General features: G+C 74.0%; 102 protein-coding genes, 1 tRNA gene and 1 pseudogene (2 of these 104 cut by a window edge). 51 read left to right on the forward strand and 53 right to left on the reverse strand.

The features are described from left to right. The 4 genes in view from ACF068_RS11095 to ACF068_RS11110 are tightly spaced (at most 43 nt apart) and all read right to left on the reverse strand, a layout consistent with a single transcriptional unit that may run on beyond the window. Nucleotides 1–140, reverse strand: the 5' portion of a protein-coding gene (locus tag ACF068_RS11095) for a 3-hydroxyacyl-CoA dehydrogenase NAD-binding domain-containing protein (RefSeq protein ID WP_392273917.1). It extends 2,035 nt beyond the left edge of the window; 140 of the gene's 2,175 nt are visible here — the first part of the coding sequence; the start codon lies at nt 138–140; its stop codon lies beyond the left edge, outside the window. Between the two features lie 43 nt (nt 141–183). Next, nucleotides 184–1,398, reverse strand: a complete 1,215-nt coding sequence (locus ACF068_RS11100) for an acetyl-CoA C-acetyltransferase (RefSeq protein WP_392273918.1) — start codon at nt 1,396–1,398, stop codon at nt 184–186. A gap of 23 nt (nt 1,399–1,421) precedes the next feature. Next, complete coding sequence (locus tag ACF068_RS11105) at nt 1,422–2,564, reverse strand: acyl-CoA dehydrogenase family protein (RefSeq protein ID WP_392273919.1); 1,143 nt, start codon at nt 2,562–2,564, stop codon at nt 1,422–1,424. After that, the gene (locus ACF068_RS11110; RefSeq protein ID WP_392273920.1) at nt 2,561–3,703 is read right to left on the reverse strand and encodes a CaiB/BaiF CoA transferase family protein; all 1,143 of its coding nucleotides are present in this window, start codon (nt 3,701–3,703) and stop codon (nt 2,561–2,563) included. Before ACF068_RS11110 ends, ACF068_RS11105 begins: the two co-directional genes overlap by 4 nt. A gap of 174 nt (nt 3,704–3,877) precedes the next feature. On the opposite strand from ACF068_RS11110, the gene ACF068_RS11115 reads away from it, so the two are divergent. Continuing rightward, nucleotides 3,878–5,068 carry a saccharopine dehydrogenase family protein gene (locus ACF068_RS11115; RefSeq protein WP_392273921.1) on the forward strand — a complete coding sequence of 397 codons (1,191 nt, stop codon included), beginning with the start codon at nt 3,878–3,880 and terminating at the stop codon, nt 5,066–5,068. Nucleotides 5,069–5,246: 178 nt separating this feature from the next. Here ACF068_RS11115 and ACF068_RS11120 read toward each other — a convergent pair whose 3' ends face one another. Continuing rightward, nucleotides 5,247–5,936, reverse strand: a complete 690-nt coding sequence (locus ACF068_RS11120; RefSeq protein ID WP_392273922.1) for an endonuclease V — start codon at nt 5,934–5,936, stop codon at nt 5,247–5,249. 103 nt (nt 5,937–6,039) lie between these two features. Here ACF068_RS11120 and ACF068_RS11125 point away from each other — a divergent pair, with 103 nt between their 5' ends. After that, nucleotides 6,040–6,339, forward strand: coding sequence for a YciI family protein (locus ACF068_RS11125; protein ID WP_392273923.1), 300 nt, complete (start codon nt 6,040–6,042; stop codon nt 6,337–6,339). 34 nt (nt 6,340–6,373) lie between these two features. On the opposite strand, the gene ACF068_RS11130 is transcribed toward ACF068_RS11125, so the two are convergent. Then, nucleotides 6,374–7,504 (reverse strand): WD40/YVTN/BNR-like repeat-containing protein, encoded by a 1,131-nt coding sequence (locus ACF068_RS11130; protein WP_392274361.1) that lies wholly within the window; start codon nt 7,502–7,504, stop codon nt 6,374–6,376. Nucleotides 7,505–7,675: 171 nt separating this feature from the next. Here ACF068_RS11130 and ACF068_RS11135 point away from each other — a divergent pair, with 171 nt between their 5' ends. The 5 genes from ACF068_RS11135 to ACF068_RS11155 all read left to right on the forward strand — a co-directional run bounded on the left by ACF068_RS11135 (nt 7,676) and on the right by ACF068_RS11155 (nt 14,790). Beyond that, a complete protein-coding gene (locus ACF068_RS11135) occupies nt 7,676–8,092 on the forward strand; it encodes an SsgA family sporulation/cell division regulator (protein WP_392273924.1) in 417 nt (138 codons plus the stop codon). Between the two features lie 245 nt (nt 8,093–8,337). After that, on the forward strand, nt 8,338–9,972 hold the full coding sequence (locus tag ACF068_RS11140; RefSeq protein WP_392273925.1) for an ABC-F family ATP-binding cassette domain-containing protein: 1,635 nt from the start codon (nt 8,338–8,340) through the stop codon (nt 9,970–9,972). Nucleotides 9,973–10,156: 184 nt separating this feature from the next. After that, entirely contained in the window at nt 10,157–12,439 is a 2,283-nt protein-coding gene (locus tag ACF068_RS11145; protein WP_392273926.1) for an ATP-binding cassette domain-containing protein, read from the forward strand. Between the two features lie 221 nt (nt 12,440–12,660). After that, entirely contained in the window at nt 12,661–13,632 is a 972-nt protein-coding gene (locus tag ACF068_RS11150; protein ID WP_392273927.1) for an acyl-ACP desaturase, read from the forward strand. Between the two features lie 216 nt (nt 13,633–13,848). After that, the gene (locus tag ACF068_RS11155; protein ID WP_392274362.1) at nt 13,849–14,790 is read left to right on the forward strand and encodes a chitosanase; all 942 of its coding nucleotides are present in this window, start codon (nt 13,849–13,851) and stop codon (nt 14,788–14,790) included. Here ACF068_RS11155 and ACF068_RS11160 read toward each other — a convergent pair. The 4 genes from ACF068_RS11160 to ligD form a co-directional block, all read right to left on the reverse strand. Beyond that, nucleotides 14,762–16,114 (reverse strand): SDR family NAD(P)-dependent oxidoreductase, encoded by a 1,353-nt coding sequence (locus ACF068_RS11160; protein ID WP_392273928.1) that lies wholly within the window; start codon nt 16,112–16,114, stop codon nt 14,762–14,764. The genes ACF068_RS11155 and ACF068_RS11160 overlap by 29 nt on opposite strands. 83 nt (nt 16,115–16,197) lie before the next feature. Then, complete coding sequence (locus ACF068_RS11165) at nt 16,198–16,449, reverse strand: WhiB family transcriptional regulator (protein ID WP_392273929.1); 252 nt, start codon at nt 16,447–16,449, stop codon at nt 16,198–16,200. Between the two features lie 261 nt (nt 16,450–16,710). Further along, a complete protein-coding gene (locus ACF068_RS11170) occupies nt 16,711–17,508 on the reverse strand; it encodes a VOC family protein (RefSeq protein WP_392273930.1) in 798 nt (265 codons plus the stop codon). A gap of 62 nt (nt 17,509–17,570) precedes the next feature. After that, nucleotides 17,571–18,581 (reverse strand): non-homologous end-joining DNA ligase, encoded by a 1,011-nt coding sequence (gene ligD, locus ACF068_RS11175; RefSeq protein WP_392273931.1) that lies wholly within the window; start codon nt 18,579–18,581, stop codon nt 17,571–17,573. 74 nt (nt 18,582–18,655) lie between these two features. On the opposite strand from ligD, the gene ACF068_RS11180 reads away from it, so the two are divergent. Next, complete coding sequence (locus ACF068_RS11180) at nt 18,656–19,732, forward strand: ATP-dependent DNA ligase (RefSeq protein WP_392273932.1); 1,077 nt, start codon at nt 18,656–18,658, stop codon at nt 19,730–19,732. On the opposite strand, the gene ACF068_RS11185 is transcribed toward ACF068_RS11180, so the two are convergent. From ACF068_RS11185 to ACF068_RS11260, 16 genes are all read right to left on the reverse strand, one after another. Next, a complete protein-coding gene (locus ACF068_RS11185; protein WP_392273933.1) occupies nt 19,709–21,043 on the reverse strand; it encodes a lytic transglycosylase domain-containing protein in 1,335 nt (444 codons plus the stop codon). The genes ACF068_RS11180 and ACF068_RS11185 overlap by 24 nt on opposite strands. Further along, nucleotides 21,040–21,777, reverse strand: a complete 738-nt coding sequence (locus ACF068_RS11190) for a hypothetical protein (protein ID WP_392273934.1) — start codon at nt 21,775–21,777, stop codon at nt 21,040–21,042. Before ACF068_RS11190 ends, ACF068_RS11185 begins: the two co-directional genes overlap by 4 nt. An 11-nt stretch (nt 21,778–21,788) precedes the next feature. Further along, complete coding sequence (locus tag ACF068_RS11195; protein WP_392273935.1) at nt 21,789–22,313, reverse strand: hypothetical protein; 525 nt, start codon at nt 22,311–22,313, stop codon at nt 21,789–21,791. 27 nt (nt 22,314–22,340) lie between these two features. Then, complete coding sequence (locus ACF068_RS11200; protein ID WP_392273936.1) at nt 22,341–23,027, reverse strand: hypothetical protein; 687 nt, start codon at nt 23,025–23,027, stop codon at nt 22,341–22,343. A gap of 14 nt (nt 23,028–23,041) precedes the next feature. Then, entirely contained in the window at nt 23,042–23,533 is a 492-nt protein-coding gene (locus ACF068_RS11205; RefSeq protein WP_392273937.1) for a hypothetical protein, read from the reverse strand. Beyond that, nucleotides 23,530–24,726 (reverse strand): MCE family protein, encoded by a 1,197-nt coding sequence (locus tag ACF068_RS11210; protein ID WP_392273938.1) that lies wholly within the window; start codon nt 24,724–24,726, stop codon nt 23,530–23,532. Before ACF068_RS11210 ends, ACF068_RS11205 begins: the two co-directional genes overlap by 4 nt. Next, nucleotides 24,726–25,910: an MCE family protein gene (locus ACF068_RS11215; RefSeq protein ID WP_392273939.1), complete on the reverse strand. Its 1,185-nt coding sequence runs from the start codon at nt 25,908–25,910 to the stop codon at nt 24,726–24,728. The genes ACF068_RS11210 and ACF068_RS11215 overlap by 1 nt, the downstream gene beginning before the upstream one ends. Next, on the reverse strand, nt 25,907–26,995 hold the full coding sequence (locus ACF068_RS11220) for an MCE family protein (RefSeq protein ID WP_392273940.1): 1,089 nt from the start codon (nt 26,993–26,995) through the stop codon (nt 25,907–25,909). Before ACF068_RS11220 ends, ACF068_RS11215 begins: the two co-directional genes overlap by 4 nt. Beyond that, complete coding sequence (locus tag ACF068_RS11225) at nt 26,992–28,032, reverse strand: MCE family protein (protein ID WP_392273941.1); 1,041 nt, start codon at nt 28,030–28,032, stop codon at nt 26,992–26,994. Before ACF068_RS11225 ends, ACF068_RS11220 begins: the two co-directional genes overlap by 4 nt. Next, nucleotides 28,029–29,060: an MCE family protein gene (locus tag ACF068_RS11230; RefSeq protein WP_392273942.1), complete on the reverse strand. Its 1,032-nt coding sequence runs from the start codon at nt 29,058–29,060 to the stop codon at nt 28,029–28,031. The genes ACF068_RS11225 and ACF068_RS11230 overlap by 4 nt, the downstream gene beginning before the upstream one ends. After that, nucleotides 29,057–30,295: an MCE family protein gene (locus ACF068_RS11235; protein ID WP_392273943.1), complete on the reverse strand. Its 1,239-nt coding sequence runs from the start codon at nt 30,293–30,295 to the stop codon at nt 29,057–29,059. The genes ACF068_RS11230 and ACF068_RS11235 overlap by 4 nt, the downstream gene beginning before the upstream one ends. Continuing rightward, nucleotides 30,292–31,098 carry an MlaE family ABC transporter permease gene (locus ACF068_RS11240; RefSeq protein WP_392273944.1) on the reverse strand — a complete coding sequence of 269 codons (807 nt, stop codon included), beginning with the start codon at nt 31,096–31,098 and terminating at the stop codon, nt 30,292–30,294. The genes ACF068_RS11235 and ACF068_RS11240 overlap by 4 nt, the downstream gene beginning before the upstream one ends. A 2-nt stretch (nt 31,099–31,100) precedes the next feature. Then, a complete protein-coding gene (locus ACF068_RS11245) occupies nt 31,101–32,060 on the reverse strand; it encodes an MlaE family ABC transporter permease (protein ID WP_392273945.1) in 960 nt (319 codons plus the stop codon). Beyond that, entirely contained in the window at nt 32,057–33,040 is a 984-nt protein-coding gene (locus ACF068_RS11250; RefSeq protein ID WP_392273946.1) for an ABC transporter ATP-binding protein, read from the reverse strand. Before ACF068_RS11250 ends, ACF068_RS11245 begins: the two co-directional genes overlap by 4 nt. A gap of 188 nt (nt 33,041–33,228) precedes the next feature. Then, nucleotides 33,229–34,764 (reverse strand): DUF6801 domain-containing protein, encoded by a 1,536-nt coding sequence (locus ACF068_RS11255; RefSeq protein WP_392273947.1) that lies wholly within the window; start codon nt 34,762–34,764, stop codon nt 33,229–33,231. Between the two features lie 218 nt (nt 34,765–34,982). Then, nucleotides 34,983–35,576 carry a hypothetical protein gene (locus ACF068_RS11260; protein WP_392273948.1) on the reverse strand — a complete coding sequence of 198 codons (594 nt, stop codon included), beginning with the start codon at nt 35,574–35,576 and terminating at the stop codon, nt 34,983–34,985. Nucleotides 35,577–36,159: 583 nt separating this feature from the next. Between ACF068_RS11260 and ACF068_RS11265 the strand changes: the two genes are divergently transcribed. Together ACF068_RS11265 and ACF068_RS11270 are read left to right on the forward strand one after the other, a co-directional pair. Next, complete coding sequence (locus ACF068_RS11265) at nt 36,160–37,404, forward strand: helix-turn-helix domain-containing protein (RefSeq protein ID WP_392273949.1); 1,245 nt, start codon at nt 36,160–36,162, stop codon at nt 37,402–37,404. Nucleotides 37,405–37,603: 199 nt separating this feature from the next. Continuing rightward, nucleotides 37,604–37,864, forward strand: coding sequence for a hypothetical protein (locus ACF068_RS11270; RefSeq protein ID WP_392273950.1), 261 nt, complete (start codon nt 37,604–37,606; stop codon nt 37,862–37,864). Between the two features lie 107 nt (nt 37,865–37,971). Here the strand turns inward: ACF068_RS11270 and ACF068_RS11275 are convergent, their stop codons facing one another. Continuing rightward, nucleotides 37,972–38,451 (reverse strand): YchJ family protein, encoded by a 480-nt coding sequence (locus ACF068_RS11275; protein WP_392273951.1) that lies wholly within the window; start codon nt 38,449–38,451, stop codon nt 37,972–37,974. A gap of 131 nt (nt 38,452–38,582) precedes the next feature. Here ACF068_RS11275 and tgmA point away from each other — a divergent pair, with 131 nt between their 5' ends. From tgmA to ACF068_RS11290, 3 genes are all read left to right on the forward strand, one after another. After that, on the forward strand, nt 38,583–38,777 hold the full coding sequence (gene tgmA, locus ACF068_RS11280; protein ID WP_392273952.1) for a putative ATP-grasp-modified RiPP: 195 nt from the start codon (nt 38,583–38,585) through the stop codon (nt 38,775–38,777). A 20-nt stretch (nt 38,778–38,797) separates the two neighbouring features. Further along, entirely contained in the window at nt 38,798–39,736 is a 939-nt protein-coding gene (gene tgmB / locus ACF068_RS11285; RefSeq protein WP_392273953.1) for an ATP-grasp ribosomal peptide maturase, read from the forward strand. 188 nt (nt 39,737–39,924) lie between these two features. Continuing rightward, a complete protein-coding gene (locus ACF068_RS11290) occupies nt 39,925–41,697 on the forward strand; it encodes an FAD-dependent oxidoreductase (RefSeq protein ID WP_392273954.1) in 1,773 nt (590 codons plus the stop codon). Nucleotides 41,698–41,849: 152 nt separating this feature from the next. Here ACF068_RS11290 and ACF068_RS11295 read toward each other — a convergent pair. Further along, nucleotides 41,850–42,127: pseudogene (locus tag ACF068_RS11295) on the reverse strand (alpha/beta fold hydrolase); the annotation flags it as partial. A 105-nt stretch (nt 42,128–42,232) separates the two neighbouring features. Between ACF068_RS11295 and ACF068_RS11300 the strand changes: the two are divergent. Continuing rightward, nucleotides 42,233–43,555: a 6-phospho-beta-glucosidase gene (locus tag ACF068_RS11300; RefSeq protein ID WP_392273955.1), complete on the forward strand. Its 1,323-nt coding sequence runs from the start codon at nt 42,233–42,235 to the stop codon at nt 43,553–43,555. A 57-nt stretch (nt 43,556–43,612) separates the two neighbouring features. After that, nucleotides 43,613–45,508 (forward strand): M64 family metallopeptidase, encoded by a 1,896-nt coding sequence (locus ACF068_RS11305; protein ID WP_392273956.1) that lies wholly within the window; start codon nt 43,613–43,615, stop codon nt 45,506–45,508. Nucleotides 45,509–45,712: 204 nt separating this feature from the next. On the opposite strand, the gene ACF068_RS11310 is transcribed toward ACF068_RS11305, so the two are convergent. From ACF068_RS11310 to ACF068_RS11320, 3 genes are all read right to left on the reverse strand, one after another. Then, the gene (locus ACF068_RS11310) at nt 45,713–46,501 is read right to left on the reverse strand and encodes an SAM-dependent methyltransferase (RefSeq protein ID WP_392273957.1); all 789 of its coding nucleotides are present in this window, start codon (nt 46,499–46,501) and stop codon (nt 45,713–45,715) included. A gap of 117 nt (nt 46,502–46,618) precedes the next feature. Further along, nucleotides 46,619–46,864, reverse strand: coding sequence for a DUF397 domain-containing protein (locus tag ACF068_RS11315; RefSeq protein ID WP_064072405.1), 246 nt, complete (start codon nt 46,862–46,864; stop codon nt 46,619–46,621). Next, a complete protein-coding gene (locus tag ACF068_RS11320) occupies nt 46,865–47,728 on the reverse strand; it encodes a helix-turn-helix domain-containing protein (protein WP_392273958.1) in 864 nt (287 codons plus the stop codon). A gap of 214 nt (nt 47,729–47,942) precedes the next feature. On the opposite strand from ACF068_RS11320, the gene ACF068_RS11325 reads away from it, so the two are divergent. From ACF068_RS11325 to ACF068_RS11345, 5 genes are all read left to right on the forward strand, one after another. Next, on the forward strand, nt 47,943–48,416 hold the full coding sequence (locus tag ACF068_RS11325; RefSeq protein ID WP_392274363.1) for an ATP-binding protein: 474 nt from the start codon (nt 47,943–47,945) through the stop codon (nt 48,414–48,416). A 5-nt stretch (nt 48,417–48,421) separates the two neighbouring features. Further along, the gene (locus tag ACF068_RS11330; protein WP_392273959.1) at nt 48,422–48,841 is read left to right on the forward strand and encodes a hypothetical protein; all 420 of its coding nucleotides are present in this window, start codon (nt 48,422–48,424) and stop codon (nt 48,839–48,841) included. 559 nt (nt 48,842–49,400) lie between these two features. Beyond that, entirely contained in the window at nt 49,401–51,212 is a 1,812-nt protein-coding gene (locus ACF068_RS11335) for a S8 family serine peptidase (RefSeq protein ID WP_392274364.1), read from the forward strand. 250 nt (nt 51,213–51,462) lie between these two features. Next, nucleotides 51,463–54,273 (forward strand): AAA family ATPase, encoded by a 2,811-nt coding sequence (locus ACF068_RS11340; RefSeq protein WP_392274365.1) that lies wholly within the window; start codon nt 51,463–51,465, stop codon nt 54,271–54,273. A gap of 81 nt (nt 54,274–54,354) precedes the next feature. Further along, a complete protein-coding gene (locus tag ACF068_RS11345; RefSeq protein ID WP_392273960.1) occupies nt 54,355–55,053 on the forward strand; it encodes an ester cyclase in 699 nt (232 codons plus the stop codon). Nucleotides 55,054–55,214: 161 nt separating this feature from the next. On the opposite strand, the gene ACF068_RS11350 is transcribed toward ACF068_RS11345, so the two are convergent. Next, a complete protein-coding gene (locus ACF068_RS11350; RefSeq protein WP_392273961.1) occupies nt 55,215–55,442 on the reverse strand; it encodes a DUF5133 domain-containing protein in 228 nt (75 codons plus the stop codon). A 101-nt stretch (nt 55,443–55,543) separates the two neighbouring features. Here ACF068_RS11350 and mmuM point away from each other — a divergent pair, with 101 nt between their 5' ends. After that, nucleotides 55,544–56,470, forward strand: coding sequence for a homocysteine S-methyltransferase (gene mmuM / locus ACF068_RS11355; RefSeq protein WP_392273962.1), 927 nt, complete (start codon nt 55,544–55,546; stop codon nt 56,468–56,470). Between the two features lie 114 nt (nt 56,471–56,584). On the opposite strand, the gene ACF068_RS11360 is transcribed toward mmuM, so the two are convergent. After that, nucleotides 56,585–57,547 (reverse strand): GlxA family transcriptional regulator, encoded by a 963-nt coding sequence (locus ACF068_RS11360; RefSeq protein ID WP_392273963.1) that lies wholly within the window; start codon nt 57,545–57,547, stop codon nt 56,585–56,587. A 70-nt stretch (nt 57,548–57,617) separates the two neighbouring features. Here ACF068_RS11360 and ACF068_RS11365 point away from each other — a divergent pair, with 70 nt between their 5' ends. The 9 genes from ACF068_RS11365 (at nt 57,618) to ACF068_RS11405 (ending at nt 67,136) form a co-directional block, all read left to right on the forward strand. Further along, complete coding sequence (locus ACF068_RS11365; protein WP_392273964.1) at nt 57,618–58,571, forward strand: NADP-dependent oxidoreductase; 954 nt, start codon at nt 57,618–57,620, stop codon at nt 58,569–58,571. Nucleotides 58,572–58,755: 184 nt separating this feature from the next. Further along, nucleotides 58,756–59,943, forward strand: coding sequence for an ABC transporter substrate-binding protein (locus ACF068_RS11370; protein WP_392273965.1), 1,188 nt, complete (start codon nt 58,756–58,758; stop codon nt 59,941–59,943). A gap of 77 nt (nt 59,944–60,020) precedes the next feature. Then, nucleotides 60,021–60,776 (forward strand): Clp protease N-terminal domain-containing protein, encoded by a 756-nt coding sequence (locus ACF068_RS11375; protein WP_392273966.1) that lies wholly within the window; start codon nt 60,021–60,023, stop codon nt 60,774–60,776. A gap of 157 nt (nt 60,777–60,933) precedes the next feature. Then, nucleotides 60,934–61,644, forward strand: a complete 711-nt coding sequence (locus ACF068_RS11380) for a (Fe-S)-binding protein (RefSeq protein WP_392273967.1) — start codon at nt 60,934–60,936, stop codon at nt 61,642–61,644. Further along, nucleotides 61,641–63,059: a lactate utilization protein B gene (locus ACF068_RS11385; RefSeq protein WP_392273968.1), complete on the forward strand. Its 1,419-nt coding sequence runs from the start codon at nt 61,641–61,643 to the stop codon at nt 63,057–63,059. Before ACF068_RS11380 ends, ACF068_RS11385 begins: the two co-directional genes overlap by 4 nt. Beyond that, nucleotides 63,056–63,694 (forward strand): lactate utilization protein C, encoded by a 639-nt coding sequence (locus ACF068_RS11390; protein ID WP_392273969.1) that lies wholly within the window; start codon nt 63,056–63,058, stop codon nt 63,692–63,694. The genes ACF068_RS11385 and ACF068_RS11390 overlap by 4 nt, the downstream gene beginning before the upstream one ends. A gap of 276 nt (nt 63,695–63,970) precedes the next feature. Further along, nucleotides 63,971–65,404: a family 2B encapsulin nanocompartment shell protein gene (locus tag ACF068_RS11395; protein ID WP_392273970.1), complete on the forward strand. Its 1,434-nt coding sequence runs from the start codon at nt 63,971–63,973 to the stop codon at nt 65,402–65,404. A gap of 54 nt (nt 65,405–65,458) precedes the next feature. After that, nucleotides 65,459–66,319 carry a geranyl diphosphate 2-C-methyltransferase gene (locus ACF068_RS11400; protein ID WP_392273971.1) on the forward strand — a complete coding sequence of 287 codons (861 nt, stop codon included), beginning with the start codon at nt 65,459–65,461 and terminating at the stop codon, nt 66,317–66,319. A 100-nt stretch (nt 66,320–66,419) separates the two neighbouring features. Then, entirely contained in the window at nt 66,420–67,136 is a 717-nt protein-coding gene (locus tag ACF068_RS11405; protein ID WP_392273972.1) for a helix-turn-helix domain-containing protein, read from the forward strand. 63 nt (nt 67,137–67,199) lie between these two features. Here ACF068_RS11405 and ACF068_RS11410 read toward each other — a convergent pair whose 3' ends face one another. Both ACF068_RS11410 and ACF068_RS11415 read right to left on the reverse strand, forming a co-directional pair. Next, the gene (locus ACF068_RS11410) at nt 67,200–69,596 is read right to left on the reverse strand and encodes a glycoside hydrolase family 65 protein (RefSeq protein ID WP_392273973.1); all 2,397 of its coding nucleotides are present in this window, start codon (nt 69,594–69,596) and stop codon (nt 67,200–67,202) included. Beyond that, entirely contained in the window at nt 69,593–70,423 is an 831-nt protein-coding gene (locus tag ACF068_RS11415; protein ID WP_392273974.1) for an HAD family hydrolase, read from the reverse strand. The genes ACF068_RS11410 and ACF068_RS11415 overlap by 4 nt, the downstream gene beginning before the upstream one ends. Before the next feature lie 230 nt (nt 70,424–70,653). Here ACF068_RS11415 and ACF068_RS11420 point away from each other — a divergent pair, with 230 nt between their 5' ends. The 7 genes from ACF068_RS11420 (at nt 70,654) to ACF068_RS11450 (ending at nt 79,955) form a co-directional block, all read left to right on the forward strand. After that, nucleotides 70,654–71,763 carry a tetratricopeptide repeat protein gene (locus ACF068_RS11420; RefSeq protein ID WP_392273975.1) on the forward strand — a complete coding sequence of 370 codons (1,110 nt, stop codon included), beginning with the start codon at nt 70,654–70,656 and terminating at the stop codon, nt 71,761–71,763. 140 nt (nt 71,764–71,903) lie between these two features. After that, nucleotides 71,904–72,893 carry a polyprenyl synthetase family protein gene (locus ACF068_RS11425; RefSeq protein WP_392274366.1) on the forward strand — a complete coding sequence of 330 codons (990 nt, stop codon included), beginning with the start codon at nt 71,904–71,906 and terminating at the stop codon, nt 72,891–72,893. Nucleotides 72,894–73,339: 446 nt separating this feature from the next. Then, nucleotides 73,340–73,561: a type A2 lantipeptide gene (locus ACF068_RS11430; protein WP_392273976.1), complete on the forward strand. Its 222-nt coding sequence runs from the start codon at nt 73,340–73,342 to the stop codon at nt 73,559–73,561. Between the two features lie 93 nt (nt 73,562–73,654). Continuing rightward, nucleotides 73,655–74,461: an HlyD family efflux transporter periplasmic adaptor subunit gene (locus ACF068_RS11435; protein WP_392273977.1), complete on the forward strand. Its 807-nt coding sequence runs from the start codon at nt 73,655–73,657 to the stop codon at nt 74,459–74,461. Further along, the gene (locus tag ACF068_RS11440; RefSeq protein WP_392273978.1) at nt 74,446–76,692 is read left to right on the forward strand and encodes an NHLP family bacteriocin export ABC transporter peptidase/permease/ATPase subunit; all 2,247 of its coding nucleotides are present in this window, start codon (nt 74,446–74,448) and stop codon (nt 76,690–76,692) included. The genes ACF068_RS11435 and ACF068_RS11440 overlap by 16 nt, the downstream gene beginning before the upstream one ends. A 1-nt stretch (nt 76,693) precedes the next feature. Beyond that, complete coding sequence (locus ACF068_RS11445; RefSeq protein ID WP_392273979.1) at nt 76,694–79,612, forward strand: NHLP bacteriocin export ABC transporter permease/ATPase subunit; 2,919 nt, start codon at nt 76,694–76,696, stop codon at nt 79,610–79,612. Nucleotides 79,613–79,733: 121 nt separating this feature from the next. Continuing rightward, nucleotides 79,734–79,955 (forward strand): hypothetical protein, encoded by a 222-nt coding sequence (locus tag ACF068_RS11450; protein WP_392273980.1) that lies wholly within the window; start codon nt 79,734–79,736, stop codon nt 79,953–79,955. Between the two features lie 196 nt (nt 79,956–80,151). On the opposite strand, the gene ACF068_RS11455 is transcribed toward ACF068_RS11450, so the two are convergent. Continuing rightward, a tRNA-Leu gene (locus tag ACF068_RS11455) sits at nt 80,152–80,239 on the reverse strand. A 186-nt stretch (nt 80,240–80,425) separates the two neighbouring features. After that, nucleotides 80,426–81,364, reverse strand: a complete 939-nt coding sequence (locus tag ACF068_RS11460; protein WP_392273981.1) for a beta-ketoacyl-ACP synthase III — start codon at nt 81,362–81,364, stop codon at nt 80,426–80,428. Between the two features lie 369 nt (nt 81,365–81,733). On the opposite strand from ACF068_RS11460, the gene fdhD reads away from it, so the two are divergent. Beyond that, nucleotides 81,734–82,585: a formate dehydrogenase accessory sulfurtransferase FdhD gene (gene fdhD / locus ACF068_RS11465; protein WP_392273982.1), complete on the forward strand. Its 852-nt coding sequence runs from the start codon at nt 81,734–81,736 to the stop codon at nt 82,583–82,585. Between the two features lie 93 nt (nt 82,586–82,678). On the opposite strand, the gene ACF068_RS11470 is transcribed toward fdhD, so the two are convergent. Then, the gene (locus ACF068_RS11470; RefSeq protein WP_392273983.1) at nt 82,679–83,065 is read right to left on the reverse strand and encodes a (2Fe-2S) ferredoxin domain-containing protein; all 387 of its coding nucleotides are present in this window, start codon (nt 83,063–83,065) and stop codon (nt 82,679–82,681) included. 384 nt (nt 83,066–83,449) lie between these two features. On the opposite strand from ACF068_RS11470, the gene ACF068_RS11475 reads away from it, so the two are divergent. Both ACF068_RS11475 and ACF068_RS11480 read left to right on the forward strand, forming a co-directional pair. Further along, entirely contained in the window at nt 83,450–85,249 is a 1,800-nt protein-coding gene (locus tag ACF068_RS11475) for an AMP-dependent synthetase/ligase (RefSeq protein ID WP_392273984.1), read from the forward strand. Between the two features lie 119 nt (nt 85,250–85,368). Then, a complete protein-coding gene (locus ACF068_RS11480; protein ID WP_392273985.1) occupies nt 85,369–86,202 on the forward strand; it encodes an aldo/keto reductase in 834 nt (277 codons plus the stop codon). A gap of 67 nt (nt 86,203–86,269) precedes the next feature. Here the strand turns inward: ACF068_RS11480 and ACF068_RS11485 are convergent, their stop codons facing one another. Both ACF068_RS11485 and ACF068_RS11490 read right to left on the reverse strand, forming a co-directional pair. Next, entirely contained in the window at nt 86,270–86,446 is a 177-nt protein-coding gene (locus ACF068_RS11485; protein ID WP_392273986.1) for a hypothetical protein, read from the reverse strand. A gap of 58 nt (nt 86,447–86,504) precedes the next feature. Beyond that, a complete protein-coding gene (locus ACF068_RS11490) occupies nt 86,505–87,062 on the reverse strand; it encodes a hypothetical protein (RefSeq protein ID WP_392273987.1) in 558 nt (185 codons plus the stop codon). 139 nt (nt 87,063–87,201) lie between these two features. Here ACF068_RS11490 and ACF068_RS11495 point away from each other — a divergent pair, with 139 nt between their 5' ends. Continuing rightward, on the forward strand, nt 87,202–88,188 hold the full coding sequence (locus tag ACF068_RS11495; RefSeq protein ID WP_392273988.1) for a permease: 987 nt from the start codon (nt 87,202–87,204) through the stop codon (nt 88,186–88,188). Continuing rightward, entirely contained in the window at nt 88,185–88,937 is a 753-nt protein-coding gene (locus ACF068_RS11500; RefSeq protein WP_392273989.1) for a TIGR03943 family putative permease subunit, read from the forward strand. Before ACF068_RS11495 ends, ACF068_RS11500 begins: the two co-directional genes overlap by 4 nt. A 45-nt stretch (nt 88,938–88,982) precedes the next feature. Here ACF068_RS11500 and ACF068_RS11505 read toward each other — a convergent pair whose 3' ends face one another. Together ACF068_RS11505 and ACF068_RS11510 are read right to left on the reverse strand one after the other, a co-directional pair. Then, nucleotides 88,983–89,891: a class I SAM-dependent methyltransferase gene (locus tag ACF068_RS11505; RefSeq protein WP_392273990.1), complete on the reverse strand. Its 909-nt coding sequence runs from the start codon at nt 89,889–89,891 to the stop codon at nt 88,983–88,985. Nucleotides 89,892–89,975: 84 nt separating this feature from the next. Continuing rightward, nucleotides 89,976–90,281, reverse strand: coding sequence for a 4a-hydroxytetrahydrobiopterin dehydratase (locus tag ACF068_RS11510; RefSeq protein ID WP_392273991.1), 306 nt, complete (start codon nt 90,279–90,281; stop codon nt 89,976–89,978). A 103-nt stretch (nt 90,282–90,384) separates the two neighbouring features. On the opposite strand from ACF068_RS11510, the gene ACF068_RS11515 reads away from it, so the two are divergent. Next, the gene (locus ACF068_RS11515) at nt 90,385–91,200 is read left to right on the forward strand and encodes a helix-turn-helix domain-containing protein (protein WP_392273992.1); all 816 of its coding nucleotides are present in this window, start codon (nt 90,385–90,387) and stop codon (nt 91,198–91,200) included. A gap of 59 nt (nt 91,201–91,259) precedes the next feature. Here the strand turns inward: ACF068_RS11515 and ACF068_RS11520 are convergent, their stop codons facing one another. Together ACF068_RS11520 and ACF068_RS11525 are read right to left on the reverse strand one after the other, a co-directional pair. Then, nucleotides 91,260–91,691 (reverse strand): hypothetical protein, encoded by a 432-nt coding sequence (locus ACF068_RS11520; RefSeq protein WP_392273993.1) that lies wholly within the window; start codon nt 91,689–91,691, stop codon nt 91,260–91,262. 234 nt (nt 91,692–91,925) lie between these two features. Then, on the reverse strand, nt 91,926–92,549 hold the full coding sequence (locus tag ACF068_RS11525; RefSeq protein WP_392273994.1) for a histone deacetylase: 624 nt from the start codon (nt 92,547–92,549) through the stop codon (nt 91,926–91,928). 149 nt (nt 92,550–92,698) lie between these two features. On the opposite strand from ACF068_RS11525, the gene tdh reads away from it, so the two are divergent. The 3 genes from tdh to ACF068_RS11540 are packed head-to-tail and all read left to right on the forward strand — an operon-like array spanning nt 92,699 to nt 95,873. Beyond that, a complete protein-coding gene (gene tdh, locus ACF068_RS11530; protein WP_392273995.1) occupies nt 92,699–93,727 on the forward strand; it encodes an L-threonine 3-dehydrogenase in 1,029 nt (342 codons plus the stop codon). Nucleotides 93,728–93,749: 22 nt separating this feature from the next. Further along, complete coding sequence (locus ACF068_RS11535; protein WP_392273996.1) at nt 93,750–94,931, forward strand: glycine C-acetyltransferase; 1,182 nt, start codon at nt 93,750–93,752, stop codon at nt 94,929–94,931. Nucleotides 94,932–94,952: 21 nt separating this feature from the next. Continuing rightward, nucleotides 94,953–95,873 carry a LysR family transcriptional regulator gene (locus ACF068_RS11540; RefSeq protein WP_392273997.1) on the forward strand — a complete coding sequence of 307 codons (921 nt, stop codon included), beginning with the start codon at nt 94,953–94,955 and terminating at the stop codon, nt 95,871–95,873. A gap of 42 nt (nt 95,874–95,915) precedes the next feature. Here ACF068_RS11540 and ACF068_RS11545 read toward each other — a convergent pair whose 3' ends face one another. The 5 genes from ACF068_RS11545 to ACF068_RS11565 form a co-directional block, all read right to left on the reverse strand. Further along, nucleotides 95,916–97,718, reverse strand: a complete 1,803-nt coding sequence (locus tag ACF068_RS11545; protein WP_392273998.1) for a hypothetical protein — start codon at nt 97,716–97,718, stop codon at nt 95,916–95,918. Between the two features lie 31 nt (nt 97,719–97,749). Then, nucleotides 97,750–98,811, reverse strand: coding sequence for an ATP-binding protein (locus tag ACF068_RS11550; protein WP_392274367.1), 1,062 nt, complete (start codon nt 98,809–98,811; stop codon nt 97,750–97,752). Between the two features lie 186 nt (nt 98,812–98,997). Continuing rightward, entirely contained in the window at nt 98,998–100,350 is a 1,353-nt protein-coding gene (locus ACF068_RS11555) for an amino acid permease (protein WP_392273999.1), read from the reverse strand. 66 nt (nt 100,351–100,416) lie between these two features. Continuing rightward, nucleotides 100,417–102,540, reverse strand: a complete 2,124-nt coding sequence (locus tag ACF068_RS11560) for a phage holin family protein (RefSeq protein WP_392274000.1) — start codon at nt 102,538–102,540, stop codon at nt 100,417–100,419. Nucleotides 102,541–102,561: 21 nt separating this feature from the next. After that, a complete protein-coding gene (locus ACF068_RS11565) occupies nt 102,562–102,966 on the reverse strand; it encodes a hypothetical protein (protein ID WP_392274001.1) in 405 nt (134 codons plus the stop codon). Nucleotides 102,967–103,061: 95 nt separating this feature from the next. Here ACF068_RS11565 and ACF068_RS11570 point away from each other — a divergent pair, with 95 nt between their 5' ends. Beyond that, nucleotides 103,062–103,844, forward strand: coding sequence for an MBL fold metallo-hydrolase (locus ACF068_RS11570; RefSeq protein WP_392274002.1), 783 nt, complete (start codon nt 103,062–103,064; stop codon nt 103,842–103,844). An 8-nt stretch (nt 103,845–103,852) separates the two neighbouring features. Then, nucleotides 103,853–104,482, forward strand: coding sequence for a DedA family protein (locus ACF068_RS11575; RefSeq protein ID WP_392274368.1), 630 nt, complete (start codon nt 103,853–103,855; stop codon nt 104,480–104,482). A 249-nt stretch (nt 104,483–104,731) separates the two neighbouring features. On the opposite strand, the gene ACF068_RS11580 is transcribed toward ACF068_RS11575, so the two are convergent. From ACF068_RS11580 to ACF068_RS11590, 3 genes are all read right to left on the reverse strand, one after another. Continuing rightward, on the reverse strand, nt 104,732–105,865 hold the full coding sequence (locus tag ACF068_RS11580; RefSeq protein WP_392274003.1) for an MBL fold metallo-hydrolase: 1,134 nt from the start codon (nt 105,863–105,865) through the stop codon (nt 104,732–104,734). Between the two features lie 22 nt (nt 105,866–105,887). Next, a complete protein-coding gene (locus ACF068_RS11585; protein WP_392274004.1) occupies nt 105,888–107,105 on the reverse strand; it encodes an aminotransferase class I/II-fold pyridoxal phosphate-dependent enzyme in 1,218 nt (405 codons plus the stop codon). 274 nt (nt 107,106–107,379) lie between these two features. Beyond that, complete coding sequence (locus ACF068_RS11590) at nt 107,380–108,174, reverse strand: RNA polymerase sigma factor SigF (RefSeq protein WP_392274005.1); 795 nt, start codon at nt 108,172–108,174, stop codon at nt 107,380–107,382. Between the two features lie 313 nt (nt 108,175–108,487). Between ACF068_RS11590 and ACF068_RS11595 the strand changes: the two genes are divergently transcribed. From ACF068_RS11595 to ACF068_RS11605, 3 genes are all read left to right on the forward strand, one after another. Continuing rightward, complete coding sequence (locus tag ACF068_RS11595) at nt 108,488–110,284, forward strand: thiamine pyrophosphate-requiring protein (protein WP_392274006.1); 1,797 nt, start codon at nt 108,488–108,490, stop codon at nt 110,282–110,284. A 480-nt stretch (nt 110,285–110,764) separates the two neighbouring features. Beyond that, nucleotides 110,765–111,139, forward strand: coding sequence for a DUF2795 domain-containing protein (locus ACF068_RS11600; protein ID WP_392274007.1), 375 nt, complete (start codon nt 110,765–110,767; stop codon nt 111,137–111,139). A gap of 27 nt (nt 111,140–111,166) precedes the next feature. Next, nucleotides 111,167–111,712 (forward strand): type 1 glutamine amidotransferase domain-containing protein, encoded by a 546-nt coding sequence (locus ACF068_RS11605; protein ID WP_392274008.1) that lies wholly within the window; start codon nt 111,167–111,169, stop codon nt 111,710–111,712. A 101-nt stretch (nt 111,713–111,813) separates the two neighbouring features. Here ACF068_RS11605 and ACF068_RS11610 read toward each other — a convergent pair whose 3' ends face one another. After that, nucleotides 111,814–112,109, reverse strand: the 3' portion of a protein-coding gene (locus ACF068_RS11610; protein WP_392274009.1) for a TIGR03086 family metal-binding protein. The gene runs 292 nt beyond the window's last position; only the last 296 of its 588 coding nucleotides appear in the window; the start codon falls outside the window, past its right edge; the stop codon is at nt 111,814–111,816.

Consider the following 112,109-nt stretch of genomic DNA (forward strand, 5'->3'; position numbering starts at 1 on the left):
TCGGCGCGGTCGGCGACGGCCGCGATCGAGGTCCGGAAGGCCTGGTTCATGGTGTTGGCGGACTGGTCGGGGTCGTCGAGGACGAGGGTGACGACGCCGGTCTCGTCCTGTTCCCAGCGGATGGTGGTGGACTGGCTCATGGTTCTGGCTGCTCCGTAAGGCCGGGTGCGGGAAAGGACGGGGTCAGACGCGCTCGACGACGGTGGCGATGCCCATGCCTCCGCCCACGCAGAGCGTGGCGAGGCCGTAGCGCTTGTCCTGGTGCTCCAGTTCGTCGACGAGGGTGCCCAGGATCATCGCGCCGGTCGCGCCGAGCGGGTGGCCCAGGGCGATGGCGCCGCCGTTGACGTTGACCTTGTCCAGGGACAGGCCCATGTCCTTGACGAAGCGCAGCACGACCGCCGCGAACGCCTCGTTGATCTCGACGAGGTCGATGTCGTCGATGGTCAGCCCGGCCTTGGCGAGGGCCTTCTTGGAGGCGGGGGCGGGGCCGGTGAGCATGATGGTCGGTTCGGAGCCGGAGACGGCCACGGAGACGATCCTGGCGCGGGGCGTCAGTCCGTACCGCTCGCCGACCTCCTTGTTGCCGATGGCGACGAGGGCCGCGCCGTCGACGATGCCGGAGGAGTTGCCGGCGTGGTGGACGTGGTCGATCTTCTCGATCCAGTGGTACCTCTGGAGGGCCACGGCGTCGAAGCCGCCCATCTCGCCGATGGCCGCGAAGGACGGCTTCAGGGCGGCCAGGGTGTCGGCGGTGGTGCCGGGCCGCATGTGCTCGTCGTGGTCGAGGACGGTCAGGCCGGCGCGGTCCACGACGGGGACGACGGACCGGCCGAAGCGGCCTTCCTTCCAGGCGGTGGCGGCCCGCTCCTGCGACAGCGCGGCGTACTCGTCGACGTCCCGCCGCCCGTAGCCCTCGATGGTGGCGATGAGGTCGGCGCCGATGCCCTGGGGGACGAAGTTGGTGTCCCAGTTGGTCATGGGGTCGTTGAACCACGCGCCTCCGTCGGAGGCCATCGGCACCCGCGACATCGATTCCACGCCGCCGGCGAGGACCAGGTCCTCCCAGCCGGAGCGGACCTTCATCGCGGCCATGTTGACGGCTTCGAGGCCGGAGGCACAGAAGCGGTTCTCCTGGACACCGGCGACGGTGTCGGGGAGCCCGGCGGCGATGGCGGCGATGCGCGCGATGTCGGAGCCCTGGTCGCCGACCGGTCCGACGACGCCGAGGACGATGTCGTCGATGGCGGCGGGGTCGAGGCCGGGGAAGCGGCCGCGCAGTTCGTGGATCAGGCCGACCACCAGGTCGACCGGCTTGGTGCCGTGCAGGGCGCCGCCGGCCTTTCCGCGTCCGCGCGGGGTGCGGATCGCGTCGTACACATACGCTTCGGTGCTCACTGGTCAAGCCTTTCGGGGAGGGGTCAGCCGAGCAGGGAACGGCCGATGATTTCCTTCATGATTTCGGTCGTACCGCCGTAAATGGTTTGGATCCGGCCATCGGTGAACGCCTTGGCGACCGGGTATTCGGCCATGTAGCCGTAGCCGCCGTGCAGCTGGAGGCACCGGTCGGCGACGCGTTTTTGCAGTTCGGTGGCCCACCACTTGGCCATCGACGCGTGCACCGCGTCCAGCTCCCCCTGGGAGTGGTCGACGATGCAGCGGTCGAGGAACGCGCGGGTGACGGCGCATTCGGTGGCCATCTCGGCGATCTCGAAGCGGATGTGCTGAAGCCGGGCCAGCGGCCGCCCGAACGCCTCGCGCTCCTTGACGTACGCCGTGGTGATCTCCAGCAGGTGCTCGGCGGCGGCGATCCCGGCGACAGCGATGTTGAGCCGCTCCTGGGCGAGGTTGTTCATCAGGTGGACGAACGCGCCGTTGAGCTCGCCGAGCAGGTTCTCCTTGGGGACGCGCACGTCGTGGAAGAACAGCTCGGCCGTGTCCTGCGCCTTCTGGCCGATCTTGTCCAGGTTGCGGCCCCGCTCGAAGCCCTCGGCGCCGCGCTCGACGACAAGGAGGGACAGGCCGTGCGCCCCGCCCTCGGGGGTGGTCTTCGCGACGACGATCACCAGGTCGGCGAGGACGCCGTTGGAGATGAACGTCTTGGAGCCGTTGAGCAGCCAGTGGTCGCCCTTGTCCTCGGCGGTGGTGCGGATGCCTTGGAGGTCGGACCCGGCGCCGGGTTCGGTCATGGCGATGGCGGTGATGGTCTCGCCGGTGCAGAAGCCGGGCAGCCAGCGCCGCTTCTGCTCGTCGGTGCCGAGCGAGGTGAGGTAGGGGCCGATGATGTCGTTGTGCAGGCCGATCGCCAGCCCGGGGGCGCCGGCGCGGGTGAACTCCTCGGCGAGGACGGCGCTGTAGCGGAAGTCGGGGTTGCCCCCGCCCCCGTACTCCTCGGGGACGGCGATGCCGAGCAGGCCCTGGCGGCCGGCGGCGAGCCAGGCGTCGCGCGAGACGATGCCGTCCTTCTCCCACTGCTCGTAGTGCGGGAGGACCTCCTTGGTGAGGAAGGTTCGTACGGTCTCGCGGAAGGCGTCGTGCTCGGCGCTGAAGAGGTGGCGCTTCACCCGGTCCCCCTGGTGTCGTCGGTGAGGATGCTCGGTACGTCCCAGTCGTGGGCGACCTCGTGCGTGCCGCTGCCCGGCAAAGCGGGCGGGCGGGTCACCGCGCCCGGGGTGGCGGAGAAGCGGGGCGCGGGGGCCGGCTGGGTGATCCCGCCGTGCTCGGTGAAGGTGGAGCGGGCGGCGAGGTGCGGGTGGGCGGGCGCCTCGCGGAGGGACAGCACCGGCGCGACACAGGCGTCGGAGCCCTCGAAGACGGCCGTCCACTCGGCGCGGGTCCTCGTCCTGAAGCGCTCCGCGACGGCGGCGCGCAGCTCGCCCCACCGGCCGGGGTCGTCGCGGGCGGCCGCCGTGGCCCCGAGGCCGAGCAGCCGCGCGAACTCGTCGTAGAACCGCTGCTCCAGCGCGCCCACGGCCATGTACTGGCCGTCCGCCGTCTCGTAGGTGCCGTAGAAGGGACAGCCGCCGTCCAGGAGGTTGGCGCCGCGCCGGTCCTGCCAGCCGCCGGCGGCCAGCATGCCGTGGATCATCATGGCGAGGTGGGCGGTGCCGTCGGTGATGGCGGCGTCGACGACCTGGCCGCTCCCGCCCCCGGCGCGCGCGTGGTGCAGGGCGGCGAGGACGCCGACGACGAGGTAGAGCGCGCCGCCCGCGTAGTCGCCGACGAGGTTGGCGGGCACGGCCGGCGGCTCACCGGGCCGGCCGATCATGGAGAGGGTGCCGGTGACGGCGATGTACCCGATGTCGTGCCCGGCCCGCCGGGCCAGCGGGCCGTCCTGTCCCCAGCCGGTCATCCGCCCGTACACCAGCTTCGGGTTGCGGGCCAGGCACTCCTCCGGTCCGACGCCGAGCCGCTCGGCGACCCCTGGGCGGTACCCCTCGATGAGGACGTCGGCGCGCTCGACGAGGTCCAGCACGCGCCCGGCGCCGCCGTCCGCCTTGAGGTCGACGAGCACGGAGCGCTTGTTGCGATTGGTCAGGTCGTACGCGGGATCGATCCCGATCCCGGCGCCGCCGGGCCGGTCGACCCGCACCACGTCGGCGCCCAGGTCGCCCAGGAGCATGGCCGCGAACGGGCCCGGCCCGATGCCTGCCAGCTCGACCACGCGCACCCCGGCGAGCGGGCCGCCGCCTGTTCCTGCCATCCGACCCCCAGGCCCGTGACTGTGACACAACCGCTGTAACAGCAATGATGCTAAGAACGTGTTCCACTCCGCACAAGACCTGTGGACAACCGCCCGGCGGACACCCGGGTGAGGGGCTCCCCACCCGCACGCTAGCCTCTGCCTCCGACAACGGCGCGGACGGCGGAGGGCTGCATGGGGACACGCAACGGCACGGAACGGGCGTACGACGTCGTGCTCTTCGGAGCGACCGGGTTCGTCGGGGAGCTGACCGCCCGCTACCTGGCCGCACACGCCCCCGCCGGCTGCCGGTGGGCGCTCGCCGGGCGCAGCCGCGACAAGCTGGAGGCACTGCGGGAGCGGCTGGCCGCCGAGGATCCCCGGTGCGCCGACCTGCCGCTGCTCACCGCCGACGCCGCCGATCCGGCATCGGTGCGCGAGCTGGCCGGGTCGGCCCGGGTCGTGGCCACCACCGTCGGGCCCTACGTCTGGTACGGCGAGCCGCTGGTGGCCGCCTGCGCCGAGGCGGGGACGGACTACGTGGACCTGACCGGCGAGCCCGAGTTCGTCGACCTGATGTACGTGCGGCACGACGCGCGGGCCCGTGAGACGGGGGCGCGGATCGTGCACGCCTGCGGCTTCGACTCGGTCCCGCACGATCTGGGCGTGTACTTCACGGTGGCGCAGCTCCCCGAGGGCGTGCCGCTGGCCGTGGACGGGTTCGTCCGCTCCAACGCCTTCTTCTCGGGCGGTACGTTCGCCTCGGCGATGACCGCGATGGGGCGGGGCCGGCAGACGCTGCGGGCGGCCCACGAGCGGCGGCTGCACGAGCCGCGGCTGATGGGGCGGCGGGCGCGGGCACCGCTCGGGGCGCCGCGCTTCAGCCGGGAGACCGGGACGTGGGCGCTGCCGCTGCCGACCCTGGACGCGGGTGTCGTGGCGCGCTCGGCGGCGGCCCTGCCCCGGTACGGGCCGGACTTCCGCTACCGCCACTACGCGGCCGTCAAGGCGCTGCCCGTGGCCGTGGGCGGGGTGGCGGCCGTCAGCGCGCTGTTCGCGCTGGCCCAGGTGCCGCCCGCCCGGCGGTGGCTGATGGACCGCTACGAGGCGGGCCAGGGGCCGGACGCGGAGCGCCGGGCGCGGAGCTGGTTCACGGTGCGGTTCGTCGGCGAGGGCGGCGGGCGGCGGGTGTTCACCGAGGTGTCGGGCGGTGACCCCGGGTACGACGAGACGGCGAAGATGCTCGCCGAGTCGGCCCTGTCGCTGGCCTTCGACGAGCTGCCCGAAACGGCCGGGCAGGTCACCACGGCGGCCGCGATGGGCGACGCGCTGCTGGAGCGGCTGGACCGGGCCGGGATCCGCTTCCGGGTCGCCCACGCGGGCTGAGCCGCCCGGCCGGCCACGGGCCGGTGCACCCGGCGGGCGCCCCGCCGGCCGGTGGTGGGCGGCGCGGTGGCGGGCCGGTGCGCCGCGCCCCTGGCCCGCCGGCCGGTGCCGGATCAGTCGCGTACCGGTTAGAAGGGGTGCCCCGCCGGGTCGGCGTGGACGCACCGGAGCCGGCCGGTCAGGCCGTCACCTCCTTGAGGGCCTGCCTGCACAGGGAGTCCGCGAGGCGGGTGGTCTCCGGGAGGCGGTAGCGGGGCGTCAGGTGCAGGGTGTGGGCGCAGGCGTTCTCCAGGGTGACCCGGTGGCCCGCCGAGACGAACACGGGCTTGACGGCCTCCCGGGTACGCAGCGCCCGGCCGACCTCCTCGCCGTCCGCGACCAGGGGGGTGGACGCCCCGCGTGCGGGTGCGGGCTGCTCGTAGGTGAAGGTGAACGGGTTCTTGGCCACGCCGATCACCGGCAGGCCGGTGAGCACGCCGAGGTGGCTGGCGAGGCCGAAGCGCCGGGGATGGGCCCGGCCGTAGCCGTCGCACACCACCAGCCCGGGGCCCCGCCGCAGCGCGGCCAGGGCGGCCAGCACGGTCGGCACCTCCCGGAAGGCCAGGAGCCCGGGGATGTACGGGAACGACACCCGGCCCACCGCCGTGGCCTCCTCGACGACGGTCAGGGTGCGGGCGTCCAGGACGACGGCCGCCGCGGCGACGAGGTCCCGCTCGTCGTCGTAGGCCACGTCGACGCCGGTGACCACTCCGGTGCCGGGGGGCGGGCCGGGCTCGTCCAGGACGACGCGGCCGCGCAGTTCGTCCTGGACGGCCAGGGCCTCCGCCTCGTCGGACGGCCAGCCGGCGGGCTTCTCGATGATCGTCATAGTGACGGCCACCTTAACGGCGGCGCGCCCCACGGGGGCGGGCGAGGAGCCGAGGAGGCCTCCGCCGCCGGGACCGCCGGCGGGGCCCGATAGCCTCGCCACCATGTTCGTACTGGAACTGACCTACACCGGCCCCCTCGAGCGGGTGGACGCGCTCCTTGCGGAGCATGTCGCCTGGCTGGACTCCCATTACGCGTCCGGGGTGTTCATCGCCTCGGGCCGCAAGAACCCGCGGGACGGCGGGATCATCCTGGCCGCCGGGGACGACCGGGCGGAGATCGAGCGGATCACCGCCACCGACCCCTTCGTCACCGCGGGCGTGTGCGCGTACCGCGTCACCGAGTTCCTGGCGACCAGGACCACGCCCGAACTCGCCGCCTACCGCCAGCAACTGCCGTCGTAGCCACCGGGGAACGGCCGGCGTACGGCCGCTGGTCTCACCGCTCCAGCCGTGCCACCCGGCCCTTCTCGCCGGAGGCCCAGCACCCGTGGTCCGCGGCGCAGTCGACCGTGTCGTACGAGCCGGTGTCGACGGTCCGCCAGGTGCGGCCGCCGTCCGTGGTGAGGTCCGTCCCGGTGGGCCCCACGGCCAGGGCGGCCGTCCTGCTGTGCGGGAGCCAGGCCACGCCCGAGCGGTAGGCGGGCGGCGGAGTGGCGGCCTGCCGCCAGGTGCGGCCGCCGTCCCGGCTGAGGGCGCCCGCGAGAGGCGAGGGCTGCCCGGTCCGGTAGTCGCCGCCGACGGCCAGGCCGTGCGCGCGGTCGCGGAACGCCAGCGCGAAGACCCCGCGCGCCGGGTCACCGGCAGGGATGGTCGACCCGGCGGCCGTCCAGGTCAGGCCCCGGTCGGCGGAGTGCAGCACGCGCGCGGTGGCACCGCCGCCGGTGGCCAGCCACACGTCCCTCGGGCCGGCGCCGACGAGGCACTGGCCGCTCGCCGCGAACCCGGCCTCCCCGGGCAGGGCGGGGGGCATGCCGGTGTCCGGCAGCACCTTCCAGGAGCGCCCGCCGTCACCGGTGGACAGGACCCGGTACTTGCCGTCGACCGGGTCGCTCACGGCGAGGCCGTGGCGGCGGTCGAGGAAGGTGACGCAGTCGTAGAAGGCCCGGGGGTCGGTGTTGCGGAACGACTCGGTCCAGCTCTGCCCTCCGTCGTCGGTGCGCAGGATCCGGGACGCCTCGCCCTCCCCGATGGCGAGCACGACCGCGCGGCGGCCGTCGAACGCCTCGACGTCCCGGAACTCCAGGTCGCCCGCGCCGGGCGGCGAGACGTTCCGCCAGCTCCGGCCGCCGTCCGAGGTGAGCAGCACGGTGCCCTTGGAGCCGGCCACCCAGGCGCTGGAACGGCTGACGGCCGCCAGGCCCCGGAAACGCACCTCCGTCCCGGTCGGCTTCAGCCGCCAGGCGGCCCCGGACGGGCCGGCTCCCGACGCGTCGGCCCCGGGGGCGCCCGCCCCGGACGCATCGGCCCGCCCCGCTGCCGCCCCCGCCGGTGCCGGGGCGGCGGCCAGGGTGGCCGCCAGCGCCACCCCGCACAGCCCCAGCGACACCACGCGTCCCGTCTTCCCCATCGACTTCCCCATCGGCGTCATGGCGCGGGAACGTAGCCCACCCGCTCCGGCCCGTCCAGGGCGCCTCGGTGACGCACGTCACACCCGGCGCCAGTGCACGCGACGCCGGAATTCGTCGTCCTTCCCGGTGCAGGAGTCGTACCGCCGCAGCCGCGTGTGAGGGAGCAGGCCTTGTCCACCGTCATCGAGCAGGCCGTACAGGCCCGGCTGGTCGCGTCCGCGCCTCGTACGGAAACCGTCGCCGCCACCCTGCGCTACGACCGGGGGAACCCCTTCGCCGTCCAGATGGCCTTCCCCGCGCGGGCGACCCTGGAAGGCGTCGACGTGGCCTGGGAGTTCTCCCGGGAGCTGCTCGCGGCGGGCGTCGAGGAGCCGGCCGGGCTCGGCGACGTGCGCGTACGCCCCTACGGCTACGACCGTACGGTCGTGGAGTTCCACGCCCCGGAGGGCGTCGCCATGGTGCATGTGCGCACCTCCGAGGTGCGCCGGTTCCTCCGGCGCGCCCAGCACCTGGTGCCGGCCGGCTGCGAGCACCGGTACCTGGACCTGGACCAGGACCTGACCGAACTGCTGCGCGACGCCCGCTGATCCGCGCTCGGCGCACCGCGCCGCCGATATTCCGTTGCCGCCCCGGACGCGCCGGGCGTAGCGTCGTTCCCGGCCCTTGTCGTCGTCGAACGGAGTAGGACGTTGCTCGTCTGAGGTCTCGAGACACCGTGTCGCACAGCCGCGTTCGGCGCTGTGCGCGCTGATGTGTGCGACCTCGGCCCGCGAGCCGTCCTGGTGTCTCACCCGTTGCCCTTCTTCTTCCCCGACGCAACAGGGAGACCCGTATGTCTACCTTCCCCACCTCCATCACCTGCACCGACCTGTCCTTCTCGTGGCCGGACGGCACCGAGGTCCTCGACCGCTTCCAGCTCGCGGTCGGCCCCGGCAGGACCGGCCTGATCGGCGTCAACGGGTCCGGCAAGTCGACCCTGCTGAAGCTGATCGCCGGTGAACTCACCCCCGCCGAGGGCACGGTGCGCACGGCGGGCGAGATCGGCTACCTGCCGCAGAACGCCACGCTGGACACCTCGCTCCGGGTAGACCAGGCGCTCGGCATCGCCGCCACGCGCGCCGCTCTGCACGCCGTCGAGGGCGGTGACGCGAGCGAGGAGCACTTCACGGCGATCGGCGACGACTGGGACGTGGAGGAGCGGGCGCGCGCCACCCTCGACCAGCTCGGCCTCGGCCACATCGGCCTGGACCGCACCATCGGCGAGGTGTCGGGCGGCGAGTGCGTACTGCTGCGGCTGGCCGCCCTGCTGCTGGCACGGCCCGGTGTCCTGCTGCTCGACGAGCCGACCAACAATCTGGACCTGCACGCCCGGCGCCGTCTGTACGCGGCCGTCGAGGCCTGGTCCGGCGTCCTGGTGGTGGTCAGCCACGACCGTGAACTGCTGGAGCTGGTGGACCGGATCGCCGACCTCCGGGACGGCGAGGTGACCTGGTACGGCGGCGCCTACTCGGACTACGAGGAGGCGGTGGCCGCCGAGCAGGAGGCGGCCGAGCGCATGGTGCGGGTCGCCGAGGCCGACGTGCAGCGGCAGAAGCGGGAGCTGGCCGACGCACAGGTGAAGCTGGCGCGGCGCAAGCGGTACGGACAGAAGATGTACGACAACAAGCGCGAGCCGAAGATCGTGATGGGTGCCCGCAAGCGGGCGGCGCAGGAGTCGGCCGGCAAGCACCGCATCATGCACGCGCAGAAGCTCGCCGAGGCGAGGGAGCGGCTCGACGAGGCGGTGGACGCGGTGCGGGACGACGACGAGATCCGTATCGAGCTGCCGCACACCATGGTGCCGCCGGGCCGGGGCGTGCTGCTGCTGCGCGACCTGGAGCTGCGGTACGGGGCCCGGGTCGGCGGTGAGTGGGAGCTGCGCGGCCCGGAGCGGATCGCGCTCGTCGGACGCAACGGGGCGGGCAAGACGACCCTGCTGCGCACGATCGCGGGCGATCTGGAGCCGGTGTCGGGCGAGGTGGTGACGCACGTTCCGCTGCGCTTCCTGCCGCAGCGGCTCGACGTCCTGGACGACGCCCTGAGCGTGGTCGAGAACGTGGCGCGGTTCGCGCCCGAGGCGACCAACAACCGGATCCGGGCGCGGCTGGCCCGCTTCCTCTTGCGGGGCGCCCGTGCCGACCAGCCGGCCGGGACGCTCTCGGGCGGCGAGCGGTTCCGTGCGGCGCTCGCCGCGCTGCTGCTCGCCGAGCCGGCGCCGCAGCTCCTGATGCTGGACGAGCCGACGAACAACCTCGACATGGCGAGCGTGCGGAAGCTGACGGCGGCGCTGGACGCGTACGAGGGGGCGCTGATCGTGGCGAGTCACGACGTGCCGTTCCTGGAGTCGATCGGCATCACCCGCTGGCTGCTGCTGGAGGGCGGCGAGCTGCGCCCGACAACGGAGGAGGAGGTGCTGGCCGGCCTCTGACGGCCGGGCAGCCGGCCGGCGCGCGCGGACCGGCGCGGCCACGCACGGACCCGCGCGGGTCGGCACCCGCCCGGACTCGGCGCGGACTCGGCGCGGAACGGCTGGGAACCGGCTGGGAACGGCTGGGAACGGCTGGGGCGAATACCCGACAGAAGGTGTCGGGTATTCGCCTTAGCGTCGTCGTATGGCTTCCACGGCATCGCACATCGTGATCGAGGGCGCCCGCGAGAACAACCTGCGGGGCGTCTCCCTCTCCCTCCCGAAGAACCGCATCACCGTCTTCACCGGTGTGTCCGGCTCCGGCAAGTCGTCGGTGGTCTTCGACACCATCGCCGTCGAGTCGCAGCGGCAGCTCAACGAGACGTTCACCTCGTTCCTCAGGAACCGGCTGCCGAAGTACGAGCGGCCGCACGTCGACGCGATCGACGACCTGTCGGTGGCGGTCGTGGTGGACCAGAAGCCCATCGGCGGCAGCGTCCGCTCGACGGTCGGCACGATGACGGACATCTTCCCGGTGCTCCGGGTGCTCTTCTCCCGGTACGGCACGCCCAGCGCCGGCCCCGCGACCGCGTACTCCTTCAACGACCCGTCGGGGATGTGCCCGGAGTGCGACGGGGTGGGGCGCACGGTGCGGCTGGACCTCGACAAGGCGGTCGACTGGTCGAGGTCCCTCAACGGCGGCGCCCTGCGGCTGCCGGGCACGTCCGTCGGGAGCTGGCAGTGGAAGCTGTACGCCGGTTCGGGCCTGTTCGACCCGGACAAGCCGCTGGCCGAGTACACCGAGGCGGAGCGCCGGACGCTGCTGTACGGGGCGGGCGCGGGCGCCGGGCCGACGGTGCGGCTGACGATGAAGTCCGGTGCGGCCGACGTGCGGTTCGAGGGGCTGGTGGACCGGTTCGACCGGCTGTACCTGAAGCGCGACACTGCGGGACTCTCGGACACGTACAAGGAGACCGTGCGGGCGGTCACGACCCAGGGGCCGTGCGGGGCGTGCGGCGGGGCGCGGCTGAACGAGGCGGCGCTGGCGACCCGCATCGACGGGCTGAACATCGCCGACTACGCGCGGATGGAGGTCGCCGACCTGGTCGGCGTCCTGGCGGGGATCGACGACCCGGTGGCCACGCCGATCGCGGCGGCCGCCCGTGAGCGGCTGGAGCGGCTGGTGGGGATCGGGCTCGGGTACCTGAGCCTGGACCGGGAGACCACGACCCTGTCGGGCGGCGAGGGCCAGCGGCTGAAGGTGGTGCGGCACCTCGGAAGTTCGCTGACCGGGCTGACCTTCGTGTTCGACGAGCCGAGCGTGGGGCTGCACCCGCGCGACGTGGGGCGGCTGAACGACCTGCTGGTGCGGCTGCGGGACCGGGGCAACACGGTGCTGGTGGTGGAGCACGACCCGGACGTGATGGCCGTCGCCGACCATGTCGTCGACATGGGGCCGCGGGCCGGCGCGGAGGGCGGGGAGGTGGTGTACGCGGGACCGTTCGCGGGCCTGCGGGAGGCGGACACGCTCACCGGACGGTGTTTGCGGCGGCGTACGGCGCTCAAGGAGACCTTCCGTACGCCCACCGGGGCGCTGCCGGTGATTGGGGCGGACCTGCACAACCTGCGGGGCATCGACGTCCGCTTCCCGACGGGGGTGCTGACGGCGGTGACGGGGGTGGCCGGGTCGGGCAAGTCGACCCTGGTGTCGGAGGTGTTCACCGCGGCCCATCCGGAGGCGGTGGTCATCGACCAGAGCGCGATCACGGCGTCCTCGCGGTCGACCCCGGCGTCGTACCTGGGGATCATGGACACCGTACGGAAGGTGTTCGCAAAGGAGAACGGCGTCCCGGCGTCCCTCTTCAGTTTCAACTCGGCGGGCGCCTGCGCCGGGTGCGGGGGCCGGGGTGTGATCCACACGGACCTGGCATTCATGGACCCGGTCACCACGACGTGCGAGGCGTGCGGAGGGCGGCGCTTCCATGAGGACGTGCTGGAGCACCGGGTGCGGGGCCGGTCGATCGTGGACGTCCTGGAGATGACGGCGGCGGAGGCGATCGCGTTCTTCGACGACCGGGCGCTCAGGCGCACCCTGCGCACGCTCGTGGACGTGGGCCTGACCTACCTCACGCTCGGCCGGCCGCTCAGCTCCCTGTCGGGCGGCGAACGGCAGCGCATCAAGCTGGCGACGCGGCTGCACCGCACGGGGAGCGTGTACGTGCTGGACGAGCCCACCACCGGGCTGCACATGGCCGATGTGGACACGCTGGTCGGACTGCTGGACCGGCTGGTCGACGCGGGCAACACGGTGGTGTGCGTGGAGCACGACCTGGACGTGGTCAAGCGGGCGGACTGGGTGATCGACCTGGGCCCGGACGGTGGCAAGCAGGGCGGCGAGCTGGTCTTCGAGGGCACGCCCGCGGAGCTGCTCCGGGACCGGAAGTCGGTCACGGCCGCGTACCTGCGCCGGGATCTGGGCGTCGAATGACCGGGTGCGGACGGGGTAGGGGGGCGGTCACCGGTTTCCGGGGCCGCCGTGCGGGACGGCCGCGTGACGTGCCTCTCGGTGCGGCTCCGCGACCTGGGCGCATAACGGAACGTAAGCCTCCATTCGGGGGCCCGGGGTTGGCTCAGGCTTACGGCCCCCTTAACCTACGGTCTCGTAACCTACGAAGCCGTAAGTAATCTCCCGTCCCCAGGAGCACCCGTATGACCCTCACCTCTCCCTCCCTCGGCAGTTCGGAAGCGTGGACCGACGCCCGGCTGCTGTACGCCCTGGAGGAGGTGGTCGAGAAGGAGCTCAACCGCCATCTCAAGGTCGTCAAGGACTGGATGCCCCACGAGTACGTCCCGTGGTCGGACGGCCGCAACTTCCCCGGCCTGTTCGAGGACGGCGAGGCCTGGGAGCCGCAGCAGTCCAAGGTCACCGACATCGGGAAGATCGCCCTCGTCGTCAACCTGCTGACCGAGGACAACCTGCCCAGCTACCACCACGAGATCGCCTCGCTCTTCGGGCGGGACGGCGCGTGGGGCACCTGGGTGCACCGCTGGACGGCCGAGGAGGGCCGGCACGGCATCGTCATGCGCGACTACCTGCTCGCCTCGCGCGCCGTGGACCCGGACAAGCTGGAGCAGTTCCGGATGTCCCACATGAGTGAGGGCTTCGAGTCGGACAACCGCCACTCGATGCTGCACTCGGTGGCGTACGTCGCCTTCCAGGAGCTCGCCACCCGCATCTCGCACCGCAACACCGGCCACCAGTCGGGCGACCCCGTCTGCGACCGGATGCTGGCGCGCATCGCGACCGACGAGAACCTGCACATGGTCTTCTACCGGAACCTGCTGGGCGCGGCCTTCGAGCTGGCCCCGGACCTGACCATGCAGGCGGTGCGGGACGTGGTCGTGAACTTCCGCATGCCGGGCCACGGCATGCCGGGCTTCGAGCGGGCGGCCGCGCAGATGGCGATCGGCGAGATCTACAACCTGCGCATCCACCACGACGACGTGCTCCAGCCGGTGCTGCGCTTCCTGAAGGTCCTGGAGATCGACGGACTGGGCCCCGAGGGCCTGAAGGCGCAGGAGGAGCTGGGCCTGTACATGGGCGGGCTGGACGCGGAGGCGAGCAAGTTCGACGAGAAGCTCGCGGCCCGCAAGGCACGCATGGCGGCCCGCGGCCGCTGACCCGTGCCCGGCGCGCCGCCCGGTGCGCCCCGGAGCGCTCCAGCCGCTGCCGGCGGCCGGCCCCTCCCCCGGCCCGCGGGCGGGGGGGGAGGGACCGGCGCCGGGCGCGCGCCGGGCCGGGGCCATCGGCGCCGCGCGGAGGCGGAGCGGCGTGGGGCGCACAGGGCGCTCACAGGGACCGTGCGGCCGCGTCGTACGCTGTGCCGCGTGAAGCCTGTGACCCGCTTTTTCCTGATCGGCGCCCCGATAGCCATCGGCGCCTCCCTCGTCTTCGGCGGAGGCGACGGTTCCGTACGCCCCGCCGACGCCGCCGACCAGAGCCCCGCACCGCAGGCGGCCACGGCTTCGGGCGCGCCGAACCCGCTCAAGGCGGGCACACCGGACGAGCGGAAGGCTCTGGAGGCGCGCATCGCCGCGATGCCGGCCGGCCTGGCCGCGCCCGGCAAGAAGGAGCTCGCCGCCCGGCTGGTGGCGAGCGCGGACAACTCGACCCTCGACTGGCGGGGCCAGTACGACGACATCGAGGACATCCACGACGGAAACGGCTACACCGCCGGTGTCATCGGGTTCTGCTCCGGCACCAACGACATGCTCCAGCTCGTCGAGTACTTCACCAAGGAGCACCCGGACAATCCGCTGGCCCGGTACCTCCCGGCGCTGCGCGCCGTCGACGGCACCGACTCGCACGAGGGCCTCGACCCCGGCTTCACCGCCGCGTGGAAGGAGGCCGCCGAGGACCCGGCGTTCCGCCGGGCGCAGGACGTGATGAGGGACCGGATCTACTTCGACCCGGCCGTCCGGCTGGCGAAGATGGACGGCCTGTCCACGCTGGGCCAGTTCATCTACTTCGACGCGATGGTGCTGCACGGCCCCGGCGTGGGCCCGCAGGCGTTCTACGGCATCCGCGCCGCGGCCATGAAGAAGGCCCCGACGGCGGCGGAGGGCGGCGACGAGAAGGCGTACCTCAACGCGTTCCTGGACGAGAGCCGCGCCGTGATGAAGCTCCAGAAGACCGAGCGCGAGCGCGACACGTCCCGCATCGACACCGCCCAGCGGGTGTTCCTGCGGGACGGGAACATGGACCTCCGGGTGCCGCTGACCTGGCAGACCTACGGCGAGACGTACCGCATCACCACGCAGCCCGCCGGTAGTCCTTGAGGAACACCCCGGCGACCGGCGCGCCCGCCTCGCCCTGGACGATCGGGTCGTAGACGCGGGCCGCGCCGTCCACCACGTCCAGCGGCGTGCGGATGCCGGCGGCGGCGATCCGCGCCTTGCGGGGGGCCGGGTTCTCGTCGGTGATCCAGCCGGTGTCGACGCTGCACATGTGCACGCCCCGCGCGGCCAGGTGCTCGCCGCTGGTGCGGGTGAGCATGTTGAGAGCGGCCTTGGCCATGTTGGTGTGCGGGTGGCCGGCCGTCTTGTTGCGCACGGCGAACCGTCCCTCCACCGCGCTGACGTTGACGATGTAGCGGCGCGGGTGCGGGGAGGCCAGCAGCAGCGGCAGCAGGCGGTCGCACAGCAGCGCGGGCGCGAGCGCGTTGACGAGCTGGGTCTCCAGCACCTCGGCGGGGTCGAGCTCGCCGAGCCGCGCGGACCAGGAGTTGCGCGGAGCCGGGTCGGGGAGCAGACCCGCCTCGTCCGTCTCGCGGCCGAGTACGAGGGCGAGGGCGCCGTCACCGGTGGCCGGCAGGTCCGGGGCGTACCCCGGGGCCACGACGACCCCGCCCGGCAGCTCGCCGCGCTCCCCCGCGTGCAGCGCGGCGTACGACTCGGGCGGGCGGCGTATCGTCTGGGCGGCGTTGTTGACGAGGATGTCGAGGGGCCGGCCCTCGGCGAGGAGCCGCTCGCACAGTCCGAGGACCTGGCGCGGGTCGCGCAGGTCGATGGCCACGACGGTGAGCCGCTCCAGCCAGTCGCCGCTGCCCTCGGCGGCGCGGAAGCGGCGCAGGGTGTCCTGGGGGAAGCGGCTGGTGACGAGGAGTTCGGCGCCGTCGCGGAGCATCATCAGCGCGAGCTGGAACCCTATCTTCACGCGGCCGCCGGTGAGCAGCGCCCGGCGCCCCGTCAGGTCGGTCGACAGGGTGCGGCGTGCGGTGTTGTCGGCGGCGCAGGCGGGGCAGAGCCGGTGGTAGAAGGCATCGGCCTGTCGATAGAGCGCTTTGCAGACATAGCAGTGCCGCGGCTTGAGGAACTTCCCCACGCTGCCGCGCCGGTCCGGCGGGGGCGTCGGCAGGGGCGCGTCCTCACGCCGGTCGAGGGCACCGGTCGCGGTGGCGGCGCTGAGCAGGGCGTCGGTCCGCGACCGCGCCCGCTGCCTGGCCTTGCGGCGCTTGTTGCGGCTCTCCCGGGCGAAGGAGGCGGCCAGTTCCTCGGCCCGCATCCGCCGGGGGTCGTCGAGCGGCAGGGCCCGGAGGCGCTCCACCGTGCGGCCGTACGCGGCCAGCTCGTCGTCCGTCACTGCGCTGTGCTGCTGCTCCATGCGCATGTGATCTTACGGGCGGTCCGCCGGGACCGGCACCCGGATATCGGGCCCGCGGCTCCCCCGGTGCCGGCCGGCCGCGCTCAGCGCTCACGGCGGCGCAGCGCGTATCGCTCCTTCTCCGAGAGGCCGCCCCAGACGCCGAAGCGTTCATCGTGGGTGAGGGCGTACTCCAGGCAGGCCTCGCGGCCCTCACAGGCGCCGCAGAGACGCTTGGCCTCGCGGGTGGAGGAGCCCGGGTCGGGGAAGAAGAAGTCGGCGCCCGTCTGGGCGCACAGGGCGGTTTCCCGCCAGGCGAGTTCGTGGTCGTCGAGAGCGGTGCGGTTGATCGGCATGCCGGACACGCTGCCCGGCCCCGATAAACGGCTCGTCAACGAACGATCAACGCGGCACCGGCGGGCGGTCCGCCGGTTCGCTCCGTAATCATGGGCCTGCGGGACGTGATCGGCAAGGCGTTGGGCCGGGGTGTCCCGTGTCGGGCCGGGGTGTTCCCGGGTCGGCCGAGTGTTCCCGGGACGGCCGGGGTGTTCCCGGGACGGGCCGAGTGCCCCCGTGTCGGGCCGGGGTGTTTCCTGGTCGGCCGGGGTCTTTCCGCGTCAGGCCCGTGTCGCGAGGCCGGTGACGACCGCGAACCGGGCTCCCTGGGGGTCGGTCAGCTTGGCGAAACGGCCCAGGCCGGGCCTTTCCTCCGGGGCCAGCCGGACGGTGCCGCCCAGGCGGGCCGCCCCGGCGGCCGTCGCGTCGGCGTCGGGGACCTCGAACACGGGCGTCCAGTACGGGGCTTCGGCCGTCTCCACCGGATCGGTGCGCAGCGGCACCAGGCTGCCGAAGGAGGCGTCGTCACCGCCGTCCGCCGGGGCGAGGACGAGGGGCGAGCGGGTGTCGCCGGGCCGGGTCGAGCAGGATGACTCCAGGCCGAGCACCGACCCGTAGAAGGCCATCGCGGCGGCCGGGTCGCGGGTGTACAGCTCCGCCCAGCACAGTGCGTACGGGACGCCGACCCGTTCCAGGCCCCCGTCGGCGCCGGGCTGCCGGACGGCGAAGCGGGCGCCGGCCGGGTCGGCGAGGAGCGCCGTCCGGCCGAGGCCGGGGACGTCCGCGGGGCCGGACAGCACCGTCCCGCCGCCGTCGCGCGCGGCGGTGGCGGTGGCGTCGGCGTCGGCCGTGCGGAAGTGGAGGGTCCAGGCGGGTGCGGCCCGGCCGGGGGTGAGGGCCGGGCCGCCCGCGACGGTCCGGCCGTCGAGCTGGAACAGGCCGTGGCCGCCGGTGCCGGGACCGGCCGGCCGGAAGTCCCAGCCGAACAGGGCGCCGTAGAAGGCGAGCGCGGCCGCCGGGTCGGGGGTGCCGAGGTCGAGCCAGTCCGGGGAACCGGTCGGATGACGGGTGGTCAGCATGGTGCCGAGTGTGGCGCCGCCGGCGGACCGCCGCATCAGGAGGGGGCCGCCCGTATGACCGGCTAGCCGGTCTTCTTGGCGCGGCTCGGCTGCACCCGCTTGGGCTCACCCGGCATCTTCGGGTAGTCCGGCGGGTACGGCAGGTCGGCCAGCCCGTGGTCGCGCTCGTCCTTCGTGGCCAGTTCCAGCAGGCTGTCGAGGGTGAAGGCGTGGTCGTCCATGTCCGCGTGGACGTCCCCGTGGTCGGCGTACCGCACCGGCATGGTCGCCAGGTCGAAGTCGCGCGGGTCGACGTCGTCCAGTTCGTCCCACCGCAGGGGGGCGGAGACCGGGGCGTGCGGCCGGGGGCGGATGGAGTAGGCGGAGGCGATGGTCCGGTCCCTGGCCGTCTGGTTGTAGTCGACGAAGATCTTCTCGCCGCGCTCCTCCTTCCACCAGGCGGTGGTGACCCGGCCCTCCATGCGCCGCTCCAGTTCGCGGCCGACGGCGATGGCGGCGCGGCGAACCCGGGTGAAGTCCCAGCGCGGCTCGATCGGCACGTAGACGTGGAGGCCGCGGCCGCCGGAGGTCTTCGGCCAGCCCCGCAGTCCGTGCTCGTCGAGCAGGGCGCGCAGTTCGTGCGCGGCGGCGACCGCGTCGGAGAAGCCGGTGCCGGGCTGCGGGTCGAGGTCGATGCGCAGCTCGTCGGGGTGATCGGTCGCGTCGCCCCGGACGGGCCACGGGTGGAAGGTGAGCGTGCCCAGGTTGGCGGCCCAGATGACGGCGGCGATCTCGGTGGGGCGGATCTCGTCGGCGAAGCGCCCGCTGGGGAAGGTGATGTGGGCGGTGGGGATCCACTCGGGGAGGTTCTTGGGAGCGCGCTTCTGGAAGAAGGACTCGCCCTCCACGCCGTCGACGAAGCGTTCCAGGGTGGTGGGGCGGTCACGCAGGGCGCGGGTGATGCCGTCGCCCACGGCGAGGAAGTAGCGCGCCACGTCCAGCTTCGTGAAGCCGCGCTCCGGGAAGTAGACCTTGTCCGGGTTGGACAGGCGTACGGTCCGCCCGCCTGCCTCCAGCTCCACCGCGTTTCCCATGGGCGCCACAGTAGGACCCACGAGCAGACATCGCATATCGGGCATATCGCTGCACGGTCGGGCAGAATCGAGCCATGGACCTGCCGGTGATGCCGCCCGTGAAGCCGATGCTGGCCAAGTCCGTGAAGAAGATCCCGCCCGGAATGCAGTACGAGGCCAAATGGGACGGCTTCCGGGCCGTCGTCCACCGGGACGGGCCGGAACTGATCATCGGCAGCCGGACCGGCAAGCCGCTGACCCGCTACTTCCCCGAGCTGGTCACCGGCCTGCCGCCCCGGCTCCCGGAGCGCTGCGTCGTCGACGGCGAGATCGTGATCGCCCACGAGGGACGGCTCGACTTCGACCGGCTCACCGAGCGCATCCACCCCGCCGCGTCCCGGGTGACGATGCTGTCCGAGCGGACCCCGGCGCGGTTCATCGCCTTCGACCTGCTGGCGCTGGGGGACGCCTCGCTGATGGACCTCCCGCTCGTCGAGCGCCGGGCGGCCCTGGAGGAGGCCCTGCGCGGGGCCGGCCCACCCGTCCACCTCGCCCCGTGCACCACCGACATCGAGGTGGCGCGCGGCTGGTTCGAGCAGTACGAGGGCGCCGGGCTCGACGGAGTGATCGCCAAGCCCCTGGACCTGCGCTACCGGCCCGACGCCCGGCTGATGTACAAGATCAAGCACGAGCGGACTGCCGATGTCGTCGTGGCCGGCTACCGCTTCCACAAGAGCGGCCCGGTCGTCGGCTCCCTCCTCCTCGGCCTGTACGACGACCACGGCGCTCTCCAGCACGTCGGCGTGTGCGCCGCGTTCACCGCGAAACGGCGCGCGGAGCTGATCGACGAGCTGGAACCGCTGCGCATGGACCCGCCCGAGGGACACCCCTGGGCCGCGTGGACGGACGGGGCCGCGCACGAGACCGCCCGGCTGCCGGGCGCGCCGAGCCGCTGGTCCGGCAAGAAGGACCTGTCATGGGTGGCGTTGCGGCCCGAGCTGGTGTGCGAGGTGGGGTACGACCACATGGAGGGCAGCCGGTTCCGGCACACCGCCCAGTTCCGCCGGTGGCGGCCGGACCGTGCGCCGGAGAGCTGCGGGTACGGCCAGCTGGAGGAACCCGTCTCCTACGACCTCGGTGAGGTGCTGTCAGGGGGCGGGAGCGGCGGGTGAGCAGGGCGCCCCGGCGGGTTCCCCGGCCCGCACGTGAGCGCCCGGCGAGGGCGGGCCGGCCGGGTCCGGTGACGGCGACGCGGTCGGGGTCGGGGACGGGGGCAGGCTCGGTGACGGGGTCGGCACCGGGGTCGGGGTCGGGGTAGGTGACGGACAGGTGGGGTCCGGGGACGGGCCCGGCGGATCCGCGGGCCCCGGGGTCGGCGTGGGCGGGGTGGACGGGGACGGAGCCGGGGCGGGCGTCGGAGAGGGGGCGGGCGTCGGAGAGGGGGCGGGCGTCGGAGAGGGGGCGGGCGTCGTGGACGGGGACGGGGCAGGGCCGGCGGGGGGCCGGGACGGGCGCGCCGGCGGACGGACGACCGGCGGGCCGGACGGGGGCCGCGGGCCGACCACGATCCCGCCACCCGCGCCCGCGCCCGGCCCGGTCACCCGCCCGCCGCCGGCCGGACGCCCCGCGCCGGGGCTCGCCGGGAGCACGCCGGTGGTGTCCGGCACCGGGTGCGCCCCGTGCCGGTAGAAGGCCAGCCAGGCCAGCACCGTCCGGAGATAGGCGTCCGAGTGGTTGTAGCTCAGGACCGCCCGGTCCAGGTCGGCCTTGACGCTCAGGTTCCGCTCCCCCGCGCACAGGTAGCGCCCGGCGGCGAGGGCGGCGTCGTACACGTTGCCGGGGTCCCGGCGCCCGTCGCCGTTGCCGTCCGCGCGCCAGCGGGCCCAGGTCGAGGGGATGAACTGCATGGGGCCGACCGCCCGGTCGAACACCGGGTCCCCGTCGTACGCCCCGCCGTCCGTGTCCGTGATCCGGGCGAACCCTGCGCCGTTGAGCACCGGACCGAGGATCGGCTCCAGCGTGGTGCCACGGACGTCGACCCGCCCGCCGCGCGCCTGGCCCGACTCGACCCTGCCGATCGCGGCGAGCAGGTGCCAGGGCAGCCGGCAGCCCGGGTCGGTGCGGGCGACGGCGGCCTCGGCGCGCCGGTAGGCCGCGAGGACGGTGGCCGGGATCCCGGACTGGACGGTGACCGGCCCGGCGGCGGGGCGGGCGCTCCCCGGCCGGGGTGCCCGCAGTGGCGCGGGCGAGGCCAACGGGGGCAGTTCCGTGTGGTACGCCCCGTCGCCCGGTGGCCGTGGCACGGCGGCCCCGGCGCGGTCCCCCGCCGGGGCCCGTTCCGCGGCCGGCACCGGCGCCGGGGGCCGGGCGAACCCGGGTGCCTGCGACGCGGTCAGCGCGGCCATCGCCGTCACGGCCGCGGCCGTTCCGGTGACCCCCCGGCGGACCCGCAGCCGCCCCCGTACCCTCCCGCGGATCCTCATGAGCCCGCTCCCAGGGTGTCGATGACGGCGATGCGCCAGGTGCCGTCCTCGCGCACCGCGTCCACCGCGAACACGGCGGCGCCGTACGTCGTCTCGGGCTTCTTCGCCGCCGTACGGGTGTTGCTCTGGTCCGCGTAGATCAGCACGCGCGCGCGGTCGCCGTCGATCAGCTCCACGCCGCTGTGGGTGACGGTGGTGGTGAGGACGAGTCCGTGCTTCGCGGCCTGCGCCCGGACCGGGGCGAGCATGGCGCGGTGCTGCCCGACCGCCTTGCCGGTGAGGTGGGCGCGGACGGCCTTGTCGGCGGTGGCGGTGGCGGCGTGGTCGTACGAGAAGAGCTCGTTCACCGCCTTGGTGACCTGGCCCTTGACCTCGGTGGTGCGGGCGGTGTCGGTGAGCGCGGCGTTGCGGGCGGCGGGCGTGTCGCGCAGGGCGGCCGCCTCCCCGGTCGACCAGGCGGCGAAACCGCCCAGGAGGACGGTGAGGACGCCCAGGGCCACGGGCAGCCGGTGACGCCGGCGGGTCCGGGGCGGGGAGCCGGCCCCGGCGTCCCCGGGGCGTGGCGGGGAGCCGGACCGCGTACGCCCGGCGCGCGGCGGGGCGGGCGGTTCGGTGCGCCGGGTCCGGGACGTGGGGTCGGTGCGCCGCGTCCGGGGCGGGGGCGGGGCCGTGCGGGGCGCGTCCGCGGCGGCCAGGCGGCGCTGCCGTTCAATGAGGTGACGGGTCGTCGACATGGCGGGTCCTCTCAGTCGGCGGCGGGCGTCGTGGTGCCGACCGGTGCCTGGCCGAGGGCGCTGAGCTTCCAGCCCTCGGGCGTCCGGGTGAGCTCGCCGAGCATCCGGCTCTCCTTGGCGGCGGGCTTGCCCTTGGGCGGGGTCACGGTGATCCGGAGGGCGACCATCACGCCGGCCCGCCCGGCCCGGGCGTCCAGCTCGGTAACCGCGCCGGCCAGCACCTTCGCGCTGGTCACCGTCCTGGCCTGCTGGATCTGCCGCTCGAACTGCGGGCGCCCTTGGGTGAGCTGGTCCAGCAGGCCGCCGGTGGCCGAGTCCTGCCAGCGGTCCAGTCCGCGCCGCAGGTCCCGGTGGTCGAGCGTGTTCATGTTCTGCACGGCCTGTTCGCCCGCGGCGAGCACCTCGTCGCGGGTCGTGGCGTACGCGGCGGACTCGTCGTGCGCCGCCGTGTACCAGGACCAGCCGCCCCAGCCGGCGCCGCCGGCCGCGAGCAGGACCAGTGCGGCCGCGGTCGCCTGGAGCGGGTTGCCTCTCATCGTGCGGGCCATCGGTACGGGAGCCCCCTATCGCGCTCGGATGTCGACGATCTGCCAGTTGTCACCGCGCTGTTCGGCGGTGACGGAGAGCTGCGCGGCGACCGTGGTGGCGGGTTTGCCGGCGCGCCGGGCCACCTGGTCGAGGAAGACCAGGAGGTGCGCGCCGCGGTCGTCGAGCCGGGTCACCCCGGCGCGTGCGACATGGGTGGTGAGCGTGAGTCCCTGCTGGGCGGCCCGTTGCTCGACCTGGCCGAACAGGGCCTCGTACTGGCGGGCCGCCCGGCCCGCCAGGACCCGGCGCGCCGCCTCGCGGGTCCGGGCGGTGTCGCCGGGGCCGTACGAGAAGACCTGGGCGAGCCCTTCGCCGACCTCCTCCAGGACCCGGTCGGTGGCCGCGGTGTCGGTCAGCGCCCGGTCGTCCAGGGCGGGCGCGCCGTTCAGCTCCTGGGCGCGGAGGAGGAGTGCGGCGGCGCAGGCGAGCAGCGCCAGGGCGAGCACAGCGGGCACCCGGGGCCGGAAGGGCATGCGCCACCGGCCGCCCCGGACGGTCCCGGGGACCTCCGGGGCCCCGGTGGCGTCCGGGGCCTCGGTGGCGTCCGGGGCCTCGGGCACCGCAGGGGGCTCGGGCGCTTCGGGCGCCTCGGGGGATGAGCGGGGCGCGGGGGTCTGGGGCGCCTCGGGGGACGAGCGGGGCGCGGGGATCAGGGCATCCACCCTGCGGCCTCCTTTCATGCTCCGGCCACCGGTACCGCGGTGAGGGCGGCGACCTTCCAGCCGTCGCCCGTGCGGACGAGCCCGGCCTCCAGACGTTCGCGGTCCGTGGCGGCGGGCCCGCCGTCGGCGGGCGTGGTCTCGACCCGTACGGTCGCGATGAGCCGCGCCGTTCCGGCCCGGTCGTCCAGGGCGGTGAGCGCGGCGTCCGTGACGGTGGCGCGGGCGGAGGCGCCGGGGTCGGCGTCCTTCCGGGGGGCGGCCGTCCGCACCTGTTCGTGGAGGTCACCGGTGGTGGCGTCGAGCCACTGCGCGCGGGCCGCCGCGGGATGTGCGGCGTCCAGGCCGCGGAGCCGGGCGAGGTGGCCGCGCCCGTCGGCCAGGGCGTGGTCCCTGGCCTCGGCGAGGGCGCGGGTGGCGTCGCCGGCCGCCCCGGCGTACGACCGGCCGGCGAGCGCGCACAGCAGGGCCGCCACGGCGACGGCCGCCCACCACCCGTACCGCCTCACCGGCCGTCCCCCAGCCCGAGCAGGTCGCCCATGCTCCCGGCGGGGAGGGTGGCGCCGGGCGCCGTGGCCGGGGGCGGCAGCGGGCCGCCGGAGGGCGCGTTGGCGGAGCCGCGCACGTTGGTGCCGCCGGCGGGCGGGGCGGTGCAGCGGGCCCCGGTGTTGAGGGCCGGCGGCGAGGTGAGGTCGAGGCCGTTGCGGTATGTCGTCCCCTCGTACCCCGCCGTGCAGGGCAGGGGTTCGAAGAAGGTCACCGACATACCGAGGCCGACCCCGCGGGGGGTCACGGCGGTGGACCCGGCGGCGACGAGCGCCGGCATGGTGACCAGGAACTCCCGGATGCCGCGCTCCCGGGTCACCGCCACCTCCGAGGTGGTGAGCAGGTTGGCCAGCACGACCCCGAACTCGGGGTCGAGGTCCCGGAGCAGCGCGCTGATCCGGCCGGCGGCGTCTGGGGCTGCGGCGATCAGGGTGCGGAGGTCGGTGTCGGAGGCTTTGAGCCGCGCGGCCAGTTCCCTGGCCCCGGTGGCGAAGGAGGCGAGGGCCTCGCCCTCCTCCGCCTGGGTGCGCAGCACCGTCTCGGCGTCGCTGATCAGCCGGGTGGTGGCGGGCAGTGCCCGGTCGGCGGCCCGGACGACGTCGTCGCCCGCGTCCATCAGGGCCTGGAGGTCGTCGCCGCGGCCGCTCAGCGCCGTGCCGAGTTCGTCGACGACGGTGCGCAGCGCCTCCAGGTCGATGGAGGAGGCGAGGTCGCCGACGCCGCTCAGTACGGTGGTGACCGGCGCCGGGGTGCGGGTGTCGGCACGGGCGACGACCGCGCCGTCGCGCAGGTACGGGCCGCCGTCGGAGACGGGGCGGAGGTCGATGTACTGCTCGCCGACGGCGGAGAGGTTGGCGACGACGGCTTCCAGGTCGGCGGGGATGTCGGGGGCCGACCTGGCGATGCGCAGTTCGGCCTCCACACCGTCCTCGGTGAGCCGGATCGGCCCGACACGGCCGACGGAGACGCCCCGGTAGGTGACGTTGGAGTGGGTGAACAGCCCGCCGGTGGTGTCCAGCCGGACCCGGACCGTGTAGTGGTCGCGGATGCCGACGAGGTGGCCCACGTCGGCGTAGCGGACTCCGAGGAAGCCGAGGACGAGGACGCCGATGAGGAGGAAGGCGAGATTCTTCAGCCGGATGGCGGGGGTCAGCATCAGTCGCTCCCGGCGGACGGCAGGGGCAGGGGCAGGGGAACGGGAACGTGCGGGGGCGGCGCCCCGGTGCGCGCGGGCGGGCCGGCGGTGCCGCCGGGCGCGGTGCCGCCGGGCGCGGTGCCGCCGGGTGGGGTGTCGTCCGGTGGGGTGAGCGCGGGGATGATCTGCGTTCCGGGGGCGGCGGTGACGTCCAGGTAGACATTGAGGTAGTCGCCCTTGACGCCGCGCAGCACCTCGTCGGTGAACGGGTAGGTGAGCAGCACCTGGAGCGAGTCGGGCAGCGCCTTGCCCGAGTCGGCCAGCGCCCGGAGGGTGGGGCCGAGGGCCTTGAGGTCGGCGATCAGGTCGGCCTTGCTCCGGTTGACGGTGTCGACGGCGACACCGGAGAGGGTGTCGAGCGCGCCGAGCATGGTGAGGAGCGAGGCACGCTGCTTCTCCAGGACCTTGAGGCCGGGGCTCAGGCCGGTGAGGACCTTGTCGACGTCCCGTTCGCGGGCGGCGAGGGTGGCGGAGAGCCGGTTGACGCCGTCGAGGGCGGCGGTGATGTTGCTCCGGTTGCCGTCCAGGGTTCCGACGAGGGTGTCGAGCCGTGCCAGCAGGGAGCGGACCTCGGTCTCGTTGCCGCGCAGGGCCGTGCCCAGTTCGGTGGTGATGGTGCGGAGCTGCTGGATGCCGCCGCCGTTGAGGAGCATCGACAGGGCGCCGAAGACCTCCTCCACCTCCGGGTTGCGGTTGGTGCGGCTCATGGGGATGCGGGCGCCGTCGCCGAGGGTGCCGTGGCCCTTGGGGGGTGCGGTGAGCTGGACGTACTTCTCACCGAGCAGGCTGGACTGTTCGAGGTGGGCATAGGCGTTGGCCGGGAGCCTCACGTCGCCGTTGACCCGCATGGTGACGGTGGCGGACCAGTCGGAACGGTCGAGGGCGATGCGGGTGACGCGGCCGACGGCCACGTCGTTGACCTTGACCGCGGACTGCGGGACGAGGCTGAGGACGTCGGCGAACTCGGCGGTGACCTCGTACGGGTGGTCCCCGAGGTCCGCGCCGCCGGGCAGCGGCAGTTGCTCGATGCCGGACAGTCGCAGGCCGCCCGCCGGTACGTCGCAGCTCGCGACGGTCGCGGCGAACCCGACGGCGAGGGCGAGCGCGGCGGCCACCGTGGTGGCGGTACGGGAGGGCCGGGTCACCGCGCGGCCCCCTTCCCCGGGGTCCCGTACACGGTGCCGACGGCGGGCAGCGGGAGGGCGGGCAGGTCCTTGCGGCGGGCGGCGTCGACGGGGACGAGGCCGCCCGGTGTCGCCGCCGTCCCGGTGCCGAAGCTCAGTTCGTTGATGTCGGCGCGGCCGTTGAGGGTGCGGTGGGAGGGGTCGTACGCCTTGAGGGCGTTGCCGGCGGCGAGGGGCGCGGTGTCGAGGGCCTCGGCGAGCGAGGCGCGCCGGTCGGCGAGGGTGCGGGTGAGCGGTAGGAGGACGTCGACGTTCTTCTTCAGGCTCGCGCGGTTGTCCTCGATGAAGGTCTTGACTTGGCTGAGGGCGGTGCCGAGTTCCTTGAGGGCGGCGCCCAGGTTCTCCTTGTCCTCGGCGAGGAAGGTGGTGACGGTGGCGAGCCGCCGCTCGGCCCGGCGGACCTCGCTGTCGTTGTTCTTCAGCATGGTGGTGAAGGACTGGAGGTGGGTGAGGGTGGCGAACAGGTCGCCGCTGCTGCGGTCCAGGGTCCTGGCGGCCTTGCCGAACTGCTCCACGGAGTCGCCGATGGCCTTGCCGTTGCCCTTGAGGTTGGCGGCGCCGGTGCCGATCAGGCCGGCCAGCGCCCCGTCGGCGTTGGCGCCCTTCGGGCCGAGTGCCTCGCTGAGTTCGGTGAGGGACGCGTAGAGCTGGTCGACCTCCAGGGGGGTGGCGTTGCGGGCGGCGGGCAGGACCGCGCCGTCGCGGATCTCGGGGCCGCCGGTGTAGGCGGGGGCGAGCTGGACGTAGCGGTCGGAGACGACGCTGGGCGCGACGATGACGGCGTGGGCGCCGGCGGGCACGCGGACGCCCTCGTCGATCAGCAGGGTCACCTCGACCTCGGTGCCCCGGGGGCGTACGGGGCCGACGGTGCCGACCTTCACGCCGAGGACGCGGAGGTCGGAGCCCTCGTACACGCCGGTGGCCCGGTCGAAGCGGGCGGTGATGCGGGTGGTCCGGGACTCGTCGAGGGCCAGGACGCCGGAGGTTCCGGCCACGGCCACCAGGGCGAGCCCGGCGGTGATGCCGAGGGCGCGTCGGAGGTTCACCGGGCATCGCCTCCCTCGGGGCGCGGCGGCATGCACCCGGTGGCGGGTGGCGTGCCGGGGGTCAGGTAGGTCCGGGGGACGAGGCCGCAGACGTAGGTGTCGAACCAGCGCCCGTTGCCGAGGGTGTTGCCGACGAGGCGGTAGTACGGGCCGGCCAGGGCGAGGGTCCGGTCGAGGCTGTCGCGGTTCTTCAGCAGCACCCCGGTGACCCGGCCGAGGGCGGCCAGGGTGGGGCCGAGCTGGTCCTTGTTGTCCTGGACGAGTCCGGTGAGCTGGGTGCCGAGGTCCCGGGCGCCGGTGAGCAGGAGGTGGATGGCGTCACGGCGGGCCTGGAGTTCGCCGAGGAGCAGGCCGCCGTCCTCCAGGAGGGTCTCGAAGCGGCTGTTCTTGCCCGCCAGGGTATGGGTGAGCCGCTTGCTGCCCTTGAGGAGTTCGGCGAGCTGGGCGTCGCGCGAGGAGACGGACCTGGAGAGGGCGGACAGGCCGGTGGCGGCGCTGCGCACATCGGGCGGGGAGTCGGCGAAGGTGGCGGAGATGGCCCGGAAGCTCTCGGCGAGCTGCCGGGTGTCGATCGCGTCGATGGTGTCGCCGAGGCCGGTGAGGGCCTGGGTGACGTCGTAGGGGGAGGTGGTGCGTGCGGTGGGGATGCGGGTGGCGGGGTCCTGGGGGCGGGTGCCGAGGGGGTCCACGGCGAGGTACTTCGCGCCGAGCAGGGTCTTGATGGCGATGGCGGCGGTCGTGGAGTCGCCGATCCAGGTGGTGTCGTCGACCTCGAAGCGGACGCGGACCTTCGCCCCGTCCAGGGCGATGCCGGTGACCTCGCCGACCTTGACGCCGGCGACGCGGACCTCGTCGCCCTCGTCGAGTCCGGCGGCCTCGGTGAAGTCGGCGGTGTAGGTGGTGGTGCCGCCGGTCAGGGCGTCCGCCTTCCACGCGCCGAGGGCGAGGAGCGCGAGGAGGAGCAGGCCGACGACGCCGACGGTGACGGGGTCGCGTTCGCGTACGGGGGTGAGGCGCTTCGGGGAGGGGAGTCTCATGCGCGGCACCTCGGTTCGGTGATCGGGACGCCGGTGGGCGGCGGGGATCCGTCGTCGGTGCCGACGCCGGTCACCGTGGCCTCGCACAGGTAGAGGTTGAGCCACGATCCGTAGGAGGCGAGGCGTCCGACGGCCTGCATCTTGGCGGGGGTGGTGCGGAGGAAGGTCTCGATCCGGTCGGTGCTCTTCGCCAGCTCCCCGGAGAGGCGGCCGAGTTGGCGGATGTCGTCCTTGAGCGGGGCGCGGCCGTCCTCCAGGAGGCCGGCGGTGACGGTGGTGAGCGATCCCATGGCGGTGATGGCCTCGCCGAGCGGTTCGCGGTCCCGGGCGAAGCCGCTGACGAGTTCCTGGAGGGTGACGACGAGGTCGTCGAAGCCGGCCTCGCGGTCGTTGACCGTCTTGAGCACCGTGTTGAGGTTCTTGATGACCTCGCCGATGACCTCGTCCTTGCCCGCGACGGTGGTGGTGAGCGACCCGACGTGTTCGAGGAGGGAGTCGACGGTGCCGCCGTCGCCCTGAAGGACCCGCACGATCGACCCGGCGAGGCTGTTGACCTCGTTCGGCGACAGGCCCTGGAAGAGCGGCCGGAAGCCGTTGAAGAGCTGGGTGAGGTCGAGGGCGGGGGTGGTGCGTTCCAGCGGGATGACGGCCCCGGCGGGCAGGGTCCGGCCGACGGGGCCGGCACCCCGGTCGAGGTCGATGTAGCGCTGGCCGACCATGTTGAGGTACTTGATCGACGCGGTGGCCGAGGCGGGCAGGGAGCGGCCCCGCCGGACCGCGAAGGCGACTTCGGCGATCCGGCGGTCGACCAATCCGACCGACTCGACCTGCCCCACCTTCACTCCGGCGATGCGGACGCTGTCGCCCTCGACGAGGCCGGTGACGTCGGTGAAGCGGGCCTTGTACGTGACGGTGTCGCCGACGCCCTCGTTGGCGACGGACAACGCCAGGACGGTGGTGGCGAGGACGGTCACCACGATGAACACCAGTGATTTGACGAGCGGTCCGGCGAGGGAGCGGCGTTTCACCGGAGGGTCACCTCCGCTCCGCGGAAGACGGGGCCGGTCAGGACGGTGCTCCAGTCGGGCAGGGCCTCGGGGCCGGTCCTGAGGCCGGGGGCGATGAGTTCGTTGACGAGCCGGTTCTCCTGCGGCGAGTTGGGCAGGCCGAGGCCGCGGTCGCCGGCGCGGGGGGTGGCGGCGGGCTTCCCGGTGTAGGGGACCGCGTAGCAGTGCGGTCCGCCGGTGGCGTCGTACACGGGCCGGTCCTTGCCGGGGACGTACTTCCCGAGGGAGGGCACGGTACGGACGTTCACATGCAGGCCGGGCTCGTCGGTGCCCTTGCCGAGCGCCTTGTCCATGGCGGGCACGAAGCCGGCGAGGGTACGCAGGGTGCAGGGGAAGGACGGCGAGTGGCGGGCGAGGGCCTCCAGGGTCGGGCGGGAGGCGGCGGACAGCCGGATGATGTTGCTCCGGTTGCCGCGCAGGAAGGCCGTCAGGTCCTTCGCGGAGGTGGTGGTGGCCCCGTACAGGCCGGCGAGCCGGGCCTGCTGGTCGGCGATGGTGCCACTGGTGGTGGTGAAGTCGGTGAGGGCGTCGAGGACGTCGGGGGCGGCGTCGGCGTACACCCGGCTCACCTCGACGAGGTGGGCGATGTCGCGGTTGAGGGCGGGCAGGTGGGGGTTGAGCCGCTCGAGGTGGGCTTCCAGGGTGACGAGGGTGCGGCCGAGCTGCTGTCCCCGTCCGTCGAGCGCCTGGGCGACGGCGGTGAGGGTGGCGGACAGCTTCTCCGGTTTGACGGCGGTCAGCAGCGGGAGCAGCCGGTCGAGGACCTGCTCCAGTTCGACGGCGTTGGCGGAACGGTCCTGCGGGATGACCGCCCCGGCCGCGAGGGCGCGGGGCGACGGGTTGGCGGTGGGCGGGACGAGGGCCACGAACCGTTCGCCGAAGAGGGTGGTGGGCAGCATCTGGGCGGTGACGTCGGCGGGGACGCGGTGGAGGTGGTCCGGGTCGACGGCGAGGGTGAGGCGGGCACCGGTGCCGTCGGCGCGGATGTCGCGCACCTCGCCGATGACGACGCCGCGCAGTTTGACCTCCGCGCCGCGGTGCATCTCGTTGCCGGCGCTGGTGGTGAGGACGGTCACCGTGACGTCCCGGGTGAACCGCTTGTCGTAGACGGCCACCGACAGCCAGGCCAGGAGGACGGGGACCAGCAGGAACACCACTCCGGCGAGGCGTCTGCGTACGGTCGGCATACGGCTCATCCGGCCACCTTCACGGTCGTCGTCGCGCCCCAGATCGCGAGGGACAGGAAGAAGTCGGTCACGCTGATCAGCACGATGGCGTTGCGCACGGAGCGGCCGACGGCGACGCCCACGCCGGCCGGTCCGCCGGAGGCGCGGAAGCCGTAGTAGCAGTGGGCGAGGATCACCAGGACGCTGAAGACCAGCACTTTCAGGACGGAGAGCAGGACGTCGTCCGGGGAGAGGAAGAGCGTGAAGTAGTGGTCGTAGGTGCCGGCCGACTGGCCGTTGAAGAGGACGGTGACGGTGCGGGAGGCCAGGTAGGAGGAGAGCAGCCCGATCGCGTAGAGCGGGACGATGGCGACGACGCCGGCGATGATGCGGGTGGTGACGAGGTAGGGCAGGGAGCGCACGCCCATCGCTTCGAGGGCGTCGACCTCCTCGTTGATGCGCATGGCGCCGAGCTGGGCGGTGAAGCCGGCGCCGACGGTGGCGGAGAGGGCGAGTCCGGCGACGAGCGGGGCGATCTCGCGGGTGTTGAAGTAGGCGGAGATGAACCCGGTGAAGGCGGAGGTGCCGATCTGGTTGAGGGCGGCGTAGCCCTGGAGGCCGACGACCGTGCCGGTGAACAGGGTCATCGCGATCATCACGCCGATGGTGCCGCCGATGACGCCGAGGCCGCCGCTGCCGAAGGCGACCTCGGCGAGCAGGCGTTGCACTTCCCGGGAGTAGCGGCGCAGCGTGCGCGGGATCCAGGCGAGGGCCTTGACGTAGAAGACGAGGTGGTCGCCGGAGCGGTCGAGCCAGGCGAGCGGGGATGCCATCCTCAGGCTCCCTTCGCGGGGACGACCTGGAGGTAGATCGCGGTGAGGACCATGTTGACGAAGAAGAGGAGGAGGAAGGTGATGACGACGGACTGGTTGACCGCGTCGCCGACCCCCTTCGGTCCGCCGCGGGGGTTGAGGCCCCGGTGGGCGGCGACGATGCCGGCGAGGAAGCCGAAGATCAGCGCCTTGATCTCGCTGATCCACAGGTCGGGTAGCTGGGCGAGGGCGGAGAAGCTGGCGAGGTAGGCGCCGGGGGTGCCGTCCTGCATGATCACGTTGAAGAAGTAGCCGCCCAGGGTGCCGACGACGGAGACCATGCCGTTGAGCAGCACGGCGACCAGCATGGTGGCGAGGACGCGCGGGACGACCAGGCGCTGGACGGGCGACACGCCCATGACCGCCATGGCGTCCAGTTCCTCGCGGATCTTGCGGGAGCCGAGGTCGGCGCAGATGGCGGACCCTCCGGCGCCGGAGATCAGCAGCGCGACGATCAGGGGGCTGGCCTGCTGGATGACGGCCAGCACGCTGGCACCGCCGGTGAACGACTGGGCGCCGAGCTGCTGGGTGAGCGAGCCGACCTGGAGGGCGATGACCGCGCCGAACGGGATCGAGACCAGCGCCGCGGGCAGGATCGTGACGCCGGCGACGAACCAGAACTGCTCGACGAACTCGCGGAACTGGAACGGCCGGCGGAAGGTGTCGCGGGCCACGGTGGCCGCGAGGGCGAACAGCCGCCCCGTTTCCCGCAGCGGCGCCAGTGCCCGCGAGGGCGGCCGGTGGGCGTCCCCGCCCCGGTGCGGGCGCTGCCGGCCGGTGGAGGGGCGGGTGGCCGGGCCGGTGGAGGGGCCGGGCACCGGATCGGCCGGTGGGGCGGTCCGGATGTCCGGGAGGGTGGCGGTGTCCGGGGTGGCGGTGTCCGGGGTAGTGGGGCGGGGGGTGCCCGGGTGGTCGGTGGTCATGAGGCGGCACCGCCCCCCGTGCCGGCGGGGGCGTAGCTGCGGAGGATCGCGGTCCTGGCGGCCTCCGGCAGGCGGGGCAGCATGGCGAGGACCCGTTCGCGACGACGCTGGACGGCGGCGCGGGGCGGCAGGCCGGGCGAGGGTTCCAGTTGCGGGGCGACGACCCGGGGCGCGTGGGTGGTGGGGGTCCGCTGTTCGCGCGCCAGCGTCGCGGCGTCCTTCTCCTCCGACATCCCGATGGGGCCTTCGCGCCGCCCGCTCAGGAACTGCGCCACCACCGGCTCGTCGCTGGTGAGCAGGACCTCACGGGGTCCGAAGGTGACGAGATTGCGCCGGAACAGCATGCCCATGTTGTCCGGAACCGTGGCCGCGATGTCGAGGTTGTGCGTGACGATCAGCATCGTGGCGTCGATCTGCGCGTTGAGGTCGATCAGCAGTTGGGAGAGGTAGGCGGTGCGGACGGGGTCCAGTCCGGAGTCGGGCTCGTCGCAGAGGACGATCTGCGGGTCGAGGACGAGGGCGCGGGCCAGCCCGGCGCGTTTGCGCATACCGCCGGATATCTCGCCGGGCAGTTTCCCCTCCGCCCCGACGAGGCCGACCATCTCCATCCGCTCCATCACGGTGCGGCGGATCTCAGACTCCTTCTTGCGGGTGTGTTCCCGCAGCGGAAAGGCGACGTTGTCGAACAGCGACATCGAGCCGAAGAGCGCCCCGTCCTGGAACATGAGGCCGAAGAGTTTCCGCGTTTCGTAGATGTCGCGCTCGGGGCTGTTCACCATGTCGACGCCGTTGATGAGCACGCGCCCGCGCTCGGGTTTCAGCAGCCCTATGAGTGATTTCAGGAATACGGTCTTGCCGGTGCCGGAGGGGCCGAGCATCACACTGACCTCACCGGCCGGCAGGGTGAGCGTGACGTCCTGCCAGATGTTCTGTTTGCCGAAGGATTTGGTGAGTCCTTCGACGACCACTTCTGTTCCCACCACAACTCCCAGGTCCCGCTCTTGCTGAGGAAGTGACAAAAGTGCGTCGGGAGGCGCACGTTACGGTCACCCGAAGGTCCCGGACAAGCGCCGCACACGACGTCTTCGCGGCCGCCGGGCCATTTGTCACCGCATGACAAACCGGCGGGGATTCTTTGTCGCTCCGTGCGTACCGGCGCGCGGCCGGGTCACCGCTCGGGCTTCGGCCTCGGCGGGTCCGGGCAGAACTCCGGCTGGCCCGGTGAGCACAGCACGCCCTGCGTCAGCCTGGTGTGGTTGCCGCTCCCGGACAGGGAGGCGGTGAACAGCGGGTCCAGGTCCTCCGTGGCGCCGCAGCCGCTGAACTCGGGGATGGTGGCGGAGCCGGTCAGCGGGCCGCCGGTGACCACTGTGTAGCCGTGGGGCCTGCCCTCGGCGTCGTACCAGCCGCGGCCGGCCAGTGTGAGCCTCATGGGCCGGGCGGTGCGGCAGGCGGGGCCGACGTCGAGGGGGGTGCCGTTCACCTTCACGTCGGAGAGCCGCACCCACAGCTCGGCGGTCGCCTTCGTGACCTCGGAGAACTGCCCGTCGGGTGAGAAGTAGCTGCCGGTGGCGATGTCCATGGGACCGGCCAGCGTGAGTTCCGCCGTGGCCGTCGTCGGCATGAAGCCGAAGGTGAGGAACGTCGACCGGACGGGCGGCAATTGCGGTTTCCCCCGGTGGTCGAGGGTGGCGTCGCTGTACATGGTGAAGACGAGCCCGTCGTCGCGCGGGCACTGGTAGGTCTGGGTGGCCTTGGCCATGTTCACCCTCATCAGGCCGGGGTCCTTGAGGAACATGGCGGAGCCGAGCTTCAGGACGTTGGCGTAGCCGGCGATGTAGCCGTGGCTCGGTACGGGATCCTGGCTCACCGGTGGGGCCTCCACGCAGTCGTCGGCCCGGCCGGCCCCGTGGCCCCGTGCCGGACCCGTGCGCGGACCGGGGCCCGGGGGCGGCGTGCCCGCCGGACCGTCCGGTACCGGGTCCGGGCCCTCCGGTACCGGTACCGGGCCGTCCGGGCCGGGGGACGGCCCGTCGACGACCGGCGGGCGGTCACCGGTGCCGGGCCCGGGGAGCACCGCGACCCGGCCCATCGTGATGTCCTGGCCCGGTTCGGGCGCGCAGGTGAGGGAGGGGACGGGCGGGACGAGCGGGGTGTCGTCGGCCTTGCGCAGCAGCAGGTCCAGGGTGACGGGCCCGGTCGAGAAGACGAGGTCGCCCGCCGCGGAGGCGGTCACCGAGGGCACGGCGCCCGCGCCCTCCACCGTGTACGGCCCCGTGACCGGCAGGGCGCCGTCCGGGACGGTGAGCTGTGTCCAGGGCAGGTCGGCGGTGTCGTCGCCCTGCGCCACCCGCCCGGCCAGACGGACGGCTCCGCTCGCGGACGCGGCGCCCAGGGCGGCCAGTTCGGCCACCGCCTCCGCGGGCAGCCGCACGGCGACCCGCACGTCCGAGGGGCGCACCGGCCGGCCGGCCGCGACCTGGCGCGGCAGCGTGGCCGAGACCCGTACCTCCGCCGGGTGTTCCCCGCCCGGCAGCCGGCAGGCGTAGCCGAAGACCCCGCCGGCGGGCTGCGCGCCCTCGTCCACCGCGACCCCGGTACCGGTGCCGGGCACGAGCCCCGCCACCAGCACCACGGCCCCCACGGACGCGGTGCGCGCCCAGGTGCGCCGGCGGCCCGGCCCGCCGGTCGTGCTGCTGCCCATCGGTCAACCCCCACATCGCCCGCTGCTGTCCGTCCCACGGTGGGCGCCCCGCGCCGGGGGGGGGGGGGGGGGGCGGGCCCCGCCCCCCCCCCCCCCCCGCGCCGCCCCGCCCGCGCTAACGGCGGGGGGGACGGGGGGGGCGGCCCAGCCCCGGGTGAGGGGGCGCCCCCCGCCCCCCGCCCCGCCGGCCCCCCGCCCCGGGGCCGCCCGCCCGGTGCTTACGGGCTGGTGACCGTGAGGACCGGCGAGACCTGGTACTTGGCGCCGAACTTGGCCTTGTCGCCGGTCTTGATCAGGCCCGCGCACGACCCGGACGCACTGGTGACGGTCAGCGCCGGGGTGGCGTCGGGCACGATCTCCAGGACGCCGGTGGCGTTGGTGTAACTGCCGGTGTTGGCGGACCCCTCGATCGTGGCGTTGCACGTCCCGAGCAGGCTGGTGCCGGTGAGGGTCACCTTCACGCCGGTCAGCGTGCCCTTGGTGACGCCCGCGGCGTAGGTGACCCCGTTGAGCTTCATCGCCTGGACGGACGAGGAGACCCACTTGGACCCGAGCGGGCCGTTGCACTTGGTGGCGGAGGTGCCGAAGGTGGCGGTGCCGATGGTGGCCAGGCCGGCCCCACTGGCGTAGGCGCCGTCCACGGCGGTCCCGGAGGCGGCGTAGACGGAACACGTGATGGTGGCGCCGGTGGTCACGTTGGTGAGGACGGCGTTGGCGGCCGGGACGTTGGTGGCTGTGAACACGTCGTCCGCGGCCGGGTTGCTGACGGTCCAGGTGGCCTGGGGGGCGGCCGACGCGGTCGTCGCGGACACTCCGGCGGCGGCCAGTAACGCGGCGGCAGAAATGGCGGAAATTCTGGTAACGGGTCGCACGGGCTGTTCCCTCCTGAGGGGATGGGGCGTACCTGATGACCGCTTTCCCCCACGCGTATGCGGCTCGTACACGCCGGGGACAAGCGGTGGCGGCTCACTTCACGGAACACGGGGCCAATTGCGTACGGCCACCAGGTCGAGCACCTTGCGCGATTGACGCTACGAGCGAGTAACCGGCCGCGCAATACGCGCCCGTAAGTTTTCCCCGGCATTCTTACCGACGGGTATTTTCTTGTCGTACGGGCCACAGATCGCCGGGGTTTCTTGTACGGAAGTGAGCACTCCCGCCCCTTCGGCCGGGTGCCGGCCCCGCCCGGACCGGGAAGACGGTCGGGCTTCGGCCAGATCCGTGCACCGCGCCCGGACCATTGGTCCGTACTGGTGCGCGCCCGGCGACTCCTGGTCTATGTTCGGCACCCACGAAGTGCTCGACCCCGCCCGCACGTGGGAGCGCTTCCCCCCACAGCGCCCCCGCACCACCTCCCCCCACCGGCCGCACCCGGAGAAGGAGGGGCCACCCGCCATGCCCCGATCCACCACCCAGCCGTCGGACGTGGGCGAGCCACTGGGGCCGCTCCCCCAGGAGTTCGCCGCCATCATCCGGCCCGAACTGCCGAGCCTCGTCCAGGAGATCGGCATCGAGGTCACGCGCGCCTACCCCGAGTACGCCCGCCTCCTGGGCGGCCCCTACGGCAAGGCGATCCGCCTCGGCGTCGAGGAGAACATCTCCGCCTTCGTCGACCAGGTCGCCTCCCCCTCGGCGCCCACGACCCTGCGCGACGAGATGTGCCGGCGGTTCGGCCGGTTCGAGGCGTACGAGGGCCGCAGCCTGGAAACCCTGCTGGGGGCCTACCGCCTGGGCGCCCGGGTGGCGCTGCGGCGGGCCAAGAAGGTCGGCAGGCGCTACAACTTCTCCCCCACCCTGATGCTCAGCTTCGCCGACGCGCTGTTCGCCTACGTCGACGAGCTGGAGGCGCTGTCCCGGGAGGGCTATCTGCAAGTCCGGGCGGAGACCGTCGAACAGGCCGAGTCCTTACGCAGACGGCTGCTGCACCTGATCCTCGCCGGACCGCCCGTCCCGCGCACCGCCCTCGCCGAACTGGCCGAGCAGACCGGCTGGCCGCTGCCCGACCGGGTCACGCTCGTCGCGCTGCGCCCTCCGGCCCGTCCCTCCCTCCGCGGCAAACCCGACAACGATGTCCTGGTCGACCCGAGCGACCCTCAGCCGCACCTGCTGTTCCCCGGCCCGCTGGACGACACACGGAGGCGGTCGCTCGAGGCGGCCCTCCCGGCGGACCGCGCGGCCGTGGGCCTCACCGTCCCCCTGGCCTCCGCGGCCGACTCGCTCCGCTGGGCCCGCCGCGTCCTGGAACTGATCGACGCCGGTGTCGTCGAGGACGCCCCGCTCACCTTCTGCGCCGACCACCTGGTGACCCTCTGGCTGCTGGCGGACCCCGCCCTCGTCGACCAGCTCGCCGAGCGGGAGCTGGCCCCGCTCGCCGGACTCACGCCCACCCGCCGCGACCGGCTCATCGATACCCTGCGCACCTGGCTGGACACCCGCGGCACCGCCGCGCAGATGGGCGAGCTGCTCGACGTGCACCCGCAGACCGTGCGCTACCGGATGCGCAACCTCGAAGCCCGGTTCGGCGGACGGCTCGCCGACCCCCGGTCCAGGTTCGCGACGGAGGCGGTGCTGCGGGCGCTGCACCTGCGTGCCGCGGAGTCCGGCGGCCGGCGGGGCACCGCCGAGGGCCGGCGGGGCTGACCGCGGCCGGGAAGATCAACACCTGCCGTCCGGCGGGGACTTCGGGCGTTCGTGCGACGGAAATCACCGGTCGCGGAGCAAACGGTTGCAGCACAGATACAAACCCTTGGGGTAAACGCGAACCTGATGCTGTACCCATGGAGGGAGCACAGCAAACAGACGGCTGCCACAAGCAGCGCTCAGCAGTGAAGGACTCCACGTGACCGCGTCGCCCCTCGTCCCCGTCCCGATCCCCGACCGGGTGGCCGCCCTCATCGGCTCGTGCATGCCGATCGGCATCCTTCAGGCGGAGGTCGACGCCGAGTGCGCGGCGCGCGAGGTGTACCGGTTCCGGGCACCCCTGTGCACCGAGGACCAGGCGGACCGCGAGCACGCCCTGGCCGCGCTGGCCCGTGCCAACAAGGTGCTCGGCGCCTACAACCCGGGCCTGCTGCTCCGCCCGGGCGCGTCCTGGCGCTGATCCTCCGCCCGGGGCGCCGCCCGGCGCTGATCTCCCGCCGCGGCCGGCCGCGCGCCGGCCCGTCACTGGAGCCGGCGCCGAGGCGTCCTCCTGCCGGCCGCGCTCGCCTATTCGGTGAAGGTGCCGTCCACGTACACCCAGGCGCCGTCGGTCCGCTCGAAGCGGCTGCGTTCGCTCAGCGCGCCGGGCTCGCCGCCGTGGGTGTAGCGGGCGACGAAGGAGACCGTGCCGGTGGTGTGGAAGAGGGTGCCGTCGGTGGTACCGGTGATCTCCAGGCCGGTCCAGCGCATGGCGGGGTCGAAGTCCACGCTCCGCGGCCGGGTGGCCGGTGCCCAGGTGCGCAGCAGATACGGCTCGTCGCGGACGACGAAGGCGCTGTAGCGGGAGCGCATCAGCAGTTCGGCGGTCGGCGCGAGCGCCCCGCCCGTGTGAAACCGGCCACAACAGGCCCCGTAGGCGGCGGGCAGTCCGCACGGGCAGGGGCTGTCGTCCCGCACCTCGGAGGCGGTGCGCGGGTGTGCGGCGGACCGGGGGTTACGCGAGGTGGGGCGGGGGGTGGCGCGGCGGGCGGGGGTGCGTCGGGACATGCCTCCATTGTGCCGGTCGCCGGGGGCCCGGCCGGCCGCGCGTCCGGTGCGCAGCGGAGCGTAGTGAGCCCCCTACACACGCCCCCGCGTACCGTCACTCGTACCGGAGTTGACGAATGATGGAGGGGATCATGCAGCCGTTCGCGTGCAGCTACGCGCGTCCGCAGAAGGCTTCGGAGGACGTCACCGCGCTCTACACCTACGACCCGGCGCTCCAGCTCAACGTCCTGCCCGACGGGCGCCCGGCCATCAGCGACCGGGCGCTGCTGCTGGCCGCGGGCACGACCACGTCCACCGCCGGCTCCCAGACGCACTTCGACGACTGAAGCACGGCCGGCGCGAGCTGATGACCGTTCTGGTCCTGACGAGCCCTCAGGACGTCACGGCGGACATGGTGGTGGCCGAGCTGCACGAGCGGGGTGTGCCGCTCGTACGGCTGGACCCCGCCGACCTGCCCGGTGGGGCCGATCTGTCCGCCGAGTACGTGCACGGGGACTTCCACTGCTACCTCTCGGCACAGGGGCGCATGGTCAGCTCCCGGGCGCTGCGCTCCGTGTGGGTGCGCCGCCCGGGCGAGCCGGCGGCGCACGCGCCGGGGACGTCGGCGTGGCTGGGCGCGGAGACCGGGCAGGCGCTGTACGGGATGCTGTACTCGACCACGGCGCGCTGGATGAACCATCCGCGGCCGGCCGCGCAGGCGCGGTACAAGCCCTGGCAGTTGCGGGTCGCGCACCACAGCGGCTTCGCCGTGCCGCCCACGCTGATCACGACGTTCCCGCGGGTGGCGGAGGAGTTCGCCGAGCGCTACGGGCGGGTGGTGGTGAAGTCCCTGTCGGGGCCGCCGCGCACCGATCCGCCGGTCGCGCTGCCCACCACGCTGGTGGAGCCGGGGGCGGACTTCGCGGGGGTCGCGGCCGGGCCGACGCTCTTCCAGCGGTACGTGCCCAAGCGGGCGGACGTCCGGCTCACCTGCGTCGGGGGCCGGCTGTTCGCCGCGCGCAAGGCGTCCGCGGAGGGGCAGGTGGACGGGCGGTACGGCGACACCGGGCACGCGTGGGAGCCGGTCGGGGTGCCGGACCGGATCGCCCGTCCGGTGCGGGAGTTCATGGACCTGGCCGGTCTGGTGTACGCCGCGTTCGACTTCGCCGAGGACGCCGAGGGCCTGTGGTGGTTCCTGGAGTGCAACCAGGGCGGGCAGTTCGGGTTCGTGGAGCTGGAGACCGGGCTGCCGATCGCCGGGGCGGTCGCGTCCTGGCTGGCGGCTCCCGGCCCGGCGCACACCTGAGCCCGCGTCTCTCCCCGGCCCGGGCGGCCCGGGGGGCCGGGGGCCGGCGGGTGGTGCCGGCGCGAGGCCGGTGGCGGGAACCGGCCATTGTGCGGTGGCGGGGCGCACGGTGGTTCCGGGTCGCGCGGGGCGGCCCTAAGCTCCTGCGACCGACGGGCTGGTTACCTCGGGTAAGGGTTGGGTGGGGCATGCACCGTACGGGTACGACACGACGCACCTTCATGGCGGGCGCCACCGCCGTCACCGGGGCGGTCGGGGTGGGCGCGCTGCCGGGCCCGGCGGCCGCGGCGGCCCCGGCGCCCCGCGGCCCGGCCGTCGCGGTGTTCGGCGGCGGGGTCGCCGGGATGACCGCCGCGCACGAGCTGGCCGAGCGGGGGTTCCGGGTCACGCTCTACGAGCGGCGCGCGCTCGGCGGCAAGGCGCGCAGCATGGACGTGCCCGGCAGCTCCAGGGGCGGGCGCAGACCCCTGCCGGCCGAGCACGGGTTCCGGTTCATCCCGGGCATCTACCACAACCTCCCCGACACGATGCGGCGCATCCCGTTCCCCGGCAACGCCCACGGCGTGTACGACAACCTGGTCGCGCCCCGCGAGATGGCGTTCGCCCGCACCGGCCGCGAGGACCTGCGGATGCCCATCCCGTGGCCGGGCCACCAGCCGGAGCGGCTCACGCTCGACGACATCCGCCGGGCCCTGACCGCGCTGGTCGAGACGGCGACCGGGCTGCCGCTCCACGAGGGCGCGTACTTCGTCAACCGCGCGCTGGTCTTCCTGACGAGCTGCGACGAGCGGCGCGACGAGGTGTGGGAGCACATGCCCTGGTGGGAGTTCACCCGGGCGGCGCGGATGTCGGAGACGTACCAGCGGATCCTCGCCATCGGCGTCACCCGCAACATCGTGGCCACCAAGGCGGAGGAGGCCAGCACCCGCACGGTGGGCACGCTCGGCGAGGCGTTCGTCTTCAACGCGCTCGGCCGTGGCGCGGACGGCCCGCCGGACCGGATCCTGGACGCGCCCACCAACGAGGCGTGGATCGACCCGTGGGAGGCCCACCTGCGGTCGCTGGGCGTCGAGTTCCGTATCGGCTGGAGCCTGCGCGAGGTGCTGTACGGAGGGGGCGAGGTGACCGGCGCGCTGGTGGAGGACCCCGCCGGCGTCCGCGGCACGGTCCGCGCCGACCACTATGTGTGCGCCCTGCCGGTCGAGCACGCGCGGCGCACCTGGGGCGCGGCCCTGCGGGCGGCGGACCCCCGGCTGGCGCGGTGCGACGGGCTCCGGACCGACTGGATGACGGGCATCCAGTTCTATCTGACCGAGCGTCCGCCCATGGTGCGCGGCCACGTCAACTGCATCGACTCGCCGTGGGCGCTGACGGCGATCGCCCAGGCGGGGCACTGGCCGCGGCGGGACTTCCCGGCCGACTACGGCGACGGCGTGGCGGTGGAGTGCCTGTCCGTGGACATCTCGGAGTGGGACAGGCCGGGGATCCTGTACGGCCGGACGGCCAAGCAGTGCACGCGCGAGCAGGTGGCCCGTGAGGTGTGGGCCCAGCTCAAGGCGGCCCTCAACGACACCGGCCGCACGGTGCTCAAGGACGGTGCCCTGCACTCGTGGTTCCTGGACCCGGGCGTGGACGGTCTCGGCACCCCGCACCCCACCAACGAGGACGAGTTGCTGATCCACCCGGTCGGCACGTTCCACCTCCGCCCGCCGGCGGCCACGGCGGTCCCGAACTTCTTCCTGGCGGGCGACTACGTGTCGGTCGCCATCGACCTGGCGACGATGGAGGGCGCCAACGCCGCCGCCCGCCAGGCCGTCAACGCCCTGCTGGACCGGACCGGTTCCGACGCCCCCCGGTGCGTGGTGAAGCCCCTGTTCCGGGCGCCGGAGATCGAGGCCCTGAAGCGGCACGACCGCGTCCGGTACCGGCTGGGGCTGCGGAACGCGCTGGACGTGGGCTGAGGGCGCTCAGGGGCGCGCGGTGCGCCCCAGGACCGCCTCGGCCGGCGGCGCGAGGACCTGGCGCGGCAGGGCGTGCCCCATCCCGGGGGCCTCGACCAGGTCGGCGCCGCCGGTGACCTGCGCCAGGTGCCGGGGGTGGGGCGGCGGGGGCCGTCGAGCAGTGCGACCACATCCTCCGCGAGGGCGGTGAGGGCGTAGGGCTCCTTGTCGTAGGACCAGGTCGAGCGGCCCGTGTCGCGGTGGTCGTAGCGGATGACCCGGTGGTGGGCGGCGAGCAGGTCGCACAGTTCGTCGGGCCAGCCGAGGCCGGACGCCTGGGCACCCATGACCAGGAGCAGCGCGGGGCGTCCGGGTCCGGGTCACCGCGCCACTCGGTCCACAGGCCCACGCCGGGGGCGGTCCGGACGTACCGGACGTGGGGCTGGGGCACGGGTGGTTCCCTTCCATGAGGACGAGACGATACGTATCGTCTCGCTCGGTCCTGCCGTGGTCAAGCCTTTCCGGGCGCTCCCGCGCGGCCGAGTAGCGTGACCGCATGAAGCTGACGATTCTGGGTGGCGGCGGTTTCCGCGTTCCGCTGGTGTACCGGGCGCTGCTGGGCGACCGCGCGGAGGGGCGGGTCACCCGGGTGACCCTGCACGATGTGGACGCGGACCGGCTGCGGGCGGTCCGCGGTGTGCTGGCCGAGCAGGCGGCGGGCGTCCCGGACGCCCCCGTGGTGACGGCCACCACGGACCTCGACGAGGCCCTGCGGGGCGCCGACTTCGTGTTCTCGGCGATCCGCGTCGGGGGCCTGGCAGGGCGGGCGGCGGACGAGCGGGTGGCACTGGCCGAGGGCGTGCTGGGCCAGGAGACGGTGGGCGCGGGCGGCATCGCGTACGGGCTGCGCACGGTCCCGGTGGCCGTGTCGATCGCCCGCCGGGTCGCGGCGGTCGCCCCGGACGCCTGGGTCATCAACTTCACCAATCCGGCCGGGCTCGTCACGGAAGCCATGTCCCGGGTCCTGGGCGACCGGGTGATCGGCATCTGCGACTCGCCCGTGGGCCTGGGGCGGCGCGTGGCGCGGCTGCTCGGGGCCGACCCGGACGAGGCGTTCTTCGACTACGTGGGCCTCAACCACCTGGGCTGGCTGCGCGGTGTGCGGGTGGCGGGGCGGGACGAGCTGCCCCGGCTGCTGGCGGACCCCGGGGCGCTGGGCTCCTTCGAGGAGGGCAAGCTGTTCGGCGCCGACTGGCTGCGCTCCCTGGGCGCGATCCCCAACGAGTACCTGCACTACTACTACTTCAACCGTGAGGCGGTGCACGCCTACCGCGACGCCGGGCTGACCCGGGGCGCCTACCTGCGCGAACAGCAGGCCGGGTTCTACGGCTCCCCCTCCCTGGACACCTGGCACGCCACCCTGGCCGAGCGCGAGGCCACCTACATGGCGGCCAACCGGGAGGCGGCCGGCGCCGGGGAGCGGGCGGAGGAGGACCTGGAGCCGGGCGGGTACGAGCAGGTCGCCCTGGCGCTGATGCGGGCCGTCGCCCGCGACGAGCGCACCACCCTGATCCTGAACGTCCGCAACCGCACCACCCTCGCGGAGCTGGACCCGGACGCGGTCGTCGAGGTGCCCTGCTTCGTCGACGCCAACGGCGCCCACCCGGTGTCGGCCGCACCGCTTCCCCGGCACGCGGCCGGGCTGGTGACCACGGTCAAGGCGGTCGAGCGGGAGGTGCTGGCGGCCGCGGAGGGCGGGTCGCGGGCGGCCGCCGTCAAGGCGTTCGCCCTGCACCCGCTGGTGGACTCGGTGTCGGTGGCGCGACGGCTCCTCGACGCGTACGTGAGCGAACACCCGGGGCTGCGCTATCTGGCGTAGCGATGGCCAACAGCGGTGTCTTTACGGCTCGTTGGTCGCACCGTACGCTCCGGCCCCATGGTTCCTCAACGCCTTGGACGAGCCGCCGCGCTGACCGGCGCGGCCTGCCTCCTCACCACCGCGCTGGTGGGCTCCGGACCGGCCACCGCCGGGGAGCGCCCGCCGGTCACCGAGAACGCCACCGTCGTCCCGGTACAGACCACGGGCCCCGCGGACGAACGGTTCAACCTGGTCCTGCTCGGGGACGGCTACACCGCGGAACAGCTTCCCGAGTTCCGGGCGGACGTCGAGAAGCACCTCAACGTGCTGTGGAGCATCGAGCCGTTCGCTTCCTACCGTTCCTACGTCAACGTCTGGGCGGTGGAGGTCCCCTCGGCCGAGTCGGGGGTCGACTGCGACCCCGCGCTGGACGCCCCGCGCCGGGACACCCCGCTCGGGATGGGCTTCTGGGGCGGCTGCGACCCCGGCAGCGTGCAGCGGCTGCTGACCGTGGACGGCGACGCGGCCGACGCGCTCGCCGGCCTGGTACCGGGCACGACGGCGGCCAACCGGCAGATCGTCGCCCTCGCCAACAGCGACACCTACGGCGGCGCGGGCGGCACCCACGCCACCGCGTCCGGCGGCAACGCACTGTCCTCCCTGATCACCCCGCACGAGATCGGCCACTCCCTGGGCGGGCTCCAGGACGAGTACGACTACTACGGGCGCGGTGTCCCCGGCGGTGCGTACGAGGGCGGCGAACCGGCGTCCGCGCACCACACCGTGCTCACCGAGCGGCGGATGAGGGACCAGCGGGCCAAGTGGTGGCGGTGGCTGGGCGAGGAGAGCGAGTCGGGGGGCGTCATCGGCCGCCACGAGGGCGGGCTCTACAGCACGAAGGGCGTGTGGCGGCCCAGCCGGCACTCGATCATGAAGACCCTCGGGTACGCCTTCGACCAGGTGGGCCGCGAGGTCATGGTGCGGGCGATCTCGTCGAAGGTGAACCTGGTCCGGGCGCACACCCCGAACACCGCGCCGCTGGGCGCCGACCGGACGGTGTGGGTGGACACGCTGCACCCGGTGGGCGGTGAACTGGACGTGACCTGGCGGCTCGACGGGCGCCCCGTGGGGACGGCCGGGGCCCGCACGGTCGACCTGCGGCGGCTGGACGTGGCACCCGGCCGGCACACCCTGACCGCGACGGTCACCGATCCCACGCCGTTCGTGCGGGACCCGGCGGTGCGGGGCTCGGCGGCCCTGACCCGCAAGGTCACCTGGACGGTCGACCCGGCGGTCACCACCCGGCCCGAACCGGTGGCCGCCGCGTTCACCGGGCACACCGCCACCGGGGCGCCCGTCGGGGCCCGCTCGGTCGTGTACGCCGACACCACGCACCCGGCCGACCGCACCCTCGCCGTCCAGTGGCGGCTGGACGGCCGGCGGGTGGCCGGCGCCGGCAACGACCGCGACCTGGACCTGTCCGCGCTGCGGATGCGCCCCGGCGTCACCCACACCCTGACCGCCCGGATCGCGGGCACCGGCCACGAGCTGCGCTGGACGGTCGACGCGACACCGGCCACCGGGGCGTACGAGCTGTCGGAGCCGCTGCGCACGGTCCGCCGCCCGGGCCGCCCGGTGGAGTACGTGTACGACGGTCCGTTCACGATGCGGCTGACCGCGCGGGACGACCAGGACGGGTACGTGGTCAGCCAGTTCCGGGTCGACGGCGACGGCTGGTACACGTACTACGGCTGGCCGACCGACGCGGACGCGCCGTTCCGCTTCACCCCCGGCGGCACCGAGATCGACGGCCTGGTCTACGGCAAGCTCGGCACCCCGCGCGTGGTCCCCTGGGACGACGCGACGCCCGAGTACGGCACGCACACGGTGGAGTACCGCACGATCGACTCGGCCGGGAACACCGGCCCGGCCAAGAGGTTCCTCGTCACACTGATGCCCCCGGCGGCACGTTAGGGAGTGTCCGGAAAGTATCGGCGTCCGCCCGGAGGGCGGGGGCCGCGGTGTCCGGTGCGTGCGATCGCAAGGCGGAGGAGGGAGTCATGGCGGTGGGGGCACCTCCCGTGCCCGGAGGGCTACGGGGGACCATGGCGACCGACGACAACGCCGCGAGCGCGCGTGCGGGACACCGCGGGCCAGGCGAGACTTCGCGGACACGACCTAGGGCTTGCGTGCCACGCCGGCGTAGCCCGGGATCGGGTCGTCGCCGGCGACCGGGACGGCCTCGCCGAGCTCCGGGTGCCAGTCCGCCGTGAGCGACACCCCGGGTTCGGCGAGCTCCAGGCCGTCGAAGAAGCGCGTGAACTCCTCGCGGGTGCGCGGCCGCAGGGTGAGGCCACGGCTCCGGTACAGCGCGCGCGCCTTGGCCGCGCCCTCCGGGTCGAAGTCCCCGGTGACGTGCGACAGCACGAGGTAGCTGCCGGACGGCAGCCGCTCGACGAGCCGGCCGAGCAGCTCGTACGCCCCGTCCTCGTCGTCCACGAAGTGCAGCAGGGCGAGCAGGGACAGGGCGACCGGGCGGGTGAAGTCCAGGACCTCGCCCGCCCGTTCGAGGATGTCCCCCGGCTCCCGCGCGTCGGCCTGGATGTACGCGGTGGCGCCCTCGGGGGTGGAGCGGAGCAGCGCCTCGGCGTGGGCGAGCACGATGGGGTCGTTGTCGCAGTAGACGATCCGCGACTCGGGGGCGACCTGCTGGGCGATCTGGTGGAGGTTCGGCTCGGTCGGTATGCCGCTGCCGACGTCCAGGTACTGGCGGACACCGTTGGCGCCGAGCCAGCGGGTGGCCCGGTGCATGAAGGCACGGTTGACCCGGGCCATGTCGCGCCCCCGGGAGTCGACGGTCAGCAACTGCCTGGCCATCTCCTCGTCGACCGGATAGTTGTCCTTGCCGCCCAGGAACCAGTCGTACATACGGGCCGGGTGCGGCTTGCTGGTGTCGATCCGGGTCATCCGGCGTTCCCCCTGGCGATGTGGACGGACATGGATGCTGCTGAGCGGAAGGTGAGGTGACGGAAGGTCGAGGTGACGGGCGGTGGGTGAGCGGAAAGGCGGTCGGGCGGCCGACGGTCAGGTGAGCAGGAAGTCGGCCTTGCCCGACTTCGCCCCCTGGATGAAGGCGGCGATCTCCCCGTGGGTGTAGATCAGCGCGGGTCCGTCGGGGTCGGCGGACTGGCGGACCGCGACCCGGCCGTCGGCCAGCTTCATCGCCTCGACGCAGTTGCCGCCGTTGCCGCCGCTCCACGGCTTGTGCCACCCCTCGGCGCCGAGCTCGGCGGCGGGCATGCCGTTGTATATGCGCTCTGCGCTATCCATTCACAGCTCCTTGCGGAAATCCCGGAGGATTTCCTTCGTACGTTGCGCCGTGGCGGCCTGGGCCGCCATGCGGTCCATGACCTCGAGGTGCGAGGCCACCTCGGGGCGCGCGTCGAGGTAGACCGCGCCGGTCAGGTACTCGCTGTAGACCATGTCCGGGAGTTCGGGCACGGCGAAGCGGAAGAGGACGAACGGTCCGTAGGTGCCGGGGTGGTGCCCGGAGGCGAACTCGGCGACCTGGAGCGTGACGTTCGGCAGCTCGGTGGCCTCCAGCAGCCGGTCGACCTGGGCCCGCATCACGGCCGGCCCGCCGCCCACGGGACGGCGGAACACCGTCTCGTCCATGATCACCCAGAACTTCGGCGCGTCGGGGCGGGCGAGCAGGGACTGCCGCTCCATCCGGAGGGCCACATGGCGCTCGATGTCGTCGTGCCGGACCTGGCCCACGGCGCCGCCGCGCAGGATGGCGCGGGCGTAGTCCTCGGTCTGGAGGAGGCCGGGGACGAACTGCGGCTCGTAGGCCCGGATGACGCTCGCGGCGCCCTCCAGGCTGACGTACATGCTGAACCAGCCGGGCAGCACGTCGTGGAACCGCTGCCACCAGCCCGGCTTGTTGGCGTCCTCGGCGAGCCGGACGAAGCCCTCCGCCTCGTCGGCCGTCACCCCGTACGCCTGGAGCAGGAGCTGGACGTAGGGGATCTTCAGCGCGACTTCCGCGGTCTCCATCCTGCGGATCGTGGCCGGTGCCACGCGGAGCACCTTGGCGGCCTCTTCCCGCTTCAGCCCCGCCCGCTCCCGCAGATCCTGCAGACGCTTGCCGAGTACGACCTGTCCCACGGTGGGGGCGGACCGCGGCTCGCTCACTTAAGACCTCCCCACGCGCTGTTTCGACGAGTGTGCCATGCGGCGGGCACAGAGAACACCACACTCTGCAACTTTCAGAGTGCCACTTGCCAAGTGTCCGAGTCGGGAGGAAAGTATTCCGGTGAACCAGTTGGTGAACCAGTTCACGCGGCTGCCGCGCTCCGCCACGGGAGAGGCGACGTACGGCGCCGCTCCCCCATGTGAGGAATCGGTCGTGGCTCCTGGTAACGCGCTCACCCCCCGGCTCATAGCCCCACGACCCCCGATCTCCGCCGATGTCCGCCGCTTCTCGTTCGAACTCGCGGCGAGCCCGGAATCGGTCGCCAGGGCCAGGCACCTCGTCGAGGAACGGCTGGTGCTGTGGGAGGTGGACGGCACCGTGTGCGAGTCGGTGACGCTGGTCGTCTCCGAGCTCCTCACCAACGCCGTGGTGCACACGGCGAGCTGCCGGGTGGTCTGCGAACTCCGGGACTGCGGCGAGCGGTTGCGCGTCTCGGTCCAGGACGAGGGGTGCCCTGCCGCCGCGCCGAGGCTGCGGCGGGGCTCACCGGAGGAAGGCGGCCGGGGACTGATGCTCGTGGACGCGGTCAGCAGCGCGTGGGGCGCCCATGACGCGCGGCACGGGGCGGGCCGCGTCGTATGGGCGGAGCTGGCGCACGGCGGTGGCGGCCTGGCGGACCCGTGCTGAGGACGATGGCCACGCTCCTGTCGGCGCGCGGCCGGCGGGAACCGGCCCGGCGGGGTGGGCCCGAGGGCGAGGTGCGGCTCCCGCTGCCCGCGTCGCTGCCGGCGGCCCTGGGCTGCGACGCGGTGGGCGTACCGGCGCGGTACGGCTTCCGGCTGCTGTCCCGGCTGCCCGGCGACGGATGCGTGTTCGCCGACACCGACTGGTGGTGGTGGATCGTCCCGGCCGGCTCGGACGCGGACCTGCGCTGGCCGCTGCCCTCCTGCTACGCGGCGGGGGCGTACGTCCCCGACCGGCGGCCGCGGCTGATCCACCGGCCGGGCACGACGTCGCCGTACACCCCGCCCATCCCGCTCTACCTCATGATCTGCCAGCTCACCGGGGTGGCCCCCGCCTGGACCGTTCCGGGCGTCGGCACCCGTCTCTGACCCACCTGACCGCCGTGGCCCAGCCATGGCGGCCGGCTCGCGCGGCCCCGGCTGGGGGGCCGGGCCGCGCGAGCCGCGGGTGTCCTTCCCGCGCCTTCCGTTCCGACCGTCGCCCCCGGGTGCCCGTGCCCGGGGGCTTCGCCGTGCCTGCCGTACGCCGGGCCGGGGCCCGGCGCGGGCCGTGCGGGAGGGGGGGCCGGCGCCCGGTGGGTGGCGGCAGGGGGGTGGGGGGCGGGGGGTGACAAGGGTTTTCCCCGTATCGGGGTCGTGGCCGGTTTCCCTACTGTCTGCCGCACCGGAGGTTCTCGGCCACCTCGATGTCAGGTGCATGTAACGCGAATCCTCCGGTGACGGCCCCGCCCCAGGGGCCGTCGCGTCGGCGGCGGCGCAAGGGGCATACCCGGCCCGGGGTCCACGGACTGCCACCCCCACGGCACGTCCGCGGTCCCCATGCGCCCGCCGCCCGTCGCGCCCTGCACCGTCAGCCGCTCCGGGAGTCGCCGGAGCTGCCCTGAAAGGGAACACCTTGAACGGTTCCAGGCGGAGACTCATATCCGTCGTGGCGGCGAGCGCCACGATCCTCGGCGTGACCACCACCTCCGCGGTGGCCCTCGCCGGAGAGGCCACCCCCACCCCGAAGCCCGCTGCCCCGGCTTCGCAGGCCATGACCCCGGCGGCGCTGCCCAGCGCGCCCGTGGACAAGGTCATCGTCACCTACAAGTCCCGTACCGCCGAGGCCACGTCGAACAGCGCCGCCAAGAGCGACGCCGCGGCGAAGGCCACCGAGACGGGCGAGAAGCTCAGCTTCGAGCGCCGCCTGGCCACCGGCGCCGCGCTGGTCGACCTCGGCGCGGACGCCTCCAAGCAGGACGTCGCGGAGGTCATGGACGCCTTCCGCGCCGACCCGCAGGTCGCCTCCGTGGAGGCCGACCTCCGCGCCTACGCGATGGCCGTCACGCCGAACGACACCGAATACGCCAAGCAGTGGGACCTGTTCGAGCCCACCGGCGGCATGAACGTGCCCGGCGCCTGGGACAAGACCACCGGCAGCGGCGTCACCGTCGCCGTCATCGACACCGGGTACGCCGCGCACAGCGACCTGAGCGCCAACATCGTGCCCGGCTACGACTTCATCTCCAGCTCCGCCGACGCCCGCGACGGCAGCGGCCGCGACGCCGACCCCAAGGACGAGGGCGACTGGAACGCCACCGACGGGGAGTGCGGCACCGGCTCCAAGGCGAGCAACTCCTCCTGGCACGGCACGCACGTCACCGGCACCATCGCCGCGACCACGTCCAACGCCAAGGGCATCGCGGGCATCGCGTACGGGGCGAAGGTCCAGCACGTCCGGGTGCTCGGCAAGTGCGGCGGCGCGTCCTCGGACATCGCCGACGCCATCACCTGGGCCTCCGGCGGCAGCGTCCCGGGCATCCCGGCGAACCCGAACCCCGCCAAGGTCATCAACATGAGCCTCGGCGGCGCCAGCTCCACCTGCCCGTCCGTCTACAAGACGGCCATCGACGGCGCCGTCGCGCGCGGCACGACCGTCGTCGTCGCGGCGGGCAACAGCAACGCCAACGCCTCGGGCTTCACCCCCGCCAACTGCGCGGGCGTCATCAACGTGGCGTCCACCAGCCGCGAGGGCAACCGTTCGTACTACTCGAACTACGGCTCCATCATCGACGTCTCGGCCCCGGGCGGTGAGACCCGCCGCGCCACCGACACGCCCGGCACCGTCACCACCCCCGAGAACGGCATCCTCTCCACGCTGAACTCGGGCACCACCACCCAGTCGCTGGAGAACTACAAGCCCTACCAGGGCACGTCGATGGCCGCCCCGCACATCGCCGGCCTCGCCGCGCTGCTGAAGTCGGCCAAGTCGAGCCTGACCCCCGCCGAGATCGAGTCCGCGATCAAGGCCAACGCCCGACCGCTGCCGGGCACCTGCACCGGCGGCTGCGGCACCGGTATCGCGGACGCCGCCAAGACCGTGAACGCCGTGACCGGTACTACCACCCCCGGTACCGGAGCGGCGTTCACCAACAGCACGAACGTGACGATCTCGGACAACGCCACCGTGACGTCCCCGATCGCCGTCACCGGCCGCACCGGCAACGCCCCGGCCGCCCTCAAGGTGGACGTGGACATCAAGCACACCTGGCGCGGAGACCTGGTCGTCGACCTGGTCGCCCCGGACGGCACCGCGTACCGGCTGAAGAACTCCAGCAGCAACGACTCGGCCGACAACGTCCTCGCGACCTACACGGTCGACGCCTCCTCGGAGGTCGCCAACGGCACCTGGAAGCTCCAGGTCCGCGACGTGGCGTCGGGTGACACCGGCTACATCGACTCGTGGAGCCTGACCTTCTGATCCTCCGGCAGGACGTACATCTTCACAGGTCAGGGGCGTGCTCGCGGTACTTCGCCGCGGGCACGCCCGCTTGTGTGTTCGTCCACATACCGGACAGGACACCTGGACTCCCCTGGCCGAGTTCGTATCCTGCGCTCGCGGGACAGAACCGCGAGACGGATCGCGGGCAGGGCGCGGGCAGGGGGTCCGCGCCGGAGGGTGGTGGTCGCAAGTGAGGTCGGCGCCGTACCCCTCCACGCCGTGCGCCCCCATGCCGTACGGCCCCGGGCAGACCGACCGGGCCGCGCCCGTCGGGCGGGACGAACTGCTCGCGCGGCTGGACCGGGTCCTGCTGGCCCGTGGACGGGCGCTGCTCACCGGGCCCCCGGGCGTCGGCAAGACGGAGGTCGCGCAGGCGGCCGCGGAACAGGCCGGGGCGCGCGGCGAGACGGTGGTGTGGCTGGCCCCGCAGCCGGCGGACCAGGGCATGGCCGGGGCGGCGGCGGCCGCGCTCGTCGCCTCCGTGCCCGCCGTCGCGCTCGACGGCCTGCCGGGGCCGCAGCGGGACGCCGTGGCGGTGCTCTGCCGCGAGTCCGCCGCGCCGGCCGTCGGCTGGGACCCCATCGCCCTGCGGCTGGCCATCGCGGGCATCCTGCGCACCCTCGCCGAACGGTCCCCCGTGCTCCTGGTCGTCGACGACGCCCAGCGCATCGACGCCGACAGCGCCGACCTGCTGCGCTTCGCCCTGCATCTCGCCCCGCCCGCCCTGCGGGTGGTCGCCGTCGAGACGCCCGCCCCGTACGCCGGGGGCGGCGCCGACAGCGGGGGCGCGCCCATGCCCCTGTGGGTGGCGTCCGAGGCCGACGTGCTGCTGGTCCCGCCGCTCCAGGCCGACGAGATGGCGGAGCTGCTGGTGCACCACCGGCTGCCGTCCCGGCTCGCGGGCCGCATCCACCGGGCGAGCGGCGGCAACCCGCGCCTGGCCCTGGCGGTCGGCCGGTCGCTGGCCGACGCCACCGCCCCGGTGCACCACGCCGAGGCGCTGCCCCTGTCCGGGCGGGCCCGGGACGTGGCGCGCCGGATGCTGGCGCCCGCCTCCGCCCCCGTACGGGCCACGCTGCTCCTCGCCGCCCTGGCGCTGCGGCCGACCACCGCGCTGCTGCGCCGGGCCGGCCGCCCGACGGCGGAGGCGGAGCTGGCGGCGGCGGAACGCGCCGGGCTGATATCGCTGACCGAGGACGGGACGGTCGCGTTCACGGCCGGGCTGCTGCCCTCCACGCTCGTCCACGACACCTGCTGGACCGAGCGCAGCCGGGGGCACGCCGCGCTCGCCGGGGTGGTGGACGACCCGGTGGAGGCGGTGCGGCACCGGGCGCTCGCCAACGACGTGCCCGACGAGGACCTGGCCGCCGAGGTCGCCGAGGCGGCCGACACCGCGCGGCGGCGCGGCAACAGCGCGCTCGCCGCCGAACTGGCGCTGCTGGCCGCCGAGACCACCCCCGCGGACCTGGGGCGGCGGCGGCTGGAGCGGCTGGTGGACGCGGCCGAGGAGGCCGCCCGGGCAGCCCGGGCGGACCTGGCGATGCGGGCGGCGGCCGACCTGCTCGCCCGGGACGCGACGCCCGCCGACCGGGTCCGCGCGCGGCTCGCCGTGCTGGACACGGCGGGGCAGGGACTGACCGACCTGGACGAGATCTATGTGCACGCCACGGAGGACTCCGAGCACGAGCCGGCGCTGCGCGCCGCGGTGCAGTTGCGGCTGGCGGTGAAGTACGTCCTCGCGGACGGCGATCCGGTGCGGTCCCGGGCGGCGGCGGTCGAGTCGGCGGCGCTGGCCATGTCGGTGGGCGACCGGCACACGGCCGCGCGGGCGCTGACCCAACAGGCCCGGATGGACCGGGTGCTGGGTTCGCCGGACGCCGAGCGGACGCTGGCGGAGGCACGGGCCCTGGAGATGACCGACCGGCCGCTCGGGGTCCACAACACCGCCCAGATCCTCACGATCCGTCACGCCCTGTTCGACGACCGGCTCGCCGAGGCCCGTGACCAGTTGTACGCGCTGCTGCCGCTCGTGGAGCGGCGCGGTCCGGTCGAGGACGCGATCGAGCTGTTCCGTACCCTCGCCGAGGTCGAGGCGCGGCGGGGCCAGTGCGCGGCGGCGCTGGCGCACGCCGGGCGGTCGCTCGCCCTGACGCTGGAGGCGGGCCTGTCGCCGGGACCGGCCTGGTACGCGCTGGCGCTGGCCGAGACGGCGGGCGGCAGCTTCGCGCGGGCGGCCGGGTACGCGCGGCGCAGCGTCCGGGCGTCGGAGGAGGAGGGCGACCACGTCTTCCTCTCGCGGAGCCTGTACGCGCTCGGCCGGGTGCAGCTCGTGACCGGGGACGTGGCGGGCGCGCTGGAGACGCTGCGCCGGGTGCGGGACGGGGAGAACGCGCAGTGCACGGTCGACCCGTCGATGCTGCGCTGGCACGAGGAGCTGGCGGAGGCGCTGCTGGCCGGGGACGCCCTGGAGGAGGCCCAGGCGCTGCTGGCCGACGTGGGCCCGGTGGCGGAGCGGCTGGGCCGTACGACGGTGCTGCTGGGCTGCGACCGGGTGTACGCGCTGTGCCTGGCGGCGAGCGGCAAGACGGACGAGGCGGTGGGCCTGCTGGTGGAGACCGCCGAGCGGTTCGCGGGGCTCGGGCTGGTGCTGGAGCAGGGGCGCTGCCTGATCGCCCTGGCGCGGGTGGAGCGGCGGCGGCGCAGACGGTCGGCCGCGCAGGCGGCGATGCAGGCGGCGGCTGCCGTGTTCGAGCGGGCGGGCGCGGTGCCGTGGCTCGGGCTGACCGCCGAGAGCCCGTCCCCCGCCGACTCCTCCCCGGTGCCCGCCGCCGGGAGCGCCCTGTCCCGGCTGACCGACGCCGAGCTGCGGCTGGCCCGGCTGGTCGGGGAGGGAGCGAGCAACCAGGAGGCGGCCGCCAAGCTGTACCTGAGCGTGAAGACGGTCGAGGCGCGGCTGACCCGCATCTACCAGAAACTCGACGTCCGCTCCCGCGCCCAGCTTGCGACGGCGCTCAACGGACCGGCCGCGGGAGTGCGCTGACGGCCGGGACGGGCCGCTCTGCCGGGCTCCTCCGAGCGGCATACGCTGAGAACAGCAGTCGCTCCAACGGCGGGAGGCGTCATGACATTCGTCCAGATCATCGACTGCAGAACCGACCGGGTCGACGAGATGAACCGGTTGCTGGACATCTGGGCCGAGGCGACCCAGGGCAAGCGGACGGCCACGCACGCGGTGATGGGCCGGGACCGCTCGGACTCCGCGCACGTGCTGGAGATCGTGGAATTCCCCTCCTACGAGGAGGCGATGGAGAATTCGAAGCTGCCCGAGACCGACCGGATCTTCCAGGAGATGACGGCCCTCTGCGACGGTGAACCCACCTTCACGGACCTGGACGTCGTCCGGGACGAGCAGCTCAACAAGCTCGTCGTCCGGAAGTTCGTGGACGAGGTGATCAACCAGGGGGACACCGACGCGGCCGACGCGCTGTGCACCCGCGACTACCGGGAGCACGACCCCTCGCTGACCTCGTACGACGTGGACCTGGAGACCGCCAAGGCGGAGAACCGGGAGATCATGGAGGCGTTCCGGCCGCGGTGCACCATCGAGGGGCTGGTCGCCGAGGGTGACACGGTGTGCCTGCGCATGTCGTTCACGGGCCGCCACGTCGGCAGGTACCGGGACATCGAGCCCACCGGCCGGGACGTGTCCGGCACCGGTCACGCGACCTTCCGCTGCACCGGCGGCAGGATCGCGGAGAGCTGGTGGAACGTGGACGACCTCGGGTTGATGCGGCAGCTCGGAGTGGTAGCGGAAGACTGACCCACCCGGCCATGCTGCCGGCCGCGTGGCCCGTACGCGGCCGGCGGGGGCACCACGCGTCGCGGCCCGGGGCCCGTCCCGCGCCGGGCCGGACCGCCCGGCGTGTCCGGCGGGGGCGCGGCCGCCGGTCAGGCGCGGCCCCGGTCAGGCGCGGCCGCCGGTCAGGACGTCAGCAGCGAGTCGTCCTCCGGGCGGGCGCCCGGCAGCCGGTGACGGGCGGCGACCAGGGCGGTGTCCACGTCCGCGGTGCCGGTGGCGACGCACAGGGTCCGGGCGAGTTCGTCCATGCGCTCCCGGACCTCCGGGGTGCCCGCCTCGGCGTGCAGCACCCTCAGGGTCTCGTACTGCTCGACCAGGTTGTTCAGGACGGCGGGGTGGGCCATCAGCACAGCGGGTCTCCTTCCTCCACGAGCGCCGGATGTCGGCGTGGAGCCCTGCTACCCGGTGATCCGTTCCGCATGCCCGGACGTCCTGGGCTAGCTTCACCCCCATGACCAGCGCCGCGACGCCGTCCTTCGCCGACACGCTCACCACCGCGTCCTCCCCCCTCGTCCTCGATGGGGGCCTGGCCGGCCGGCTGGAGGCCGCCGGGCACGATCTCGGGGACGACCTGTGGTCGGCGCGGCTGCTCGCGGACCGGCCCGAGGCGATCGTGGCGGCGCACCTCGCCTACTACGAGGCGGGCGCGAGCGTGGCGACGACGGCGAGCTACCAGGCCACCTTCGAGGGCTTCGCCCGCCACGGCACCGGGCACGAGCGGGCGGCCGAGCTGCTCGCGCTCGGTGTGGAACTGGGCCGGGAGGCCGCCCGCCGGGCCGCCCCCGGGGCGTCCGGCCGGCCGCTGTGGGTGGCCGCGTCCGCCGGGCCGTACGGCGCGATGCTGGCCGACGGCTCGGAGTACCGGGGCCGGTACGGGCTGGACGTCACCGCGCTGGAGCGGTTCCACCGCCCGCGCCTGGAGGTGCTGGCCGCGGCCCGGCCGGACGTCCTGGCCCTGGAGACCGTGCCGGACGCGGACGAGGCGCGGGCGCTGGTGCGGGCGGTGCGCGGCCTGGGCGTGCCGGCGTGGCTGTCGTACAGCGTCGCCGGTGACCGGACGCGGGCGGGCCAGCCGCTGGAGGAGGCGTTCGCGGTGGTGGCGGCGTCGGAGGAGATCGTCGCCGTCGGGGTGAACTGCTGCGCCCCGGAGGACGCCGGCCACGCGGTCGCGGTCGCGGCGCGCGTCACGGGCAAGCCGGTGGTGGTGTACCCGAACAGTGGTGAGCGGTGGGACGCCGGGGCCCGTGCCTGGCGCGGCCGTCCGACGTTCACCGCCGGGCGGGCGGAGGGCTGGCGGCGGGCGGGAGCGCGGCTGATCGGCGGCTGCTGCCGGGTCGGGCCGGACATGATCGCGGAGCTGGCGGCGGGGCTGCGCTGAGCCGTCCCGGGGCGGCCGTCACCGGGACGGACCCGGGGACCCGGGACGGGACCGGGGCGGGACCCCGGGGACCGGGACGGGACCGGAGCGGGACCGGAGCGGGGCCCCGGGCGGTCACACCCGGGGCCTGGACAGGTCCCGGTCGGCGGCCTGGAAGGTACGGCGGTACGCGAGCGGGGCGACGCCGATCGCGGCGTGCAGGTGCTGCCGCAGGGACGTGGCGGTGGCGAACCCCACCTCGCCCGCGACCCGGTCCACCGGCAGGTCGGTGGACTCCAGCAACTGCCGCGCCCGGGCGACCCGTTGCTGGATGAGCCACCGTCCGGGGCTCATGCCCACCTCCTCGCCGAACCGGCGGGCGAAGGTCCGGGTGCTCATCCGCGCGTGCCGGGCGAGGTCGGTCAGGGTGAGCGGCAGGTGCAGGTTCTCCAGGGCCCACTGCCGGGTGGCGCCCGTCCCGCTGTCCGACGTCTCGGGCACCGGCTGCTCGATGTACTGGGCCTGGCCGCCGTCCCGCCAGGGTGGCACCACGCAGGCGCGGGCCACGTGGTTGGCCACCTCGCTGCCGTGGTCCTCGCGCACGATGTGCAGGCAGACGTCCACGCCCGAGCCGGCGCCCGCGGACGTGAGGACGTCCCCGCTGTCGACGAAGAGCACGTCGGGGTCGAGCGCCACATGCGGGTAGAGCCGCCGGAAGTGCGGCACCAGCGACCAGTGCGTGGTGGCGGTCCGCCCGTCGAGCAGGCCCGCCGCGGCCAGCAGGAAGGCCCCGGTGCAGATGGAGACGATCCGGGTGCCCGGGCGGATCCGCGCCAGCGCGGCGGCGGCCGGCGCGGGCGGTTCGGCGGCGATCAGCCCCATGTCGTACGGCGGGATGACCACCGTGTCGGCCGTGGCCAGGGCCTCCGGCCCGTGGTCGACGGTGATCGAGAAGTCCGAGCCGGTGTGCACGGGACGTCCGTCGACGGAGCAGGTGATCACCTCGTACCGGCCGCCGGCGGAGCCGAAGACGCGGTTCGGTATGCCGAGTTCGAAGGGATACACGCCGTCGAGGGCGAGGACGACCACACGATGCATGGCACGATCCTATCGGACCTTGGCAATCGTGCCATTTTCCGGCCGGTCCTCCCCCGGCAGGCTGGTCCGCATGACAACGACAACGACCATGCGCGCGATCAGTCAGGACGTCCTCGGCGGCCCCGAGGTGCTCAAGGAAGTGGAACTGCGGCGCCCCGAGCCGGGCCCGAGCCAGGTACTGGTACGCGTACGCGCGGCGGGGGTCAACCCGACCGACTGGAAGCACCGCGGCGGCCGGATGTTCCTGGGCGACCCGCCCTACGTCCTCGGCTGGGACGTCTCCGGGGTGGTGGAGGCGGTCGGCATGGGCGTGACCCTGTTCAAGCCCGGCGACGAGGTGTTCGGGATGCTGCCGTACCCGTACGGCGTCGGCTCCCACGCCGAGTACGTCACCGGCCCCGCCCGCGCCTTCGCCCGCAAGCCCTCCGGCCTCGACCACGTCCAGGCCGGCGCCCTGCCGCTGGCGGCGCTGACGGCCTACCAGGCGCTCGTCGACACCGCGCGCGTCGAGGCGGGGCAGCGCGTGCTGATCCACGCGGCGGCCGGCGGCGTCGGCCACCTGGCCGTGCAGATCGCCAAGGCGCGCGGGGCGTACGTGATCGGCACCGCCAGCGCGGGGAAGCACGCGTTCCTGAAGGACCTGGGCGCCGACGAGGTGATCGACTACCGGGAGACGGACTTCGCCGAGGAGGTCGGCGACGTCGACGTCGTCCTGGACACCATCGGCGACGAGGACTACCGCGTCCGCTCGCTGCGCACGCTCCGCCGGGGCGGCCTGCTGGTGTCGATCCTGCCGATGGGCGGGGAGGAGCTGGCCGCCCACGCGGAGCGGCACGGCGTCCGCACCGAGCTGCTGCTGGTGGAGGCGGACCACGCGGGCATGAACGCGATCGCCCGGCTGGCCGAGGAGGGCAGGCTGCGGGCGGCGATCGCGGGCACCTTCCCGCTGGCGGACGCCGCCAAGGCCCATGCGCTGGGCGAGACCGGCCGCACCGCCGGCAAGCTGGTCCTCACCGTCGACTGACCCGGCGCCACCGCGCCCTTCCGCCGCCGACCGCGTCCGGCCCCCGCCCGGGGGCCGGACGCGTCGGCGTGCCCCGTGCCGGTCCGCCCCGGCGTACCCGCCCCCGGAGGCGGCCGGAGAGGCCGCGTGGGCGCGGGCGTGCGGCGGGGCGTGACACCTGACCGGCTGGGGCGTTGTCCGGGGCATGGACCGCACGAACACCGAAGAGAAACGCACCTGCTCCCCCGAGCCGCCGACCGTGGGCGTGGTCGTCGCGCGCACCGGGCGGCTGGCGCGGCTGGGCGACCCGCTGGCGTACGCCATGGATCTGCTGGCGCCGAAGCTGCGTGGCCGGCTGCGCCTGGTGGGGCGCGACAGCCGCTCCTCCGCCGCGGGCGCCCGGCGCGCGGTACGGGAGCTGGTGGAGGTGGAGCGGGCGCGGATGGTGCTCACGCTGGCGGGCACGGAGGTACTGCCGGCGGTCGCCGACGCCTGCGAGGAGGCGGGGGTGCCCTGTCTGTCGAGCACGTTCCCGTGGCAGGTGTACGTCCACGGGGGCCGGCCGCGGCGCTGGACGTACCACTTCTGCTGGGGGCTCGACGACATCGCGGAGACCTTCGCCGACCTGTGGGAGGCGGACGGCGGGCCCGGGCGGACGGTCGGGTGCCTGTGGAACGACGGCCCGCAGGGCGGCTGGTCGCGGCACGGGACGCACGGCTTCCTGCCCGCGGCACGCGCGCGCGGCCACCGGCTGCTGGACCCGGCCGGGTACCGGGAGCCGGCCGCCGCGTTCGCCGGGCACGTGACGGCGTTCCGGAATGCGGGCGTGGAGGTCGTCACGAGCGCGGCGACCGGGGAGGACCTCGGGGTGTTCCGCCGGGAGGCCGCCCGGCAGGGACTGCGCCCCCGGATGATCACGTGCTCCCGCTGGCTGGCGTACCCGCCCGCCGGGGACGACGGCGCGGCGGCCGTGGCGAACGTGGCGACGCTCGTCTACTGGACCCCGGCGCACCCCTACCGCTCCTCCCTGGACGGCATGACCGCCGCCGAGCTGGCCGAGGGGTACGAGCGGGCCACCGGCAACCAGTGGCTCCAGCCGCTGGGCCTGGCGTACGCCCTGGTCGAGGTGGCCGCGCACGCCCTGGCGACGGCGGCCGACCCGACGGTTCCCGCGTCCGTGGCGGAGGCGCTCGGCGCGACCCGGCTCCGGACCGTGGCCGGTCCGCTCGACTGGACCTCGGGTCCGGTGCCGCACATCGCGACCGTGCGGCTGTCGGGGGGCCAGTGGCAGCGGGGCCGCCGTCACCCGTACGAGCTGGTGGTGGTCGACAACCGCCGGGTGGAGGGCCTGCCGGTGGGCGGGGAGCTGCTGCCCGTGGACGCGGACCGGTGACCCGCCGGACGCCCCGCCCACCCGCCAAATGTCAACTCGCCGTTGACAGTTGGCGAGTGTCAACCTACGGTTGACGCATGACGCAACCAGTCGGCATGACACATCCCGTACGCCTCGACGACCTCATCGAAGCCATCAAGCGGGCGCACGGCGACGCGCTCGAGCAGCTCTCCGGTGCCGTGATCGCCGCGGACCACCTGGGGGACCTGGCGGACCATCTGATCGGCCACTTCGTGGACCAGGCCAGGCGCTCGGGCGCCTCCTGGACGGACATCGGCAAGAGCATGGGCGTCACCCGGCAGGCCGCCCAGAAGCGCTTCGTCCCCAAGGCGGGCGAGGCCGCGGACCTGGACCCCGCCCAGGGCTTCAGCCGCTTCACCGACCGCGCCCGCAACGTGGTGATGGCCTCGCAGAACGAGGCCCACGCGGCGGAGAACGACGAGATCCGCCCCGCGCACCTGGTCCTCGGGCTGCTGCACGAGCCCGAGGGGCTCGCCGCCCGGGCGATCGTCGCCCAAGGGGTCCTGCTGGACACCGTCCGGCAGGAGGCGGCCGCGACCCTGCCGCCGAAGGCGGACGCGGTACCCGATCTCGTTCCGTTCGACGCGGGCGCGAAGAAGGTCCTGGAACTGACCTTCCGCGAGGCCCTGCTGCTGGGCCACAACTACGTCGGGACCGAGCACATCCTGCTCGCGCTGCTGGAGTTCGAGGACGGGCGGGGCGTCCTCACCGGCCTGGGCATCGACAAGGCCACCACCGCCGCCCATGTGACGGCCGCCGCGGCGGCGGCCGCGCGGGCGGCGCGGGAAGCGCTGGACGCGACGGAGGACTAGGTCGGGTCGGCGACGTCCCGGCCGGCCGCCCGGCCGGAGGACCGCCGACGGCCGGGGCCCGTGGCGCGGGAACACGGTGGCCGGGATCCGCGCCCGGCCACCGGCTCCCGCCGCGCGGGCCCTATCCTCGTCCGGGCAGCGGCTGGAAGGAGCGGCGATGCGCGTCGCGCTGTTCGTCACCTGCGTCAACGACGCGGTGTACCCCTCGACCGGGATCGCCACGGTGCGCCTCCTCGAACGCCTGGGCGTGGAGGTGGACTTCCCGGCGGCCCAGACCTGCTGCGGCCAGCCCCAGTACAACACCGGTTACCGCCCGGAGGCCCGGCGGCTGGCGCGCCGCACGGCCGGTGCCTTCGAGGGCCACACGTATGTCGTCACCCCCTCGGCCTCGTGCGCGGCCATGGTGCGCGACCACTACGCCCGGCTCGGCGAACCGGACCTGGCACCCCGGACGTACGAGCTGACGGAGTTCCTGGTGGACGTCCTGGGCGTGACGGACGTCGGGGCGTACTTCCCGCACCGGGTGACCTACCACCCGTCGTGCCACGGGCTGCGGCTGCTGGGGCTCGGCGACCGGCCGCGCCGGCTGCTGGAGGCCGTCCGGGGCCTCGAACTGGTCGAACTGCCCGGCGCCGAGGAGTGCTGCGGCTTCGGCGGGACGTTCGCGGTGAAGAACCCGGCGGTGTCGGTCGCGATGGGCCGCGACAAGGTGCGCCACGCCGTGGGCACCGGGGCGGACGTGCTGTGCGGCGGGGACAACTCGTGCCTGATGCACATCGACGGCGTCCTCCGGCGCGAGGGCGAGCGGATGCGGGCGCTGCACATCGCCGAGATCCTGGCCGCCACGGAGGAGGAGCAACCGCGATGAGCGGAACGTACCTGGGCATGCCCGCCTTCCCGAGGGCGGCCGCCGACGCGGTGGCCGATCCGGTGCTGCGGGCCAACCTGCGGCACGCCACGCACACCATCCGCGAGAAGCGGGCACGGGCGGTCGCCGAACTGGACGACTGGGCGCTGCTGCGCGAGGCGGGGAAACGGATCAAGGACCGGACACTGCGCCACCTGGACACCCATCTGCTGCGGCTCGAGGAGGCCGTCACGGCGGCCGGGGGCACGGTCCACTGGGCGGAGGACGCCGCGGAGGCCAACCGGATCGTGACCTCGCTGGTGCGGGCGACCGGTGAACGGGAGGTCGTGAAGGTCAAGTCGATGGCCACCCAGGAGATCGGCCTCAACGAGGCGCTGGAGGCCGAGGGCATCGCCGCGTACGAGACGGACCTCGCCGAACTGATCGTGCAGCTCGGCGAGGACCGGCCCTCGCACATCCTGGTCCCGGCGATCCACCGCAACCGCGGGGAGATCCGGGACGTGTTCCGCGACCGGATGGCCGACTGGGGCCGCCCGGCGCCGGAGGGCTTGACCGACGCCCCCGCCGACCTGGCCGAGGCGGCCCGGCTGCACCTGCGGGAGAAGTTCCTGCGGGCCAAGGTGGGGATCTCCGGGGCGAACTTCATGGTCGCCGAGACCGGCACGCTGGTGGTGGTCGAGTCGGAGGGCAACGGGCGGATGTGCCTGACCCTGCCGGAGACCCTGATCTCGGTCGTCGGGATCGAGAAGGTGGTGCCGTCCTGGCGGGACCTGGAGGTGTTCCTCCAGACGCTGCCGCGCTCGTCGACGGCCGAGCGGATGAACCCGTACACCAGCATGTGGACGGGGACGACGGACGCGGACGGGCCGCGCGCCTTCCACCTGGTCCTGCTGGACAACGGCCGCACATCGGCGCTCGCCGACGAGGTGGGCCGCCAGGCGCTGCGCTGCATCCGCTGCTCGGCCTGCCTGAACGTGTGCCCGGTGTACGAGCGGGCCGGCGGCCACGCGTACGGCTCGGTCTACCCGGGTCCGATCGGCGCCATCCTCACGCCCCAACTGCGCGGCACGGCCAGTGAGATCGACGCCTCGCTGCCGTACGCCTCGTCGCTGTGCGGGGCGTGCTACGAGGTGTGCCCCGTCGCGATCGACATCCCGGAGGTGCTCGTCCACCTTCGCGGCGAGGTCGCCGGGCGGGGCGGCCGTGGGCACCGGGCGGAGCGGGCGGCGGTCGGGGCGGCCACCTGGCTGCTGGACCACCCCGGGGCTCTCGCGGCCGCCGAGCGGGCGGCCTCCGCGGTCCGCGGGGTGCTGCCGTCCCGGCCGCCGGGCGCGGGGGCGTGGACCGACGGGCGTGAGCTGCCCGAGCTGCCGGAACGGTCGTTCCGCGACTGGTGGAGGAGGAACCGCGGATGAGCGCCCGCGAGCGGATCCTGGCCCGGGTCCGGGCGGCCGTGGCGGGCGCGCCGGACGCCCCCGAGCCTGCCCGCGACTACCGGGTGAGCCACTCCCCCGAGGACCCGGCGGCCCTGCTGGACCTCCTCCACCACAACCTGGCCGACTACCGGGCGCACGTCCACCGCGCCACGGAGGCCGAACTCCCGGCGCTGGTGGCCCGGTCGCTCGCCGAGCGCGGGGCGGCTTCGGTGGCGGTGCCGCCCGGGCTGCCGGCCGCCTGGCTCTCCGGCACGGGTGCGGAGCTGCGGTACGACACGGCCGCGCGCCCGCTGTCCCCGGACGAACTCGACGCCACCGACGCCGTCGTCACCGCCTGCGCGCTGGCGATCGCCGAGACGGGCACGATCGTGCTGGACGCGTCGCAGGGCCAGGGGCGCCGCGCCCTGAGCCTCGTACCGGACCTGCACGTGTGTGTCGTCCGCGCGCCCGGCCAGGTCGTCGCCTCGCTGCCCCGGGCGCTGCCCAGGCTGACCCCGGCACGGCCGCTGACCTGGATCTCCGGCCCTTCGGCCACCAGCGACATCGAACTCGACCGGGTGGAAGGGGTGCACGGGCCCCGCACGCTGGTCGTCGTCCTCCTCACCGCCGGCTGAGCGGGCGCCGGGCGCGGTGGCGCGCCGGCCGACGGAATGCGTCGCCTCCCCACGCGGGTGCCCGAGGGGGCGCGGGAGGCGGAGAGTGGGCGGTTGCGCGAGCGGGGGGGCGCGCGGACCCGCCGCGCGCTGCGGCGCGACACGCGCACAGCCACGCCAATCCGCCATCACTGTACGTCACGCATATTCACTACGCGTGATGACTCCTGGCGAGGAGCGCGCCCGTCCGGTCGGCCGCCCGCCACGTGGATCACCATACGAAAGGGAAAGCAGCTCATGGCAGTCCAGACACGCCCGGCCCCCGCGGAGCCGAAGATCCAGACGCAGGAGCGGATCCAGCTCAGCCTCAGCACCCGCGCGGCGCGCAACCTCGCCACGACCACCAAGTCCGAGCCCCAGATGCAGGAGATCAGCTCGCGCTGGCTGCTGCGCAAGCTGCCCTGGGTCCACGTGCCCGGCGGCACCTACCGGGTCAACCGCCGGCTGTCGTACGCCGTCGGGGACGGCCGGATGACCTTCGTCCAGACCGGCTCCAAGGTGCAGGTCGTCCCGGCGGAACTCGCCGAACTGCCGCTGCTGCGCGGGTTCGGCGACCCCACCGCGCTGGCCGCGATGGCCGACAAGTTCGTCCAGAAGGAGTTCGAGCCCGGCCAGGTCCTGGTCGAGGCGGGCCGCAAGGCCGACCAGGTCGTCCTGATCGCGCACGGCAAGGTCGAGAAGATCGGCAGGGCCAAGTACGACGACGGCGAGACCCGCCTCGGCATGCTCGCCGACGGCGACTCCATCGGCGGCCGCATGCTGGCCGGCGACACCGGCGCGAAGTGGGAGTTCACCGTCCGCGCCGTGACCCGGACCACCGCCCTGGTGCTCTCGCAGACGGCCTACAAGCAGGTCGCTGGCCAGTACGAGACGCTGCGCGACCATGTGCGGAGCCTCACCTCCAACGGGCACAAGCCGACGAACAAGTACGGCGAGGTCGAGATCAGCTTCCTCTCCGGCCACGAGGGCGAGCCGGACCTGCCCACGACGTACGTGGACTACGAACTCGACCCCCGTGAGTACGAGCTGAGCGTCGCCCAGACGGTGCTCAAGGTGCACAGCCGCGTCGCCGACCTCTACAACCAGCCGATGAACCAGACGGAGCAGCAGCTCAAGCTGACCGTCCAGGCGCTGCGCGAGCGCCAGGAGCACGAGCTGGTCAACAACCCGGAGTTCGGGCTGCTGCACAACACGGAGTACGACCAGCGCATCCAGGCCCACTCCGGCGCGCCCACCCCGGACGACCTCGACGACCTGATCAGCATGCGCCGCAATACCCAGTACCTGTTCGCGCACCCGCGCACGATCGCCGCGTTCGGCAAGGAGTGCAACAAGCGGGGCCTGTACATCGGCAGCGTCGACGTCGGCGGCCACCAGATCCCCGCGTGGCGCGGCATCCCGCTCCTGCCGTGCGGGAAGATCCCGATCACCGAGCACCACACGTCCTCGATCATCGCCATGCGCACCGGCGAGGACAACGAGGGTGTCATCGGCCTCTACCAGACGGGTCTGCCGGACGAGTACGAGCCCGGGCTGAACGTCCGCTTCATGGGCATCGACGAGAAGGCGATCATCTCCTACCTCGTCAGCACCTACTACTCGGCCGCCGTCCTGGTCCCCGACGCCGTCGGCATCCTGGAGAACGTCGAGGTCCGGCCCCGTGCCGAGTAGCCGCCCCACCGCGCCCGGCGCGACCCCCCACGGACCGGCAAGGAGTACCCGAGCATGACCACGACCACCTCCGCGGAGGAGGTGCTGCGGACGGACTTCCAGAAGTCCGTCGCCGCGTACTGGAACACCAACCGGCAGGACCCGGTCAACCTGCGGCTCGGTGAGGTCGACGGCCTGTACCACCACCACTACGGCCTGGGCGACTACGACCCCTCCGTCCTGACCGGCCCCGAGGACACCCGCCAGGAGCGGATCGTCCGGGAGCTGCACCGCCTGGAGACCGCGCAGGCCGACGTGCTGCTGGACCACCTGGGCCCCGTCACCGCCGAGGACCGGCTGCTGGACGCGGGCTCCGGGCGCGGCGGCACCGGCTTCATGGCCAACCAGCGCTTCGGCTGCTACGTCGACGGGGTGTCGATCTCCGAGTACCAGGTGGGGTTCGCCAACACTCAGGCCGAGGAGCGCGGCGTCTCCGACCGCGTGCGGTTCCACTTCCGCAACATGCTGGACACCCGCCTGGAGACCGGCTCCCGCCGGGCCGCCTGGACCAACGAGACCACCATGTACGTGGACCTCTTCGAGCTGTACGCGGAGATGTCCCGCGTGCTGCGCCGCGGCGGCCGCTACGTGTGCGTCACCGGCTGCTACAACGACCTCACCGGCGGCCGCTCCAAGGCCGTCAGCCGCATCGACGAGCACTACACCTGCAACATCCACCCGCGCAGCGAGTACTTCAAGGCCATGGCGGCCGCCGGTCTCGTCCCCATCACCGTCGTGGACCTCACCGCCCGGACCATCCCGTACTGGGAGCTGCGTGCCCGGTCCGCGCTGGCCACCGGCATCGAGGAGCCGTTCCTCACGGCGTACCGGGAGGGCAGCTTCCACTACCTGCTGATCGCCGCGGACCGGGTCTGAGGCACCGGGATCCACCGCACGGGTGGGGGAGCGCTCCGAGGCGTACCGTGGGCTGGTAGGCAGCCCACGGTGGCGCACCTGTGAAGGGACGGTGCCTCCCATGCCCGAGAATTCGCCGTTGCGGGGGCGTGCGACCGGTACGCACGCCCATGGACCGTGCCGGGGGGACATCGGCCGTCGTGTGGCCGCCCGCCGGGAGCTGCTCGGCCTGAGCCGGGAGGAGGTCGCCGTCCGGGCCGGCTCGGCGCCCGGGTACATCCAGTACCTGGAGGAACAGCCGGCCACTCCGGGGATCGGCTTCCTGCTGCGGCTGGCGGACGCGCTGGAGACCAGCGTGGTCGAGCTCACCGGCGGCACCGCCGACCTGCCGCCCGGGGTCGGCCACGCCCCGCTCCACCCCGAGCTGGTCGACCTCGACCTGGACGAGTGCCGCACCCTGCTGGGCACGCACGGGGTGGGACACGTGGCCGTGACCACGGAGGAGGGGCCGGCGATCCTGCCGGTGAACTACCTGGTCACGGACGGCGAGGTCGCCTTCCGGGTGGCTCCGGACGCGCTGGCGCCGCTCACCGGCGACAGCCGGATGGCGTTCGAGGTGGACCACATCGACGACGCGCTGTGCCGGGGCTGGAGCGTCCTGGTGGTGGGCACCCCGCACCGGGTCACCGACCCCGAGGCGGTGCGCGGCCTCGACGACCTGGCGTACAGCACGCCGTGGGTCGGCGGACCGGAGGCCTGCTGGGTCGCCGTCACGCCCGCCAGGGTCAGCGGCAGGCGCGTCGACGTGCCCTACGCCCACGTCCAGCACCACCTGTGACGCCCGCCGCGTGACGGCGGCCCCGGTCGGCCTCGCGCGGGGCGGGGTGAGGCCCGGGGGGCCTCAGGCCGGGAGCGGCAGTTCGCGCACCTCGCCCGGCTCGACCGGCACGACGGCCCCGTCGGCCAGTTCGATGGTGATGGGTTCGCTGCCGGAGCCGGGGACGGCGATGTGCAGGTGGCCCGGCGTCATCCGCAGCCGTACGCCCCAGTGGCCCCGGTAGCGGAGGGTGAAGTCGTACTGCGACAGCTCGGGCAGCGGCACCGGGTCGAGGCGGAGTACGCCGTCCCGGGTCTCCAGGCCGGTCAGGCCGCGCTGGACGAGGTCGAGGGTGCCCGCCATGGCGCCCAGGTGGATGCCCTCCCCGGTGGTGCCGCCCTGGAGATCGGCGATGTCCCCCTCCAGGGCCTCCTGGCAGAACCGCCACGCCTCCGAGCGGCGCACCCGGGCCAGGACCCAGCCGTGCACCAGACCGCTGAGCGTCGAGCCGTGGCTGGTGCGGTACAGGTAGTAGTCGACGGTCCGGCGCCACGTCCCGTCGTCCAGCTCGTGGCCCAGCCGGCGCAGCAGGGCACGCAGCTCGGCCGGTGAGAAGAGGTAGCCGAGCATCAGCACGTCGGCCTGCTTGGACGCCTGGTAGCGGTTGACCGAGTCGCCCTCCGCCTCCAGGATCCGGTCGAGCCGGCGGATGTCCCCGTAGCGCCGGCGGCACCCCTCCCAGTCGAGCTCGGCCAGGTCGCCGAAGCCCTCGAACTGGCTGATCACGCCCCGGTGGAAGGGGACGTGAAGCTTGCGCGAGACGTCCTCCCACAGTTCCAGTTCGCTGTGGTGCAGCTCGGTGCGCTCGGCCAGTTCGCGCCGGCGCGGTTCGGGCAGGTCGCGCAGCAGCCGGAGGGTGCGGGCCAGCACCCAGGTGGCCGTGACGTTGGTGTACGCGTTGTCGTCGAGCCCCGGGTGGTCGGCGTCCGGGTAGGCGTCGTGGTACTCGTCCGGGCCCAGCACGCCCCGGATGCGGTAGCGGCCGGTGCCGGGGTCCCAGGCGGCGCGGCAGGCCCAGAAGCGGGCGATCTGGAGCAGCATCTCCGCGCCCTTGGTGTGCAGGAACTCGGTGTCGCCGCTGGCCTCGCAGTACTGCCACACGTTGTACGCGATGGCCGAGCCGACGTGGTGCTGGAGGTGCGAGTGGTCGGGCAGCCAGCGGCCGGAGCGCGGGTTGAGGTGGAGGAGCTGGGTCTCCTCGCGGCCGTCGCTGCCGCTCTGCCAGGGGTACATGGCCCCGGTGCAGCCCGCGTCGCGGGCGGTGAAGCGGGCCCGCTCCAGCCGCCGGTGCCGGTAGGTGAGCAGGGCCCGGGACACCTCGGGGAAGTGCAGGTTCAGGTAGGGCAGGACGAACAGCTCGTCCCAGAAGACGTGCCCGCGGTACGACTCGCCGTGCAGGCCCCGGGCCGGGACGCCGACGTCCAGGTCGGCGGTGTGCGGGGAGAGCGTCTGGAGGACGTGGAACAGGTGGAGGCGCAGGATGCGGCCCGCCTCGTCCGGAACGTCCAGGGCGGCGCGCCGCCATAGCTGCCGCCAGGCCGCGCGGTGGGAGGCCAGCAGCGCCTCGAAGCCCGGGGCGCGGCGCACCCGGTCGACGGCGGCGTGCAGCGGGTCGCTGATGGCCGCGTCCCGGGAGGTGTGCAGGGCGACGGTCTTGTCGACGACGACCGTGCCGCCGGGCCGCAGCTCCAGGCGGAGGCACTGGTCGACGCGGCGGTCGGCGTGGCGGACCGTGCGCGTGGTGTCCTCGGCGCCCGTGGTGGTCGTGCGGGCCGCCAGGCCGACACGGATGTCGGAGGTACGGGTGCGGCAGCGCAGCCACACCGTGTCGGCGGAGGCGTCGCCGGTGTGCCCGTGGGTGAGGTGGCGGGAGGCGAGCTGGCCGTAGCGGGCCACCCCCGTGTTGGCGACGTTCCCGTCCAGACCGGCCTCGACCTCCAGCGTCCCGGCCCAGTTCTCGGCCGTGAACTCGGTGCGCAGCGCGGCCAGGTGCGGGGAGGCCATGTGCACCAGCCGGGTCTGGCGCACCGCCAGTCGCCGGCCGTCGTCGTCCTCGTAGCGCACCAGGCGCTCCAGGGTGCCGGCGCGCAGGTCGAGCGTCTGGCGGTGGTCGATGAGCTGGTCGCTGTCGGGGCCCAGCCAGGCGCCGGGCTCCGCGGGGTCGCCGACGCGGTAGCGGAGGGGCAGCCAGTTGGGCAGGTTGACCATGTCCTCGTTCTCGACCGTGCGGCCTGCCACGTCGGAGGTGAGGCGGTTGTAGCAGCCCGCCACGTACGTGCCGGGGTAGTGGACCCCGTCGGCGGAACACTCGGGGGCGGCCCCGCGGGTGGCGAAGTAGCCGTTGCCGAGGGTGCACAGGGACTCCCGGAGGCGTTCCCCGGCGGGCGCGTAGCCCTCGTACTCCCAGGTCCAGTCCGTCACGACGGCACTCCTTCACGGGGGGCCGGCAGCAGTTCCGCGAGGTCGTGCACCACGAGGTCGGCGCCCGCGCGCCGCAGCGCGTCCCCGGTGGTGGGGCCTGCCGCGCGGTCGACGCCCACGACGAGGCCGAAGCCGCCGCGCCGCCCCGCCTCGACACCCGCGAGGGCGTCCTCGGCCACCGCACACCGGGCGGGCGGCACGGCGAGCCGGCGGGCGGCCTCCAGGAAGAGCGCGGGGTCGGGTTTGCCGGGCAGCCGCAGCCGGGCCGCCTCGTCGCCGTCGACGCACACGTCGAACAGGTCCGCCACCCGCGCGGCGGCCAGCACCTCGCGGGCGTGGCGGGACGCGGAGACGGCGGCGACCGGGACGCCGGCGCCGCGCAGCGCGCGCACCAGCCGCACGGTGCCGGGGAAGGTGCGTACGCCCCGCTCCCGGAGCAGTTCGGTGAACAGCCGTTCCTTCTCCGCGGCGACCGCCCGGACCGTCGCAGGCGACGGAGCGGTGCCGCGGGCGGCGAGGAAGGCGGCGGCGCCGTCGAGGCGGGACTTCCCGTCCACGTACCGGAGGTAGTCCGCCACCTCGTCGAACGGCGCGAACCGCGGGTCGCCGGCGGGTGCGGCGGCCGGCCGCGGGGCGTCCTGCGGGGCGGGCGGCCGGGGGGACGGCGGTGTGGCGGCGGGCCGGGGGGCGCGGGCGCGCAGATGGGCGTCGAAGGCCGCCTTCCAGGCCGCGGCGTGCACCCGGGCCGTGTCGGTGATCACGCCGTCGGTGTCGAACACCACGGCACGCGTCGCCCACAGCCGGTGGGCGGGAGCCAGATCCGTCATGGGCGGTCCTCCAGCGTCGTGCTCCGGACCTCGGCGGGTTCCCGGCCAGGGCCGGCGTACGCCGGGATCGGTCACCATCCGTCACCCGGAAGTGGAACCCCACCGGTCTCTTGATCCTCTTCCCTCCCAGCAGCGCGCGCAGTCAGCCGGAGAAGACGAGACAGGAAGGGGTGCCGCCGGATGGCCCATCCGCCGTACGGTCCGCGGCCGCCCCTCGGGGAAAGGCAGTCATGTTCAGCAAGGCACTCGCGCCGGAGTACCAGGGCGCGCTCAGCGCGCTGTCGGTGAATTCCTCGCTCACGGACGTGCTGGCCGCGGCGACCGATCAGCTGGTCGCCGCCCGGCGCGCGGGGGACGCCCATGAGATGGCGCGGGCCGCGCTCGCGGTGGCGGAGGCGCACCGCCGGCTCGGCCACGTGGAATCGGCGGACCTGGCGTGGAAGACGAGCTACCGCACGGCCCGCTCCGCCGGGGACGTACCGGCGATGGCGTGGGCACTGTGGAGCGGTGGCACGCTGGCCCGGCAACGGGGGGCGCTCAGGCTCGCCTTCCGGCTGCTGCGGTACGCGGCTGACCTGGGCAAACAGGGCGGTGACATCGTCGCCCAGGGCTACTCGCTGGCCGGGCTCGCGGAGACCGGCCGTATCCAGGGCGACTACGAGGCCGTCGGCGCGCTCCACGACGAGCTGCTCGCCGAGGCACGCCGGCGGGGCGAGGCGCGGCACACGGTGTGGGCCCTGGAGGGCATCGCGCAGATGCACCGCAACAGCGGGCGGTACGACACGGCGTACGCGTTGTTCGAGGAGGCCGCGGAGATAGCCGCCGCCGCCGACGACCGGCGCGGTCACGCCTGGGCGCTGCGGGGGCTGGCGGACATCGTCTCGGTACGGGACGGCGACACCGCCCGGGCGCTGGAGCTCCTCGGCCGGGCGGAGGCGGGCTGCCGGTCGATGGACCTGACGAGCGCCCTGGCCTACAACCACAAGATGCGGGCCAACGTGCTGTACCGGGCGGGGCGGTACGCGGAGGCGCTGGAGACGTACGAGCAGGCGCTGGCGGAGTTCCGCGGGATGGACGAGCCGCGCGGCGAGGCGCTGTCCCGGCTGGGTGCCGTCAAGGCGCGCGCCCGCCTCGGCGCGGATCCCGCCCGTACCGCCGCCGAGCTGGCCGGCCTGCGGGTCGTGCTGGACCGCATGGGCCTCCGCCACGCCCGGGCGATGGTCGACAAGGCCCACGCCGAACTCGGCCTGGCGCCGGTGGCGGCGGGAGGACCGGAACCGGCGGCGGCCTCGGTGCCGGGGCCGGCGGCGGTGCCGGCTCCGCGGGAGGCCCGACGATGACGCTCACGAGCGGGGCCGTGACCAAAGCCGCCGCACCCGGGCCGCGGGTCGCCGGCGCGGAGCCGGCGGAGGGCGCGGGGCCGGAGGCGGCGGAGGGCGCGGGGCCGGAGGCGGCGGAGGTGCTGGCGCGCTGCCGGGACATGGTGGAGCCGGTGCTGCGGGCCCGGGTCGCGGGGATGCACGCGTGGCCCGCCGAGATGGCCGGGTACGCCTTCGGGTGGTGCGAGCACGGCGGTGAGCCGCGTACCGGATCGTCCGGGAAGGGGGTGCGGCAGGCGCTGGCCGTGCTGTGCGCCGAGGCGGCGGGGGCCCCGGCGGAGGCGGCCGTCGACGGTGCCGTGGCGGTGGAACTGGTCCACACGTTCTCCCTCCTCCACGACGACATCATGGACGGCGACGAGACCCGGCGGCAGCGCCCGGCGGCGTGGAAGGCGTATGGCACGGGGCCGGCCGTGCTGGCCGGGGACGCGCTGTTCGCGCTGGCCTTCGAGGTCCTGGCCGGCTCGCCCGGTCCGCACGGCGGGGCCGCGGTGCGGCGGCTGTCCCGGGACCTGGCGGACCTGGTGGACGGGCAGGCCGAGGACCTGCTGTTCGAGGGGCGGCCGTGGACCGGCCCTGGCGCCGTGCCGGTCGGCGCGTACCTGCGCATGGCCGAGCACAAGACGGGTGCCCTGCTGGGCTGCGCGGCCGCGCTGGGCGCCCTGCTGGCGGGGGCGCCCGCGACGACGGTGGACGCCCTGTCGACGGCGGGGCGGCAGCTCGGCGTCGCCTTCCAGGCGGTCGACGACGTGCTGGGACTGTGGGGCGACCCGGCGTCGACGGGCAAGCCGGTCCACGGTGACCTGCGGCGCCGCAAGAAGACCCTGCCGGTGCTGGCCGCCCTCGCCGCGGGCACCCCGGCGTCCGGGCGGCTGGCCGCCCTGCTCTCCGTACCCGGGCCGCTGGAAGGGGCGGAGCTGCGGCGGGCGGCGGACCTGGTCGAGGAGGCGGGTGGCCGCGAGGCGGCGATGGCGGAGGCGCGCGGGCGCCTCGACCTGGCGCGGGCGGCCCTGTGCGGCGTCCCGCTGGCGCCGGAGCCGGCCGGCCGGCTGCTGGCGCTGCTGCCGTACGTGGTGGGCCGCGTCGTGTGACGCCCGGCCCCCGGGCAACGGCCCCGCCGGGGGCCGCGGCACCGGTGCGCCGGCGGGCCGCCGGTGCCGCGTTCCGGCGCGGGCATCCGTTTTGAGGCAATGTCAGCGAATCTGCACACCGAATGTACAGGCGTCACACCGCCTCCCACGGGTCCTCATGACAGCGGCCAGGCGGCCCGGCCGTTGGTACCGGAATGTACCGTTCCGAAATGGCCGGGCCGCAGCCGCCGGAAAGGCACCCGGCCGGCCCTGTGAAGAAGCTGCCACCAAGCCATGGACGCACCTGCACATCGAGGTAATTCGGCACCGGCGGAACGCCGTTGCGGGTACCCGCCGGATTGGCTGAGCAACACGCCCCCGTGCTTTGATCCATCGCACTGCGGCGGTCGCACAAAGGCTCGCTCCGTAGTCATTTCGAGTTGTCCGTGTGAAGGGAACCTCACAGCATGAACCCCCAGATCCAGACCCAGGAGATCTCCGACGCCGACCTGGACGCCGTGTCCGGCGGTCTGCACAGCGCCGTTGTCGGCGGTGTCGTCGGCACCGCGACCGCCACGCTCGACTCGGTCGCCCCGGTCTCCTCCGTCGCCACCTCGGCCGTCGGTGCGGTCGAGTCCTTCGCCGGCCTCAACACCTCGGCCGTCACGGGTCTCGTCGCCGGTCTCTGAGACCGCGCGAGTGAGCCCCGGGACCATTCCGTTCCGGGGCTCGTCTCGCTGTTCACTTCACGATCCTTTGTGCGCAGTTGAGGGAAGAGTTACGTGCAGTTCCGCCAAAAGGCCCTTTCCAAGCTGCAATCCCCCGAGGAATTGGACCTGCCGGTGCGTTTCGCCCGGCCCCAGGGTCTTCTCGTGCTCGCCGTGACCGTCGTCGCCATGGCCGCTGCGGCCGTCTGGGCCGTCACCGGAACGGTCACCTCCACACTCACGGCGCCGGGCATCCTGACCCATGGCAGGGGCAGTTACGTCCTCCAGAGCCCGGTCGCCGGACAGGTCACGGCGGTGCGCGCCGAGGAGGGGGAGCACCTTCCCGCCGGCGCGCCCCTGCTCGACGTCCGCACCGCACAGGGGACTTCCGTCGTCCGGGCCGTCGCCGCCGGCCGGGTGACGGCCCTCGTCGCCACCATCGGCTCCGTGGTCACCGTCGGCTCGGACGTGGCGTCGGTCGAGCGCGTCGAGAGCGAGGACGCGCCCCTGACGGCGACCGTCTACGTACCGGCCGACAGCGGCGCGACCGTCCCCGTGGGCGCCTCCGTGGACCTCACCGTCCAGTCGGTGCCGGCCCGCACGTACGGCGTGCTGCGCGGCCGGGTGAAGGCCGTCGGCCGGACCCCGCAGACCCGCAGGCACATCACCGCCTTCCTCGGCAGCAGCCAGCTCGCCGAGCAGTTCTCGCGCGCCGGCCAGCCCGTGGCGGTCCTGGTCGAGCTGCGCCGGACGTCCTCGACCCGGACGGGGTACGCCTGGTCGACGCCGGACGGACCCGGCCAGGCGCTCGACACCATGACCCCGGTGAGCGCCTCCGTGCACCTGGCCTCCCAGCACCCGGCCGATTGGCTCCTCCCGTGAGCGCCCCCGGCGGCCGCCGCCGCGCCCGGCCGGCAGCGCCCAGGGCTCGGGCCAGGGCCAGGGGGAACGCGAAGCGGCCCAGGGCCGTCCGGACACCCACCGTGCTCCAGATGGAGGCCGTGGAGTGCGGCGCCGCCTGCCTCGCCATGGTGCTGGCCCACCACGGCCGGCACGTCCCGCTGGAGGAACTGCGCATCGCGTGCGGCGTCTCCCGCGACGGCTCACGCGCCAGCAACCTCCTCAAGGCCGCGCGGGGGTACGGCCTGAAGGCCAAGGGCATGCAGATGGAGCCGGAGGCCCTGGCCGGGGTGCCGGTCCCGGCCATCCTGTTCTGGGAGTTCAACCACTACGTCGTGTACGAGGGGACGGGCCGCCGCCTCGGCCGCCGGGGCGTGCACCTCAACGACCCGGACAAGGGCCGGCGCTTCGTCTCGCCGGAGGAGTTCGACACCGGCTTCACCGGGGTGGCCCTGGTCTTCGAGCCGGGCCCGGACTTCCGCCGGGGCGGTCGCCGGCCCGGTGTGCTGAGCGCCGTGCCCGCGCGGCTGCGGGGCACGGCCGGCACCCTGCTGGTGGCGCTGCTGGCGAGCCTGCTGCTCGTCGCGGTCGGCGCGGCGGTGCCCGCGCTGAGCCGGACGTACATCGACATGTTCCTGATCGGCCAACAGACCTCGGTGCTGGGCCCGCTGTTCGGGGCGATGGCGGCGACGGTCGCGCTGACCGCCGTCCTGACCGGGCTGCAACAGGCCAACCTGCTGCGCGGCCGCCTCATCTCCTCGACGCTCGGCAGCGCCCGCTTCCTGCGGCACCTGATGCGGCTGCCGGTGACGTTCTTCGCCCAGCGCAGCCCGGCCGACCTGGTGCAGCGGCTCAGGTCGAACGACGCGGTGGCCGAGACGCTCGCGAGGGACCTCGCGGCCGCCGGCGTCGACGGCGTCGTCGTGGTCCTCTACGCGGTGCTGCTGTGGACGTACGACCCGCAACTGACGGTCGTCGGCGTACTGATGGCGCTCCTGAACATCGTCGCCATGCGGATCGTGATCCGGTTGCGGGCGACGCACACGCAGAAGCTGCGCGCCGACGCCGCACGGCTGACGAACACCTCGTACACCGGTCTCCAGCTCATCGAGACCATGAAGGCGACCGGCGGCGAGAACGGCTACTTCCGCCGGTGGGCGGGACAGCACGCGACCACCCTGGAGGTGCAGCAGCGCCTGGGGGTGCCGAGCGCCGCACTGGCCGTGGTCGCGCCCACCCTGGCGACGCTCAACAGCGCGCTGATCCTGTGGATCGGCGGGCTGCGGGCGGTGGAGGGCCACCTCTCCATCGGTCTGCTCGTCGCCTTCCAGGCCCTGGTGACCCGTTTCACGGCGCCCATCACCCGGCTCAACGGGGTGGCGGGCCGCATCCAGGACTTCGCCGCCGACGTGGTCCGGCTGAAGGACGTCGAGAGCTTCCCCGTCGACGCCCTCCACGCGCGCGTGGAGCCGGACGGGAGCACCCGCCGCCTCACGGGGCATGTGGAGCTGGCGGACATCACCTTCGGCTACAGCCCGCTGGACGAACCCCTGCTGAGCGGCTTCTCCCTCCGCGTGGGTCCGGGACAGCAGGTGGCGCTGGTCGGCGGATCGGGGAGCGGCAAGTCGACGGTGTCCCGGCTGATCTCGGGCCTGTACGCCCCCTGGGAGGGGACGGTCCGCATCGACGGCCGGCGGCTGGAGGACATCCCGCGCGGTGCGCTGGCGGCCTCGGTGTCGTTCGTCGACCAGGACGTGTTCCTGTTCGAGGGGACCGTCCGGGACAACGTGACCCTGTGGGACCCGTCCGTACCGGACGACGCCGTCGTCGCCGCGCTCCGGGACGCCGCCGTGTACGACGACGTCGTCGCCCGCCGGCCGGGCGGCATCCACAGCCGCGTCGAGCAGGACGGCCGGAACTTTTCGGGCGGGCAGCGCCAGCGCCTGGAGATCGCCCGCGCCCTGGTGCGGCGGCCGAGCGTCCTCGTGCTGGACGAGGTGACCAGCGCCCTCGACGCCGGCACGGAGCAGATCATCATCGACAACCTGCGGCGGCGCGGCTGCGCCTGCGTGGTCATCGCCCACCGGCTGTCCACGGTCCGCGACAGCGACGAGATCGTGGTCCTGGACCACGGCCGGGTCGTCGAGCGGGGCCGCCACGAGGAACTGCTCGCCGCCTCGGGGGCGTACGCCGAGCTGGTCAAGGAGCGCTGACATGTCCGTCCGTCCCGAGGTGGCCGCCGCCGATCCGGTGGTCCACGCCCTGGGCACCCTGGGCTCCCCCGTCGACTGCGCGGGCCTGCGCACGGTGCCGCTGGAGGGGCCGCACGTGCTGTGGCTGGTCGTGGCGGGCGGGCTGGACCTGTTCGCGGTCGACGCCGCCGAGCGGGGCCACTGGCACTTCCTGGGCCGGCTGGAGGCCGGCAGCCTGCTCCTCGGCCCGGTCCAGGGCCCGCGGCACACCCTGGTGGGCCGCCCGACGCGGGACTGCGCGGTGCGCCGGATCGGGCTGCGGGAGCTGCACCCCGGCCACGGGCAGGACCCGTACGGCGCGCACGACCCGTACGGCGGCCATGGCGCGTACGACCCGTACGGCGGCCATGGCGCGTACGACCCGTACGGCGAGTACGCCGGTGCGCACGACCCGTACGGCGGGGCCACGCCCCTGGAGCACGCCTTCGCCCTCGGCACCGCCCGCAGCCTGGGCGTGCTGTTCGAGGCGCCGCTCGGCGACGGGCGCGCCCCTGGGGACGAGGCGATCGCCTCCGACGACATGCTGTGGATGCCGGTGCCCCCCGGCGGCGTGCGCCACGGTGCCGCGGACGGCTCGTACGGCCCCGACGGGGCGGCCGGCCTGCTGGTCGACGGGGACCTGTGGCGGCGGATGGTGAACCAGCAGTACCGGCTGCTGTCCGCCGTGGACCGCTGGATCGAGCAACTGGAGCGCGCCCACGAGGACCGGGCGGCCGCCGGTGTCAAGGCGGGTGAGACGGTCCGCGCCCGGGCCGACCGGGCGCTGCTGGCCTCGATCGGCCGGCCGGACCGCACCGCCCGGAAGAAGGACGCGACGGCGTCCGACGACGCCACGTTCGCCGTGTGCCGGCAGGTCGCCCGCGCGGCCGGGATCACGCTGGCCGAACCGTCCGCGAGCGGCGTGTCCGACGAGCGGACCGGCCCCGTGGAGCGCATCGCCCTGGCCTCCCGGGTGCGCACCCGCGCGGTGCGGCTGGAGGGGCGCTGGTGGCGTACGGACTCCGGTCCCCTGGTGGGGCACTGGGCGAAGTCCGGCGCCCCGGTGGCGCTGCTGTGGCGGCGCGGCCGGTACGAGGCGGTGAACCCGGCCTCGGGGCTGCGGATCCGGATCGGGCGGGCGCGGGCCGGCGAGCTGGAGCCGCGGGCGGTGATGTTCTACCGTCCGCTGCCGGAGCGGCCGTTGTCGCCGGCGGGGCTGCTGCGCTTCAGCCTGCGCGGTGCCGGGGGCGACGCGCGCAACCTGGCGCTCGCCGGGCTGGTGACGGTGGGGCTGGGCGCGCTCGTGCCGTTGGCGACGGGCCGGATCCTCGGGGTGTACGTGCCGGCCGGCCGGACCGGCCCGATCGTGCAGTTGGCGGTGGCCGTGATGGTTGCCGGTGTGGTGTCGGCGGCCTTCATGCTGATGCAGAACCTGACGGTGCTGCGGATGGAGGGGCGCATCGAGAGCGTCCTCCAGCCCGCCGTGTGGGACCGGCTGCTGCGGCTGCCGACGGCGTTCTTCGCCGGGCGCTCCACCGGGGAGCTGGCGAGCGCGGCCATGGGGATCAGCGCCATCCGCCGGGTGATGGCGGGAGTCGGACCGGTGGCCGTGCAGGCGGGCACGGTGGGCGCGGTGAACCTGGTGCTGCTGCTCTGGTACAGCGTGCCGCTGGCGCTGGCGGCGATGGCGATGCTGCTGGTCGTCGGGGTGGTGTTCCTGGGCCTCGGACTCTGGCAGGTGCGCTGGCAGCGGCGGCTGGTGGAGCTGAACAACAAGCTCGACAACCAGGCCTTCCAGACGCTGCGGGGTCTGCCGAAGCTGCGCGTCGCGGCGGCGGAGAGCTTCGCGTACGCCGCGTGGGCGAGGGAGTTCGCCCGCTCGCGGGAACTCCAGCGGCGGGCGGGGCGGATCCGCAACGTCACCACCGTCCTCGACGCGGTGCACCTCCCGCTCTGCTCGCTCGTCATGTTCATGCTGCTGGCGGGTCCGGCGCGCGGGAGCATGACGGCGGGCGAGTTCCTGACGTTCAGCACCTCGGTGACGATGCTGCTGACGTCGGTCACGCAGCTCACCGGGGCGCTGGTCTCCGCCGCCGCGGCGCTGCCGCTGTTCGAGCAGATCCGACCGGTGCTGGAGGAGGCTCCGGAGGTTCGCGGCTCCACCACGCCGCCCGGCGTCCTGTCGGGGGCCCTGGAGGCCCGCAACCTGTCCTTCCGCTACGCGGACGACGCGCCCCTGGTGCTGGACGACGTGTCGCTCGACGTCCGGCCGGGCGAGTTCGTCGCCGTCGTCGGCCCCAGCGGCTGCGGCAAGTCCACGCTGCTGCGCCTGCTGATCGGCTTCGACCGCCCGGTCTCGGGCAGTGTGCTGTACGACGGGCAGGACCTGAGCGCCCTCGACCGGTCCGCGGTGCGGCGCCAGTGCGGGGTCGTGCTCCAGAACGCCCAGCCCCTCACCGGCTCGATCATGGACTGCATCAGTGGGGCGGAGTCCTTCTCGCAGGAGGAGGTGTGGGCGGCCGCGGAGATGGCCGGTCTGGCGGAGGACATCCGGCGGATGCCGATGGGGCTGCACACGATGATCGCGGGCGGCGGAGCCGTCTCCGGCGGCCAGCGCCAGCGCCTGATGATCGCCCAGGCGCTGATCCGCCGGCCCAGGATCCTGTTCCTGGACGAGGCCACGAGCGCGCTGGACAACGAGGCGCAGCGCGTCGTCATCGAGTCCACGCGCCGGCTGAACGCCACCCGGCTGGTGATCGCCCACCGGCTGTCGACGGTCATGGACGCCGACCGGGTGATCGTCATGTCGGCCGGCCGGATCGTCGAGCAGGGCCACCCCTCCGCGCTGCTCGCCGACCCCGACGGGCACCTGTACGCGCTGGTACGCCGCCAAATGCGCTGACCCGGGGCCCCTCGAAAGGGTGGGATCGGCCCTCGGGGGCGCGCCGGTCCCCGGGAACGCGGGAACCCCTCCCTACGAACCCCGCCCGGACGGACCGGGCGGCGCGTCCACGGAGGAACACATGCTCAGGAAGGCCTTCGCCTGCGCGGCCCTCGTCGCCGCTGCCATGGCGGTCGGTACTGTCCCCGCCGCCGCCCACGGCGACAACGACAAGGACGACCACGGCAGCTTCCACGCCGTCGAGTGGAGCAAGGGCAAGTTCGCGGCCCTGGAGTCCGCAGGCGGTTCGAAGATCGCGGCAGGCGGGTTCAACCAGGGCGGGGCCATCGGCGCCGAGTGGTAGCCGACGGACCCGTCGTACGACGGCCGCCGGGACGACAGCGTGGTCGTCCCGGCGGCCGCCGTCGTCAGCGGGTCAGTACCCGCATCCGAACCGTCGCCGCTCCGAATCTGGGCCGGCTTGCGGTCGCCGGACAGCGTCCAGGCCGGGCGGGGGAACGCGAAATGCCGACCGGGATGATCCCGATCGGCATTTTCCGTGGTGTCCGAGGGGGGACTTGAACCCCCACGCCCGATAAAGGGCACTAGCACCTCAAGCTAGCGCGTCTGCCATTCCGCCACCCGGACAAGGTGTCTGTCGCTCCGGGGCGTTCCCCGCGGCGACATGGATAACTCTACCAGGGGTTCGAGGTGCCCTTCACCCACATATCCCGTGGTCAGGCGGCCTGGCGGGGGGCGGGCGGAGACATCGGGGCACGGCGTACGCGGTGTCCGTACACGGTCACGGAGCGTGCGGGGTTCGCCCGTCGCCGGTCACGGGACCCGGACGACCTGCCCGGCGTACGAGAGGTTCCCGCCGAACCCGAACAGCAGGGCGGGCGCGCCGGAGGCGACCTCACCGCGCTCGACCAGCTTGCTGAGCGCCATCGGGATGGAGGCGGCCGAGGTGTTGCCGGACTCGGTGACGTCCCGGGCGATCACCGCGTTGACCGCGCCGATCTTCTGGGCGACCGGCTCGATGATCCGCAGGTTCGCCTGGTGCAGCACCACCGCCGCCAGGTCCTCGGGCGCGATGCCCGCCCGCTCGCACACCTTGCGGGCGATCGGCGGTAGCTGGGTGGTGGCCCAGCGGTAGACGGTCTGGCCCTCCTGGGCGAAGCGCGGCGGGGTGCCCTCGATCCGGACGGCGTGGCCCATCTCCGGGACGGAGCCCCACAGCACCGGGCCGATGCCCGCGTCGGGCGCGGCCTCGACGACCGCCGCCCCGGCGCCGTCGCCGACCAGGACGCAGGTGGTCCGGTCGGTCCAGTCGGTGATCGCGGTCATCTGGTCGGCGCCGATCACCAGCACGCGGCTCGCCGAGCCCGCCCGCACGGCGTGGTCGGCGGTCGCCAGGGCGTGGGTGAAGCCGGCGCACACCACGTTGAGGTCCATGGTGGCGGGCGAGCCCATGCCCAGCCGGGCGGCCACGCGGGCGGCGGTGTTCGGGGAGCGGTCGACGGCCGTGGAGGTGGCGACGAGGACCAGGTCCACGTCGGCGGGGGTGAGCCCGGCGGCGGCCAGCGCCTTGGCGCCCGCGTGGGCGGCCATCTCGTCGACGGGTTCGTCGGGGCCGGCGACGTGCCGGGTCCGGATGCCGACCCGGCTGGTGATCCACTCGTCGCTGGTGTCGACCAGCGCGGCCAGGTCGGCGTTGGTCAGGACCTTGGCGGGCTGGTAGTGCCCGAGCGCGGCGATTCGAGTGCCCGTCATGCTCGGGACCCCCCTTGGCTGGCGATGTACAGGAGCCCCCAGTCTCGTCAGCGACTGGCGAGTAACCGGTCGGGCGAATCGACAGGATTCACGCCCTCCTCTTGGAGAGTCCGCAACATCACCGGTGGCGGGCGGGCGCGCCGTGAAATGCTGTCCGTCCCTCCTCCGCGGGGTGCCGCCACGGAGGGCCCGCCGGCCGCCCGGGGGCGGTGGGGCGTTCCGTGGAGCCGGGCGCGGCCGCGTCCCGTCCGTGCAGGACAATGAGGGCGTCGGGGTCACCTCGCCGCACGACGGCCCGGTGGTCCACGGCGACCTCCGCAGCCGGGGCCGTTGCGGCTGCCACCACGTCACGAACCGGGACTGATCAGCATGGGACGGGTCACCGAGCGCCGCCGCGTCATCCGCATCCGGGACGGGGCCGCATCGGCCCGTCCCGACACCCTGGTCGCGGAGGAGCCGCTGGAGATCCGGCTCAACGGCAAGCCCCTCGCCATCACGATGCGCACACCGGGCGACGACTTCGCGCTGGCCGCCGGCTTCCTCGTGAGCGAGGGCGTGCTCGGCTCGGCGGCGGACGTGCGGAACATCGTGTACTGCGCCGGTGCCAGGGAGGACGGGTCCAACACGTACAACGTGGTGGACGTGCAGCTTGCGCCCGGTGTGGCCGTCCCGGACATCACGCTGGAGCGGAACGTCTACACCACGTCGTCGTGCGGCCTGTGCGGCAAGGCCAGTCTGGACGCGGTCCGCACCCGCACGCGTTTCCCCCTGGCCGGCGCTCCCCCGCTCGTCGTCACACCGGAACTCCTCGCGGCCCTGCCCGACCGGCTGCGGGCGGCGCAGCGGGTCTTCGACCGGACGGGCGGGCTGCACGCGGCGGCGCTGTTCTCCGGGACGGGTGAGCTGCTGGACGTGCGGGAGGACGTGGGCCGGCACAACGCGGTGGACAAGCTGGTGGGCCGTGCGCTGCGGGAGGACCGGCTGCCACTGGACCGGGCGGTCCTGCTGGTGTCGGGGCGGGCGTCGTTCGAGCTGGCGCAGAAGGCGGTGATGGCGGGGATCCCCGTACTGGCGGCGGTGTCGGCGCCGTCGTCGCTCGCGGTGGACCTGGCGGCCGAGACCGGCCTGACGCTGGTCGGCTTCCTGCGCGGCCGGAACATGAACGTGTACGCGGGTGAGGAGCGGATCGCCCTGGAGGCGGGGGTCACCCCGGGCGGCTGACCGCCCCCGGCCGGCGGACGGGTTCACGGGCGTCCGGCGGGAGCGCGTCCGCCCGCCGGCCCGGTGCCGGCCTCCTGTCCGGCGTACCGCTCCTCACTTCCCCGGTGGGTCGATCATCTGGAGCGCCAGGGTGTCCGGGGGTGGCGCGACGCCCGGTCCGCCCGCCTCCACCCAGGCGAGGATGTCGTCGAGGCAGTCGTCGTCGAGCGCCCAGCCGATCCAGGCGGCGCGGGCGCCCTTGCGCCGGGCCTCGGTGGAGGGCTGGACGACCACCACGTTGGCCTGTCCGCAGGGCCCGAGGCAGTCGCTGGTCCGGACGGCGAGCCGGCCGCCGGAGGCGGCGGCGGCCGCCCGCAGCCGGTCGAGCTGGCCGGCGTGGTCGGTGCCGGGGTGCTTGCGGGCGTCGCCGCAGCAACAGCCACGGCAGACGACCAGGGAACAGGGGCGGGCGGCGCCGGGGCGTATCCAGGTGTGGTTCACCGGGCGGCGTCCGGGGCGTCGGATGAGGGCATGGCCTCACGGTATCGACCCGGGTGATCATCCCGGGCCGGTGGGGTGCGTGATGGCGCGGTACCGGCGGTGGGGGGCGCGCCCGGCCGTGTCCGACCCGGTCCGCCCCGGGGGCCCGTGGGCGCGGCGTACAGATTCCGTGGAGATTCCGCCCGCCGTTACTTACCCGGCGGTCAGTAAGGCGCGCGCACCCCACCGCCCCGCGTGGGCACTTGGCTTCTGACCTGTGGCGTTGCCGTACGGACAGGCTTCGCGAAGGGCCTCCCGAACGGGTCTTGCGTGAGGTACCGTCACCCTCCGCTGTGCGGAGCGCCCCCAAGGAGCAGGCCATTGCGCGAGTTCACTGTCCCACCCGTGGCGACGGCTCCCCTGGTCGGTGGACTGGCCGATTCCGTATTCGAGCACGCGAGGGACGATCCGGACCGTGTCGCGCTCGGACGCAAGGAGGCGGACGGCCGGTGGACCGACGTCACCTCGGCGCGGTTCCGGGACGAGGTGCTGGCTCTGGCCAAGGGGCTGCTCGCGGACGGGGTCCGGTTCGGGGACCGGGTCGCCATCATGGCGCGCACCCGCTACGAGTGGACGCTGTTCGACTTCGCGCTGTGGACGGTGGGGGCCCAGTCCGTGCCCGTGTACCCCACCTCGTCCGCCGACCAGGTCCACTGGATGCTGTTCGACGCCGAGGTGACCGCGTGCGTGGTGGAGCACGAGGACCACGCCATGACCATCGGGTCGGTGATCGACCGGCTGCCCCGGCTCAAGCGGCTGTGGCAGCTCGACGCCGGGGCGGTCGACGAGCTGGTGGAGCTGGGGGCGCGTATCGACGAGGACGTGGTGCACCGGCACCGGCGGGCGGTGACGCCCGAGTCGGTCGCCACGGTGATCTATACGTCCGGGACGACGGGCCGCCCCAAGGGGTGCGTCCTGACGCACGCGAACTTCATGTTCGAGGCGGACACCCTGGTCAGCCGCTGGGAGCCGGTCTTCCACTCCAAGCCGGGCGACGAGGCGTCGACCCTGCTGTTCCTGCCGCTGGCCCACGTCTTCGGCCGGATGGTGGAGGTGGCGGCGATCCGCAAGCGGGTCAAGCTGGGCCACCAGCCGCAGCTTGCGGCCGGCCCGCTGCTGGCGGACCTGGCGGCGTTCCGGCCGACGTTCGTGCTGGCCGTGCCGTACATCTTCGAGAAGGTCTTCCAGGCGGCGCGGCGCAGAGCGGAGACCGAGCGGAGGGAAGGGCCCTTCGACAAGGCCGTCGAGGTGGCGGTGCGGTACGCGGAGGCGCTGGAGACCAAGGCCTTCGGGCAGGGCCCCGGGCCGTCGGCGGCGCTGCGGGTGCAGCACCAGTTCTTCGACAAGGTCGTCTACGGGAAGGTGCGCGACGCGCTGGGCGGGCGGGTCCGGCACGCGATGTCGGGCGGGTCGGGGATGGCCCGGCGGCTCGGGCTGTTCTTCGAGGGCGCGGGCGTGACGGTGTACGAGGGGTACGGGCTGACGGAGTCGGCATCCGCGGCCACCGCCAACCCGCCGGAGCGGACGAAGTACGGCACGGTCGGGCCGCCCATCCCGGGGACGACGGTGCACATCGCGGAGGACGGCGAGGTGTGGCTGCGCGGCCCGCACCTCTTCTCCGGGTACCTGGGCAATCCCGACGCGACCGCGGCCGTGCTCCGGGACGGCTGGCTGGCGACCGGTGATCTGGGGGCGCTCGACGAGGACGGTTACCTGACCATCACCGGGCGGAAGAAGGAGATGCTGGTGACGTCGGGCGGCAAGAGCGTGCCGCCGGCCGGCCTTGAGGAACGGGTGCGGTCCCACCCGCTGGTGGCGCAGTGCATCGTGGTCGGCAACGACCGGCCGTACATCGCGGCGCTGGTGACCCTGGACCAGGAGGCGGTCGAGCACTGGCTGGCCATGCAGAACCGGCCGCCGCTGCCCCCCGCCGAGCTGGTGCGCGACCCGGCGCTGGAGACCGAGATACGCCGGGCGGTGGTGGCGGCGAACACCCTGGTGTCGCAGGCCGAGTCGATCCGTACCTTCCGGATCCTGGCGCACCCGTTCACGGAGGAGCACGGTCTGCTGACCCCGTCGCTGAAGCTCAAGCGCAAGGCGATCGAGACGGCGTACGCGGCGGAGGTCGACGCCCTGTACGGGTGATGCGGGGCGGTCCGGGGAACAGGTGCGGGAGCGTGGACGTTGATCCGTGGAGCGACAACCGCTGAGCGACAACCGCTGAGTGACAACCGACGACCGACGACGTAAGGAATCGACCGCTCGTGAGCAAGGTCCCCTCCATCACCCTCAACAACGGCGTCTCCATGCCGCAGCTCGGCTTCGGTGTCTGGCAGGTGCCCGACGACGAGGCGGCGAAGGCGGTGGGCACGGCCCTGGAGGCCGGATACCGCAGCATCGACACCGCAGCGATCTACGGGAACGAGAAGGGCACCGGCGAAGCCGTCGCCGCCTCCGGCATCCCCCGGGACGAGCTCTTCGTCACCACCAAGCTGTGGAACAGCGAGCACGGACACGACGCCACACTGCGCGCGTTCGACGAGTCGCTGGCCCGGCTCGGTCTCGACTACGTCGACCTGTACCTGATCCACTGGCCGGTGCCCTCGAAGGACCGGTTCGTGGACACCTACCGGGCACTGGAGAAGATCCAGGCGGACGGCCGCGCCCGGGCGATCGGCGTCTCCAACTTCCTGCCCGCGCACCTGGAGCGCCTGCTCGGCGAGACCTCCGTGGTCCCCGCGCTGAACCAGATCGAACTGCACCCGCAGCTCCAGCAGGCGGAGGCCCGGTCCTTCCACGCCCGGCACGGCATCCTGACCGAGGCCTGGTCGCCGCTGGGCCAGGGCAGGGGCCTGCTGGAGGTCCCGACGATCATCGCGATCGCCCGGAAGCACGACCGCACCCCCGCCCAGGTGGTGCTCCGCTGGCACCTCCAGCTCGGCACCATCGTGATCCCGAAGTCCGTGACGCCGTCGCGGATCCAGGAGAACATCGACGTCTTCGACTTCGAGCTGGACGCCGACGACCTGGCGGCCCTCGCCGCCCTGGACGAGGGCAAGCGCCTGGGCCCGCACCCGGACACGTTCGGCGACAAGTGATCGCGGGCCGTCCGGGGACGGCACGGACGCCCGAGGAGGGCGTGCCGTCCCCGGGGAGGACCCGGTTTCAGGTGGTCAGCAGGCGGTTGAAGAACGACCGGTACCGGCGCAGCGCCCGGCGGAGTTCCTCGGTGTCGACCTCCTCGCCCCGGTTCCACTGACCCTCCAGGTCCCTCTTGTGGTCGGCGAACGTCGAGGCGAGCCGCCGCATGACGTCGGCGACGAGGGCGTCGGCCTTGTGCACCGCCTCGCGGGGGTCGTCGACGAACTGGATCTGGATCTCCTGCCAGCTCGCCCGCGGGTCAGGCCGGGGTCCGGCGGGACTGACCGCCGTCGGACAGCAGCTCGTCGAAGAGGGCGTGGTAGTGGACCATCGCCCCGCGGAGCTGCTCGGTCGTGGCCCGGTGCTGCATGCTCAGCCGGTTGACCTCGTGCGCGGCGCGGTAGTGCTCCACCGTGCGTCCGTGCTCGACCGAGAGGTCCCGCAGCCGCTGGTCCAGGTCCTCCACGGGATAGCCGCGCTCCCGCATCAGGGAGGTCACCAGGAGGTCCGCGTCCTGCACGGCGTCCTCCGGCTGGTCCACGAACTCCCCCTGCACGTCGTCCCAGTCGCGGCTGTAGCGGTCGCGGACCTCACCCGGCAGCGGCCGGATGTCCAGTGCCTCGTGGCGTTTCTCGCGGGCGCTCAGCTCGCGTTCGGCCGCGGTCCGGCTGCCGGTGTCCTCGACCGTCCTGTCGTACTCCGGTCCGAAGCGCTGTCGCAGGCGCCGGCTGCGGAGGCCGAGGAAGGCGATCACGGCCAGGGCGGCCAGGACCACCGCGACGGGAATGACGATGGCCAGGAGCGTTCCTGTCGACATGGGGTCCAACCCCTCATAAATGTCCAATATGCCCCGAATTAAGGGTATCCCTCCGCCGTCCAGCAGGGAACGGAAGCCCGGCCACCGTGATCCACCGTGATGATGAAACGATTGTCATGTTCGGCTAAGGTGTGGCCCCATGAACCGAGCCGCCTGGGCGCGGGAGCGGCCGACCGGCACCGCACCGCCGTCCCTCACCCTCGCCGGGGCCGTGTCGCTGCTGCTGGTCGCCGCACTCGCCCTGCCCCTGCTGGGACACCCCGGCTTCCGGGCCTGGCAGACGATCTGCGTGGCGCTCACCGTGCAGGCGCTGCCCTTCCTGCTGCTCGGCACCCTCGTCTCCGGCGCCGTCAACGCCTTCGTCCCGGAGCGGGTGTTCAGCAGGGCGCTGCCCCGCAACCCGGCGCTGGCCGTACCGGTGGCCGGGGCGGCCGGTGTGGTGCTGCCGGGCTGCGAGTGCGCCTCCGTGCCGGTCGCCGCCGGCCTCGTCCGGCGCGGGGTCGCCCCAGCGGCGGCGTTCGCGTTCCTGCTCTCCGCCCCGGCGGTCAACCCGGTCGTGCTGGTCTCGACCGCCGTCGCCTTCCCCGGACGACCGGAGATGGTCGCCGCCCGGCTGGTGGCCTCGCTGGCGACGGCCGCCGCCATGGGCTGGCTGTGGCTGCGCTTCGGCCGGGACGAGTGGCTGAAGCCGTCCGCGCGCCACACCGGCCACCGCACCGGGCACAGCCGGTGGGAGGAGTTCCGGACCGGGTTCCAGCACGACTTCCTGCACGCGGGGGGCTTCCTCGTGGTCGGCGCCATGGCGGCGGCGTGCTTCAACGTGCTCGTCCCCCGCTCCGTGCTGGACACGTTCGCCGGTTCCCCGTGGCTGTCGGTGCTGTTCCTCGCCGGGCTCGCCGTCGTGCTCGCCGTCTGCTCGGAGGCCGACGCGTTCGTCGCCGCGTCGCTCACCGGCTTCTCCCCCACCGCCCGGCTGGCGTTCCTGGTGGTGGGCCCCATGGTGGACGTGAAGCTGATCGCCCTTCAGGCGGGGACCTTCGGCCGGGCCTTCGCGGCCCGCTTCTCCGCCGCGACGGCGGTCGTCGCCGTGGTGTGCGCCGGCGTGACCGGATGGTGCCTGCTGTGAAACGGAACGTCCAGGCGGCCCTGCTGCTGCTGACCGGCTCCGCCGTACTGCACGTCTCGCTGCTGAGCCAGGTCTACCTGCGGTACGTGAAGGAGGGCCTGCGCCCCTTCCTCGTCGTGTCCGCCGTCCTGCTGCTCGTCCTCGGGGTCACCGGCGCCGTGCGGGACGGTCTGCCGTTCGCCCCACGGCACCCGGACCGGGAGGAGACGGACGACGGCCACGGCCACGGGCACGGCGGCGGCCCCCGGGTGGCCTGGATGCTCTTCCTGCCCGTGCTGGCGCTCCTGCTGTACGCCCCGCCCGCGCTCGGCTCGTACACGGCCGGGCGCGAGACGGACGACGCGGTGGCGCGGGTCGAGGAGTTCGGCCCGCTCCCCACGGGCGACCCCGTCCCGCTCGCCCTGTCCGCGTTCATCGCGCGGGTGCAGCAGGACCGCGCCCGGGGCCTCACCAGCCGCACGGTCCTGCTGACCGGCTTCGTCACGCCCGCGAAGGACCGCCCCGGAGCGTGGCACCTCACCCGGCTCGTCGTGAGCTGCTGCGCGGCCGACTCCCGGTCGCTGCGCGTCCTGGTGCACGGCGCGCCCGCGCCCCCCGCCGACACCTGGGTCACCGTGACGGGCACGTGGCGCCCCGCCGGCGGCCCCCCGGCGACGGGGCCGGCACCGGTGGCGGTGGACGCCCGGACCGTCGAGCGGGTGCCGGAGCCGGTCAACCCGTACCAGGACACCACGCCCCGGCCGCGGTGACCGCCGGGCCGCCCGGCGGTCCGGCGCCCCGGCGGCCGTGCCGGCTCAGCCGCGGCGGGCGGTGTGCACGGTGCGGGCGGTCAGGGTGAACAGATCCGCCCGCCGGTGCAGCCCCAGCGGTTCGGCCGGGTCCAGCAGCCGGTCCAGCGTCGCCCGGTCCTCGGCGGAGAGGCGGTCGCCCAGCGACTGGCGGTGCCGGGCGAACCCGGCCACGATCTGCCGGCGTACGGCATCGGTGACGGGGGCCGGTACATCGTGGAGGAACGAGCGGGTGCCGCTCGGCAGCAGCCCGGCGCCGGCCAGCATGCCCCGCCAGTCGTCGCCGTCCTCCTTGGCGCCGGGCAGCTCCGCCCGCATCTCGCCGAACCACCCGGCGTGCGCGACGTCCATCCGGGCCTCCAGGCCGGGGCTGCCGATGCCGCAGTCCTGCGGCAGGCGCCGGGTGGGCAGCCCGCCCTCGACGACCGCCAGCAGGCCGCCCGGCCGCAGCAGGCCCGCCAGCCCGGCGACGGCCCCCCGCTGGTCGCCCAGGTGGTGCAGGGAGTCGGCCGCCCAGATCAGGTCCGCGTCACCCAGCCCGGCGATCCCGTCCGGGAGTTCGGCCCGCAGTGTGGTGACCCGGTCGCCCAGGGACGCGGCACGGGCCCGCTCCCGGGTGCGTTCCAGGAGCTCGGGCGTGGCGTCGACGGCGACGACCTCCGCGTACGGGAACGCCTCGGCGAGCAGGCAGGTCAGCACGCCCGGCCCGCTGCCCACGTCGAGGACCCGGCGCACGCCGGCCGCCGGTACCAGTTCGCCGAGCCAGGCGGCGGCCCGCCGGTACAGCGGGCTCTGGAGTTCCGCGCCGTTCTCCAGCAGCGGCAGCATCTCGGACCAGTCCATGTGCGTGTGGTCATGCGCAGGGGCGGTGGCGGAGGAGGTGTGGGCGTGGTGGCCGTGGTGGTGTTCGCTCATGCCGCAAGCGTGGCGGCGGGGTCGGGCCCGTGGCGAGCTTTGTTGCCGTTCCGGCAAAACGGCCGGACCCCGGGCCCGGCGCCCTCACTCCGCGCCGTGGCCCGCCGCGATCGACTCGACGCGGGACGCCAGCGTGAAGTCCTTCTCGGTGATGGCGCCGCCCGCGTCATGGGTGTTCACCGTGAGGTTCACGGTGTTGTAGCCGAGGGTGAGGTCGGAGTGGTGGTTCAGTTCCTCCTGGATGCGGGCGACGTGGACCACCAGGGCCGTCGCGGCGAAGTGCGTGCCGAGACGGTAGGTACGGGCGATCCGGTCGCCCTCCTGGGACCAGCCGGGCAGTTCCCGCAGCCGGTCCTCGATCTCCTTCTGCGACAGCGGCTCAGTGGGCATGAATCCGTGCTCCCTCCGGTCGGTGCGTGTCGGTACGGGTGACCGTGACGATACGGTCCGGCGGGACGACCGCGCGGTCAACACGTGGGTTACCGTCTGCGGTATGACAACTGTCGCCACCGGTACGGGAGTAGGGCCGCTGCTGCGCGGCTGGCGTGAGCGACGGCGGCTGAGCCAACTGGAACTGGCGCTGCGCGCAGACTCGTCGGCCCGTCACATCTCGTTCGTCGAGACGGGGCGGTCGCGCCCGAGCGAGGAGATGGTCCTGCGCCTCGCCGAGCACCTGGAGGTGCCCGTACGGGAGCGCAACGTGCTGCTGCTGGCGGCGGGGTACGCCCCGCGCTACTCCGAGACGTCCCTGGACGATCCGTCGCTCGGCACCCTGCGGGCGGGCATCGAGCAGTTGCTGGCGGGCTACGACCCGTACCCGGCGCTGGTGGTGGACGGCTCGTACACGGTGGTGGCCGCCAACCGGGGGATCTCCCTGCTGCTGGACGGGCTGCCCGGGCACCTGCTGACGCCGCCGATGAACGCCATGCGGATCACCCTGCACCCGGAGGGCCTGGCCCCGAGGATCCGCAACCTGCGGGAGTGGCGCGGCCATCTGCTGGCGCAGATGGAGCGGCAGATCGCGCTGTCGCGGTCGGAGCCGCTGCGGCGGCTGTACGCGGAGGTCACGGCCTACCCGCTGCCCGCGCCGGCGGACACCGGCCCGGAGGACCGGGAGGACCGGGAGGACCCGCAGCCGTACCCGTACTTCGCGCTGCCGCTGCGGATCGAGCACGACGGACGGGTGCTGTCCTTCGTCTCGTCGATCTCGACGTTCAACACACCGATGGACGTGACGGTCGCCGAGCTGGCCATCGAGACCTTCCTCCCGGCCGACCCGGCGACGGTGGCGTACCTCCGCTCGCTCTAGGTCGTGTCCGCAACGTCTCGCCTGGCCCGCGGTGTCGCGCCGGTCGTGCCGGGCTTGCGTCACACGGCCCCGCCCCGGCGGCCCACCGCCCGGAGGGCGGTCCACTGGAGGGCGGCGAACCCGGCGACGGTCGCGGCCTGCGCGGGGATCCACAGGGTCCCGGCGGTGCTGGGCGACAGCCAGGCGGCGAGCGCGGCGACGCTGAGCACCGCCCAGAGGGCGTTGGCGTCGACCACCAGCCGGACGGCGGTGGCGGACGGCTGCGGCCGGGAGGCCAGGTGGCCGACCGCCGCGGCGAACACGGTGAGGAACAGTCCGAGGCCGCGCAACAGCGTCGCGTCCACTCCCAGGAGCCGCCCGAGCGCCCCGGGCGCGAGGGCGTACGCCAGGCCGTTGGCGCCGGTGACGACGGCGTCCAGGGCGAGAAAGCGACGCAGCGCTGTCTGCGGCCGGGTGGTGCGCGAGATGCCGGTGAGCAGGGCCTGGGACATGGCGGATCAGCCTCCGTGAAGGTCCTCGGTGATGGGCCCGGAGCCCGGCCGGAGTGCGAGACCGCCCGGGTTCCGGTGACCACCACGATGGCGTCCGCGACGGCGGGGGTCGATTACCGCGGACGTCATGGAACCCCGGAAATCGGGGTCGTGGACGCGGGGTCATGGAAGCGGTTCCCCGGCCACGGGGTCATGGAGGCGGTGCCCCGGCTGCGGTGGTGGCCCCGGTTCCCGTCAAGGGGCGACGAGGTCACGCACGCGCCGCTCGGTCCAGTGGCCCGCGGCACCCGGACAGGAGGCCAGGTAGCCGGTGACGGTGCCGGTGTCCCAGGCGCCCGCCGCGAGGAGGCCGGCGGCGAGGTGGCGGAGGTAGTCGGCGGAGGGGCTGTTCCACTCGACGTCGTGCAGGCCCCAGGGGGCGGTGAAGGTGAGCATGGGCAGCCCGTCGAGCGTGCCGGGACGGACCAGGGTCTCGTAGCGGCCGCCGCCCAGGACCGCCCGGCCGTCGCGGAGGACCCCGGTCAGGTCGAGGTCGGTGTCCGGGCCGGGCTCGCGGTACATCTCCTGGGCGGCGATGTCGGAGAACTGCCCGGCGGTGATCCGGTGCGCCCGTGCCAGGACGCGGCCCTCCGCGGCCGGGTCGTAGAACGCCCGGCCGCCGGTCCACACCGGGGACTCGGTGGCGAAGTACAGGACGCCGTCCAGTTCCACGGGGACGGAGGCGGTGGGCAGCCGGCGGTCGCGGCAGCCGGGGTAGGAGCGGGCCCCGCCCGGGGGCGTACCGCCGAGGATGTAGTGGGCCAGCCGGTCGACGTGCGTGTTGGAGCCGTAGGACGTGTACCAGACCTCCGTCGTCATGCCTCGAACGTAACGGGCGCGGCGCGTGAAGCTGCGCTGTTGACCCGCTTAAGAAAACCTCGATGGACGCGGCGGGTCCGGGTCGGCAGATTGGTCCCGTTCGCGATCTCCGCGTCCGCAGACCCCCTCCCCCCGCCTGGAGCCGCACCATGAAGGCACTCGTCAAGCACAAGGCCGAGCCCGGTCTCTGGCTCATGGACGTCCCGGAGCCCGAGACGGGCCCCGGCGACGTGCTGATCCGGGTGCTGCGCACCGGCATCTGCGGGACGGACCTGCACATCCGCTCGTGGGACGGCTGGGCGCGGCAGACGGTCTCGACGCCCCTGGTGCTGGGACACGAGTTCGTCGGCGAGGTGGCGCACGTGGGCTCGGACGTGCGGGACATCGCGGTCGGCGACCTGGTCAGCGGTGAGGGCCATCTGGTGTGCGGCAAGTGCCGCAACTGCCTGGCGGGCCGCCGTCATCTGTGCCGGTCGACGATCGGTCTGGGCGTCGGGAGGGACGGGGCGTTCGCCGAGTACGTGGCGCTGCCGGCGTCCAACGTGTGGGTGCACCGCACGAAGGTGGACCTGGACGTGGCGGCGATCTTCGACCCGTTCGGCAACGCCGTGCACACCGCGCTGTCCTTCCCGCTCGTCGGCGAGGACGTGCTGATCACGGGCGCCGGCCCGATCGGGATCATGGCGGCGGCGGTCGCCCGGCACGCGGGTGCCCGCAACGTGGTGATCACCGACGTGAGCGAGTCGCGGCTGGAGCTGGCCCGCAAGGTGGGCGCGACGCTCGCCGTGAACGTGGCGGAGAGCTCCATCGGTGAGGCGCAGCGGCAGCTCGGGCTGCGGGAGGGCTTCGACATCGGTCTGGAGATGTCCGGGCGGCCCGAGGCGATGCGGGACATGGTCGCCAACATGACGCACGGCGGCCGGATCGCGATGCTGGGCCTGCCCGCCGAGGAGTTCGCCGTCGACTGGTCGAAGATCGTCACCTCGATGATCACCGTCAAGGGCATCTACGGCCGGGAGATGTTCGAGACGTGGTACGCGATGACCGTCCTGCTGGAGGGCGGTCTCGACCTCAGCCCGGTGATCACCGGCAGCTACGGCTACCAGGACTTCGACGCCGCCTTCGACGAGGCGGCCACGGCCCGCAGCGGCAAGATCATCCTCGACTGGACCGTCTGACCCACCCCCAAGGAGTTCTCTGATGTACGCGTCCGTCCGCGACGAGCTGCGCGCCACCCTCGACGAGATCCGCGACGCGGGTCTCTACAAGCCGGAGCGGGTCATCGGCACCCCGCAGAGCGCCACCGTGTCCGTCCCCTCCGGTGACGTGCTGAACTTCTGCGCCAACAACTACCTGGGCCTCGCCGACCACCCGGAGGTGATCGCCGCCGCCAAGGAGGCGCTCGACCGCTGGGGGTACGGCATGGCGTCCGTACGGTTCATCTGCGGTACGCAGGACGTGCACAAGGAGCTGGAGCAACGGCTGTCGGCGTTCCTGGGGCAGGAGGACACGATCCTCTACTCGTCCTGCTTCGACGCCAACGGCGGTGTCTTCGAGACGCTGCTCGGGCCCGAGGACGCGGTGATCTCCGACGCCCTGAACCACGCCTCCATCATCGACGGCATCCGGCTGTCCAAGGCGCGCCGCCACCGGTACGCCAACCGGGACATGGCCGACCTGGAGAAGCAGCTCAAGGAGACGCAGGACGCCCGGCGGCGCCTCATCGTCACCGACGGCGTGTTCTCGATGGACGGGTACGTGGCTCCGCTGCCCGAGATCTGCGACCTCGCCGACCGGTACGACGCGATGGTGATGGTCGACGACTCGCACGCGGTCGGGTTCGTCGGCCCGGGCGGCCGGGGCACCCCGGAGCTGCACGGCGTGATGGACCGGGTGGACATCATCACCGGCACGCTCGGCAAGGCGCTGGGCGGCGCGTCCGGCGGCTACGTGGCGGCGCGTGCGGAGATCGTGGAGCTGCTGCGCCAGCGCTCGCGCCCGTACCTCTTCTCGAACTCCCTCGCGCCGGTGATCGCCGCCGCGTCGCTGAAGGTCCTCGACCTGCTGGAGTCGGCCGGTGACCTCCGGGAGAAGCTGGCGGCCAACACCAAGCTGTTCCGCACGAGCATGACCGAGGCGGGCTTCGAGATCCTGCCCGGTGACCACGCCATCGCCCCCGTGATGATCGGCGACGCGGCCGAGGCCGGGCGGATGGCGGAGCTGCTGCTGGAGCGCGGCGTGTACGTGATCGGCTTCTCGTACCCCGTGGTGCCGATGGGGCAGGCCCGCATCCGGGTGCAGCTCTCGGCGGCGCACTCGACCGAGGACGTGGAGCGGGCGGTGGCGGCGTTCACCGACGCGCGGGCGGCGATGGCCGGCTGACGGCTGGGTGACAATGGCAGGGTGATCGACCCCCGGCGGCTGCGCATCCTGCGGGCCGCGGCGGACCACCGTACGGTGACCGCCGCGGCCGCCGCGCTGTACCTGACCCCGTCCGCCGTCTCCCAGCAGCTCGCCGCGCTGGAGCAGGAGACGGGGCACGTGCTGCTGACGCGCAGCGGCAAGGGCGTGCGGCTGACGGCGGCCGGGGAGATCCTGCTGGAGCACGCCAACGAGGTGCTGGCGCAGCTTGAGCGGGCGGAGGCGGAGCTCGCGGCGTACGCGGGCGGGGCGGCGGGCGAGGTGACGGTCGCCGCGTTCGCGACCGGGATCGCCGAGGTGCTGGCGCCCGCGATCGGCCGGCTGGCCGGCACGCACCCCGGCATCCGGGTGCGGGTGCGGGACGCGGAGGGCGACGAGTCGCTGCCGCTGGTCCTGGACGGCGAGGCCGATGTGGCGCTGGCCGTGGAGTACCGGGGCGCGCCGCGGGAGGGCGACCGGCGGCTGGCCCGGGTGCCGCTGTACGCGGAGCCGTTCGACGCGGTGCTGCACGCGGGGCATCCGCTGGGCCAGGAGCCGGAGGTGGCGCTGGCCTCGCTCGTGGACGCCGACTGGATCGCGCCGTACCCCGGCAACCCGTGCCACGACATGGTGGTCCTCGCCTGCGAGCTGGCCGGTTTCGATCCGCGGCTGGTGCACTCCTCGGACGACTTCCGCGCGGTGGTCGCCCTGGCGGGCGCGGGCGCGGGCGTGGCGCTGGTGCCGCGTTCGGCGCTGCGGGGCATCGAGCTGAAGGACGTGGTGGTCCGCCCGGTCGCGGGCCCGGCGGCGTTCCGGCGGGTCTTCGCGGCGGTGCGGCGGGGCGCCGAGGAGCACCCGCTGATCCGGCCGGTCCTGGAGGCGCTGGCGGCCGCGGCGCGCGGGCTGTCCGCGCCGGGCGGCTGACGGGTACGACACGGCCCAGGACGTGGCCCCGGGGCCGCCCGTTCAGCGGACGCGGAACACCGGTCCCCGTGCCGTGAAGGGCAGCGTCGCGCCCTCCGGGACGAGGTAGGCGTGCTCGCGGCGCACCCGGAGCGTGTCGCAGTGCCCGTCGGTGATGATCAGCACCGGCGCCCCGGGCGGGAAGTCCCCGGCGCGCTGGAGGAGGTCCAGGCCCGGCTGGAGGACCGTTCCGCCGCGGCCCCGGACCCGGACGCGCCCGGCTACGTCCGTGGGCGCCAGGTACCCGGCGTCGTACGCGGCCGCGTCGCAGAACACCACCCGGGCCGCCGGCACGTCCCTGGCCTCGGCGTACGAGGCGATGGCGCCGAGCGCTTTGCCGAGCAGCCGCCGGTCCATGGAGCCGGAGGTGTCGAGGACGACGCCGAAGGTGCACCGGGCGATCTCCTCGGGCGGGACGTACCGGCCGGCGCGCGGGATGTCGGGCGTGGCCGCCTGCCGGCGGGCCGGCCGCGCGAAGCTGCGCACCGGGTGCGGGCGGGGCACGAACTCGTCGAACCAGCGGGCCAGCCGGGCGTCCCACGGCACCGGCGGGTGCGCCAGCGCCCGGATCTCCTCGACCAGCCCGGCCGGCAGCAGACCGCGCTCCCCGCTCGTGTGCAGGTCGAGGCCCTGCACCAGGCCCCGCCGGTAGAACTCGTCCAGATCGACGTGGTCACGGGGGCGCGGCCCCAGCGGCTCGCCCAGGATGTCGCCGACGCCCTTGCCCCGCAGGGTCGCCAGGCGCCGCGTCCGGCGGGCGTCGGCGGCGATCCGGTCGTACACCTCCTCGGCCGACAGCCCCTTAAGGTCCGGGTCGTACAGCAGGCCCTCGGGCATGGCGCCGACGCCCATCTCCACCAGCCAGCCGTTGACGACGTAGTCGGCCGCGACGTTGAAGAGGTACGGGTCGCGGGCACCGCGCCGGTCGCCGTGGCGGAGCGCGGCGTGGAGCATCTCGTGGGCGAGGACGAACCGCCACTCCTCGTCCTCGTACCGGCGCAGCGGGTTCAGGTAGATCTCGCCCAGTGTGGCATCGACGGCGGCGATCGAGACGCCGTGGGCGCGGGCGAACCCGGCGTCGGCCACCAGCGTCATCCCGGAGGCGATGCCGCCGAGCAGCGGGTAGGAGGAGACGAACCAGCTCAGCGCCCGGTCCCACGGCTCCTTCGGCCTGACCTCGCCGGTCAGCGTGTCACGCCGGCCGCCGGCGACGTCCATCGTGGCGGAGACGGTACGGGTCAGGGCCTGCGCGAACGCAAGCTGCCAGTCGGGGGCGGAGTGCCACCGCGACCAGGCGACCAGGACCTGGTCGGGAGCGTCACCCGCCGTGCCGCGGTGCTCGTGTCCGGCGGGGATCCCCGTCCTGCGCCAGCGCGAGGCCAACTGCTCCTCGTCTCCGTCCGGGTAGGTCTGCGGATGGTCCTCGGGGGCGCGGCCGATGTGCAGGGTGAGCATGAAGCGGTTGACGACGGCGCAGCGGGCGGCGAGGTCGTAGGGGTCGGGCTGCGGGCGGCGCGTGTCCTGGTGGGCGGGAACATGCCCGAATCCGAGGTGCAGCAGGCAGTGGGCGAGGGCCCACGCCCAGTCGGCGGGCTCGGCCCGGCGACTGGGATGGACGTGGACGCGACCGTTGGAGTCGACGGCGGCGAGCCCGTGGCGGGGGCTCAGTTCACAGTCGCGGGAACGGCAGACGTCCGCGTCCAGCGCGGCGAGGGCCGGGTGGCGCTTGACGAGGGCCAGCCCGGCGAGGAACGCCTCGGCGGCCGGGTCGTCGCGCTTGCTCCTCGCGCGCGGTGCCGGGCTCACCGGCGGGGCTCGCTCGGCCGCGCGTGGCCGCTCACCGGCGGGCCTCCACCAGCCGGGGCATGTCGCGGGCGGCCTCGACGAGGAACCACGCGGGCAGTACGGGCCGGCCGTCCTCGTCGTCGCGGATGACGGTCTGGGCCACCTCGACGGAGATCTCGGCGAGCTGGACGAGCAGCGACTTGGCCCGGTGCGCGGCCTGCCGGAGCGCGGGCGGTATCCGGTCCTTGGACGCGGGCAGTTCCCGGATCAGACGCCCCCGGAACGCCTCGGCCAGGTAGTAGAGCAGGTCCCGGTCCTCGACGCGGTTCGGCCAGGACGCGTCGCCCTTGATGATGGCCTCGATGCCGTACGTGTGCCGGACGATCTTGACGTATCCGCAGAAGGAGACAGCGTGCGCGGGGGTGAGGGTGCCGTGCGCGACGATCTTCAGCGTGTCCTCGTCGAGCGCGTGCCCGAAGGAGTGCAGCGCGTCCGAGAGCATGTGCCAGGAGCGGGGCGTGGAGAACGGCTCCTCCGTCTTGGGCGGCTGCGACCAGAGGTGGTCGGGGCGGTCGGTGAGGTAGTCGGTGACCCACGGGTGGATGCCGTTCTCCCCCGCCCACACCAGCCAGTCGGTGACGGAGGCCCGCAGGTGGACGTGGGTGAGCCGGTTGACGAGCGCGGAGGCGATGGGGCGTGCCAGGGCGTTGTCGGTGGCGCGGTTGCCGGCGCCGATGACGAGGGACCCGGCGGGCAGTTCGTAGTTCCCGATGCGCCGGTCGAGGATCAGGGAGTAGAACGCCTTCTGCACATCGGGCGTCGCGGCGTTCAGCTCGTCGAGGAACAGGCAGTACGGCTCGTCCCGGGCGATGGCCTCCGGTGGGCAGAACACGGATCTGCCGTCACGGATCTGCGGCACGCCGATGAGGTCCTCGGGAGCGAGCTGGGTGCCCAGCAGGCTCACGCACTCCAGGCCCAGGGACTCCGCGAAGTCCCGGACGAGGGACGACTTGCCGATGCCGGGCGCCCCCCACAGGAAGACGGGGCGGACGGTCGCGAGGCCGAGCAGCAGCTCGGGGATCCGGGCGGGCGTGACGGTGACGGCGGCCTGCAGGGCGAGCTCCCGGGGGTGTACGGAGGCCGGCGCGGCGGCGCGCCCGGACCGTTCGGCGCCCGAACGGACGTCGGACCCGTCCAGTCTGATCGCCCGCCGCCCTCGTCGCAGCCGGTTTTCCGGGCCTCCGGTCCCGCCCCGCGGGGCCGCCGGCGGGGAGGCCCGGCGCCCCCGGGCCGGCGGGGGTCAGCCGCGCTGCTTGCGGGCGGACATCCACGCGTAGACGAGCACGCCCGCGAAGAGGAACAGCACGCCCTGGTAGACCGCCGCGTAACCGGAGCCGGCGACCAGCCACATGGAGAACGCGAAGGCGATCACGGCGAGGACGGCGTCGCGGACGAGGCGGGGCCGGTCGACCCGGTCGGACCGGCCGGAGGCCAGGAAGTAGATCTGCGCGGCCGTCGACAGCAGGTACGGGACGGTGGCCGTGAAGGTGGTGACGAGGACCAGGACCTCGAAGACGCCCTCGGGGCCGGCCGTGTAGTTGTAGACGGTCAGCAGGGAGGCGAGGACGACGGTGACGAGGACGCCGTACGTGGGGACACCGCGCCGCTTGTGGGTGAACGCCTTGGGGAACAGGCCGTCCTTGGCCGCCGCGTACGGGGTCTGGGCGCTGAGCAGGGTCCAGCCGTTGAGCGCGCCGACCATGGAAACGAGCGCCATGCAGGCGACGGCGGTGCCGCCCCAGGAGCCGCCGAACATGGTGTTGACGGCGGCGGAGAAGGGCGCGTCGGAGTCGACGAGCCGGTCGTGGGCGACCAGGCCGAAGACGGAGAGGGTGCCGAGCAGGTAGATGACGGCGGCGCCGAGCGTACCGAGGATGGTGGCGCGGCCGACGTTGCGCTGCGGGTCGCGGACCTCACCGGCGCTGACGGCCGCCGACTCCACGCCCAGGTAGCTGAAGAGCAGGATGGCGGCGGACGCGGAGACCGCGCCGACGGCGCTGGAGTCACTGGCCTGGAAGGGGCCGAGGTTGGCGGAGTCGAAGAAGAACAGGCCGCCGACGGCCACCAGCAGGAGGGGCACGAACTTCAGGACGGTGGCGACGAGCTGGACCGCGCCGACGTAGCGGGTGCCGGCGAGGTTGGCGAGGGCGGGCAGCCACTGGAGGGCCAGCGCCGCGGCGATGGTCGCGGCCTTGGACTCGTGGACGGGCACCAGGACGTCGAGGTAGCCGACGGCGGCGACGGCGAGCGCGGCGTTGGAGACCCAGGTGGTGATCCAGTACGACCAGGCGGCCAGGAAGCCGGCGAAGTCGCCGAAGGCCTCCCGGGCGTACACGTAGGGCCCGCCGGTCATCGGGTGGCGCCGCGCGAGGCGGCCGAAGACCAGCGCCAGGGCGATGGCGCCGAGGGTGAGCACCGCGAAGGCGACCAGGCTGATGGTGCCGTAGGGGGCGACGGAGGCGGGGAGGAGGAAGATCCCGCCCCCGATGATGTTGCCCATGACCAGGGCGGTCGCGATGGGCAGTCCGAAGCTCCGGGCGTGCTTGGACCGCTCGTCGGGGGTCGGGTCGGTGATCAGGGGGGTGCTGGTCATGGGGGGTGGTGCGCCTTTCGCCGTACAAACCTGAACATGGTCAGGTACGGCGAACGCTGCACCAAATCACCCGTGTTTGTCCGGTGCGACGCGGTCGGCGACCGGAAATGCTTCTTCCGGTCGGGGGCGGGACGGGGATTCCTGCACGGGTTCGCCCGCCGGACCGAGCGGCACCTGCGGGCCCTGGGTCTCGCGCAGCCAGCGCCGCAGCACCCGGTGCACCTCCTCGGCGCCCACCAGTCGGCCGCCGTCCACGACCGGCGCGGACAGGATGCGCGGGGAGAGCAGGAAGGCCTCGGACTGCTCGCCGCCGAGGCCGCCGTGCGAACCGATCTGCTCCTCGAAGGCGTGCACGGTGCCGGTGGCGGTGTCGTACCGGGAGTTGATCATGATGTCGGCGACGTGCGGGAAGGAGTCGGTGCGCCGGACCGCGTCGGCGGCGCCGGGTCCGTAGGGGGCGAGCGGCCCGTCGTCGGTGAGGTCGTCGACCGGCACCTCCGCGCCGCCGGGGCCGAGCACCACCGAGCCGTGCTCCTCGCTGCGGACGAGCACGAAGCCGATGCCCGGGTGGTCCGCCAGGGTGCGCAGCAGGCCGGGGTGCCGGCGGTCGATCTCCTCGCGGGAGAGCCGGTAAGCCACGTCGGGGAAGGAGACCAGCCCCAGGTTGCCGGAGGCCAGCACGACCGGGTCGGAGGGGCGGGCCGCCGGGCGGTCCCGGCGCTCCTCCTCCGGCAGGTGCACCGCGGTGCGCAGCGCGCCCCGGGCCTCGGCGCCGCCGGGGGTGTGCCGGGCCCGGCGCGGTACGGGCAGCCCGCAGCCGGCCCGGACCAGGTCGCGCAGGGTCAGCCCGTACGCGGACGCGAACGTCTCGCCGGGGCTCTGGCCGTGGTCGGAGAGCAGCACGATCCGGTAGGGCCGCGGGGCGTGGGCGGCGACGTGGGCGATCAGGGAGATGGACCGGTCCAGCCGGCGGAGCACCTGGAGCGCGTCACGGCCGTGCGGCCCGGAGTGGTGGGCCACCTCGTCGTACCCGACGAGGTCGGCGTACACGGCGGTACGGCCGGCCAGCAGGTCGCCGATGACGGCGGCGACCACCACGTCCCGCTCGACGACGGTCGCGAAGGCGCGGATGAAGGGGTACAGCCCGCCGCGGCCGACCCGCGGGGTCTCCCCCGCCAGCCGGGACCGGGTGGCCTGGCCGATCTCCCGGCACACCTCGGCGACGAACGAGAGGGCGGTGCGGACGGCGTTGGCGGGATCGCGGAAGTACGCCACGTACCCGGCGCGGGAGCGGTTGCGGCGGCCGCGGCGCGCCGAGACCGACAGCACCAGGGCGAGCTGGTCGGCGCCGCCGCTGAAGAGGTTGCCCCGGCTGGCGCCGTCCAGGGTGAGCAGCCCGCCGTCGCCGGTGCGGGCGATGGCGCGGCGCTGGAGTTCGACGGCGCTCGCGGGCCGGTTGCTGACCATGAGCCGGCCGGTGTCCTTCTCGTACCAGCGGAAGGCGGGGACGTCGTGGTTGGTGCCGTGCAGGATGGCGAGCTGGCTGGCCCCGGTCTGGCTGGACCAGTCGGTGCGCCAGGACGTGAGGCGGTGGGTGGCGCCCAGCCAGCCGGCGACGGTCGGCATGACCCCGTCGGCGACCGCGTCCCGCAGCACCCGGTGTCCCACGCCGTCGAGCTGGAGGAACAGCGTGCCGGGCAGCCCGCCGGGGACGGCCGCCCGGGGCCGGGAGCGCCGCCGCCCCGCGAGCCGGTACAGGCGGCGCCGGTAGGCGTCGTCGTCCCGGACGGCGAGGGCGGTGGACGTCGCGGACGCGACGGCGGACATCACGGCCGCCACCACGACGGCGTTCTCCGGGGCGGACTCGCCCCGCCCGTCGGGGACGAGCCAGAGGGCGAACAGCAGCAGGGAGCCGTTGAGGAAGAAGGCGAGGAGGCCCAGCACCAGGGCGGGCACCAGCAGCAGCGCGCGGACGGCCAGCGGCCACACCAGCGCGCTCAGCAGGCCGAAGGCGCCCGCGGCCCAGGCGGCGGTGACGGCGGTACGGGTGGCGCTGTCCCCGTCGTCGGACTGGAGCCGGAAGTCGGGCAGGAGGCCGGCGAGCGCGAGCATCGTGAGCGTGGACACCGCCCACACCACGACGACCCGCAGCAGGGCACCGCCCGCCGTACGCCACCGTGCCGGTACCACGCCGTTCGCTCCCGCTCCCGCTCAGCGGCCGTCGTAACCCGCCGTCGGCATGGACAGCCGCCGGTGCACCTGGGCCTTCATCGCCGCGTCGTAGGCCGGTTCGTCCAGCCCGGCCTCCTCCAGGCGCACGCCCCGGCGCCGGCACTCCGCCGTGAAGTCCCGCGCGGAGGTCAGCGCCCGGTGCAGGACCCGTTCGTTGGGCACGACGAACAGGTCGACCGCCCCGGCCTCGACGTCGGCCCACAGCATCCGGTGGTCCGGCCGTATGCCGTAGAACAGGAGCTGCCGGCTGACGACGTAGCCCCGGCCGGCCGCCCAGCGCTCGCACATGGCGTGCTGGCTGCGGGTGTCGACCAGGAAGGGGTCGCGGTCCAGCTCCTCGAGCGGCGTCAGGCTGGCGATCGCCGCCACGCGTACGTCGTCCATGCCGCCGACACTACTCCGATCGGGTCCGGGCGAGGAGGCGCGCCCTTACGCTCGTAAGAGCGTGCGGGAGTGACGCGGGAGCGAGGAGGGCGGGCGTGCCGGTGGAGGTCACGTGGTGGGGTCATGCCACTTGTACGGTGCGGGACTCGGGCGTGCGGGTGCTGACCGATCCGCTCTTCGTGCGCCGGCTGGCCCATCTGCGGCGGCGGCGCGGTGCGCTGCCGCCACCGGCCGCCGCCCGGGCGGACGCGGTGCTGATCTCGCACCTGCACGCCGATCACCTGCACCTGCCGTCGCTGGCCCGGCTCGCTCCGGGAACGCGCCTGGTCGTGCCCCGGGGCGCGACGCGCGCGGTGCCGGGGCTGCGGCGGCTGGGCGGCTCGCGGGGCCTGCGGATCACGGAGGTGGTGGCCGGGGACGAGGTGAAGGTGGAGGGGCTGGTGGTACGGGCGGTGCCGGCGCGCCACGACGGGCGGCGGCTGCCGGTGGGCCCGCACGTGTCCCCCGCGCTCGGGTACGTGATCGGCGGGGCGGCGCGCACCTACTTCGCCGGGGACACCGGTCTGTTCGACGGGATGGCGGCGGCGGTCGGCGAGGTGGACGTGGCGCTGCTGCCGGTCGGCGGCTGGGGCCCCTTCCTGGGGCACGGGCACCTGGACGCGGCACGGGCGGCCGAGGCGCTGGCGGCTCTGGCGCCGCGCGCGGCCGTCCCGGTGCACTACGGCACGTACTGGCCGATCGGGATGGACGGGGTGCGGCCGCACGAGTTCCACGCCCCGGGCGACGAGTTCGTACGCCATGCCGCGCGGCTGGCGCCCGGGGTGGCCGTGCACCGGCTGGGTCACGGCGAGAGCGTACGGCCGGAGGTGTCCGGGTGACCGGGGCGATGGCCCTGCTGCCGCCCGAGCCGACCCAGCAGGCGGTCGGCTACCCGGCGCTGTTCCTCCTGGTGGCCCTGGGGGCGCTGGTGCCGGTGATCCCGACCGGGGCGATCGTCAGTTCGGCCGCGGTGGTGGCGTTCCACCAGACGTCGCCGGTGGCGCTGCTGGTGGTGTTCCTGCTGGCGGCGGGCGCGGCGTTCCTCGGTGACGTGGCGCTGTACTGGCTGGGCCGGCGCGGGGTGCACTCGCGGAACGGCTCGCGGTGGCTCCGGTCCCTGCGCGGGCGGGCGGCGCCGGACCGGCTGGAGCAGGCGCAGGCCAAGCTGCGGGACCACCGGGTGTCGGTGCTGGTCCTCTCCCGGCTGGTCCCCGCGGGCCGGATACCCGTGATGCTGGCGTGCCTGCTGGCGGAGATGCCTCTGCGCCGCTTCGTGCGCGGCAACCTCCCGGCGTGCCTGGCGTGGGCGCTGACCTACCAGTTGATCGGCATCCTGGGCGGCTCGCTGTTCGCCCGCCCGTGGCAGGGCGTCGTCGCGGCGATCGCCCTGACGGTGCTGCTCAGCGCGGTCCCGTGGGCCTGGCGCCGCCTCCGCCGCTCCTCCCCCTCGCCGTCCCGCGCCGCGCGCGGCGAGTGAGCCGAAGGGGCGCGGCCGGTGCCGAAAGGGAGAACGCGCGGAGGCCGTGAGGAACGAACGGCCGAGCACGATCGACCGTCGGCACCGGCACGAGCGCCCCGGAGGCGAACCGGGCCCCTACAGTACGCGTGAGCCGAAGGGGCGCGGCCGGTGTCGAAAGGGAGAACGCGCGGAGGCCGTGAGGAACGAACGGCCGAGCACGATCGACCGTCGGCACCGGCACGAGCGCCCCGGAGGCGAACCGAGCCCCTACAGTACGCGTGAGCCGCCGACCGGGAGGTCCCAGAGGCGGTCGCGGGGCAGGCCGGCCTTCTCCCAGGCGGCGCGGACGCGGGTGATTGGTTCCATCACGGGTTCGGAGGAGAGGACGAACGTGGCCCAGTGCATGGGGGCCATGTTCCGCGCGCCGAGGTCCTGGAAGGCCTGGACGGCCTCTTCGGGGTCGGTGTGGACGTCGCGCAGCCACCAGCGGGGGGCGTAGGCGCCGATGGGCAGGAGCGCGAGGTCGATGCCGGGGTGGCGGCGGCCGATCTCCTCGAACCAGTGGCCGTAGCCGGTGTCGCCGGCGAAGTGGACGCGGTGTCCCTGCGGGTCGGTGAGTACCCAGCCGCCCCAGAGGGAGCGGCAGGTGTCGGTGAGGGTGCGTTTGGACCAGTGGTGGGACGGCACGAAGTCGAAGCGGACGCCGCGCACTTCGGCGTGTTCCCACCAGTCGAGTTCGGTGACGCGGGTGAAGCGGCGGCGGCGGAACCAGCGGCCGAGCCCGGCCGGGACGAGGACGGGGGTGTCGGGGGGCAGCTTCCTGATGGTGGGGGCGTCGAGGTGGTCGTAGTGGTTGTGGCTGATGACGACGGCGTCGACGGGCGGCAGGTCCTCCCACCGCACGCCGACGGGGGTGATGCGGGCGGGCGTGCCGAGGATGCGGCGGGACCAGACGGGGTCGGTGAGGACGGTGAGCCCGCCGATGCGGATGACCCAGCTTGCGTGCCCGGCCCAGGTGACGGCGACGGATCCGGGGGGCGCGGCGGGCAGCGGGCCGGGCTCGAAGGGCAGGTGCGGGATGTCCCGCAGGCCTTCGGCGGTGGGCCGTACGGCGCCTTCGCGGGCGAGCCGGGCCATGGCCCGGACGCCGGGGAGGGGGGCGGTGAGCCGGTCGGCGAAGGATCTGGGCCAGATGCGGGGTCCGCCGTGGGAGTGGCGCCCGCCATGGGGATGGGGACCGCCGTGGGGGCGGGGTCCGCCGTGGTGGGGGACGCCGTCGCCCCCGTGCCCGTCGTCCCCGAGCCCATCGCCCTCGTGCCGGTCGTCGCCGTGCCCGGCGGGGCCGGACGGGGCACCGTCCGCGGGGGGCCGGCCGGTGGGTGCCGTCCGTTCCGTCGTCATGTGTCAGCTCCGTTCACCGTGGTCACCGCAGTTCGCGCAACGCGGTGCCGAACGTGTCCAACGCTTCCGCCACGTGGGGCAGTTCCAGCGGGTCCGCCGCCGTGAGGGACTCGGCGCGCTGCTCGGGGGTGGCTCCGAGCAGGGGCCAGGTCGCCAGGCGCGCCCGGAGCGCGCCGAGCTCGTCGCCGAACCGGTGGCCGCCGGGGACGAGCACGCCCAGCCGGTCGGTCAGGTACTCCTCGAGCTCCATGGAGTCGGTCACCCCCCGGTCGGCGAGCCGGCCGCGGAAGGGGCCGAGGTCGGCGTACAGGTGCCGGCCGGCGGCCGGGGGCAGGGCGAGCGCGCCGGCGGTGAGCACCGTGTGGTGGGCGGCGGCGGCCACGCGCCCGTGGAGGGCGGCGGCGGCCGTCGCGCGCGCGGTGACGGGCGCGGGTTCGCCGAGCGCGTGGGCGGCGGCCGCGGCGACGGGGCCGGCGACGTGCGCGCCGAGGGCGGTGAGCCGGTCCAGGGTGCGGGCGCGGTGGTCGCGTCCGGGCCCCGCGGGCGGGAAGCGGGCGATGGCGGCGGGCCAGGCGGCGGGGGTGAGCGAGCCGGCGAGGTCGCACAGGACGGTGACGTCGTCGGGGCACATATCGGCGGGGCTGACGAGCACGGTGCCGTGCGGGTCGTGGAGAGTGTCGCGCCAGGTCTCGTCGCTGATGACGTGGAGGCCCTCTTCGACGGCGGCCTCGCACGCCTCGAGCACGACCTCGGGCGGGGCGACGGTGGCGGTGGGGTCGTCGACGACGGAGAGCAGCAGGACCGTCGGGTGGCCGCCTTCGGCGCGGACCCGTCGTACGGTCTCCAGGAGGGCGTACGGGTCGGGGACGCCTCCGCACTCGGCGGGGGTGGGCACGTGGTAGGCGGGCCGGCCCAGGAGCCTGGCCTGGGGGGCCCACCAGGCGGGGCAGGGCCGGGGCATCAGGACGTCGCCGCCGTGGGCGGCCATGAGTGCCGAGAGCAGGGGCTGGGCGCCGGGTGCGGCGGCGACGTCCTCGGGGTGGCAGCGCAGTCCGCGTCGCCACCAGTAGCCGCAGGCCGCGTCGCGCAGCACGGCGCCGCCGCCCGGGGGTTCGGGTTCGGTGCGGTCGGCGGCGGCCGCGAGGACGGCGGTGAGTTCGGGCAGGACGGGCAGGCCGGATTCCGGCGCGTGCGGCCCGTAGCGGACGGGACCGCGTCCCCGGGGGTCCGGCTGCCGCATGTCCTCACCTCCGCCCGCTCGGCGCTGCCGCTGGGGTGCGGGGACATGTGCCCGGCCCCATAGCCCTTTATACGGAGGTTCCTCGCATGTCGCCGCTCCACGGGCCGGTGCGGGCCGGCCGCCGTCCGGGACGGCGGCCGTGTGCGGGGCGTGCCGGGACCGCCGCGTACGGGGTCCGCCACCTCGCGGCCGCCAGGGGGTGTCTTGTCGATCAGGCCGGCAAGATCGGCGAGACGCCCCTAGGTCCCGTCCACAACCTCCCGGGGCAATACACCTAGGCGGCGACGTCCCGCATGATGTCCTCCCGCATCTGGGAGCAGCACCGGCTGATGAGCCGGGAGACATGCATCTGGGAGATGCCGAGGTCCTCGGCGATCCGGCTCTGGGTCATGTCGCGGAAGAACCTCATGTAGAGGATCCTCTGCTCGCGTTCGGGCAGGTTCCGCAGGCGCGGCTTGACCGATTCGCGGTCGATGACGACGTCGAGGGCCGGGTCGGGGCCGCCGAGCGCGTCGACGAGCGTGTACCCGTCCTCGGTGCCGGGCAGCTCCGCGTCCAGGGAGAGGGCGGTGAAGCTGTCCAGGGCCTCCAGGCCCGCCATCGCCTCCTCCTCGGTCATGCCGGCCTTCTTGGCGATCTCGGACACGGTGGGAGCGCGGCCTCCGACCGTGTGCGAGAGCTCCTGGTAGGCGGCGCGGACGCGGCCACGCAGGTCCTGGACCCGGCGCGGTACGTGGAGGGTCCACATGTGGTCGCGGAAGTGGCGCTTGATCTCGCCGGTGATGGTGGGGACGGCGAAGCTCTCGAAGGCCGCGCCGCGTTCGGGGTCGTACCGGTCCACGGCCTTGACCAGGCCGAGGGCGGCGACCTGCTTGAGGTCCTCCAGGGACTCGCCCCGGTTCCTGAACCGGCCCGCGAGCCGGTCCGCCATGGGGAGCCAGGCGCGGACGATGTCCTGCCGGACGGCTTCCCGTTCCTCGCCCTCCGGCAGTGAGGCCAGGCGCTGGAACGCCTCGGCGGTGTCGGGGGCGTCGTCGTGCGGATGCTTGGTGTGAGCGAGGGTACGCATTGCTTTTCAGCTCCCTGAACGGTGCTGACGGTTGGCTGTCACCCCGAGGAGAGCTCCTTTCTCCGGGCAGGGGACACGCCCGGAACGGATGGCCGCTCCTAGGGACGTGCCTCCGGTCCGAAGCACGAGATGCGCATGCCCGGGGCCGACCCCGGCAAACTCCTCCTTCCATGCTGGCCGCCTTCCGGCGTTTCCGCTCCTCGGAGCCGCGGTACCCGGGGCCGTGCTGCCGGGACGCCCCGTAGTTACCGACGAGTACGACACGGGTTCCCGGCCCGATCGGAAGCCCCGTACGAGGCCAGGAGGACCGCAGATGAGCATGGATGTCGCCGACCGGATACTCGCCCGGCTGCGCGAGTGGGACGTCGAGTGCGTGTTCGGCTATCCGGGTGACGGGATCAACGGGCTGATCGCCGCCTGGGGCCGCGCCGAGAACCGGCCGCGTTTCATCCAGGCACGGCACGAGGAGATGGCGGCCTTCGAGGCGGTCGGCTACGCCAAGTTCGGACACCGGCTGGGGGTGTGCGTGGCGACCTCGGGCCCCGGCGCGATCCACCTCCTCAACGGCCTGTACGACGCCAAGCTCGACCACGTGCCGGTGGTGGCGATCGTGGGCCAGACGCACCGCAGCGCGATGGGCGGCTCGTACCAGCAGGAGGTGGACCTGCACGCGCTGTTCAAGGACGTCGCCTCCGACTTCATCGCCACGGTCACCGTCCCCGAGCAGCTTCCCAACGTCCTCGACCGGGCGATCCGCACCGCGTACGCGCGCCGCTGCCCCACCGTGGTGATCGTGCCGGGCGACGTGCAGGAGCTGGAATACACGCCGCCGACGCACGAGTTCACGATGGTGCCCTCCAGCCTGGACCGCAGCGCCTGGACGGCCGTGCCCGCCGACGACGCCCTGGAGCGGGCCGCCGACGTACTGAACTCCGGCGAGAAGCCCGCCCTCCTGATCGGCCAGGGCGCGGCGGCGGCCCGCCCGGAGGTCGAGGAGGTCGCCGAGCTGCTGGGCGCCGGCGTCGCCAAGGCGCTGCTCGGCAAGGACGCGCTGTCCGACGAACTCCCCTACGTCACCGGATCGATCGGACTGCTGGGGACCCGCCCCTCCTGGGAGCTGATGCAGGGCTGCGACACCCTGCTGACCATCGGCTCCAGCTTCCCCTACAGCCAGTTCCTGCCGGAGTACGGGCAGGCGCGGGCGGTGCAGATCGACATCGACCCGCACATGGCCGGCATGCGCTACCCGTACGAGGTCAACCTCATCGGCGACGCGCGCGCCACCCTGCGCCGGCTGATCCCGCTGCTGCGGCGGAACGGGAAGCGCGGCTGGCGGGAGAAGATCGAGAAGTCGGTGCGGCGCTGGGACGAGGTGATGGAGCGGCGCGCGGCGGTGGGCTCCGAGGCCGTGAACCCGGAGCACGCGGCACGGGCCCTGTCGCCGCTGCTCCCCGACCGTGCGCTGCTGACCTGCGACTCCGGTTCGGTCACCAACTGGTACGCGCGCCACATCACCCTGCGCGGCGACATGCGCGCCTCGCTGTCCGGGACGCTGGCCACCATGGGGGGCGGGGTGCCGTACGCGATCGGCGCCAAGTTCGCGCACCCGGACCGCCCGGTGGTGGCCCTGGTCGGGGACGGGGCCATGCAGATGAACGGGCTGGCGGAGCTGATCACCGCGGCCAAGTACCGGCACCAGTGGGACGATCCGCGCCTGGTGATCGGCGTCTGGAACAACCGTGACCTCAACCAGGTGACGTGGGAGCTGCGCGCCATGGGCGGCGCCCCGTCGTTCCTGCCCTCCCAGGAGCTCCCCGACGTGCCCTACGCGCTGTTCGCCGAGTCGATCGGGCTGACCGGGCTGCGGGTGGAGAAGGCGGACGAGGTGGAGAGCGCCTGGCGGATGGCACTGGCGGCGGACCGCCCGGCGGTCGTCGAGTTCGTCACCGACCCCTCCGTACCGCCGATCCCGCCGCATGCGACCTGGCAGCAGTTCGAGTCGACCGCCGCGGCACTCGTGAAGGGCGACGCCGAGCGTGGCGCGGTCGTGAAGCAGGGGCTGAAGGCGAAGGTGCAGGAGTTCCTGCCGGGAGGGAAGCCGCGGCGGTAGTGCCGGGCGCCGGTGCCGGGCCCGCCGCGGGCGCGGTGGTCCCGGGGCCCGGCACCACCGTCCCGGGGGCGGCGCGTTCCGGCAGGCCCGGCTCGCGCTCCGGCAGGCCCGGCTCGCGCTCCGGCAGCAGGAAGTCCTCGTAACGCCCCAGGGCGAGGACGACGCCGAGCATCGCGGGCGGCAGCAGCAGGGGAACCAGCAACGACAGCAGTCCCATGACCCGGCCCTTCCGTGTGGGGCCGCCGCCCGCCGTCCGTGCCGGGACCGCCCCTTCCCCGCCGCCCGCCGGCCGTCACCTGCCGGCCGTCACCCCCTGGGCGTCACCCATCGGGCGTCACCCGTCGGCCGTCACCCGTCGGCCGTGCGGCCGCACGGCCGGATCGGCGGGTCCCCCGCTCCCCCGGATCCCAAACCCGGGTTTGCCCCCGCCCGGTCGGGTACCCGCCCGGCGACCGCACGCGAAGGACCGTGGAGGGCGCCATGCAGCGAGGCAGCGACCGGCTCAGCCGCCGCCAGGACGACGAGATGAAGCACCAGCTCAAGGGGCTTCTCAGGTCCGGGCATCCGACGAGGACCGAGGAGTGGCACGACCCCGAGCCGGTTGCCGAGGACGACCCGGAACTGGCCCCGCCCCGGGGCCACACCGAGCCCTTCGAAGCACTGCGCCTGGAACTGGGCCGGCACCTGGCCCGGACACCCTTCCCGGCGCACCGGGGCGACCTGCTGCGGATGCTGCGGGAGCGGCACGCGCCGGACCCGCTCCTGGACCGGGTGGCGACGCTGCCCGGCGACCGCACCTACCGCAGCGTGCAGGACGTGGCCGTGGCCCTGGAACGGCCGCCGCACCTGGCGTAGCGACCCACGACCGGAAAGGAAGCAACTGTGCAGATCGCGTTTCTCGTGGCGCCCGAGGGCGTCGAACAGGTGGAGCTCACCGACCCGTGGCAGGCCGTGAAGGACGCCGGTGACACCCCCGTGCTCGTCTCGACCGAGCCGGGGAAGATCCAGGCGTACAACCACCTCGACAAGGCCGACACCTTCCCCGTCGACCGGGCCGTCGCCGACACCTCCGTCGGCGACTACGGCGGCCTGGTGCTGCCCGGTGGCGTCGCCAACCCGGACTTCCTGCGGACGGACGAGAAGGCCGTCGCCTTCGTGCGGGGCTTCTTCGAGGCGGGCAAGCCGGTCGCGGCGATCTGTCACGGACCGTGGACGCTGGTGGAGGCCGATGTGCTGCGCGGCCGGACCCTCACGTCCTGGCCGAGCCTGCGGACCGACATCCGCAACGCCGGCGGTGAATGGGTGGACGAGCAGGTCAAGGTGTGCGGCGCGCGGCCCGGCACCCTGATCACCAGCCGCAAGCCGGACGACCTGAAGGCGTTCTGCGAGGCGTTCACGGCGGAGTTCGCCAAGGTCTCGGGCGGCTGACCCCTCGGGGGCGGCACGCCCGGACCGGCTCCTCGTCCCGCGCGGCGGACGAGGAGCCTCGTCGTGTCGTGGGCGCGGACGGTGCGGGGCCGGCGCCCGTCTCAGGCCTCGCGGCCGACCATCGCGAGCAGCTTCGTCTGCTCGTCGGCGTCCGCCGGCGCCTTCACCGGGGCGGCGAACAGGCCGGTACCGGACAGGCTGTCGGCGTACGGGGTCACCTCCCGTACGGCGAAGTCGACCAGGTCCCGCGGCAGCCGCTCGTCCGCGCCGATCGCCCGGGACAGGTCCCAGGCGTGGACCACCAGGTCCGAGACCATCTGCGAGCAGTAGGCGGGGACCGGCGTCGGTCCGAAGGACAGGTGGACCGTGCGGTCCATGGCGCCCTGCTCCAGGAACG

This window comes from Streptomyces sp. NPDC016309, from assembly GCF_043077235.1.
In the GTDB taxonomy this organism is placed as follows: Bacteria; Actinomycetota; Actinomycetes; order Streptomycetales; family Streptomycetaceae; genus Streptomyces.

Excerpts from the sequence above, each read along its gene's own strand:
- ACF068_RS11110 (WP_392273920.1), bottom strand. The coding sequence starts at position 3,703 with ATGGCAGGAACAGGCGGCGGCCCGCTCGCCGGGGTGCGCGTGGTCGAG.
- ACF068_RS11115 (WP_392273921.1), top strand. The coding sequence starts at position 3,878 with ATGGGGACACGCAACGGCACGGAACGGGCGTACGACGTCGTGCTCTTC.
- ACF068_RS11120 (WP_392273922.1), bottom strand. The coding sequence starts at position 5,936 with ATGACGATCATCGAGAAGCCCGCCGGCTGGCCGTCCGACGAGGCGGAG.
- ACF068_RS11125 (WP_392273923.1), top strand. The coding sequence starts at position 6,040 with ATGTTCGTACTGGAACTGACCTACACCGGCCCCCTCGAGCGGGTGGAC.
- ACF068_RS11130 (WP_392274361.1), bottom strand. The coding sequence starts at position 7,504 with ATGGGGAAGACGGGACGCGTGGTGTCGCTGGGGCTGTGCGGGGTGGCG.
- ACF068_RS11140 (WP_392273925.1), top strand. The coding sequence starts at position 8,338 with ATGTCTACCTTCCCCACCTCCATCACCTGCACCGACCTGTCCTTCTCG.
- ACF068_RS11145 (WP_392273926.1), top strand. The coding sequence starts at position 10,157 with ATGGCTTCCACGGCATCGCACATCGTGATCGAGGGCGCCCGCGAGAAC.
- ACF068_RS11150 (WP_392273927.1), top strand. The coding sequence starts at position 12,661 with ATGACCCTCACCTCTCCCTCCCTCGGCAGTTCGGAAGCGTGGACCGAC.
- ACF068_RS11160 (WP_392273928.1), bottom strand. The coding sequence starts at position 16,114 with ATGGAGCAGCAGCACAGCGCAGTGACGGACGACGAGCTGGCCGCGTAC.
- ACF068_RS11165 (WP_392273929.1), bottom strand. The coding sequence starts at position 16,449 with ATGCCGATCAACCGCACCGCTCTCGACGACCACGAACTCGCCTGGCGG.
- ACF068_RS11170 (WP_392273930.1), bottom strand. The coding sequence starts at position 17,508 with ATGCTGACCACCCGTCATCCGACCGGTTCCCCGGACTGGCTCGACCTC.
- ligD (WP_392273931.1), bottom strand. The coding sequence starts at position 18,581 with ATGGGAAACGCGGTGGAGCTGGAGGCAGGCGGGCGGACCGTACGCCTG.
- ACF068_RS11180 (WP_392273932.1), top strand. The coding sequence starts at position 18,656 with ATGGACCTGCCGGTGATGCCGCCCGTGAAGCCGATGCTGGCCAAGTCC.
- ACF068_RS11185 (WP_392273933.1), bottom strand. The coding sequence starts at position 21,043 with ATGAGGATCCGCGGGAGGGTACGGGGGCGGCTGCGGGTCCGCCGGGGG.
- ACF068_RS11190 (WP_392273934.1), bottom strand. The coding sequence starts at position 21,777 with ATGTCGACGACCCGTCACCTCATTGAACGGCAGCGCCGCCTGGCCGCC.
- ACF068_RS11195 (WP_392273935.1), bottom strand. The coding sequence starts at position 22,313 with ATGAGAGGCAACCCGCTCCAGGCGACCGCGGCCGCACTGGTCCTGCTC.
- ACF068_RS11210 (WP_392273938.1), bottom strand. The coding sequence starts at position 24,726 with ATGCTGACCCCCGCCATCCGGCTGAAGAATCTCGCCTTCCTCCTCATC.
- ACF068_RS11225 (WP_392273941.1), bottom strand. The coding sequence starts at position 28,032 with ATGAGACTCCCCTCCCCGAAGCGCCTCACCCCCGTACGCGAACGCGAC.
- ACF068_RS11235 (WP_392273943.1), bottom strand. The coding sequence starts at position 30,295 with ATGAGCCGTATGCCGACCGTACGCAGACGCCTCGCCGGAGTGGTGTTC.
- ACF068_RS11240 (WP_392273944.1), bottom strand. The coding sequence starts at position 31,098 with ATGGCATCCCCGCTCGCCTGGCTCGACCGCTCCGGCGACCACCTCGTC.
- ACF068_RS11245 (WP_392273945.1), bottom strand. The coding sequence starts at position 32,060 with ATGACCACCGACCACCCGGGCACCCCCCGCCCCACTACCCCGGACACC.
- ACF068_RS11255 (WP_392273947.1), bottom strand. The coding sequence starts at position 34,764 with ATGGGCAGCAGCACGACCGGCGGGCCGGGCCGCCGGCGCACCTGGGCG.
- ACF068_RS11265 (WP_392273949.1), top strand. The coding sequence starts at position 36,160 with ATGCCCCGATCCACCACCCAGCCGTCGGACGTGGGCGAGCCACTGGGG.
- ACF068_RS11275 (WP_392273951.1), bottom strand. The coding sequence starts at position 38,451 with ATGTCCCGACGCACCCCCGCCCGCCGCGCCACCCCCCGCCCCACCTCG.
- tgmA (WP_392273952.1), top strand. The coding sequence starts at position 38,583 with ATGCAGCCGTTCGCGTGCAGCTACGCGCGTCCGCAGAAGGCTTCGGAG.
- tgmB (WP_392273953.1), top strand. The coding sequence starts at position 38,798 with ATGACCGTTCTGGTCCTGACGAGCCCTCAGGACGTCACGGCGGACATG.
- ACF068_RS11290 (WP_392273954.1), top strand. The coding sequence starts at position 39,925 with ATGCACCGTACGGGTACGACACGACGCACCTTCATGGCGGGCGCCACC.
- ACF068_RS11300 (WP_392273955.1), top strand. The coding sequence starts at position 42,233 with ATGAAGCTGACGATTCTGGGTGGCGGCGGTTTCCGCGTTCCGCTGGTG.
- ACF068_RS11305 (WP_392273956.1), top strand. The coding sequence starts at position 43,613 with ATGGTTCCTCAACGCCTTGGACGAGCCGCCGCGCTGACCGGCGCGGCC.
- ACF068_RS11310 (WP_392273957.1), bottom strand. The coding sequence starts at position 46,501 with ATGACCCGGATCGACACCAGCAAGCCGCACCCGGCCCGTATGTACGAC.
- ACF068_RS11315 (WP_064072405.1), bottom strand. The coding sequence starts at position 46,864 with ATGGATAGCGCAGAGCGCATATACAACGGCATGCCCGCCGCCGAGCTC.
- ACF068_RS11330 (WP_392273959.1), top strand. The coding sequence starts at position 48,422 with ATGGCCACGCTCCTGTCGGCGCGCGGCCGGCGGGAACCGGCCCGGCGG.
- ACF068_RS11340 (WP_392274365.1), top strand. The coding sequence starts at position 51,463 with ATGCCGTACGGCCCCGGGCAGACCGACCGGGCCGCGCCCGTCGGGCGG.
- ACF068_RS11345 (WP_392273960.1), top strand. The coding sequence starts at position 54,355 with ATGACATTCGTCCAGATCATCGACTGCAGAACCGACCGGGTCGACGAG.
- mmuM (WP_392273962.1), top strand. The coding sequence starts at position 55,544 with ATGACCAGCGCCGCGACGCCGTCCTTCGCCGACACGCTCACCACCGCG.
- ACF068_RS11360 (WP_392273963.1), bottom strand. The coding sequence starts at position 57,547 with ATGCATCGTGTGGTCGTCCTCGCCCTCGACGGCGTGTATCCCTTCGAA.
- ACF068_RS11365 (WP_392273964.1), top strand. The coding sequence starts at position 57,618 with ATGACAACGACAACGACCATGCGCGCGATCAGTCAGGACGTCCTCGGC.
- ACF068_RS11370 (WP_392273965.1), top strand. The coding sequence starts at position 58,756 with ATGGACCGCACGAACACCGAAGAGAAACGCACCTGCTCCCCCGAGCCG.
- ACF068_RS11375 (WP_392273966.1), top strand. The coding sequence starts at position 60,021 with ATGACGCAACCAGTCGGCATGACACATCCCGTACGCCTCGACGACCTC.
- ACF068_RS11380 (WP_392273967.1), top strand. The coding sequence starts at position 60,934 with ATGCGCGTCGCGCTGTTCGTCACCTGCGTCAACGACGCGGTGTACCCC.
- ACF068_RS11385 (WP_392273968.1), top strand. The coding sequence starts at position 61,641 with ATGAGCGGAACGTACCTGGGCATGCCCGCCTTCCCGAGGGCGGCCGCC.
- ACF068_RS11390 (WP_392273969.1), top strand. The coding sequence starts at position 63,056 with ATGAGCGCCCGCGAGCGGATCCTGGCCCGGGTCCGGGCGGCCGTGGCG.
- ACF068_RS11395 (WP_392273970.1), top strand. The coding sequence starts at position 63,971 with ATGGCAGTCCAGACACGCCCGGCCCCCGCGGAGCCGAAGATCCAGACG.
- ACF068_RS11400 (WP_392273971.1), top strand. The coding sequence starts at position 65,459 with ATGACCACGACCACCTCCGCGGAGGAGGTGCTGCGGACGGACTTCCAG.
- ACF068_RS11405 (WP_392273972.1), top strand. The coding sequence starts at position 66,420 with ATGCCCGAGAATTCGCCGTTGCGGGGGCGTGCGACCGGTACGCACGCC.
- ACF068_RS11415 (WP_392273974.1), bottom strand. The coding sequence starts at position 70,423 with ATGACGGATCTGGCTCCCGCCCACCGGCTGTGGGCGACGCGTGCCGTG.
- ACF068_RS11420 (WP_392273975.1), top strand. The coding sequence starts at position 70,654 with ATGTTCAGCAAGGCACTCGCGCCGGAGTACCAGGGCGCGCTCAGCGCG.
- ACF068_RS11425 (WP_392274366.1), top strand. The coding sequence starts at position 71,904 with ATGGTGGAGCCGGTGCTGCGGGCCCGGGTCGCGGGGATGCACGCGTGG.
- ACF068_RS11430 (WP_392273976.1), top strand. The coding sequence starts at position 73,340 with ATGAACCCCCAGATCCAGACCCAGGAGATCTCCGACGCCGACCTGGAC.
- ACF068_RS11445 (WP_392273979.1), top strand. The coding sequence starts at position 76,694 with ATGTCCGTCCGTCCCGAGGTGGCCGCCGCCGATCCGGTGGTCCACGCC.
- ACF068_RS11450 (WP_392273980.1), top strand. The coding sequence starts at position 79,734 with ATGCTCAGGAAGGCCTTCGCCTGCGCGGCCCTCGTCGCCGCTGCCATG.
- ACF068_RS11460 (WP_392273981.1), bottom strand. The coding sequence starts at position 81,364 with ATGACGGGCACTCGAATCGCCGCGCTCGGGCACTACCAGCCCGCCAAG.
- fdhD (WP_392273982.1), top strand. The coding sequence starts at position 81,734 with ATGGGACGGGTCACCGAGCGCCGCCGCGTCATCCGCATCCGGGACGGG.
- ACF068_RS11490 (WP_392273987.1), bottom strand. The coding sequence starts at position 87,062 with ATGTCGACAGGAACGCTCCTGGCCATCGTCATTCCCGTCGCGGTGGTC.
- ACF068_RS11495 (WP_392273988.1), top strand. The coding sequence starts at position 87,202 with ATGAACCGAGCCGCCTGGGCGCGGGAGCGGCCGACCGGCACCGCACCG.
- ACF068_RS11505 (WP_392273990.1), bottom strand. The coding sequence starts at position 89,891 with ATGAGCGAACACCACCACGGCCACCACGCCCACACCTCCTCCGCCACC.
- ACF068_RS11510 (WP_392273991.1), bottom strand. The coding sequence starts at position 90,281 with ATGCCCACTGAGCCGCTGTCGCAGAAGGAGATCGAGGACCGGCTGCGG.
- ACF068_RS11515 (WP_392273992.1), top strand. The coding sequence starts at position 90,385 with ATGACAACTGTCGCCACCGGTACGGGAGTAGGGCCGCTGCTGCGCGGC.
- ACF068_RS11520 (WP_392273993.1), bottom strand. The coding sequence starts at position 91,691 with ATGTCCCAGGCCCTGCTCACCGGCATCTCGCGCACCACCCGGCCGCAG.
- ACF068_RS11525 (WP_392273994.1), bottom strand. The coding sequence starts at position 92,549 with ATGACGACGGAGGTCTGGTACACGTCCTACGGCTCCAACACGCACGTC.
- tdh (WP_392273995.1), top strand. The coding sequence starts at position 92,699 with ATGAAGGCACTCGTCAAGCACAAGGCCGAGCCCGGTCTCTGGCTCATG.
- ACF068_RS11535 (WP_392273996.1), top strand. The coding sequence starts at position 93,750 with ATGTACGCGTCCGTCCGCGACGAGCTGCGCGCCACCCTCGACGAGATC.
- ACF068_RS11555 (WP_392273999.1), bottom strand. The coding sequence starts at position 100,350 with ATGACCAGCACCCCCCTGATCACCGACCCGACCCCCGACGAGCGGTCC.
- ACF068_RS11565 (WP_392274001.1), bottom strand. The coding sequence starts at position 102,966 with ATGGACGACGTACGCGTGGCGGCGATCGCCAGCCTGACGCCGCTCGAG.
- ACF068_RS11575 (WP_392274368.1), top strand. The coding sequence starts at position 103,853 with ATGGCCCTGCTGCCGCCCGAGCCGACCCAGCAGGCGGTCGGCTACCCG.
- ACF068_RS11580 (WP_392274003.1), bottom strand. The coding sequence starts at position 105,865 with ATGACGACGGAACGGACGGCACCCACCGGCCGGCCCCCCGCGGACGGT.
- ACF068_RS11585 (WP_392274004.1), bottom strand. The coding sequence starts at position 107,105 with ATGCGGCAGCCGGACCCCCGGGGACGCGGTCCCGTCCGCTACGGGCCG.
- ACF068_RS11590 (WP_392274005.1), bottom strand. The coding sequence starts at position 108,174 with ATGCGTACCCTCGCTCACACCAAGCATCCGCACGACGACGCCCCCGAC.
- ACF068_RS11595 (WP_392274006.1), top strand. The coding sequence starts at position 108,488 with ATGAGCATGGATGTCGCCGACCGGATACTCGCCCGGCTGCGCGAGTGG.
- ACF068_RS11600 (WP_392274007.1), top strand. The coding sequence starts at position 110,765 with ATGCAGCGAGGCAGCGACCGGCTCAGCCGCCGCCAGGACGACGAGATG.